Consider the following 115,343-nt stretch of genomic DNA (forward strand, 5'->3'; position numbering starts at 1 on the left):
TAATGCAGGAAGCTTTGGAAGAATTGAAAGATGATGAGGAATTCGAAAACTTATTCGAAAATGAAGAAGACAGAAATAAACTTTTTAAATCTACAAAAGATGTCAATATCGATACAGACCTGGAATTGATGTTGCCGGATTGGTATATATCAAACACAGAAGAAAGATTATTACTTTATCAAAAGTTAGCTGAGGTAGATAATGAAGAGAATTTATTGAAGTTTGAATCTGAATTAATAGACCGTTTTGGGAATTTGCCAAAAGAAGCCATCAATTTATTAAAAAGTGTAAGCTTAAAATGGCTTGCTGCAGATATAGGATTCGAAAAAATTGTAATGAAAAACGGAGTGTTTTTGGGATACTTTCCAGGTAACCCTCAAGATAAATTCTATCAGACAAGTAAGTTTAGAAACATCATTAACTACTTAACTAAAAACCCTGCAGAAGCCCAACTAAAGGAAAAAATCGGTAAAGACGGAAATCACCTGATGATGAGAAAAGACAAGGTAATAAATGTCGATGAGGTGAACTATCTGCTTAAAGCAATTTTAAAAACTGAAGATTAATTTCGTTTAAAAAGAACAATCTAATAGTATAAATACGATATATTTTTAATACTCCAGATAGAATTCGGTGTATTCAGGCTTCTTTATGCCCAAAAATGGATAATTTTCACTAAAATCGATATCTCACTAATAAATTTTCTATGATATTTATCAATTGATGAAAAATAAATATTAAAATTTCATTAAAAAAATATATCAAAAACCATTGAAAATTAAAACTTTGTCTCGAAAAAATTGTACCCATATATTTGTTGTTTTAAAATTGTTATAATGCTTATTTTCTGATATTTTATCACACAATATAGAGTAATAATAAAGTGTTATTTTTATCTAAACTCATTATAAATTGTATTTAAAACGCGAATTCTTTAAACATAAAAATCACTTTTTAATGATTAAACATGATATGATAAGTTACTTTTATGTGAATTATTTATTAATTTTTAGTTTAAAAAACCATACAACCTAACAACTGTTCGTAGTAATAATTCTACTTTTTAAAGAATTTTTACTATGTTGTAAATGGTTAATTTCTATGGGTTTAGGTTTCGTAACTCTACTTTTTGAGATTTTTTTTACTTAACTTTGCAGTCCCTTATTATGAAAAAAACTGTGTATTGCTGCGTGGCTGGATTGTTAATATCAATCCAGACCTACGCTCAGGTGGGAATTGGCACGACTGCCCCCAATTCTACTCTCGATGTAAACGGGAAAACCACCTTAAGAAAAGAACTTAGAGTAGGCGGTACTTCGACTACAGCTGGTAATCCCGGCTTAAACGGTCAAGTGTTGGTTTCCCAAGGAGAAAACTTACCTCCTGTCTGGAAATCATTGAATGTTACCTTTATCGATGAAGGTCAGTACAGATTGGTGAACTCGTATTTATCAACAGATCAGGTTGGAATTTCAACTCTTTCTAACAGCGCTACAGCTGATGGTATTTACAAAAACAGTATCGGAGACGATATTACAGATACCAGCAAAGGAACTTGGGTGAAAATTGATGGTCTTAAAAACGAATTCGTTGTAAAAGACGCCAGAAACAAACTTACTTATCAATTCCAATCAGGGGTTGAAATGAAGGCTCCTGCATCCGGAACTTCACAGAATGTAAGCTTTGCTTGCGGGGTTTTCAGAAACAGTAAGCTTGTAGCTGTACGACCGGATAAGATATCTTCCAACAATAATACCGAAAAATCCGGCATCCAGGATTATATTTTTACATTGAATTATACTGAGCAGAATGTCCCGGCAGGAAATCAGAAAATAGAAGTTGCGTGTAGGAAAATCAATTCATCCAATTCAAACTCTCAATTCACGATTGGACGAAACGTTTCGAATACAAACACCGTATCTAATGCATTTACTCTCGAGTCTATGATGAAAGTAGATATCATAGAATATGTAAGCTACAACTAAACTTTAAGAAAAAATTCATGAAAAATATATTTTCTATCCTATTCATCGGAGTAGGGCTATCACTTTCTGCGCAAATCGGAATCAAGACAGAATCACCAAAAGCGTGGTTAGACGTTAACGGAGACGTGAATTTAAGAGGAAAATTGGCTGTTTCAAACGCAACAGACAATACTCTTTCTGAAGGAGCAGATACTCAAATTTTGGTTTCTCAGGGATCGGGTTATGCGCCAATTTGGAAAACGCTTAGAATTCCTGAATATGAAGCGAATAAATTTTATTTGATCTTTAATAATTCTTTTTCGGACGAGACTGGAGTTTCCTTTACGTCTGCTGAAGAATCTACAATTACTTCAAGATCATCAACTTTTACTAAAAATAATACTTATACAAATTTCACCAAATTCAAAAAAATTCCGGGACTTACTCAGACAATCAATGTTTACAGTACGGTAAGTAAAGCTTATTTCCAGTTTGAAACGGTTGTTCAGGCTACTTACGGGGCTATAGGAACTACAGATTCCTCAATTGATTATGCTTGCGGGATTTTCGTGGATGATAAACTGGTGAATTTAAGACAGGCAAATTTAAAAGCAAGTAGTGCTAATAATCCTTTCCTTACACACAACCAGATCGGTCTTATTGAAAACCTATCAAAAGGAGCACACTCTGTAAGTGTTGCATGTTCAAGGCTTGATTCTTACAACGTTGCAGACGGAACGGTTTTAGGTATCGGAAAAGCGGTTGCTTCTAATATCGACTCTTTCATTGCTGAGTCTTCTCTTAAAGTGGATGTTTATGAAGTTCCACAGGTATTTAACCCAGTTACAAATTAATACAGATGAAAAAAATATTGCTAATAACGAATTTGCTTGTAGCATTTTTATATAACGCTCAAGTCGGAATTAATACAACTACTCCGGTAAACATGCTTGATGTCAACGGTGACCTAAATGCAAGAAAGGAATTAAGAACAGGAGGTACAAACACCGTAAAAGGTTCTGCAGGCGCAGCAGGGACAATTTTTCATAATAGTTCCAGTCTTACAGTAAACGACTGGAAAAGTATTAAGGTTGCAGACGGATTGACAAGTATGTCTTTATTTTCCATGAATACACTGGAAGATAAGACCGGAGTATCTTTTTCCGGAAATGATGGAGCTACGACACCCTATGGTGAAGGTTCGGCGATTACAAGTTCTTGGTCGGTTTTGACGGGGACTTCATCAACTTTTTCTATTACGAATGCTACTAATAAGGTAACGTTCAATTTCCAGACAACAGCTCAGAAAACAGGAAACGGAGATGCATCGACCAGTTTTGCATGCGGAATCTTCGTTGATGATAAACTGCGAGCGGTAAGAACAGATGTAATTATCGGTGGTGCAGGAACCAACAAGATCTTTAATCTTAATGCAACGCTAACAAATCTTCCCCAAAAAAATAATTATACCGTAAAAGCTGCTTGTATTAAAAGAAATATCAATTCCAATACTTTGGGAATCGGTAGAGCAGTAGATACAAATTTTCTGAACGGTGATATGTCTAAATCTGTATTAACATTATCAGTTTTACAGCCGTACTAAATTTTTATAACACAGATGAACATCATAAAATCTAAAAGCGTAAGTTTTTAGATTTTTTTGCTTTATTATATTATTTATTTGAGAATTTTAACTCATTTGTTAGAGAAAATCAATTATATTTGACGGCATTAAAAAATTAATAATTAATATGACAAAAAAATACCTTCTCTCATCTTTTGCGGCATTAGCGCTTGGTTTTGTGATTTCTTGTGATAATACAACAGATGATCCGCCAAATCAGAACAAAACGACTACAGGAGGAACAACAATTACAGGTCCGAGAATTTTAAGCAAAATAAATAACGGAACTAAGGATCTTGAAGAATATATTACAAACGGAGGAGCTCTTTCTCAGGCTTTCACAAGAGATGCAGCTTCTAATAATACAACGACTTCTACTGTAACATATTCCGGAGATAAGATCACTCAGATTAAAATTCAGGATAACGTAAGTCCTCACGTTACAGACAACACGTATGCACTTACATATACAAGCGGAAAATTAACAGGATTTACTATGGATCAGACAATATTGGGATCTGTTAATCACAGTGATTTTACGGTTTATTATGATGCAAACGGACAGTTATACAGAGTTGTAGAAAAGAAAAAATTAGGGGGAAGCACTTCATATTCTCATTATTATGAAACCAAATACACTTTTTCTGCAAGTAATATTGTGAAAACAGATTATACGGGAATGCTTATGAGTGGAGGAAATCCAGATCCTTCATCATCGTCTACTACAACTTATTTCTATGATAATTATGACTCTAAAATAAACCCTTATACTACACTGCCGAAAGAATATCTGATAGTTTCCCTTATGGCAACCACTCAGCTTAATTCTTATTTGCTTTCGTCGAATAATGTAGGAAAAGTAACAATTCAAAGTCCTGTAGGACCTTCAATTTCTTATCCGAAGCTGTATTCGTATGATTCTCAAAACTATCCGGTAACAGATCAGGGTGCTTTGAAATATATATACAAACCGTTATAAGTTAGAATTATCTTTTAATAGTTTTGTTATAATATGAATAAAAACATGTTTTTTATTCAAAAAAAAATTATATTTGTGAAAAAATAAATAATCCCCTTTTGGAATGAAACGACTTTTTTATTTTATTTTGCTTTTAGTAGGTATTTCTACAATCCATTCTTGTAAAGATTTGGCTGACGAAGATGGAAATCCTCTAGTGGATATCAACGACAATACAGGGCTTAATGGTCCCAGAGCTTTATATAGAGAAATTACCAATTCAGATACTTTGGCAACATATTATTATAATGGGTTGCAGATGAATAGGGTAGTTACTCCAGGGGTGAAATATAAATACAAATCTAACACTGATGTAGCATGGAGTGGCGATAAAATCAGCAGAATTGATTTTAAAGGGCACTTGGATGAAGATAATAATGGTGTTTTTGATCAGGATAGCGTTACCTATACTCAGCAATTTACTTATGATAATTTTGGTAATGTAGATGTTATTTCAGAGAATCGTTCTGTTTTTAAACGTGGGACACCTACTCCACCAGCAACAGTTGGACCTTATGCTTTGTTGAGAAAAACAAAGACTCTTTATAAACTGAAATATAGTTCTTCAACGGCTAAACTGGCATCTATTACAATGACAACCGGAGAAGATGTTTCGACAGCACCTTTCAGCTATACTAAATATTCTGAAACAGCATATCAATATGTAGGTGATAATGTATCTAAAGTTACAAGGAATTATGGTCCTATAGGTACTGGAGGTACATTTGGAGCAGCTGTAACAAAATACGGTTATGAATATTCAAGTTATGATGCTAAAATCAATCCGTTTACTTTATTGCCTTTTGCCTATAAGGTTTCAAGACTTTTAAGAACGGAAGTGAATGATGTAGAAAGCTGGATTCTATCTCCAAATAGTCCGACAAGATACACTGTTACAGATCTTGTACCACCTGTTCCTGTTCCTGTTTTCTTCTCTACAAATTACAACTATGATCCTCAGACGTACATGCAGAAAGGATACGGTGTAAACTATATCTACAAACCATTGTAAGAAATAATTTTAACAATATTTAAACTCAATCTTTCCGAAGGTTGAGTTTTTTATTTTTAATGACTTAATTTTGCAAAAAATTTCTCGATGAAATATTTAATAGTGGGTCTTGGAAATAAAGGCGCAGAGTACGAAAATACACGTCACAATATAGGATTTAAAGTTGCGGATAAATTAGCTGAAACAATGGGAGTATCTTTCAATACAACCAATTTCGGCTGGATGGCAGATGGAAAATATAAAGGAAGAAGGGTATTGGTTCTAAAACCAGATACTTATATGAATTTATCAGGGAACGCTGTAAGATACTGGATGCAGAAAGAAAATATTCCTTTAGAGAATGTTCTGATTGTGACAGATGATTTAGCCTTGCCTTACGGAACATTGAGAATGAAAGGAAAAGGTTCTGATGCAGGACACAATGGTTTAAAGAATATTAATGAAGTTCTGCAGACACAAAATTATGCACGTTTACGTTTCGGAATTTCGGCAGATTTTTCTGAAGGAAGACAAGTAGATTATGTTTTGGGAACGTGGAATGAGGAAGAAAACAAAACCCTTTCTGAAAGAATCGAAAAATTTTCTAAAGCATGTTTATCATTTGTTTTTGCAGGAATTAATAATACAATGTCTGCTTTTAATGGAAAATAAATTTATAAATAAGCTTCAAAAATAAAAACCTCCATTTCAGGAGGTTTTACTGTTTATAAACAACTATATCTTTTATGATTTTCTTCTCAAAAAAGTTTCTCTCGCTTACCGTAAAACGATAGTTGTGCTCCTGTTCTGAGAACTCGATTGGAGTTGTTGGTGTGCTATCTGTTTTCCATTTAACGACTAAAGTTACTTCATTTCCCGAATTGATATCTTTATCCGAAAACGTAAACAATGTACTTGGTAAAGGATTATTAGGATCATCTTTGATGTCGGATTTCGATTTTTTCGGTTGCAGTTGAGTCATATCTTTTAAAAGCAGTGAAAACTTCCTTCCGATATATTTTTCTTTGTTGGTCTCAAATTTTTTGATGTAAGCTAAAGTATCACTTACATTTTTCTGAGCCATCAAAGATCCACTGCAAAATAATAAAAGACCGATCAGAAATATATTGAATTGTATTTTCATAAGAAATAGAATTATTAAAGATCAAAAGTAAGATTTTATCAACTTTTTAAAACATAAATTTCGCAAATGTTTTCATAAATAAATCAAAACAAAAAACCACCGAAAAATCGATGGTCTTTGTTTGATGTACTTTTAAAAATTAATTTCCAATCTATCTAACTATAACATATTTTATTTTAAATAGCTTATTTGCAAAAACAAGTTACAACCAAGTTACAACGCCTGTTTCAACGTCATAATTTGCTCCTACTATTTTGATTTTGCCTTCTTCTTCGAGTCTTTTTAAAGTAGAACTTTGCTTACGGATATCTTCAATCGCATTTTTTACATTATGTTGATTCAGTCTTTCAAGAAGCGCTGCATTGGCAGAAGAACGATCTTCACCTTCTTCAATGATTTCATTAATAATCGGATCGAAATGATTGATCAGATGATTAAGATTATCCATTCCCAATCCTTCGATCTTAGCTGCGTCCAATCCTCCTTTCAGAGCTCCGCATTTTGTGTGCCCTAAAACTACAACAAGTTTTGAACCTGCAACGTTGCAGCCAAATTCCATTGAACCTAAAATATCCTGATTTACAAAATTACCTGCAATTCTGATGCTGAAAACATCTCCCAATCCCTGATCAAAGATAAGTTCAGCAGAAGTACGGCTGTCGATACAGCTTAAAACTACCGCAAAAGGCCATTGTCCTTCACGGGTAGCATTTACCTGCTCCAAAAGGTCTCTGTTTGCCTTTAAGTTATTTACAAATCTTTGGTTTCCTTCTTTCAAAAAGTTTAATGCTTTTTCAGGAGTAATCGTAGATTGAGTTTCTGATGTGTGTGCTTTCATATTGATGATTTATTTTCTTTTAAAGTTAAAAAATTTATTGTGATGAGCTTACATTGCTCTTCTGTGTGTGACCAGAATGTGAGAATCTTCGTCTCTTTCATAGTCTCTGTATGAGGTTTTAAAGCCTAAAAGTTCTACCGTGATATCTTCTTCTTTTGCCCGAATATTGGCAAAATCCTGAATCATTTCCAAAACATCGGTTGCAATATAGGAAGTTCCTCTTGCATCGATCGTTACAGTAGAATTTGCTTTAATGTTTTTTAATGTTTTTTTGATGGCTGCTTTATTTAAAAATGAAACTTCCTCAGCAAGCTTAATAGTAATTCCGTCTGCATCGTCCAGTTTTTCTTTGCTTAAATAATAAGCTCTCTTCATATTTCCCTGAAGAATATAGAAAATGGAGATTGCAAGACCGATTCCTACACCTTTTAATAGGTCTGTCGCAACAACAGCAACCACTGTTGCCACGAACGGAATAAACTGAAATTTTCCCAAATGCCAGAAATGCTTAAATGTCGCTGGTTTTGCCAATTTGTAGCCGACTAAAATTAATACTGCCGCCAAAGTTGCCAACGGAATTAAATTTAAAACAACAGGAATCGACAATACACAAATTAATAATAAAATCCCATGAATAATGGTTGAAGATTTTGAAGTAGCTCCTGCATTTGCATTGGCAGAACTTCTCACAACAACAGAAGTCATTGGAAGTCCGCCGATGAATGAGCTGATAAGATTTCCAATTCCCTGAGCTTTTAATTCAAGATTCGTATCCGTAATTCTTCTCTGAACATCCAGTCTGTCTGATGCTTCAATACAAAGTAACGTCTCAATAGAAGCTACAATAGCAATCGTTGCTCCGACAATCCATACTTTTGGATTTGTGAATCCTGTAAAGTCCGGTAATGTCACCAAGTTTTTGAAATCATCAAGAGACTGCGGAACCGGCAAAGAAACCAAATGTTGAGGCTGAATTGCCAATGAGCTACCTGTCATTTTAAAAATCTGATTTAAAACAATTCCTGTAACTACGGCAACTAAAGCTCCCGGAAGCATTTTTATTCTTTTTAAAGTGTGAACTTTATCCCAGGTAATTAAGATGCCAACAGAAACCAATGTGATGATAATTGCACCCGGTTGAACCGCCCCGAATAATTCCGTGAAGTATCCGAAGTTTAATCCATTGTCAAAAATCGATTCATGACCTTCATAATCTTTATCAAATCCCAAAGCGTGAGGAATTTGTTTTAAAATAATAATGATCCCGATTGCAGCAAGCATTCCTTCAATGACGTTATTCGGGAAATAATTCGAAATGCTTCCGGCTCTTACAAAGCCTAAAATCAATTGAATTAACCCTGCAATAATTCCTGCACAAAGAAAAAGTTCGAATGCGCCAAGATCTGTAATTGCCGTTAAAACAATTGCCGTTAAACCTGCAGCCGGTCCGGAAACCGATATATTTGAATTACTAAGTGTTCCTACGACTAAACCACCCACAATTCCTGCGATAACGCCCGACAATGGTGGTGCTCCCGAAGCCAAAGCAATTCCTAAACATAAAGGAAGTGCAACTAAGAATACAACGAGTCCTGAAGGGAAATTCTCCTTTATTCCTCCTATTAATGATGTTTTTTTCATGATGTTAAGCTGTGAAGTAACCGACTTATTTTTCTGTAAATAAATCAATTAAAAAAAAGATTGGAAATTTAATTTTTAAAGCGCATGTGTATTCAATATCAAAACGATATAGAATAAGTATCAAAAAATCTAACTATAAAAATTAAGCTTCCGGAGGCGGAGAAAATATGGTAAGTAAAGGTGACAGATGAAAGGAATCGTCTATCAGTATAAAAGATTTGTCTTCTACAGAAGGTTCAAAAAACTTCAGGTAATCGAATACGTCTAAAGTTTTTGGAAGTGTTTTTTCGTAAACAGTAAATGTTGTTGCGTGAGAATGTGGCTCTTCTTCATTCACTATCACATTCGTTCTTGTAAGATCCCAACCAAAAACCGCAGCAATACTTGGTAAAGCTGTGAAGTTAAGAAAGAACAGTAATGTAATAATACTCCAAAGTTTCATTTCACTCTTTTTTAGAAAGAATTATTTCTTTCGGCTCATAACCCAGTCTGAACTTGTAAGGTTGTAGATCTTTTGAATGTCTTTCAGAATTTTTTCGAAATCAATTTCAAGATCAATGATTTTACCTGTTCTAAGGTCAAAAACCCACCCGTGAACAACAGGATATTCTTCTAAAATATACCTTTCCTGTACACAAGCCATTTTTATAACGTTGATGCATTGCTCCTGAACATTTAATTCAACAAGCCTGTCATAACGTTTTCCTTCATCATCAATAGAATCCAATTCAGCTTGGTGTAATCTGTAAACATCGCGAATATTTCTCAGCCATGGATTTAATAATCCTAAATCCTGAGGTGTCATCGCTGCTTTTACACCACCGCAGTTATAGTGTCCGCAAACAATGATGTGTTTTACTTTCAGATGTTCTACTGCGTACTGAATAACAGCTGTAGAGCTCATATCCAAAGTATTCACCACATTGGCAATATTTCTGTGAACAAAAACTTCGCCCGGTTTTGCACCCATCAATTCTTCCGCTGTAGCTCTACTGTCTGAACATCCGATATACAAATAATCAGGATGTTGAGTTTTTGCTAAGTCATGAAAGAAATCAGGATTGTCTGCGATTTTAGACTCTACCCATTTTCTGTTGTTTTCGAAAATAACTTCGTACGATTGAGACATAATTTAAAATTTTAAAGATTTATAATTATTTATTTCGTTTAAATTATTTTCAAATTTAATAGATTAAATCAATAACAATGCAAAAATATAATTTTTGATTATAAAAGTAAATGTTTTTAACAAAATTTTAATATTAAATTTGAAAATATAGGGATTAAGCAAGTCAGAATATAAATTTGTATTCAGAATTACTATCTAAAAAAGCTATTTGATTATCAAATAGCTTTTTGAAATTTTATAAATCGTTATGATAATTTATCATTCTTAAGAAATAAAATTAATGGGAATAACCATTTTTAAGGATATTATTCCCATTATTGTTTCAAATTTTATTCTTTAATAATTTTTACTACGGTTTCGGAATTATTAATTCTAATTAGATATATACCTTGTATTAAAGAAGAAAGATCTGTTTTTTTGTTTTCAAATTTTCCTTCTCTTACTAACTGACCTGATACATTATAAATCTGATAAAAATATTCTTTATCATCTGAATTAATATAAAGCATATTTTTTACAGGGTTAGGATAAAAAACTAATGTTTTGTCTTTCTGAATTTCTTCAATTTGTTTTTTAGCAAAAGTATTTACTGCTTTTCCCGTCACATTTTTAGGTACAGCAATTACAAATGGTTCATATCTGGTGATTTCTTTACCATTTGCATCATAGTTGATTTTTGCGCAGCGACATGACATTGCGGCTTGAGGTCGGAATGTATAATTTGGACTAAAATAGAATAAATCTGTTGGATTAACTGCACTATTCACTTCAGTGAAAAAGTACATACCCAATGCTGAATCTCCGTTTGAAGCAGATGTCCATATCCCAGATATTGTAAAGTTTTCATTAACACCCATTGTATCTTTAAATAATAGTTTATTTCCATTATTTAATCCTCTTATACCATTATTAGGGAAATTACCAATGTTATAAGCTGAATTGTTGAAAATAAATCCATATCTAACATTTGCTCTTCCTGATCCTGTGGATCTTACATAACCTCCCAAATAGTTAATTCTATTGATATTGTAACTTTCGTTACGCACGGGATAAAGAGAGGAATTATAAGCAGGATCTAAACCATAATATTTATAGAGCTTTGTAATTCCGTTTACAGTTTTAGTTTCCTCAAATAGGGCATTATAGAACCAAGGATTATTACCTTTTGCATAAGATAAATAGCCATCAAAAATATTACCGCCTGCAACTGTAGCACCTTGCACGTCTGGAATTCTCCAACCTTCAGGGCAAGGATCATAAGGTGATTTTTCGGTTGCGTGTCCCCATCTTTCTGTAGCTAGCCCATTTTGATCTGATATCCAGTCTTTACTTGTTGAGTTGTTTTGATACATGAATACCGACGGATTGTTTACCGAATATTTTAGGACTTTTTTAAGTTTATCATATTGAGAATCACTTGCAGATATTCCACCAGAATAGGTAAGGTATTCTTTTGATTGATTGGTAAGATAATTATTTTCATCTATTGCTGTAGAATATTCAATACCATTGTTTTCGCTTGTCTGTCTATATATTGTATATTTTCTAAACAGATCTCGGGTTGTTCCGTTGCCTTGTGCAGAATGCTCATAAAATCCTCCTGCATAATAAAATACAGGTAAAGGATCTTTTCTTCCCCATTGAAAGTGCATACCTCCACTATCCTTAATTGTTTCAATGAGCGCATTTCCGGAATAACTTGGACTGCTTGCATTATAATAAAATGTACCAAAATTACCTGCTGCTTCAAGGTGCTGATTTAGGAATGTTCCCATTGCTCCCAAATCTCTATCCATTAAAGTTGTAGTTAAAGGAACTCCATAATAGCTTTTCACAGGATTTACAAATTGCCCGCTATCATCCTGAATGGTTCCGCCATTCGCAGCTTTTTCTGTTGTATATTCTGTCGCTGCCTGTATGACAGATTTCGGAGCCCAAATATGCCAGCTCCAAATAATTGGATCTACATTATTTCCATTTACCCATTGATTACCTGTGGAATTTCCTAAATGAAAAGCGATAACTGCATTGCCATATTTAGAATCATTAAGGGTTATTCTTATTTTTGCATTTTCTATTGGTCCGTTCCCATCAATAAGCTGAATGCTTGAAATTAAATCTTTATTTGTAGTCCAAACAACAGATGTAGATTTTTTATCTCCTAAAGGCATATCATTCGTTTCTGAAAGATACAACTTATACATTGCATATGCTTTTCTCAATGGAATATCAATTATTCTATCTTTGTCTGCCGGATTAGCAGTAGTAAAGGCTGAATTGGTATATTCAATATAACTGTTTGGCTCTTTACTCCAGGTTTTAAGGGTTTCTGTTGTATACATAGCTGAAGGAGATGAAACATATTCGGTTTCAAATTCTACAGGCATAAAAGAATTATTAGGATCTTTTATACAACGTACTCCTCTTGATTCGTAAGTGTTCAGTTCCTTATAAAGATTACTTGCAATCCTTTGGAAACCTACACTTGAATGATTAGGTACATTAGCAGCATCTGAAATAAGCAATAAACCTCTGGTTCCTGTAACTGGAGTAGTTGTTGGGTTACTCAAATCTATTGAAGAAAAGAATGTGGATGTATGTAGCCCTCCATCGCTGTGCTGATCCTGAAAACCAATAGTAGGTGTTTTATACAGTTTATTTGCATCTCTTAAATTATTTATTGCAGTAGCATCATGAGATACAGACATCGGTTGAGGATAATATTCATAATTACCGTTAATAGGAATCATTCCAAAATTTCTCTCTGACTGATTTGAGAATTCAAATCCATAACCGGGATATATTTTGATATTTGGATAATCAGAACTGGCTGTAAGATTTTGGAAAATCGTTGAGGTATTTGTTCCTAATTTACCCCAAGGACTTGTATTAGCTTCTGCCGATACAGATGAATATGCAGAAGGTACCCTCCATTGACAAGGACATGGATCATAAGGAGATTTCATCGCATATCTTTTACTTTCTTTAGAAACTAAGGGGTCTTGTGTATTAACATTACTCCATTTTCCATTTCGTGTATCCCCCCATAAATCCCAAGTAATATTATCAAGATGAGAAGTTGTACTTAAGTTTTTGTAGCTATTTTTTGAAAACCATGTGGTATTTTCTTTTCTATCCCAGCTTGCGCCATCGGGTGTTGTTATTTCTTGTAAGTAATTCTCACCGTTATTTACAGGTGTTTCACCTAGTTTATAAAGATAAATCGGTGGAATAATATAATTAACAGGGTTATTAATAGAGTATCTGATATTTCCGTTTGGAGAATCGAAACCAGTATTATTAGCTGCAGAGTACAGATTTCCTCTATATTTTGTTGGAATTGATCCTGTAAGGTTTCCAACTTCTCCTCTAATATTGTAAACTGTAAAATCTTTATAATTCGAAGGAAAAGGATCTTTTCTACCCCATTGGTATTGTAATCCTCCAGACTTGTGAAAGTTGCTTCCTGTAAACTTGTTAGTTGTAGCTCCTAAGTTTCTATCCATCCATTTCCAGTCTGAAACGACAGTTCCGTTTTTATCCTGTTCAAAACCTTGGTGATAGGTACTGCCATTTGTCGGGTCATCTGTTACCCAAATATGCCAAGTCCAATAAACTATATCATTTACCCTATAAGATACTACAGCATTTCCTTTTTTAATTTTATTAATAAGTACTTTAATCTTTGCATTATCTTGGCTTCCTTCTAATGAAACGGATTTTATTAAGCCAACTTCATCCTCCCAATATAATCCCGCTTTTTCTGTTCCGGTAGGTATCTTGGTATAATTACCTTGGTCGTTTTTCATCAATTCACCTCCCTTTTCCCACATCTCATAAGCTTTTTTTACGGGGATATAAAGACCGTCTACGTCTACTTCCTGACCATTTTTATTCTTTGTTTTTCCTGTAAAAATATAGCTGTTTGGTGCTAATGTCCAGTCTACAACTTTGTAGTCTGAAGATGCACCCGAATTTAAAGTATAACAGTTTGTTTTATACTCGGTATTATCGTCGTATGCCGTTGAACTTTGAAAAATTCCTGTATATTTTATAAACTTCGATATTTCTTTTTCAATATCAGATAATGTTCTTATTGTCTGATAATTCTGAGCTTTCACACTATTTCTTAAGGTTCCTACACCATAAAGTGTCATTTCCGGTGTATTTGAAATAGTTAAATGTTCTGAACCTGGACCTCTTCTAGCTCCTCCCTGATCGTTACCATAACCAAAAAGCATAGCTGGATAATTACTGTAACCAGTTAAAGATCTATAAGTTCCGTCACTTTTATATATTCTAAATCCTGTAGCGGCACTCGATACCATTACGACGGGTTCCTGATCATTAATAACATCTGCTAGTTTTTCAGTAATCGTATTAAAAAGATTAAAATATCTACTTTGTAATTGATTTGGGTTTTTGAAATTATGATAGCCAACACCATCTGCATCACCTTCCCATTGACTAAAATCTATCATGAAACCATTTGTAGAGAATTTACCCGCAAAAATATATACAGGGTCATCATAGCTATATAAATAAGGTGTAGGATGTCCTGCTTGACTATTATAGATAAATTGTGGAGTAGACCCTAGAGTAATATTGGTACCTCCCTGATTATCCATTTTAATAGATTTTATGCCATTTGTATCATTATTTAATGCAGCTGGAATAGTAGGAGAAAATACAACATCATTTTTTTTATTATCCATAATGATGTTTCCAAGCTTGTTCCAATAGTGAGCTGAAGTTACTCTGTCTTTAACTCCTGTAACTTTACCAGTCGCATCAGTAGTTAATGTTCCTTCTTTTCTAGGTGTTAAAAGCATTGTGTATTCATTCTCGTCCAAGTCACAGAAACTGTTTGCATAATCCGAAGCCTTGTAATGACTTATAGATTTGTCCCAGGTAATACTGCTAAAATTGTTGAGATTAGAAGTAGAACTTAATTCAATTTTAACATTGTAAGAACTTAATGCTGAAGCAGGTAACTCAAGCATTGCAGTGAGATTTTCATTGTATTGATTATAAGAATACAAAAGCTTAGTCCAGCCAACAACCCAGTTTCCTTGAGCGTCTTTGTATTTGATAGTAAGTTTTACATCATCTGATGTGAAAGGTTTTTTTAATTTACCATCAATAATAACCAATCCTTTTTGATTTACAGTTTGTTGGATTACAAAACCTGGATCAAGGTCATAGCTGTACGGAGGTAAAATTGTCTCCGTACCTTTGTTCATTACTGCTTTTCCATAGTCGTGGATGACGAGTGTCTTGGAAGCAGCATGAACAGAAACGACACAAAGTGCCGCCGTAAAAATCTTTGAAATCGATTTTTTTCTCATACTTGTATAATTTAAACGTGTTTTTATTTGAAAAAGAAAGCGGAATTAAATAGTTATGCCAGTAAATATCATTATTCACATAAGCAAACAATCAATGTATAGACAAAAACGAATGTCTTCTAGTTAATTTCTGTTGAATTATTTTCTGAAAAAGAAAATATTTGTGCCGATGTATGCAATCTGGAAAATTGCAAAATGCAGGAAAGATTTTTTTTCATGGTTGTGTTTGTTGTTAAAAATTTGTGTTTGTTTTTTCTTTATCAAGAATAAGGAAATATTTTATCTCATATTCGTGATAGTATGTTTTGCAAATATGAAATAAAAAAATAAATTTCACAATAGATTGAGAAAAATAATCGCCTTATTTAATTGAAAATAAGTATTTTGTATTTATTTTTTTAATGTAAAAACGAAAATTATAAAATATTTTTAATTAATAATGACAAATAGGGATTTAAATTTTATTATTAATATATCCTTCCGTTGCATTTTCAGTAGAATAAATTTTTCCGGGATTTCCCATTACTACGGAATTTGCGGGAACATCAAAATTCACATAAGCATTCGGAGCAATAAGAACGTTGCTTCCGATGGTAATTCCTCCGACGATCACGGCATTCGTTCCAATCCATACTTCATCGCTGATGATTGGGAATCCTTCGTTTTTTCCGCGATTTTGCTGCCCAAGTGTCACTCCTTGAGCAATATTGCAGTTTTTCCCGATTTTTACTTTCGGATTGATGACCAAACTTCCCCAATGTCCCAGATAAAAACCTTCTCCAATTTCTGTTTCAGGATATATTTGAAAGCCGTATTTGATCTGATAATGTCTCAGAATAAACTTCCAGATAATATTTAGAACCGGAGTTTTTCTGTATTTCTGAGCTTTTCTTAAAATGTAAATAAAATGAAGATTCGGATTGATACATTTTGCCCAAATTTGAAATGTGGAAAGCCATTTTCCACTTTCCCGGTAAAAATCTTTTTGAAGAATAGAGTGTTGATCTGCCATAAACAATGTAGAAAATCTACGTTTTTAGAATGATTAATTTAATTACAATTCGTCTAAAATAGAACTGATTTTATTTACTGAATTTTCAAGATTAAAAGGCATTTCGTAATCTTTCAGTTTTTCGGAATATGTTTCAAAACTTTCAGGCTGAGTTAAGGCTTTTTTCATTCCGTTATAAATTCCTTCTTCAGAATTTTCCACAATTAAACCTAATTCACCATTGTTTAACATTTCAGCTGAACCGGAAACTTCTGTGGAAATAATTTTCTTTTTTAACGTAATCGCTTCAAACAAGACAGTCGGAAAACCTTCATATCTCGAACTTAAAATATAAAAATCTGCCTTTTTGAAATAAGGATAAGGATTATCTGTAAAACCCAACATTGTTGCCGTTTCATCAATGCCAAGATCAGACTTTAATTTTTTAATATTTTCAAAATCGTATCCGTCACCAACGATTAAAACTTTATGTTGAAAACCTTCATCCAAAAGCTTTTTGTGCACTTTTAATAATCTGTCAAAACCTTTTTGTGGAAAAACCGTCCCAACAGAAATAAATGTGGGAACATTTTCATCAAATTTATAATTTAAAACAGGCTGATCAGCTTTTGAAATAAATTCTTCCGTGTCTAAAGGATTATAAATTTTTACAATTTTCTGCTTTTCAGCTTCATCTTTTGCCAAACTAAAGAAAAGCTGTTCAATTTTTTCAGAAATTACCATGATTTTATCAAAACCGAAAAACTTACGGATCTCATCATTGGTATAACCTTTTACTTGTGAAAGATCATTGTGAATCCAGACGATTTTTTTTGAAGATTGTAACGGTGAACCTAGAATTTCATCACGCATTCCATGAATGGCGGCGAATTCGATGTCATATTTTTTATTTTTTAATTTTCTCTTATAAAGAAGATTCGGAAATTTTTTTAATATTTTTTCATGAATTACTCTTGCCGCTTTTCTTGGAATTTCATGAGGGCGATTGGTTGTGATCATTTCTCCTTTATGCAGATGTAGAATATTAATCCAATCGGGAACTTCGGATAAATATTTTCCGGAATAAAGGTTTAATAATAAATCAATTTCGTATTTATCTTTCGGAAGATTCTTTAAAAAAGTGACCAAAACTTTTTCTGCGCCACCATGACGAAGCGAACCAATACGGATAAGAATTTTCTTTTTTGGCACTATCTTGCAGTTTTGAATTTTTCAGGTAAATTCTGGATCAACCACTGATTTAATTTTTTTCTGTCTTTTTCAAGGTCAATTGGGTAGTCTACTGTTGTTTTTTTCAAGACATCAGCATAATCTTCAATTTCGCAGACATATTTTGCAGGATTTCCGGCATAAACAGTATGTTCCGGCATCGATTCAGATAATACGGAGTTGGCTCCCAACACACAGTTATCTCCAATTTCTACATCCTGCAAGATCACAGAATTACTTCCGATAGCGCAGTTTTTCCCAACCTTTATTTTTCCGAAGTTTCTTACATTTTCGTATCCTTCAAGCTTTCTGATATTGATGGTAGCTCCTGAATGAGTTACAAAAGTTACTCCGGAAGCAATTCGGGTTTCATCCCCGATTTCTACTAAAAAAGGTTCGGAACCAAAGGAAACATTATTTCTCACCACTGCATTTTTTCCTAGCTTCAAACCATTATTAATGCACACTTTCAGGTAAATGGAATGTTGAATATCCTGAATGGTGGTGGAGATTTTATTTAAAATTTTATAAATCATCATAGTAAAGCAAAAATAGAAATTATTTTATAAATTTGCTCGTTCTAATATATTAACATAATTATAAACACAATGAAGATCGAGCAATTTTGTGACCTGCTGAAACAAGAATTAAACGAAACGACCAACATTACATCTGAAACCAACTTCAAAGAATTGGAAAGTTACGGTTCGTTATCTGCTGTTTTGGTAATGCAGCTGGTTGAAAATCAGTTTAATGTAAAGTTAAATCCTAGAGGTTTCAGAAGCGTAAATACAATTAATGATCTTGTAGAAGCTATCGGAACCGAAAAATTCGATTAATTTCCTAAATTTTTACACAATAAAGTTTTCTGAATACAAGGATAAATCTTGTTTTCAGGATTGTCTATGCTGAATGTTTCTGTAGGTTTAAAATCAAACTTAGCATAGAATTTAAACAAGAAAGGGCTGCTTTCCAAAACATCTAGATAAAGTTCTCTGTTTGTCTGCTGTGCTTCAGTCGCCAAATGATTGATCAACTCATCAGCAACACCTTTTCCTCTGAATTTATCATCCACAAAAAGATATTCAAGAAATTTTTTATTTTCCTGATGATTTCGGATGCTCGGTAAAAGCTTTGCGTTTTCAATAAACGAATTCAAATGTTCACTTTTTAAATGAATTGGGAATAATTCTCCTTTATTTTGATAATAATTTGAATCTGTGAAAATAAGGGCACACATTCCTGCATGTTCTCCATCAACTTCTGCGATTGTATAGCTGTTTAGTGAAAATTCAGTGTCGAAATTTTCTTCATCCAAAAAAAACTGTTCCAGATAATTATATGTTGTCTGATTATCAGTTTCAAACATATTGCTGAATGTATTGGTTTCTCCTGTGTTTTCAATGGCAAAAATACCTTTGATAATAAAATAAATATCTTCTCGGGTTGCTTTTCTTATAATCATACAAGAGATTTTTTTAATTCGTTTCTGTCTATTTTTCCGGAAGTGTTGGTTGGAAAATTTTTTACTTTGATGATTTTTGAAGGAATGCAATAATCAGGTAAATTATTTTTTAAATGATCATTAATTTCTTCGTCATTAGAATTCATATCATTAATAAAAAGAATCAGATTATCATTATCATTTTGGTCTTTGTGAATAACAGCAACACTGATTGCATTTTCTAATTTTTGATTTGCAAAATATTCTATCTCCGCTAATTCTACACGGAAACCATTGATTTTAGCCTGAAAATCTATTCTATTGACATAAAAATAATCTCCGTCTTCATCTTTTAAGCACCAATCCCCGGTTTTGTAGTATGTTTTTCCGTCTTTTTGAATAAATGCTTCGTTGGTTTTTTCTTCATTTTTCCAGTAAAACTGGGTTAAAAACTTTCCGGATAATAAAAGTTCGCCTTCGTTGGCATTTTCATCAATGAAACTCATATTGCTATTTTCCATTGATTTTCCAATACTTATAATGCCTTTTTTTTCTTTTATAGGAGTTTCAACTTTATAATTGGTACAGAAAATGGTGTTTTCTGTAGGTCCGTAAACATTATGAATTGAGGCATTTGGAATGAAATTTTTCCAGCCTTCGATTTGTTTTACCAACAAGGCTTCACCACAGAAAAGGTTTAAACGTAAACTTTCGTTTTGAATAGAAGGGTCAAGATATGGAATAATTAAATTCAAAATACTTGGAACCATGAGAGCAACTGTAATTTCGTTTGCTTCCAATAAATCTAATATCTGTAAGAATTTTGTTTCTTTTTTATGAAGACCAATAACTTTCGCTCCATTTAAAAAAGGAATTAAATAACTCATTACAGAAAGATCGAAAGTCAATTCAAACATCTGTAAGACGTTATCTTCAGATGTGAGTTTTCCAAAAGTTGAATGGAAAGATTCCGAAAAATAATATAAGTTTGAAAACTGAATAGGGACACCTTTTGGATTTCCTGTACTTCCGGATGTGAAAAGAATATAGGCATTATTTGTTAAAGTCGAATCTTTCGGAGGAAGTACCTCAGTTTCAAATGTTTTTTGAGTATCAATAATATGAATGTCAAAATTATCTTTTGTTTCAACTGAACTTAAAATCGTATCGATATCCGCTTGTTGAATTACACTTAAATTTTTAGTTAAAGGAAAATCAGGATGAATGGGAACATACGTTCTTCCTTCAAACCAAACCGCTAAAATTGATGCATACATATAAACATCATCTGTAAGGTAAATCCCTATATTCTGTGAATTTACATTTTGAAGCTGATGTCTTATCTGGTTTGATCTATTTAAAACGTCTTCGTAAGAAAAATTTTTATCTTCAATTTGGAGGCAGTCGTTTGTTTTGTGTTGTAAAAACGATTGGTATAAATTTTCTATAAAGGGATTCATCGATGAATATTTGTGTGCTGTTACATTTTTATATCAAATTTATGAAAAAGCAATTGATAAGGGAGTTTATTTTTTTAGAACAGTTTCAATAATTTCTTCGACAGCGTCAAAGATTTTTTTGTTGTCGAAACGGTCTTCAATATTTTTTAAATTCTCCTGAATATTTTCAACGATATTTTTATTGGTTAAAAATTCTTTTATACCGTTGTACAAACCTTCTTCAGAATATTCTGTAAGATAGCCTGTAATATTATGGTCGATCATTTCAGGGATTCCGCCGACGTTTGTTGCTAAAATCGGTTTTTGAAGAATCAGGGTTTCTGCAATAATTAACGGCCATCCTTCACTTTCTGACGGCATAATATAAAAATCCGCATTTTTTACATAAGGATAAGGATTCATTTGTGTCCCTAAAAGTTTGAACGAATTCTGAACTCCCAATTCTTCGATTCTTTTGCTAAGAATTTCATAATCTTCACCATCACCAATGATATCAATATGGTGAATAAATCCATCATCCAACAGCTTTTTATGGGTTTCCAGAAGCGTTCTGTAGCCTTTTCTGAAATGTAATCGTCCTACTGAAATAAAAGTCGGGATATCGCCGGATTCAAGAGTGAACGCTTTTGCTTTAACTTTTAATTCTTCGATCGGAATTGCATTTAAAACAACTTTTCCGGGAGGAAATTTTTCATTCGGAAACTTTTCGTCCAAAGCATCTTTACATTGCTGAGATCCATAAATAATATAATCAAACTGTTTCATATTATTAAAGATCTCTTCACGATAAGCATCAAACCCGGGAAGGGTAAGATCGGAGTGGAGCCATGCAATTTTTTTTGAATTTTTGTTGGTTGAATTTAATACAGACTTATAAATTGAATAGGTTGTTGCAATTTCTACATCATATTTTTCATTCAACAGTTTGTCTGCAATTCTTGGGTCTTTTTCAGCTTTATTGAGTTTTAATTTCCTTTTTGCCAACTGGAGTTTTTGGATAAGAGGATTTTTAGAAAAATCTTCCTTGCCTTCAGTAAGAAAAACTTTCCTGATATGTTTTGGAAATTCGTTTCTAAGCTCTCCCTGATTTATATTTAAACAAATCGTAAAATCAAACTTTTCTCTGCTGAGGTGATTAAGCATGCTTAAAACTACCTTTTCTACACCTCCCATTTCCATAGAACGATGTCTGAAAAGGACTTTTATTTTTTTGTTATCTGACATTAACTGAAAAGTTTTTGTAAAATAATAATTAATTTTTTCTTGATACGGAAAGAAATTTTGTTTTGATACTCCAACAGTTCGTAAATATCCTTTGAAGTGGTGTATTCCTTTGGGATTGGTTTTCCATTTATTAATTTTAATTTCCGGCGTTGCATTGCATTGAAAATTACTTTTGCAAAATATTCGCGGGACTTTGGTCTGTTATCATTCTGAGAGATTCCTCCTGAATGAAGTCTGTACAAATAATTTGTTTCATTAATAAACTGGACTTTTCCTTTTTCATACATTTTCAGATATAGATCCTGATCCTCAGCAATTTTCATTACTGTATTCATTTTCTCTGTCTTATTGTAAACTTCTTTTCTGAAAGATACAAAATGAACAATATTTACAGGACAATTAAAAAAATATAAATTGTTATTAATAACCTGTTGAGCAATTTTAGGAACTTCGACAGGCTTAAGGTTTTCATCGCACTTTGCAAATTTAGTGTACGTAAGAATTACATCTTTTTTCTTCTCAAAAACTTTAATACTGGAAGAAAGAGCATTGGGCGTAATGGCGTCATCAGGATCTACAAAACCACAGATATCTCCGTCTGCAAGTTCGATAAGTTTGCTCTTTGTAATGCCGACTCCGCTATTTTCAGAGTTTTCAAAAAACCTGAAACGTGCATCTTCTCCAATTATTTTTTTGATGACTTCTACAGAATCATCCGTGGAAGCATCATCTAAAATTACGGCTTCCCAATTTTTGTAATCCTGTGCAAGAATCGAGTTATAGCATTCCTTAAAGAATTTTCCATTATTGTAGTTGGCAATTAAAACAGAAAATTTCATCCTTTTTGTGTTAATAAATTTTTACAAAGATAATTATATCCTAAAGATAACAGAAAAATCTTTATTTTTGTGTCCTAAATTTAACACAGTGAGCGAAATTTCAAGAGTTCTCAAAACATTTATAGCTTATCTTAAAAGACCAGATCTTTATCCCGAGTTAGGAAGGAAAATTGTCAAGAATACTGTAAACAGGGGAAATGCCTTTAAAGGAAAGGAAAAAACGAATTCTTGGGCGGCTTCTAAAGCGGTTTCTCAAAAAGAAGCGGTTTCCAAACTTTTCGGTATTAATATTGATTCTTTCAGAAACGATTATTCTGAAATTTTAAAAAATTCTGAGCAAAAAGAAAAAGCCTGCCCAATTAAAATGGGAGGAGCAGGAGCTTTGGAACTAATCTATTATGCATGTGAGTTTACAAATGCAACACATGTGATCGAAACAGGAGTAGCTTATGGATGGTCTTCTTTAGCAGCACTTTTGTCATTAGGAAAAAGAAAAGGGACATTGTACAGTTCTGATATGCCTTACCTTGCACAAGACGGCGATCAATATGTAGGATATGTGGTTCCTGAAAATCTTAAACAATATTGGAAATTATTCCGTTTTGCTGACAAAGAATCTCTGCCAAAAATTTTTGCAGAAAATTCGACTTTTGATGTTCTTCATTACGATTCTGATAAGGCATATAATGGCAGATTATGGGCTTATAATGAGGTTTACAAAAGATTGAAAAAAGGAGGCGTTTTTATTAGTGATGATATTGGCGATAATTCTTCATATCAGGATTTCTGTGAAAAAAATAATATTGAAACTACGGTAGTCGAGTACGAAGGAAAATATATTGGTGTTTTCATAAAGTAACCTTTTCAATAAAAAATAAAATAACTTCTGTGCTTTAAGTATAGAAGTTATTTTTTTATAAGTTTAAAGTTAAGGTGATTATCAGAGATCTTTTTAGCAAAAAAAATTAGATGCTCCCAGATTGATTTTTTTTACAATAAATAATCTCTAAAATTGATATTGTAAATACCGGAACGTATGCTTTTATAATCTGTGAAAAGGTATTTTGTGATCATCCCCCATTTTTTTAAAGCCGGAGCAAGGGCAATTTCGTAGCTTCTGTGCATTCTTTTGATATGAAGCTTTACATCTTCAGGAATTGTATTTTCATTCTGTGCCCAATCGTGAATTTCCTTCCAAAGCAAAACTCTGGTTTTCGCAGGATTTACTTTTTTTGAATCAACAGCTGTAATTCTGTTGCTTTCATGAACTCCTCTTACGGCAACGGCTTTGTCTAAAATGCCAGGATAAAGATCAAGATAATAAGAAAGTCTGAACAAAAATTCCGTATCCTGATGAAGCCTTAAATGCGTTTTAAATAAAGGTTTTAGTTTCTTTACCATCGAATCTCTCCTGATCGTTAAACAATCAATGCTGAAAAGCCCAAAACTTCCTTTCATATTAAGCTGACCGGGAAAAACATCTTTAGGATCGTGTCTCTTGTAAACTGTCGTTAAATTATCGCCAAAAAGCTTATAATATTGCTCTTTCGCTTTCTCAGAATAATAATGAACGCCTAAAGCTCCATAAACTCCTTCCACTTTCGGATCTTTGAAAAGTTCTTTTTCTGCATCAAAACGATTGGGAAGAAAATAATCATCAGCATCCAAAAATGCTATAAAATCTCCAGTTGCTTTTTCCAAGGCTAAGTTTCTTGTCGGTCCTGCTCCGTGATTTTCTTTATCTGGGTGTTGGAAAAGTTTTACCCTGTCATATTTTTCGGCTAATTGTTGACAAACTTCCAAAGCATTGTCTGGTGATTTATCCTCAACTAAAATGACTTCATATACTTCATCAAACTGAAGAGCAGATTCTACAGCTTGTGTTACGTATTTTTCGGCGTTGTAAACAGGAGTGATTACGGAGATTTTCATTTTGTATTGTGTTTAAACGAGTTTTTAAATTTTTTGTATTTCAGATTTTATCTTACGAAGTTTACGCTTCTGTGTTCAGCTTGTAAATAGATCATTTTTTTTTCTGCAATACTTTTATTGATATGTCTTACCAAAGAATCGGGTGTAAGATATTCATTATAATATTCTAAAACATTATTTTTCATTATTGAAATTTCGTGTTCCGAATAGGTAAATATTTCGTTTTGAAGAATTTGCTTCAAATGGTTCAGATCATCGAATATAATTGCGTTTACTTTATGTTCGAGATTAGGATACATCACTTCTGCGTATTCTTTCTGAATTAAAGGAATTGTTCCAACCGACATTGCTTCAATTACATTATGGCACAAAGGCATTACAACACCGGGACAACACAAATAAAAATTGAAATATGAAAGAAGTTCGCGTATATCTTCCATTTTAATGGCGTAATTTTCCTTTATAGCAAAAACATATTTTTTATCGAATGAGGCATTTGCTGAGACGATATCTTCTTTACCATGAATAGATCCAAAATTTTCTTTTTTCTGAAAAAAATCTAAAAGAGCAACTCTTGTTTCAACCGTAAATTCGGTTCTTTTTATATCTAAATAAGCTTTAGCATCAAAATTTCCATAACAGAAAATAGAATTGAATCTTTTTCTGTCTGTATCAATCTTATTATCCCAAATTCCCTGATTATACATGAATGGATGGAAACTCATCGGAACATGAAAAGCATTTTTATCAATATTATTATGCTCAAAATAAGTCGAAAAGTAATCAGGACTGAACATATCATCTTTTATTTCAATGACATTTTCAGGAAGATTTTTTTTATTGATGCTTAAAAAGTTTTTTTCACGAACGATTAAACCTAAATAACGGTCTTTATTTCTAAGATTTCTGAATTTTGCAAAATCCATCGGATAGCGAATATTATATCCTGAAAGCTGGTAGAATTTTACCAGTAAATAAAAAAAACGGTGATATAGATTCGGATTTTCAAAATTGATCAACAGAACTTTTTGATTCTCAGGCTGTGAATAAGATTTTAATTTAAAAAACGCCAAAGAATCACTGATAAGTCTCTTGATCTGATTGATTTTTTTATTAATCATTTGGATTATTTAAAGCATGAAACCTATACCTTGTTTTTACAAATTCAGGATATTGCAACGATGTTACAAGAAATGAAAACCACTTTTTCAATCCTTTCTGATTGGCTATTTTAAAGCTTAAATATTCAAGCTTGATTTTTTTAGAATAGTCTTTGTTTAAATCAACAGATTTGCTCCAAGCATAAACCGATTCGTTATATAAAAGACTGTTTTTATAGAATTTCGCAGAATACGGTTTTATTTTAGTGATACGGTTATCATCGTGAATCCCTCTTATTGCAACAGCTTTATCAATGATCCCGGATTTCAAATGACAGTGATAAGCAAGCTTAAGATTAAAATCCGAATCCTGATGCACACGAAGATTAACATTAAATCTAAGTTTGGTTCTTTCTAAAGCTGATTTTCTAATTGTAAGAGCATTTAGATGGAAAAAAGTGCCGAAAGTTTTTGTAGTTAAACCCAATAATCCTTTGAAAACCTCTTCTCCTTCTGCAGGATAATTTACTGTTGTGAGTGGAGTATCTTTAAATTTTGTCTGATATTCCTGTTTACCTTTTTCAGTTATATATTCAACGCCGATTGCCCCGAAAACACCATCTATTTTTGTGTCGTTAAATATTTCTTTTTCCGCATCAAATCGATTGGAAAGATAATAATCATCGGCATCTAAAAATGAAATAAAATCACCTGTAGCTTTCTCTATTCCCAGATTTCTTGTTGCTCCGGCTCCATGATTTCCTTTGTCCGGATGTTGAAATAATTTAACTTTGGAATTTTCTGAAGCTAATTTTTTGCAAATTTCCAATGAATTGTCTGTAGAGCAATCTTCAATCAATACAATTTCCTTTACTTCATCGAATTGCAAGACAGAGTCAACCGATTTCCTGAGAAATTGGGAAGCATTATAAACTGGAATTATAACAGATATATTCAGATTCATTCTTTTATTTCTAAAATAATACTTTGTTGATAAGGTTTTGAAAATTCTTCAGGAATGTCGAAAGATTTCTGAGTTTCCGCCTCATTTACGTGTCGTCCTTCAATCGCAATTTTTTCTGTAGCTTTTCTTAAAAACCAAATATATTCAATGTCGATATGACCGATGTCTATTGTCCAATAATTAATTTTAGCCAGGTCATGCGCCAAAATCGTTGCAGAAGGTCCTAAAGCGGCAAGGATCAATTTATCTTTTCCAAACTCTTTAGCTGCCTCATAAATTTTATCATAACATCTGAAAGCATTTTTTTCGGGACAGATAATTCTTTGAACTGAAGCTGCATTGTCAAACAGATCATTTCCTACACCAAGTCTGGAATATTTTCCTTCAATAATCAATATGTCTTTTTTATCCCATATTTTTTTCAAAGCCTGAATAATATCCAAATTCCTTTTTTCGGATTTGTCTTCATAACCAAGATAAAATCTGGTGATGAAAGAGTTTCCGTATGTCTTGTTTTTCTTTAAAAATGGAGAAATTCTTGAGCCATAATTATTGATGAATTTTTTCCACCAATATTTGGTAATGACATCAAAAGAACGAACAGAAACAAGGGGCTCAGGAAGACAAACCAAATGATTTTCCAGATCAGAGCCGATTACTTCGCGCATTTTTTCTCTGATTGTGTCACTGTTTTCCTGAAATTCCAATTGATATTCCGGAAGCATCAGTCTGAATTCTCCATCTCCGAATCGGCTTACGGAACGTTTATTTTTAATAATATTATCGATGGTATCTTTAATACTCAAAATATGATAAGATGGAAAATCCGCACGAAGTTTTCGGGTATTAAAAAGCCATTGATAATAATAGAATTGTGATGTTATTCTTTTCTTCAGACTCATGGTTACAAATATTTTTCATTGTTTTGAGCCCAAAGAGCAAGCTGTAAAAGACACCAATGTTTGTAATCTTTAGTCAGTAAATTTTGAGTTGCTTTAAAATCAATATAATTAAAGATTTTCTGATTAGGATTTTTTAACAGATCATTAGATAAATTCATCAGATTTTCTTCTCCAAACCAGGTTTTTACATTCATTCCGAATCCTTGTTTGTGACGTTTTCTGATGGTTTCTGTCCAATAAGAACCCATTGCTTCACGAAGAATGATCTTGTCATTATCATTGGAAATTTTAAGCTGCTCAGGAAGCTGGATACAGAATTCCGCAAAATCCAGATCAAGAAAAGGTGTTCTTACTTCCAAAGAATTTGCCATCGCCATTCTGTCTGATTTTACCATCATATTCGAAGGAACAAAATCTTCGAGATCGAGTCTCATAATATCATTCAGAGAATCAGGATTTGGCGTAAAGCTGTAAGGTTGCTCATAGTTTGAAGTAACTCCTAAGGCAATTCTTTCTTCCTGACTAAAAGCTCTTCTCACATAGTTTCTATGAAAATCAAGAATACTGTCATTTTCAATATTTTGCTGGGTAATGAAAGAGACAGGTCTGAATTTCTGATATAATTTTAAACCAAATTTAGCAATGATATTATTGTAGCTGAAATGATTTCTTAATTTATTTTCAATGGTATAAAAATTATAACCTCCGAATAATTCGTCACCGACATCTCCGGAAAGAACTACGGTAAGATTCTTTCTCGCATTTCTGCAAATTTCAAAATGCGGGATTGAAGAATAATCGGCAAAAGGTTCGTCAAAAAACGGAGAAGTTCTTAAAAGAGAAGCTACTAAGTCATCTTTTTTCTCATGAACTTCTATGTGATTGGTGTTATATTTGTCTGCTATTTCTTTAGCGTATTTTAATTCGCTTGCTTCATGATCATAGCCAAAACTAATGGTTGTCTGTTTAGGTAAAAACTCGGCAACTAAAGCAACAATAGAGGAGGAGTCCAAACCACCACTCAAGAAACTTCCAACTTCCACATCGGCTACAAGCTGTTTTTTTACTGCATTTTTTAGAAGATAGGTAAATTCTTCTTTCGCATCAGATAAGCTTAAAACTCTGTCTTTTTTTGGTAAGCTGTAATATCTTGAAACAGAAACTTTTCCATCTTTCCATATCAATTGATGAGCGGGAGGTAAAGAATGAATATTTTCATAAATACTTTGATAAGTACTTATATAACCATGTTGAAGATAATGCGAAAGCGCTTCGTTGCTTACTTTCGGACGAATCAATCCTGAAGCTAAAATTGCTTTGATTTCAGAGGCGAAAATAAATTCATTATTGTTTCCGATTGCGTAATAGAAAGGTTTTTCTCCGAAACGGTCTCTTGCACAGAATAATTCCTGTTTTCCGTTGTCCCAAATCGCAAAAGCAAACATTCCCGGAAGATCATGGATAAGGTTTTCTTTTTTCCTCTGATACATCGCAAGAATAACTTCTGTGTCGGAACTTCCGTGATAAGGGTATTCAGGATATTGTGCTTTGATGTCGAGATAACCGTAGATTTCGCCATTCAGAACGATACATTCGTTTTTTGTGCTGGAAAGCATCGGCTGTTTTCCGTTTTCGGAAAGATCAATAATAGAAAGTCTGCGATGACCTAAAGCTGCATTCTCGTAAAATTCAAAATGCGAAGAATCAGGACCGCGATGCGCGATGGCATCTGTCATTTTCTTCAGCTCTTCCTGATAATTTCTGGCATTATTTGCTATAATTCCGGCTATTCCGCACATACATTTTGTTTTTTAGATCTTATTATTTTTCGCAGTAGAAAATATCTTCATCCGGATTAAGACCAAATTTTTTATATTTCTCGGAAATATTTACTCTTTTTACTTTGAAACCTACACTTTCAAGTCTTGTCACGTAATCCTGACCATAGATTCTTACGTGATCGAACTGACCAAATAATTCTTCTCTTTTATTGCGGTCTTCAATGGTAAAATCTTCGTGTGTATGTTGATTGTTTTTAGATATCGGAACCTGCAAAATAGCATGACCACCAGGTTTTAAAACTCTGTGAAGTTCTTTCATTGCTTTTGTATCTTCAGGAATATGTTCCAGAACATGGTTACAAATCGCAAGATCAAAATGGTCATCTTCATACGGAATATCCATTACATTCATGTTTTTTACATGACTTGGGTAATCGTATCCTTTTGTAAATAAATCTCCGCAGATATATTCTTTTAAATTTGATTTTAAAAAGATATTCGAAAGTTTCGGTTCAGGAGCAATATGTAGAATACTAAAATCTTTATTGCTGGTAACTTTTAATTCTTCAATAATAAAAGCGTACAATAATCTTTCCCTGTCTCTGGAATGGCATTTATAACATCCTGCAGCGCGTCTTCCTCCACCGATCACCTGCTTGTCTCTTAAAACCTTAAGATCATGTCCTACAACTTCAAGATCTTTAGAATCATATCCGCAATATGGGCAGTGATAGTTTGATCCTGCGTGGGAAAGTAGTTTTATTTTAGTGGCAATTTTATTTATCATTCCTTAGTATTTTTTAATATTTAATATGTGTTTATAGATTCAGAAACGAGGGAGCTTCTTTTTCTACGGTATTTCTTATTTCTGTTAATTTTTTTTCTTCGCCTACGATCTTTTTATATTTTGCCGATAGCTTTTGGTAATTGCTTTTCTTTCCGGTCAGCATGTTTTTCATCATGCTTTGTTTGAGTGCTTTTTTCTCCGATTGAAAAGAGTTTGAAAGATTCGGATTCATGATGTTGGTTTCAACTCTTAAATCTTCATATTTCGTATAATCGACCTTTGATAAAGACTGTTTACCATCATGAACTACTTTGCTTCCAGGAACAAGTAATGTTTTCTTTTTGTGAAATACAATACGATTTACATACTCTAAATCTTCGCCGTAATGGAAGAAATACGGATTGAAGCCTCCCACAGTTTCAATCGTTTCTTTAGGCAGAAACCAATGTGCGGCGTTGATAAAACTCACTTCATAAAAAGGCTTAAGACTTTGAAAATAAAGATCAGAAATCAATCTGGTTTCAAAGTTATGGGCGATATATTTATCAAGAAAAATATCTAGTTTTTTTTCCGTTCCATCAATATGCATCGGACTTAGAATGCCAATTTCTTTCTTTGAAGGATAAGAATTATAGACTTCTAAAAGTTTTTCAAGACTGTTTTCATAAATCCAAGCGTCCTGATTCATCAGATAGAAGAAATCTGCACCTTCTTTGTATGCCTTTTCTATTCCAATATTATTGGCTTTACCAAAACCTAAATTCTTTTCAGACTGAATAAAATCTACCTCTGAAAAGTTAGATGTAATGTATTGCTGAGTACCGTCTGTAGAGCCATTGTCGACGACAATACAATGAATGGGAACAGAAGACTGCCTTAAACTTGAAAAGCATCTTTCTGCCCATTTCATGGCATTATAGGTAACAATAATAAAATAAATTTTAGGCATTTGTGTTTTAATTTAAATATATTTTTCAGCTAAAATTTTTAAATATTCATCAGGTTTTATTCCTGTAAAGAATTCATTTGTAGTCTCGTCAAAATCTACCTTGTAAAAATCTCCTTCATCAGATTCAGTATAATTGGCATTTTTTTGAATCTGGTTTTGAATTGCATTTATAATTCCCTTTAAATCATAGTAAAAAGGATAAGCAAAATTAATTGTTGTATTTTTTATATCAAGACAATTTGTGCTTAGAAATGTTGGAATATCATCAATGTCAAGCAATAATCTTCTGGCTTTGCTGTGTACTTTAAATTCGCTGCCATTGGTAATCTGATTTTTAAGAAAATTAAAAAGGGTATTGGGATTTCCTCCTTTACCAACAATATTTCCAATTCTTAGAATAAGATAATTACTGCAATTGTTTTTTATGAAATCTTCAATTTCCAGTTTGTGCAAAACGTAAGGACTATTTCGTTTGGAAAGGTCATTCACACTTAAAGTAGAAAAATAAAAAAGTTTATTATTGGGATATTTTTCGACGCTGTTTTTTAGAAGTGAAAATTCTCTTTCAAATTCTGAACTTCTTATTTCGAGGGAATTAGATACTCCTGAAGCAAAGAATATATTTTCTTCAGAGTCAATATTTATTAATGAATTTGCAATAAGCCCGTTTCCTATAATCATACGCTTGATAAGCCTTTGGTTAAATAAATTTTAATTCTTTGTGTGTTATTTTTTTTTATTGATATTTCCGGAATACCTTATATATTGATAATATTTTTTTGTGATTTCCAAATGATCTTTAAAATTAAGTTTTTTAGGATAAAATTTTAGAGTAAATAATATATTTTTTCGATTTACAGGATAATATCTGAAGTAATTATACAAAAAACTTTTGAATACATTTTTTTCTACTTTTAAATCTTTCTGTTTGTTAAAATCTGAACCCAGCTTTTCTCTGACTTTTATATTGGCATCAAACCATACTTTATCCAAATTTCCGTTTGAAAAATGCTGTATCAAAATATCATCTACTACATAATTTTGAAACTTTTCAGAAACTCTTAAGCTGAAATCAAGATCGTAGCCGTGAAATGCTTTTAAGTTTTCATCAAACCTGAAATGATTATAGGTTGCTTTTTTTATCGCTAAGAAAACACCATCTACGGCAAGTACAGGTGTAAGATTTTCTTTTGTAGACCGAATATGAGTATATTCTTTATTTTGCTTATTACCCTGTAAAATATTTGCAAACATATATTCTTCCGAAACCGTCCAGCTGCATGGTGCTGTTGTCACATATGACGAACCTGCAATCCCAATAATTCCCGTGCTTTCTTGACGTAAATGATTCAATAAAATTTCTCCCCAATTCTGGGTATGAAAAATGATGTCTTCATGAAGAAACAGAAGGTTCTCAAACTTAGATTTTTCTGCGCCGGAATTGTAAGCTTTTGTAATACTCATCAAATTAGGATTCCAAATCTGGATAATTTCATACTGAAATCCGTCCCCGATTGTCTCGCTAATATTTTTAACGAGCTGATCGAAGTAGTATTTCTGATATGATGAAATGATGATGGAGAGCATTACCTTCTAAATTTTCTTATTATTTTTTTTAAAATGGATTCGTTCACGGTTTCCGTTAGTTTTTGATTATCTTCCTGAAGCTTCTTATTTTGTTTCACAAGATCAAAAAAGTTTCCGTAAATTTTGTAATATTCTTTTTGATGTTTGTTGAAAATATAATTGAATGCTTCTTCTTTTTGCTGTAGATTTTTATTGATATTTACATCTCTTGAAGAATCTTTTCTGCGATAATAAAATCCTAAATAATCCAGACGGATTACTTTCTTTTCGGAATTTTTTAAAAGCTCAATCCAGAAATCCCAATCTTCAAATCCATGAATGAGATTTTCATCGTATCGATTTGTTTTATTCCATGCCTCTTTTCTAAAAAAGCCGGAACAAAAAATAAGGTTTTTTAACAGCAAATCCTCATAAGAAAAATCATCCAATATAAAATCTCCTTCAATATTTCCAAAAAAAGACGCTTTACAATAAACAACATCCGGATTTTTATTAAACTCTTTTGAAGCAAACTCCAAATATTTCGGAGCTATTTTGTCATCGCCATCTAATGGCAAAATCCATTCTGCAGTCGCATTTTCTATTCCTAAATTTCTGGTTGAAGATACTCCACCGTTGGTTTTTGCAAGATATTTAAATCTTGAATCTTTCAGTGTCCAATCTTTAGCAATATCTTTTGTATTATCTGTAGATCCGTCATCAATAATAATGCATTCCCAATCTGTGTAGGTTTGATCTGACACAGACTGTAAACATTCATCAAGGTATTCGGCCTGATTATATGCAGGAACAACTATTGAAATTTTAGGATACATGTTTTTTTCTTATGTAATATATTTTTTTTAAAGCTTTTAAGAATTTTAAAGCTTTTAATTTTCTTAAATAATAAAAGGTAATTTTAGGTTCTAAATTATAATTTTTAGAATAACAATTGTAAAGATAGCTTTCTATGACCGAATCAATAAAATAATAATTAAAATGAGAAGCATATTTTGTAATTATGATTTTCTTTAATTCGTGATCGGCTTTTAATTTTTCATCCAAATTGCTTTCAGATCCTGAAATGCTTGCTTCTGAAATTCTTACTTTTACTTTCGCAGTATTTATATAAAGTATTTTTTTGAAATCTGAGAATGAAAGTATAGCAAGATCGTCGCTTCCCCAAGCTAAAGGTAGCTTTTCAAATTTATATTGTAAATAAAAAGACCTTTTGAAAATATTTTCTGATAAGCTGCTCCTAATTTCGTTGTTGTATTTTTTAATAAAAAAATCTGTAGAATTTATTTCTTTAAAAGGATAATCAAAATCTTCAATCACATAGTTTTTGTCATTTATCCATTGATGGGAAAATTTTATTAAGCTGATGTCTTTTGATTCAGCGATTAAGAGATTTTTATAAAATTCTTCTACAAAATTTTCAGATATTAAATCATCATCACCCAGAATCTGAACCCAGTTTTCTTTTACGTTGTCCAAAATCCTTTCCCATTGTAAGGCCAGATTTTTGCCACCTAAATTCTCTTTGTAATCAAAATAATCATATTCTGAAGATTTAAAATATTTTTCAATTAGCTGAACAGGATCATCGAGACTTGCATCATTTCCGATATATAATGTAAAATTTTTATCGCTTTGCGATGCAACAGACCTTAGAGTTTCTTCAAGGAAATCTATTTTATAGTAGGGGATAACTATTGCAAGCTGATTCATAATGCTATTGTATTCGATTTTCAGAACTTCTTATGATAATTAAAGTTTATCATACTAAATATTTTCAAGTATATCAATTATAACAGGTCCGCTATTCTCAATCGTAAACTCTTTGAAACTTTCTCGATTAATGTCTGAATCTTTTTTTATCTGATCTCTATTGTGGTAATAAAAAACGATTTTTTCTACGATAGCTTCTATGTCAAGATAAGGTACAATGAAGCCTCCTCCTTTATTTTTAGTAATAATTTCATTGATACCTGTCGCTTTGTCAAAAGTAATTAATGGTAAACCATAAGCACCTGCTTCTATCGCAACCAAAGGAAAAGGATCTTCACGAGACGTAAGAAGTAATATATTCATTTTTGTGAAAAACTCTCTATAATCTACACTTGAATTGTTGTATTGGATATAATCTGAAGTAAGACCGGCTTTACGGATGTCATTTTTTATTATTTCTTTTTCAAAAAAAGGCTGTGTACCCATCCATTCAAATTTTATATTCAATTCAGGATATTTCTTTTTTAAATGAATCGCGCTTAGTAGAAACAGATCATTTCCTTTCCTCCAGTTCATTGCGCCCATTGCTCCAATTACAAATGTTGAATCAGCATTTTTATCTTTATAAGGAGGAAGTAATGTTAAATCCGTAAAATCATAGACAACTTTGATTTTATCAGAAGGAATATGATAATCTTTCACAAGAGTGTCTGCTACCAATTCTGACCCCGCTATAAACAGGTCTACTTCCTGTGCTATTTCTTTAAAATTCTGAACTGTAGTATCTATAACAGTAGGCAATTCATGAACATTGCAAATAAGTTTAGGAACTGTCGTAAAGTTGTTCTTCAGAAGAATAGCCATGGGTAAACTCACAACGGTATTAGCATAAATTACGTCATATTTCTGTTCTTTATACTTATTGTAAAACTTTTCTTTGTAATGGTTTTCAAAATTAAAGTTGTTGTGTAATAAACGCTTTATATAATATTGGCTTTTGGAAATGTAGCGCTCATAATAATAATTAAAATTGTGTGACGCTTCTTTAAGTTCCTGATCTAAAGGTCCCTTTTCGAGAGTTAAAACGTCAATTTTCCAGTCTGTACGTTTGTTTTTTAACCATTTAAGAAGATAGAGTAGAAGCATGGGAGCTCCACTCCTGGAAGAATCGTGTGTAATAAATAATATCTTTTTCAAACTCATTTGTATTTTAATAATAAGTTTCTTATAATGAATAGTTAAAAATTGTACCTTATTTTTCTTAATAAAATTATAATCAATTTTTTGAAGGGAAGATTATATGCTGCTTTTTCAGGGTCTTGAATAGGAATAATATCTACTTCTTTTATATGCAGAACAAGTCTGTTCAATTGATCATTAAAATTTTTAATTGCTATTTGGCTTAATTTGAGATTAACCATCATCAGTTTGATTACGAATATTGTATTAATAAACTGAATTTGTTTTGCCTGAGAGCTCCAAATACCCTGCCCAATTCTATATGCAGCCATTTTCTGTGGAAAGTATTTAATAAATCCATAGGAAGCATTGATCATATGAATAGGATAATCTCCTGCCGGAGAATTGAAAACCCACGCTGGAATTTCATTAAAATTTCTCCTAAAGACTACTGCTGCTGTATGTATGAAATTACCATTGGCAAGATCTTCTATAGTATACGTTTTTTCTACAGTTTCAGATACTACAAGCCGATTCTCTAAAGGTTTTCCAGAGGAGTCTACTTCTTCCACATTATGAAAACAGCTACTATATTCCGGATTATTTTCAAGAAAATCTACTTGTTTCTGTAGTTTAAAAGGATCTGTCCAATAATCATCACCTTCTATCAAAGCAATATAGTCTGCATTGCTTCCGAATGAAAGATTAAACGTATTTTTTGCATTAAGAGAAGCTCCCAAATTAGATTCATTAAGAGCCAAGTGAATTTTATCCGGATATTTTTCTTTTAGTTGTATACAGATTTCTCTTGTTCTGTCTGTAGAGCAATCTTCTCCTATGAATAATTTATAATTAAAATTTGTCTTTTGATTGACAACAGATTCTACCGACTGTTCTATAAAATTTTCCTGGTTATAGGTAATCATATAGACGGCAACCGTTAGTTTATTTTTATCTGACAGCATACCCGAATCCATCTTTTCCGAAACCATTACCATTATAAATCATGTATTCAAAACCTTTATGCTCGAAGACATGGCAATATTCCATCATATTACTATCCCAACCTTCTTCTGATAGCGAAATGCCTGTTTCTTCATATAGCTTATTCCATGATTTGCCGTCTTCAGATTCTGCATATCCTATTTTATAGCCTGCATTTTTAGAAGTTCTGTACTCATCGGTATTTCTGTAAGAAAAGAACATTTCAAACTTGTTATTTCTCTTATATACACATGGTCTTCCTAAAGCTTTTGCTACATCATCATAGTCTAAACAGATAATTCCTTCTCGCTTCCAGGTAATTCCATCTTGAGATTCAGCATATTTTATATGATATGCCGGCTCCGGATAATCATTTATAATTTTCCATTCTGTACATGATATATACCACATTTTCCAGAGATTATTATCCTGTATAACATAAGGAGCTGTATTAAAGTATGGTTCTTCCATACTTCTGTCACAAATAGGACCTTCGGAATATCTGCTAAAGGTAACTCCATTATCATGGCTTACAGCCAATCCTATAGATAGGCGGTAAGAAACCGTGACTTGAGGATTCCAGCCGATATAATACATGAAAATTTTATTGTCTGTTTTAATTAGCGAAGATGGCATTATTCCGGAATCATCAAAACTGCCTAATTTTCCTAATTGAAGAATTGGACCAACAGCTTCTCCTACAAGATCAATAATACCATTATCAATTTTACAATCAATATAATATGGTAATGACTTACCTTGTTCATTTCTTGAGCTGAAATAAATACGAAACAAATCATCGCTCATATGAAGAGCGAATGGGATTGATGCATGACTTTTAATAGAATCATTAATGTGATTTTCTACTTCAAAAAGAAGTCCTTTTTTTTTCCACATATTACAAATCTTTTGAAGATTTTTCAGCTTTTACCGCAGGATTTCCTTTATAAAATCCCCAGGGATCTGTGTTTTTTATGATACTTGCAGCCATAGCAACAAACGTTCCTTCACCAATCGTAACTCCATCTCTTATAGTAGCATTGACTCCTATTGTGCTGTAGCTTTTAACGGTGCAGTGTCCGGATAGAACAACTTGCGATGTGAACATAACATGATCTTCTATTACACTATGATGTCCAATATGATTACCACTCCACAACACAACATTATTTCCTATTTTAACAAACGGTTGAATGGTATTATCCTCTAAAATAAAACAGTTGTCACCAATTTCGTTATCAAATAGAGTTGCTTTAGAACTTATATATGAGATAAGTGTGTAACCTTTCTCTTTAATTGCCAGGTAAACTTTCTCTCTTACCTGATTCATTTTCTGAGGCGCCATCGGTGCAAAAAAATGATAATCACTGATAGGATAATGATTCTCTATATCCTCAAATGCAACAACCGGTAATCCTCTAAATAGTTTTTCTTCCGGAAGATATTCTCTGTTTACACAAAATGCCACAACGGTATGTTGCGTATCTTTTTCTAAATAATAATGAGCTAATTCTGCAAAATCCTGCAGACCAAATATGATAACATTTGCCATAAATAATTATTTGTATAAATAAACAGTATATTCGTATAGTCCGTAATCATTTCTTATGATGAAATGACGTGATAAGTTTTTGCATAAAAATTTTGTCAATTCATCAAGTGAAACATGAAACAGGTCATCTCTTTCCCAGTCAACATTTTTTGACATTACATTAAAAGCAATTCCTTTTTTGCATTTTTCGAAAACTTTCGTGATCATTTCAGAAAAATAACTCCACATTTCATCTTGAGTAAGATTTCTTTTTTCTGTAAAGACTCCGTTCAGAATTATATAATCAAATAATGGGAGGTCATTGCCATCATCCAGAATATCAGTCTGATAAAATATGGTTTCAGGAAATTTTTCAGATGCTTTTTGTACAAACAATGGAGAAATGTCAAGACCTGAATATTCAATAGTATTAATTTTGTTTTCTAAAATATATTCTAGAAGATGAGCAGTACCACATCCGAAATCCAAGACTGAATTATGAACATTAATATCCCGAACAACACCAAGCATTACTTGATATCTTTTCATTGCATCTTCTTTATTTGGCCAATCTACACCTAAATGGCTGTCTCCATGCTGAAGAAGACAATTTTCATAGTGATCAACAATTTCTGTATAATTTTTTTTCATATCAATGTATATTCATTTAACAGGTTATGGATTTCTTGTTTTGAGTTGAACATCAGAATATCTATTATAGATAACCAAGGTACAAATTCCTGATTGAATTGCTTGTAGGGAACAAGATTGGATTTTAAAAAATGCAGATTAATTTTTTCTGTTTCAAAAGATTCTTTTGAGTAAAGATCTACCCCTCCAATAGGATTGAAATAGTCGGTAGCTTTTAAAATCTTGCATATATCTAAAATTTTATCACTTCCTTTAAGCAAATTATCTTTATCTAATTCAGAAGATATAATGAAGACAGTATTCAGTTCCAGATATTTTGAAATAGCTGTCAACGTATGATAAATATATTTTGCTACATTATATTCGTCTTTTTTTATGATTTCTTCTATCAATGCAAAAGTATCATTAAAATATGGAGCTTTTTTGTAACAGTGAATAATGGTTTTTAAAAATTGATCTTTCCATTCCGATTCTTCATTAATGTAAGTCTCATTGATCAATTTGTTTTGACTGACATTTTTTAAAGGAACAGTAAAACGTTGAATATCATTATTTGAAAGGATATTATTTCTATTAATCCATCCTTTTTTAATAAAATTTACATCGTCATATATTACGAATTGATCAACTACATTAATTAATTGAAAATAACCAATGTAAGGAAAAATATAAGGTTGCATGATAGCGACTTTCATACATCAGTTGTTTTGAATTCTTAAAATGACTCTTGCAATATATTCTACCTCTTCATGCGTTAAATCATAATAAAACGGTAAGCATAAAACTCTCTTAGAAATATTCTCTGTAACAGGAAGTTCTAATTTTGGCAGATAAGGTAATGCTGAAGCTAGGCTAGGATAAAAATATCTTCTTGTGAAAATTTGCTGTTTATCCAACTCGGTTTTCAGCTTTATTAATAGCTCTTCACTTTCAACAATCACTGGATAATAGGCATAATTTTCATTAGAACCAGAATGCCATACCGGTTTTATGGCTTTTAATGTAGACAATCTTTGATCATAAAGTTCAGCCAATGATTTTCGTTTGTTATGAATTTGATCAATATAAGGTAGATTTGCCAATCCCATAGCTGCATGGAATTCGGAGTTTTTTCCGTTGATTCCCAAATATGAAAATGTATCAAAACTTGCAATCCCAAAATTTCTTATTGAAGCTATTTTTTTTAAAAGATCCGGATCTTTGGTAATAATCAAGCCACCTTCGATGGAGTGATAAAGTTTTGTAGCATGTAGAGAACATGTAGAAATGTCTCCATATTCAAAAATAGATTTACCGTTTACTTCTACTCCAAAAGCGTGTGCGGCATCATAAATAACTTTTAGATTGTGTTTTTTGGCTATAGCATCAATTGCTTCTACATCACATGGATTTCCATAAACGTGTGTTGCAAGAATAGCAGTTGTATTTTCTGTAATAACTTCTTCAATTTTAGCAGGATCAATATTCAGAGACTTTGGATCAATATCGGCAAATACAGGCGTACAGTTTTCCCAGACGATAGAACTTGTAGTCGCTACGAAAGAAAAGGGTGTTGTAATAATTTCACCTTTTATATCCAGAGCTTTTATAGCCATCTGTATAGCAACAGTACCGTTCGTTACAAATAGCAAATGATTTACTTTAAGATGATCTTTAAGTTCCATTTCAAGCTGGCTGGCTAAAGGTCCCATATTGGTAAGCCAGTTTCTTTTCCAAATGCCGTCTAAATATTTTTCATATTCTTCCTGAGGTGGAAGAAAGGGTTGTGTTACGGGAATCATAATAAATTTTAATGTAAAGTTATGATATTTTCGCTATCCAGTTCAAAAGGTATCCATTGTTCCTTTTCTCCACCTACCGTAAATTCAAGAACGTTATTAATGCGAAGATATGGTGATTCTGTAGAGGGATCATATGATCCTATATCCAGAATATATTTTCCTAAGGTAAAAAGAGGATTTTTGACAGTCGTTTTATAGATGATTTTAGAACCTGTCTTTATACCTTCTTTGTGTTCTTTAACAAAAATTCCTGCAATCGGTTTCTGTTCTTTATCTTTAAATTCAAGATATAATACAGGCAATTCTTCAATAGGTCTGTTTATTTTGAATTCAAGAATAAGATTGAAATCCTGATGACGATGAATTTCATTATTCAGAAGATCTGTTTGTACAGAAATCAATTCTAATATTTGGTTGTCGTATACTGTATTTTTGCTGTTGTTTGAAAATTTATTGTAATAAAGCTGAATGCCTTTTCCTATATCTCTTCCTTGATATTCCACTTTTCCATGATCCATTAATATGATTTCGTTGCATATTCTGGATATCATTGGCATGCTGTGAGAAACAAAGATAACAGCAGTGTGGGGAAGTAATTCATCAATTTTACTAAAGCATTTTAAAATAAAACCTAAATCTCCAACAGCCAATACTTCATCAATAATCAATATATCCGGCTCAAGATGTGCTGCGACAGCAAATCCTAATCGCACTTTCATTCCTGAAGAATAGTTTTGTACGGGTGTATCTATAAAATCTCTTATTTCAGAAAAATCGATTATAGATTCTATTTTTTCTTCAACTTCTTTTTTTGTAAATCCTAAAATGGAAGCGTTGTTATAGATATTTTCCCGACCTGTAAGGATTGGATTGAATCCTGCACCCAATTCTATTAAGGCGCCAATTTTACCTTTCATCACAATCTGTCCTTTATCGGGGGCATATAATCCGTTCAAAACTTTTAGAAGGGTAGATTTTCCTGCTCCATTGTGACCGATTAATCCAATACATTCTCCACGTCGAAGCTCAAAACTTATATCATCCACGGCCCAAAATTCTTGAGGTCGTAATTTCTTATCTATTGATAAACCCAATGTACTGCGGATAATATCTGAAGCTCCATATTTAAGTGAGCTTTTCAAGCTTTTACTGAATTTCTTAGATACATTCTGTGCCGATACTAATACTTCTTTGTCTTTCATTATCCTGCAATTTTTTCAATTACTATTGGCATCGATTTTCTGAAAATAACCAAGCCTATCAATAAAACAATAACACTTATCGCTGTTAAAACGAGTGTAAATACCAAAGAATTTGTCTCTACACCTACTAAAGTATTTCTAGTATCATTAATGATATAAGTTAATGGATTCAAACTGAACAGAATTTTGAAAATTCCAGCTCGAGGCATTGCGTATACAACAGGTGTAACATACATTAAAAAAGGAATACCTGTAATAAGTACTTTGCTGATATCAGTGTAAATTAATCCTAAAGGTGTAATAATTAATCCTATCGTAAAAGCAAAAAGTATCAAAGCTATAATATAAAAGGGAAAAAGAAGTAAGCTCCAGGAAGGAGTAATCTGATAAACTATTAAAATACCAATAATAGGAATCATTTTTATCACTAAATTGAAAAAAGTCGTGTAAAGTCCTTTCATCAATAGTGCTTCCTTTGGAAAATTAATTTTAGAAATAATTGATTTTCCCGAATTGACAGAATTTATCGGACTTTGAACTGCTTCAGAGAATATATTCCAAATTGTGGTGCCTAAAATAACAAAAACCGGATAAGGTATTCCTTCGGGTGTGTTTACATTTACTACTCCTGAACCATTTAAAAATAACCAAATTAATGAATTGATAATTACTGGTGCCAATATCCAGAAAAAACCTAATAAAGATTGTCTATGTTGAGACTGTATGTCTCTTTTAGTCATTTGATAAGCTAAAAAATTAGATGACTTAATATCTCGGTAAATCGATTTGAGCTCTTGGAAAAAGTGTGTTTTTTTATCAGATGTGTATACTACGGTTTTCAAAGTAGATTTTTTTTCAAATTTATAATAATTATATTGATTCCGAATTTCATGATTATGAATTATTATTCACATAAAATGAGAAAACAACAACTAATATATTAATATTTGTTGTTGTGAGCAAAAAACTATCAGCCATAAAGCTAATAGTTTTAAAATTTATCAATGTGACTGATTATTTGTTGACCAATTGTTTCAAATATTCTCCGTAACCGCTTTTTCCGTATTTGATAGCGGTTTCCAGTAATTTTTCTTCATTAATGAATTTATTTCTGAAAGCAATCTCCTCGATACATCCAATTTTGAAGCCTTGTCTTTTTTCAATTACTCTTACAAACTCGGAAGCATCGTTCAGGGAGTCAAATGTTCCGGTATCCAGCCAGGCTGTTCCTCTGTCTAAAACGCCTACTTCAAGTTTTCCTTTTTGAAGATAAACATTATTTACATCAGTAATTTCAAGTTCTCCTCTGTGAGAAGGTTTAATGTTTTTTGCAATTTCTACCACATCATTGTCATAGAAATATAATCCTGGAACGGCATAATTTGATTTTGGTGTTAAAGGTTTTTCTTCAATCGAAACAGCTTTAAAATCATCATCAAATTCTACAACACCATATCTCTCAGGGTCTGAAACATGATATGCAAAAACAACACCTCCTTCCGGATTTGTTTTGTTTTTAAGCAAAGTTCCCATTTCTGAGCCGTAGAAAATATTATCACCTAAAACCAATGCTGCTGCATCATCTCCAATGAATTTATCTCCTAAAATAAATGCCTGTGCTAATCCGTCTGGACTTGGCTGAACTACATATTCGATATTACAGCCAATTTGCGAACCGTCTCCTAAAAGTTTAACGAATCCAGCTTGATCATGCGGCGTAGTGATAATTAAAATGTCTTTAATTCCTGCTAACAATAACGTAGACAGCGGATAATAGATCATCGGTTTATCGTAAACAGGCATTAGTTGCTTGCTTACTGCAATTGTAAGAGGGTAAAGTCGGGTTCCGGAACCTCCGGCTAAAATTATTCCTTTCATTTGTTTTTCTTTTTAATATATTTTATATATATCAGAATATTCTCATTGAGGAGCTTACTATAATAATAATCGGTTAAAAACATAGATTTTTCTTTGTCAAAACCTCCGTCAATGGATTTGTAAAAATCAATAAGCTTAGATATTTTATCATTATCAACATAGTTAAATGAAGAATAAATACAATATCCGGCAAAATCTTTATAATTGAATTTTTCTTTTATTTGCTCTTTTTGAGAATCAGTAAGTTTAAGCTCTTCGGAATGCAGCCACAAATAATCTGAAACATAGTTTTTTACAGACTGTTCATAATTACTTGTAATTATGAGCTGGTCCATAAGAGCTATTTTAGCCTCATCTCTGTTTATAGAAATAGGAGGCATCTGTAGTTCTTGCCCAAAAACGGATGAAACTAATAATAAAAATATGAAACTAATAAAAGATTTCATATTTATGAATACTGATTTTCATAATATTTCTGATAATCTCCACTTGTTACATTCTCTAGCCATTCTTTGTTTTCAAGATACCAGTCGATGGTTTTTCCTAAACCTTCCTCAAAAGTTACAGATGGTTTCCATCCAAGCTCTGAATTTAATTTAGTAGCATCAATGGCATAACGCTTATCGTGACCGGGTCTGTCTTTTACGAAGGTGATCAGTTTTTCAGAATAGCCGTCAGGTTTTCCAAGTTTGGCATCCATTTGTTTGATCAGTTCTTTCACCAAATCAATATTCTGCCATTCGTTGAAACCTCCGATGTTGTAAGTTTCACCAGTTTTAGCGTTATTAAATATCTGATGAATTCCTTTTGCATGGTCAATTACAAATAACCAGTCTCTTGTATATTTTCCGTCACCGTAAATTGGTAAAGGTCTTTCATTAAGGATATTCGAAATGCAAAGAGGGATCAATTTCTCAGGAAAATGATTCGGTCCGTAATTATTGGAGCAATTTGAAATGATAAAAGGCATTCCATACGTGTTTCCATAAGCTCTCACCAAATGATCAGAAGCGGCTTTGGAAGCTGAATATGGTGATTGCGGATCGTAAGCTGTTGTTTCTAAAAAGAATCCTGTTTCTCCTAAACTCCCATAAACTTCGTCTGTAGAAACATGATAGAAAAGGTTGGTTCTTTTTTCATCCGGAAATCTCCCGTGTGTATGATCAGGATTTAATGTCCAGAATTCTTTACATAGGTTTAAAAGATTTGCAGTTCCGTTTACATTAGTGTTGATAAATGCCATCGGATCTGTGATGCTTCTGTCTACATGACTTTCTGCAGCTAAATGCACAACTGCATCAGGATTATATTTTTCGAATACTTTTCGTAATTCTTCAGGTTTTGTGATATCTGCTTTTTCGAAAACATAATTAGGTTCATTTTCGATGTCCTTTAAGTTTTCAAGATTTCCTGCATAAGTAAGAGCGTCAAGATTAATGATCGTTGAATCCGGATTGTTTTTTACAAACTCTCTTACAACGTGAGAACCAATAAAGCCGGCTCCTCCTGTGATAATTATATTTTTCATCTTTTAATTCAAAATTGTTTTACGACCGATACTTTTATAATAGAAACCGTTCTGTTCAGGAATTTCCAAGGGATAAATGTTTCTTCCGTCGAAAATTACCTTACCATTCATTTTTTGAGCCATTAATTCAAAATTAGGATTTTTGAATTCCGACCATTCTGTTGCGATAAATAATGCGTCTGCGTTTTCCAGTGCCTCATACATATTTTTTGCATACTGGATTTTATCTCCAAGAAGCTTTTGAACATTGCTTTCTGCAACAGCGTCGTATGCTACAATTTTTGCTCCTTTTTCTAGAAGTAAAGCAATATTGTCTAAAGAAGAGGCTTCACGAATGTCATCTGTATTTGCTTTGAAAGCCAATCCCCAGAAAGCAATAGTTTTTCCTTCAATGTTCCCTCCGAAATATTTTTCAATTTCTGAGACAAGGATTACTTTTTGGGCAATATTTACATTTTCTGTAGCTTCTAATATCTGGAAATTAAAATCTTCCTGTTTTCCTGATTTTATTAATGCTTTTACATCTTTCGGGAAACAGCTTCCTCCATATCCGATTCCTGGGAATAAAAATCTTTGCCCGATTCTGTCGTCACTTCCCATCCCAAGTCTTACTTTATCAACGTCTGCACCTACTTTTTCGCAATAATTTGCAATTTCATTCATAAAAGTAATTTTTACAGCTAAGAATGAATTTGCGGCATATTTTGTAAGTTCAGAAGATTTTTCATCCATAAAAATAATAGGAATTCCTGTATTGGTAAATGGCTGATAAATTTTAGCCATAATATCCTGAGCTTTTTCAGAGCTGGCTCCTACAACCACTCTTGCAGGATTCATAGAATCTTCAACGGCAAAACCTTCCCTTAGAAATTCAGGGTTGGAAACCACGTCGAAAGGAATTTGGGTTTTTGAAGAGATTACTTCTCTTACTTTGTCGGCTGTACCAACGGGAACCGTGCTTTTATTGACAACAACTTTATATTCTGTCATCATTTCGCCAATATCATTCGCAACTTTTATTACGTAAGAAAGATCTGCAGAACCGTCTTCTCCCGGTGGAGTTGGTAAAGCTAAATATATAACTTCGCTTTTGTCTAAAGCTTCCTTTAAATTGGTAGTGAAAAATAATCTCTCGGCTTGTATGTTTCTAAGGAACATTTCTTCAAGATTCGGCTCATAGATGGGAACTACGCCGTTTTTCATACCTTCTACTTTTTTCTCATCAATATCTACACAGTATACTGAATTGCCAAGTTCTGCAAGGGTAGTTCCTGTAACTAATCCTACATAACCCGTTCCTACAATAGTAATATTCAAAATGTATGTTTTTAAAAAATTCAATGACAAAAGTAATAAAAATACTTTCACGAAGGCGCTTAATTTAGTGTAAATAAAATTTAACATATTCACTTGATAATAAGATGATTTTGCTTTTTTAATAAAAACTTCGTATATTTGCATTGGATTAACGGAAAAACATGGGAAGGCCTTCGGAAGAAAGCCTTTTTTCGTACTGTTAAATGAAGATTTTAAATAACGTATGGAGTTTAGAAAAAGAATTGAAGAACTATTAAATGAATTCCTTGAAACCAGAAAAGATTTATTTCTTATCGATTTAAAATTTTCTGCGGGGGATGACATCACAGTGATTTTAGATGGTGACAACGGAGTTTCTTTGCAGGATTGCCTTGATGCAAGCCGAGCAATAGAATTCAATATGGATCGTGAGGAGCATGATTTCAGCTTACAGGTAATGTCCGCTGGATTGAGTGAACCTCTTGCAACTCCGAGACAGTTTGCTAAGAATTTAGGAAGAGAAATTGAAGTTTTATTAAATGACTCTGAAAAAATTGAAGGTGAGTTAGCAAAAGTAGATGAAGAAAAGATTACGCTTATTCTGCGTTACCGTAAACCGAAAGAGGTAGGTAAAGGTAAAGTAGATGTGGAGGAGGAAAAAGAAATTTTGTACTCTGAGATTAAGAAAGCATTAGTAACAATTAAATTTTAAAAGAAAAAAGAATAAATGGACAATATAGCGTTGATTGAATCCTTTGGTGATTTTAAAGACGAAAAAGGGATCAGTAAGATTGATCTTATGGCAATTATTGAGGATTCACTGAAGACACTTTTGAGAAAAAGATACGATTCGGATGATCATTTTGATGTGATCGTAAACCCTGATAAAGGAGATTTTCAAATATTTTTAAATAAAACGATCGTAGACGACGAAATGTCGGAAGACGATGATTTGGAAATCGAAATCTCGGAAGCTAAGAAAATTGATCCTACTTTTGAAGTTGGGGAAGATTTTACAATGGAAATTCCTGTTGCACAGTTAGGAAGAAGAAATATCCTTACTTTGAAACAGATTTTGGCTACTAAATTGCAGGAGCACAACAACGCAATGTTGTACGAGCAGTTTAAAGATAGAATCGGGGAGATTGTAGTAGGGGAAATTCACCATATCCGTCACAAGCACGTGATTTTGTTGGACGATGAAGGGAACGAATTCATTTTGCCTAAAGAAAATCAGATTCCATCGGATTTCTTTAAAAAGGGTGAGAATATCAGAGCTATTGTGGAAACAGTAGATTTCAAAGGTTCAAAACCACAGATTATTATTTCCAGAACTGCACCTAAATTCCTAGAGAAATTATTAGAGCTGGAAATCCCTGAAATTCAGGATGGTACTATTATGCTGAAAAAAGTAGTAAGAATACCTGGTGAAAAGGCGAAGATCGCAGTAGATGCTTATGATGACAGAATTGATCCTGTAGGAGCTTGTGTGGGTGTGAAAGGTTCAAGAATTCACGGAGTTGTAAGAGAGTTGAGAAATGAGAACATCGATGTTATTCAGTGGTCGAAAAACCCTGAGATTTTGGTGAAGAGAGCTTTAGGAAATGTTACAATTAATAAAATTGATATCAACGAGAACGGAACTTATGCATTGGTATATACTCCGGTTGAAGAGATCTCTAAAGTGATTGGAAAACAAGGTCAGAATATCAGACTTGCTTCTTGGTTGACAGGTTATGAGATTGATGTACATAGAGAATCCAGCGAAGACGATGATGTTGAATTGAGAGAATTCAATGATGATATCGAGCAATGGATTTTGGATGAATTTAAGAAAGTAGGTCTTACTACTGCAAAATCAGTTTTGGATAAAGAAACTGAAAGCTTATTGAATATGGTTGACCTTGAAGAGGAAACTATTGAAGAAGTAAAACGTATTCTGAGAGAAGAATTTGAAGATTAAGATTTTTAAGTAAATTTTAATAAACAGTAAAAAAGAAATACTTTAATTTTAAGAATTAAAAAACAGTAAATAATATAGATGCCAAAAATTAGATTAAATAAAGCGGTTAAGGAATTCAATATTTCGATGTCCAGATTAGTAGAATTTTTACAAGCTAAGGGTATCGAGGTTGAAAGCAATCCTAACGCTCAATTGGAAGAAGCGGCATATTCTGCATTGGAGGCTGAGTTTGCCAAAGACGGCGAGCAACGTAAAGCTTCCCATGAGGTGGTGATCACTAAAGTTCCGGAAGAAAAGCTGGAAATTGAAGAAAAGAAAACCCCTGAAGTAATAAGAGCTAAAGCAAATAAACCGGAAACTAAAATTTTAGGTAAAATAGACTTAGAGCCTAAAAAACCTGAAGTTGAAGAAGTTCCTGCTCCAAAACCGGAACCTGTGGTGGAAGAGAAAAAAGAAGAAGTTGCTCCTGCTCCTGAAGTAAAAGCAACTCCTGAGAAACAGGAATTCAAAGTTCTGGATAAAATAGATTTGTCTCAAATCGAGTCTAGAAACAGACCTGTAAAAAAAGACAAACCAAAAATGGAGGAGAAAAAAGAAGAGGAAAAACCTGTAGAAAAAGTAGCTGAAAAAACAGTGGAACCAGTGAAAGAAACTCCAAAACCTGTAGCTGAAAAACCTGTTCAGACTCCTACTAAACCTGCTGAGGTAAAACCAGTTGAACCAGTGAAAACTGATGATGAGCCTCAGGAACCTCAAAAAATTGAAACCGTTTATCAAAAACTTGACGGTCCCAAAATTGTTGGTGAAAAAATCGACTTAACTCAATTTGCCCCTAAACAAGGAGCCGGAGCTAAGAAGAAAAGAAAGAGAATTGAAAAACCAGGAGGTGGTAACAACCAACAAGGTGGAAACAATAATCAGCAAGGCGGAAATAATAACAATAACCAAGGCGGACAAGGAAACCGTCCTCAAGGTCAAGGCGGACAAGGAAATAATCGTCCTCAAGGTCAGGGTCAAGGACAAGGTGGAAACCGTTTTGGAAATAATAACCAAGGAGGCGGACAAGGAAACCGTCCACCTGGACAAGGTGGTCAAGGCGGCGGAAATCGTTTTGGAAACAACCAAGGCGGAAATCGTCCTCCAGGTCAAGGCGGACAAGGAAACCGTCCACCTGGACAAGGTGGTGGAAACCGTTTTGGAAACAACAACAGACCTGGTCAAAGAACTATGCCTGTTGAATTAACAGACGAACAGGTTAAAAATCAGATCAAGGAAACCCTTGAAAAATTAACAAATAAAGGAGGTAAGTCTAAGTCTGCTAAACACAGAAAAGATAAGAGAAACTTCCGTAGAGAGCAGGACGAACGTCAGCAGGAAATTGATGCTGCAGACAGAACATTAAAAGTAACCGAATTCATCACAGTAGGTGAATTGGCGAGTTTGATGAATGTTTCTCCTACAGAAGTAATTTCTGCTTGTTTCTCTTTAGGTGTAATGGTTACCATGAACCAAAGATTAGAAGCTGATACCTTATTGTTAGTAGCTGATGAATTTGGATACAAAATCGAATTCTCTGATGCGGATCTTGAAGAAAGTGATGCAGAAGACGAAATCGACAATGAAGAAGATCTATTACCAAGAGCTCCGATTGTTACTGTAATGGGACACGTTGACCATGGTAAGACTTCATTGTTGGATTATGTTAGAAAAACTAACGTAATTGCCGGAGAATCTGGAGGTATTACACAGCACATTGGTGCTTATAACGTGAAATTGGAAAACGGTCAGAGAATTACATTCTTAGATACACCGGGTCACGAAGCTTTTACAGCGATGAGAGCGAGAGGAGCACAGGTTACGGATATTGCAATTATCGTAATTGCTGCTGATGACGATGTGATGCCTCAAACGAAGGAAGCGATTTCTCACGCTCAGGCTGCAGGAGTACCAATGATTATTGCAATCAACAAGGTTGATAAGCCAAATGCAAACCCTGATAACATCCGTCAGCAACTTTCTGGAATGAATATTTTGGTAGAAGAATGGGGTGGAAATGTACAGGCTCAGGAAATTTCAGCTAAAATGGGTAATAATATGGATCTCCTATTAGAGAAAGTATTATTGCAAGCAGAAATGCTTGAATTAAAAGCTAATCCTAACAGAGTTGCAAACGGTGTTGTAATCGAAGCATCTTTAGATAAAGGTAGAGGTTATGTGGCAACAATGTTGGTGCAAACTGGAACTTTAAAAGTTGGAGATTATGTGGTGGCAGGTAAAAATCATGGTAAAGTAAAAGCTTTGCTTGATGAAAGAGGTAAAAACCTTACTGAAGCAGGCCCATCAATTCCTGCAACAATTTTAGGCCTAGACGGAGCACCTACAGCTGGTGATAAATTCCGTGTTTACGCTGATGAAAGTGAAGGTAAGGCAATTGCTAATAAGAGAGAACAACTTCAAAGAGAACTTTCGATCAGAACTAAAAAGCATACGACGCTTGAAGAATTGGGTAGACGTATTGCTTTAGGAGAATTCAAAGAATTAAACATTATCCTTAAAGGTGACGTGGATGGTTCGGTAGAAGCTCTTTCTGATCAGTTACAAAGATTATCAACAGAAGAAATTAGTGTGAAAATTCTTCACTCAGGTGTTGGACAGATCACAGAATCTGATATTAACTTAGCGGCTGCTTCTGATGCTATTATCATCGGATTCAATGTAAGAGCTGGTGCAAATGCTAAAGATCTTGCAGATCGTGAAGAAATTGAAATCAGAACTTACTCTGTAATCTACAAAGCAATCGATGAGGTAAAAGAAGCGATGGAAGGCATGCTTTCTCCTGAAATTCAGGAGCAGGTTATCGGTAATGTTGAAATCCGTGAGGTGTTCAAAATTTCTAAAGTTGGAACGATTGCAGGTTGTATGGTTCTTACCGGAAAAGTAACGAGACAGTCAAAAGTAAGATTGCTTAGAGATGGTATTGTGAAATTTGATGGAGAACTTGAAAGTTTGAAACGTTTCAAAGATGATGTAAAAGAAGTTACAAAAGGCTATGAATGTGGATTGAACTTGAAAGGTTATAATGATATTGAGCAAGGTGATATTCTTGAAGTTTATGAAGAAGTTGCTGTTAAGAAGAAGTTAAAATAACCTTTATTTTCTATATAAGAATTGAAGCCACTCTGAAAAGAGTGGCTTTTTTATTACGTTCATATTGAATTTATAATGGTTCTAAATAAATTTTATGGTATTAAAAAAAAAATGTTAAACACAAAATTATTAGTAAAACTTTTTAACTGACTTTATAAATAGGGAAAATTATACTTAAATATACTGCGTGGCACATAATGAGTATAGTGTAACTATTTTAGATGATAATATTTTAAAAAAGTTAAAAAATTGGATATGTTAAAATTTATTAACATATTTGTTTTTCTTAAATATTAAAATTTGTTAATATGAATGTGAAATTAAGTGTATTAACGGCTGGAGTTTTGTTTTTTACAGGACAGGTCGTATTTGCCCAGACGGGTAAAAGAGATACTGCAGCAAAAGAGCAGCAGATTGAAGAGGTAATAATGGTCGGGTTTGGGCAAAAGAAAACTGTACAGGAGATTACAGGTGCTACAAGCACAATGACAGCGAAATCTATTGAAGATGTTCCTGTTGCGTCTATTGATAAAATGTTACAGGGTAGAGTTACGGGGGTTCAGACAGGAAGTGCTTCTGGGCAACCTGGAGGGTTTGCAAATGTAAGAGTGAGAGGTGTATCTTCTATTAATGGTGTTACATCTCCAATTTATATTGTTGATGGCGTTAGAGTTGCTAATGGAAGTTTGGGAACTGCAAATGGAACATCAGCTCTTACTAATATTTTAGCGAATTTAAGTCCTGATGATGTAGAAAGTATTACAGTATTAAAAGATGCTGTCTCTACTGCGGTATATGGCGCTGATGCAGGAGCGGGAGTAATTGTAATTACTACGAAATCAGGAAAAAAAGGAAAGGCAAGGTTTAATTTATCATTTAATAGTGGTTTCAATCAACAGGCTGTTGATATGGCGAGAAACTTTTCTGCTGGTGAATATAAAACTTATCTAAGGGATATGTTTAATAATTCATTGAATTCAAACTATTCTATTGAACAGATTGCTGCAGGGTCATTATCTGGTCAGATTTCGGCAGCTGCAAATGCACAGGCTGTAGCTGTATTTTCTTCTCCATATGATACCAATTGGCTAGATGTTGTAAGGAAAGATGGTTATCAACAAAATGCAGACTTTAGTTTGTCTGGTGGTAATGACAAATTTACTTATTATGCTGCTGCTAATATGTTTGAGCAGAACAGTATTATTAGAAATTCATTTTTCAAGAGATTGTCTTACACAACAAAATTAAGTTATCAAGCTACTGATAAATTAAAAATTAGTACAGATTTCCAAATCTCTCATAGTAAAACCAGAACATTGAGTGATGGAGGTGCTTTCTCTAACCCTATGTTGGCTCAATATTTTAATAGACCTACTGATCAAGCAAAAAATGCTGATGGTAGTTGGTATCTTGGAAATCCTGCAAATAGCAGATTAAGTAATAATCAGTTTAATCCGGGATATTTACTGGATAATAACTATATTCAGGCTGGTACATTCAGAGCATTCGCAAACTTAAATGTAGAGTATAAAATCTTAAAAAATCTAACTTATAGATTTGTATTTTCACCCGAATATTTGAATATAGAAGAGGATACTTATTGGAATCCACTTCATGGAGATGGATATACGTATGGAGGGTATCAGAGAACTTCTGTCAATAGATATTTTAATTTTAACATACAAAATATCTTGGATTATTCTCAGAAGTTTGGTAAGCATAATGTAGGAGCATCTTTAATTCAGGAAGCGTATAAACAAGACAGAAAATTTTTAATGGGTACTGGTATTACAGTTGGTACGCCAACACTTGAAACATTAAGTAATTTTGTAGTACCTTATGGTTATAGTGGAACAAGAGGAACAAGCTCAAGATATGGGTATGCGGTAACAGGACATTATGATTACGATAAATTACTTTTATTAGATGCATCATACCGTAGAGATGTTCTTTCTCAATTTACGCCAGGTAGTAAAGCAGGTAATTTCTGGTCTATTGGTGGAGGTGTAGATTTGGCAAGACTTAATTTTGTTAAGGATATGGAATTAATATCAATGGCTAAATTTAGGGCATCTTATGGTAAGTTAGGGAATCAGGTAAATGCAAACCCATATGCACTATACTTGTATGATATCAACTATAATGATACTTCAGGAGCCAGATATTATAATATTTATAACCCAAATTTGTCTTGGGAAACTGTTAATCCTTTAAATATAGGAATTGATTTAGGATTCTTAAAAAATAGAATTACAGTTACGGCTGAATATTATAATAAGAAAACAAATGATCTTATTTATAATTCACCATTATCTCCATCCCAAGGTGGAATTACAAATGACAATGGAACGTTAAGATATGGTGTAATGCTTGATAACGTAGGAACTCTTGTTAATAAAGGGTTTGAATTTTCTGTAAATGCTGATATTTTCAAAGGAGATAGAAATCAGGTAAATTGGTCTGTTGGTGCAAACTTATCTACACTTAAGAATGAAGTTACAGAATTATATGGTGGAACTGTTAATACAGCATCTACAACTCTTAGGGTAGGGGAAGGTGTTAGAACTTATTATTTAAGAAAATGGGCAGGTGTAGATCCATCAAATGGAGATCCTTTGTGGTATATTAATGGTATTGATGGTGCAACTACTAATGATTATAGCAAAGCACAACAAGCTGTTCAGGGATCATTTTTAAGCAATGTATTCGGAGGAGCTAATACAAGTATTTCATATAAAGGATTTGCGTTAGATCTTCAATTCACTTACGGATTTGGAGGGAAAATTTACGATAACTGGGCTAACTATACTTACAGTGATGGACAGTATTCACTAAATTATCCAGGATATGCTGATGTAATGGGTGATTACTGGACACCACAAAATACAGGGGCTTCTAATCCAAAACCATTATATGGAGGTAATAAGCTTTCTAACTCTGCTTCAACAAGGTATCTTTATGATGCTGACTATATCAGATTAAGTAATGCAAGATTCGGATATACTTTTACTGGTGATATGTTGAAGGGATCGGGATTAAATTCAGTACAAGTTTATGTGATGGCTAATAATGCTTGGACTCATAATTTTGATGATAGATTAAAATTCGATCCAGAGACTAATATTTCAGGAACTACAAACTTAAGTTTACCTGTATTGAAGTCTTATTTGTTTGGTGTTAATGTTAGTTTCTAAAAAAAAAAAATGAATAAAATAATAAAAATAGGATTATTGTCAATCGGTGTAATTGCTACAAGCATATCTTGTTCCGATGACTTTGTAGATAGAGAGTTTTTCCAAGAGGTACAACAAGCTCCTTTAAAAACAGAGAACGAAATGCAAGCTTTTGTGAGAGGTGGATATGATTGTTTACGTTCATCTAATTATTATGGAGCAGACTTTTTGGCATATGGAGAGGTTAGATCTGATGAAATGATCAGTAATTTGGCAGGAGGGTATTATCAGAATGTTATGAACTATACCATGCTCTCTAATGATGCTTATGCAGTGAACACATATAATAAAATCTATGAATTAGTTGCTAAAGCTAATATTGTGATTAATACTGATATTGCTGGAATTGAAGGTACTGATGCTAATCGTACCAATGCTAAATATGCACAAGGCCAGGCTTATGCACTTAGAGCAATCGCTTTTTTTGATGCACTAAGATTGTATGGACAAAAGTATATTTCTGGAGGTGAATCTTTAGGAATTGTAATGCCCTTAAAATATGATCCAACTGCTAAAATGCCCAGAGCAAGTATTGCTCAAACAGAGGCTCAGATTGATGCAGATTATACGAAAGCTATAGAATTAATGACTGCTAATGGTAATCCTGCAAGTACAGTTAAAACTGAACTTACAGTATATTCTGTAAAAGGTATGATGTCAAGATTTTATCTTTATAAAGGAGATTATGCAAAAGTAAGGTCTTTAACAAATGATTTGTATGGCAAATTTAGTGTAGTACCTGCTGGATTGCTTCAAGAGTCATTTAGATTTACTCTAAACGGAGCCGCTCCTAACTCTATGTTTGAACTGGCAGTAGGAATCAACGCATCATTGTCTACAGCTTCTTACAGACAAAGACTTAATCCTAACGGATATGGTAATATTGTAGTAAACACAAGTACGTATAATGCATATAATGCTGCTGATGAAAGAAGAAAGTTCATTACATTAAGTGGAGGGCAAAGATTCTTATCTTTTAGCTCAAATAATAATGGTATAGGTAAATATACTCAGGGAGTTGGAGCTGATAATATTAAGATGCTTCGTTATGAAGAAATTTTATTAAATGGAGTAGAAGCAGAATTAAATGGTGGTAGTGCAACACAGGCTCTTACTTACTATAATTTAGTTGTTGCTAATAGAGGATTACCTGCTGCTACATCAGTTAATATGACATTGTTGAAAGCTGAAAGAATGAAAGAACTTTTAGGAGAAGGACTTAGACAATGGGATTTAAGAAGATGGGGAGATGCGGTTCCTAGACCTACAGGAGCTAGTACTAATGCGGATCTTAATGCATTCCCGATTCCAAGAGCGGAAACTGATTTAGCTGGTACTCTAGTTAAATCAAACCCAGGGTATGATAATTAATTATTAGAATTATTAAATATATGAGCCACTTCTTTATGAAGTGGCTTTTATTTTGTTACTTTTGTTTAAAGAATTAGAATGAAAAGAGCATTTTTAATTTTATTTGGTCTATCAATGTCAATAACTAATGGGCAGGTTGGAAACGAAAATATTTCATATTCTTCTGGGAATTTTTTTATGAGAGCGAATAGACCTACCACAAAAGAATACACAATTGACGGAACTCCATATATAAACGGAAATAGCTTTTCTAAAGTAATAATCAAAGACTACAGTAAAAACGTCCAAGATCTTCGATACAACGCCTACGAAGATGAAATGGAATTTAAAAATGGTGAAGAATTGTTTTATGCAAACAAAGAGAATAATCTTAAAATACAATTTCCGACATTAAATAAAACCTACAAATGTTTTAATTATTCTTATGATGGAAAGTCTAAATTAGGATATTTGGTGGTTTTAGTTGAAGATCCAAAATTTTCTCTTTATAAAAGAGAAAGAGTAGAATTACTGAATGGTGAAAAAAGTACTAATGCTTACACAAAAGATGCCAATGATTATTATGCTAAAGAAAAAGATTTGTATTTAGTCTCATCAACTAGTCAACTCTCAAAATTTCCTAAAAATGTAGGCGATGCAGCAGATTTTTTTTCAATAGATAAAAAAGAACTTGAAATTTTCTTCAAGACAAATAAAATTAATATTAGCAGAGAAGCGGATATGATAAAGCTTGTTGAGTTTATAAATCAGCACTAGTTATTAAAAAAACATATGTATTTTTGTAGTTCAAAATTTTATAATGAAATACATATTTCTTATCATACTCTTCCTCAGTCTCACAGCCCAAGCTCAGGTTGTAAACAAAACAGACTCAAACCAGCTTCCGAAAAAGGGAGAGGATACTTTGGTAATTGATTCGGGGAAAAAGGATTCCTTAAAAATATTTAAACCAACTATTAATGACTATCTGTATCAGAAGCAATTTTCAGAAAAAAAAGTGTTTGATACGGTGATGACTTTTGATAAAACCTATATTTTCTCTCAATATAATAACAAAGATAATTTTGGTAAATCTCAGTTTGCTAATATTGGAGCAGGTTTTAATCCCTTGTCTTATGAAGTAAATTCTGAACAAAATTTGGCTTTGTTGCCTACAAACAAATCTTATGGAATCTTAGGAGTTGATGACATTCATTATTATGATGTTAAAACCCCGACCGCAACTTTTATTTATCATAATGCAATGAAAAACGGAGCGGCTTTGAGATCTTCTTATACTCAAAATATAGGAAAGAGATTTAATTTTGCTTTAGAATACAGCGGATTGCGTTCTCAGGGGATGTATAGAAATTCCCTGGCTTCAAATAACAATACATTATTTTCCGGACATTATGTTTCAAAAAGTGGAAACTATGAATTGTTCGCACATTATTTACACCAAAACGTAAACAATCAGGAAAATGGAGGAATTGCAGTTGATAGTCTTTTTCAAAATGGTGACAGCAATTCTAGAAACAGACAAAATATGCAGGTGAATTTATCTTCTTCAAGTTCACAGTTTTCTTACAGAAGATATTATTTGACGCATCAGTTTGCACCTTTCAATTCGGAGAAAATTCCTTTCAAGATCAGACATACGATTTCTCATCAGGGAAATAAATATTATTATACTCAAGGTTCAGCGGAAGCTTATTGGTACGATGCTCCACAGCAGCTTGTCACAAATGGCCCTCTTACTTCAAAAAAATATTCAGATAATTTCAGTAATACGGTGAGTTTGGTTTGGGATAATGAAAAGTTCAAATTAGACGCAGGACTTCGTTACCAGATGCTGAATTTCGGAGGAAGTGAAATTACTTTGCCGCTTCTGGAAATTCCGACAGAAATTAAAGAAAGTCGAATCGGAGCCGTTGGAAATTTACAGATTAAACTTTTTGATAAAATTCAGTTAAATTCATTTCTGGAGTTTTCAAACGGAACTCAGTTTGGAACTTACATGAAAACAACGAATAATTTAAAATTTGAACCAATAAAAGATTATTTTGTTAATGCTAAAGTGAATTTCCAAAGCGCTTACCCATCATTTAATTATTTATTGAATACTTCGATTTATAATAATTACAATTATTATCTTCAGAATGCTCAAAACCAAGCTGTCACCGAAATTGGTGGAAGCATTGGCTTGAAGTGGTTCAAGACAGAATTATTTGCCAACTATTATAGAATTGATAATTACACATATTTCGATATGGCGGCAATGCCCCAACAAAGTGCAAGTTCGTTGAATATTTCTCAGATTGGAGGTGATGCAACTTTTAGCTACGGAAGTTTTCATTTAAATACAAGATTGCAGTTTCAGAATGCTTTAACGAATAAAGATCTATTGCCAATGCCAAGTTTCATAGGTCGTGCAAACTTTTTCTATCAGTCAAAAGCATTTAAAAAAGCAGCAGAAATTCAGGCAGGAATCAAGGTGTATTATTTCTCGAAATTTGCATCTAGGGAATATTTTCCGATTCTTAACGAATATATTTTGCCAAATTCCAATTCATATTCAATTGGAGGACAGCCGATCGCCGATGTTTATTTTAATATGAAAGTTAAAAGAATGTTCTTTTTTATTGAAGGGCAACAGGTCGGAACTTTTCTTTCACACAACAAAGCTTATGCATTTCCAGGTTATCCGATTTACGATTTTAGGTTAAATCTTGGGATTGTGTGGTATTTGTTCAACTAAAATTTAATCAAAGTTGAAAACTATAAATAAAATATCATTTCAGGATATAGAAAGCATTCCTCAGTTGATAAAGGATTTTCTGAATCACAAAATTGAGGGTTTCGAGGAAAGCACATTTTCTTTCGATAATTTTAAAAAACAAATTCACCTTAAACAAAATTCTTTCACTTCAAGTCAAAGAAATGTTTTATCGAGTACTTTGGAAAGACAACTTTCAGGTCTTAAACTTTCGTCGAAACAAAATGAAAATTTAGAAAATTTAAGACTTCCAAATACATTTACAATCACAACCGGTCATCAGTTGAATCTTTTTTCCGGACCTGTTTTTTTTGTGTATAAAATTTTACAGACCATTAAAACCTGTACTTATTTAAAAGAAAACTTCCCGGATTTCAATTTTGTTCCGCTGTATTGGATGGCTTCTGAAGATCATGATTTTGCTGAAATCAACCATTTTAAAACGGAAAATAATTATTACGAAATCAATGAAAAATCAGGTGGAGCGGTTGGAAGAATCAAAATCAGCGATACATTTTTCATTTCGGAATTCGAGAAAGAATTTAAAGATTTTGTTTTCGGAACTGAATTGATTTTAATGTTAAAAGAAGCTTACAAAGTAGGAAATACTTTAACGGAAGCTATTCAGATTTTAGTTAATAGATTGTTTTCAGAATTTGGATTGTTAATTATTGATGGTGATTCTAAGGAATTAAAAAGTCAGATTAAAGAAACTTTTAAGGATGAACTTCTTAATTTTAGTTTAATCAAAAATTCAAAAGAAAAAGTAGATTTTCTAACGAAAAAATACGGAAAAGTTCAGGTAAATCCGCGCGAAATTAATCTTTTCTATTTATCTGAAACCAGGGACAGAATTGATTTTGACGGTCAGAAATACATTATTGTTGATAAAAATATTCAGTTCACGGAAGAAGAAATTGTAAATGAATTGGAACATTATCCTGAAAAATTCAGCCCGAATGCTTTGATGCGTCCGGTTTATCAGGAGTCAGTTTTGCCGAATTTGGCTTATATCGGCGGAAATGCCGAAATTATGTATTGGCTGGAACTGAAGGATTATTTCACAAAAATCAATATTCCTTTTCCGGTTTTGATTCCAAGAAATTCAATGCTGTTTTTAAAGGAAAAAACGATCGGTAAAATTGAAAAACTGGATCTGAAGATTGAAGACTTTTTCCAAAACTTTACTACAATTACCAATGCGAAGGTTTTAGATAATAATGAAATTCTGAAATTGCTTGAAGACAAAGAAAATCTTTTATTAAATCAGTTCTCTGAATTAAAAACAATCGCCGAAACTACAGAAAAATCTTTTGGGAATATGGTAAAAGCGGAAGAAACAAGGCAGATAAAATCATTCAAAAGAATGAAAAAACGTCTTCTTCACGCAGAAAAAATAAAAAAAAGTGAATTGTTGGAAAGACTGGAAAATCTGTTTTTAGATGTAAATCCTTCTAGGAATTGGCAGGAAAGGGTTTATAATTTTAGCATATTTTTTGCAGATTATGGATATTCATGGCTTGCAACTTGTTTAGAAGAAATGCAAATTGAGGAGTCAAAACTAATAATAGTTGCCATTTAATTTTAAAGAAGTATTTTTGCAATATAATCACAGAAAATGATAAAGAGGTTTTTTATTCTATCCAGTTTATGTATGATTTTGGGTGTGTCGGCTCAGAAATCGCACACCGTTGTAAAGGGAGATACTCCTTATAATGTTGCCAAAAAATACGGACTGACTGTAGATGAATTGCTGAAACTGAATCCCAAAGTGAAAGACGGAAAGTTAGCACTTGGAGATATTTTAACGGTAAAAAATGATAAAACTGTTGCTTCAGCACCGAAAGCTGTTGTATCTACAAAACCTGCAGATAATTCTAAGGTTGGGAAGATCATTCTTCAGCCAAAACAAACGGTTTACGGAATTACAAAACAATACAGAATTTCAGAAACTGATCTCAGAAAACTGAATCCTGAACTGGATTCTCACATGAAGATCGGAGACGAAATTATTCTACCTCTTGAAAGTATCAAAAAATATGGCGGAAATGAGCAGCAAGCTGTAGCCACAACTTTACCTGCAACAAAGCCTGTAGAAAATACGGTTACGCCCGTTGCAACGGTTTCAACAGACGGATATATTGTTCAACCAAAAGATAATTATTACCGAATTTCAAAACAGTTCAATATTACTAAAGATGAGCTTTTTGCTTTAAATCCGGGATTGGAAGAAAAAGGATTAAAACCTGGTGAATCTATTAAAGTAAAAAGATCAACCGGAGGAACAAACTCAGGAGCCGATGTCTTTGAAGAAAAAACAAATTCGAAAACAAAAGTAGATTCCGGAAACGAAAGATCTTCAAATACAAATACTGTTGTTGCAGATGATTATGTAACTTATACAGTTCAGCAAGGTGACACAGTTTTCTCAATTGTCAATAAATTCGGAATTACAATTGATGAATTGATAGCTTTAAATCCGGATTTATCTCACGGCTTAAAATCGGGAATGGTTTTAAAAATTAAAAAACTTGATCCTGCATATGTAAAGAAAAACGGTGATGCATTAAGCGTTGTTATGATGCTGCCTTTTGGATATAGCACAGGCGAAACTCAATACAGAACAATGGCAATGGATTTCTTAATAGGTGCAAAACTTGCGATTGAAAGAAATGCCAGAAACGGACAAAAATTAGATATTAAAATTGTGGATTCAGGAAATGAAGCATCTTTCCGAAATTCATTAACACAAATAAATCCAGATAATACAGATTTGATTATCGGACCATTCTTTAAGTCGAATGTTGTTGACGTTTTAGACTTTACAAAGAATCAGAAAATTCCGATTGTTGCACCTTTTGCAAACTCTCCGGAACTGTACAATTACAGCAATTTGATTATTATTGAAACTAGTGATAATACCTATGCTGATAAAATTGTAGAAGAGGTAAAAGCTGCATTCTCTGATCAGAAAATATATATTGTTGCAGATGCTAAAAAAGAAAATGCAAACTACATCAAGGCAGGTCTTGAAAAAACTTTGAAAAGCCCGAATGTTGTGATTGTAAATTCACCGGCAGATATTCAGCTTGACCAGAATATGATGACAGGTCAGTCGGCTCCGGTAATTGCGATTTTAGCAAGTGACAATGATGCAACAGGTGAAGCTTTTGCCAATAAAGTAATTGCTTTGTCTAAAGAAGTTCAGGGCGTGAAAGCATTCAGTATGCATTATGTTCCTGTCTTTGAAAAGAAAGTGGATGATCTTAGTCAGGCAAATCTTGTTTATCTGATGGACAGAAAAATTAATACAGAAGGAAGTTTCGAAAAAGAAATTTTAGCTGCTTATAAAAATAAATATTGTAAAACTCCTCCAAGATATGCTATCGTAGGATTCGATGTGGTAAATGATATGTTGACCAGAGAGAATAAAAAAGGCGAGATCTTCAAGCAAATGAATAAGGTACAGACTCAATTAGCTACAAAATTTGAGTTTGTAAAATCTAAGGCAAACGGTGCTTATGTAAATACAGGTTATCGTGTAATTAGATTAGTTCCATAAATGATTTGAGTCAGTTTAAAGAATATTGTTAACATTATATTTATATTTGCGTAATATTTTAAATTAATACATGAAAGCACTTGTATTTCCTGGGCAGGGTTCTCAGTTCATCGGAATGGGAAAAGAATTGTATGATTCTAGAAAAGACATTAAGGACTTGATGGAATCTGCCAACGAAATTTTAGGGTTCGATATCCTTTCTATTATGTTTAACGGAACGGATGAAGACCTTAAAAAAACGGAGGTTACCCAACCTTCAATTTTTATACACTCGGTTGCTGCACTGAAAGCAGTAAACGGTCTTGGAGCCGAAATGGTTGCGGGACATTCTTTGGGAGAGTTTTCAGCATTAGTTGCCAACGGAGTTTTATCTTTTGACGACGGTCTGAAACTGGTTTCCGAAAGAGCAAAAGCTATGCAGGCTGCTTGTGATGCAAATCCAAGCTCTATGGCTGCAATTTTAGGATTGGAAGATGCTAAAGTTGAAGAAATCTGTGCGACAATCGGCGGAATCGTAGTTCCGGCAAATTACAATTGTCCCGGACAATTGGTAATTTCAGGTGAAACAGCTGCGGTTGAAGAAGCTTGCGTGAAATTAAAAGAAGCTGGAGCAAAAAGAGCTTTATTATTGCCTGTAAACGGAGCATTTCACTCTCCATTGATGCAGCCTGCACAGGAAAGATTAGCTGCTGCGATCGAAAAAACGAAATTCAGAAATGCAATGATTCCTGTTTATCAGAATATCACGACAACAGCAGTGACAAATCCTGACGAAATCAAACAAAACTTAATTGCACAATTGACAGGTCCTGTAAAATGGACACAATCAGTTCAGAATATGATTAAAGATGGGGCAAATAACTTTATTGAAGTTGGTCCTGGAAAAACGTTACAAGGATTAATCAAGAAAATTGATTCTTCTGTAGACGTTGCTTCTGCAATCTAATTTAATACAGAAATCATGGGCGAGATATTTTCACCGGGAAAGCTGATGCTTACTTCAGAATATTTCGCAATGGACGGAGCTCTTGTCTTAGCGGTACCTACCAAGCTGGGACAAGAGTTTTCTTTTGAAGAAAAAGATGATGAGAGATCCCTGATTTTCTGGGAAGCCTATCATCAAAATAAATTATGGTTAAAAGCTGTCATCGATTACAAAAACTGGCAGATCTTAGAAACTAATATTCTTTCAAATGCTGAATTCATTTTAAAGACTTTAAAAAACGTTCAGTTACTTTCTACAATTAAATTCAAAGACAATTTTACTTATCACTTAAAAACCAACCTTCAGTTTCCTGCGGATTATGGTTTGGGCAGCAGTTCTACTTTAATGACGAATCTTGCAGAATGGTCGGAGATCGATCCTTTCTATTTAAATAAGATAAGTTTGGGTGGAAGTGGTTATGATATCGCGGTAGCAAAAGAGAAATCTGCCGTACTTTATCAGAGTGTTCCTGAGATTAAATATGAAAAGGTAAATTTCGATCCTTCCTTTAAAAACGAATTGATTTTTATTCATTTAAATCAGAAGCAGGATAGTCGTGAAGGAATCAATTTTTACAAGTCAAAAACGAAGTCTCAAAAACTGGTTGATGAATTTTCGGATCTTACAAGAAATATTTTAGTATGTAATGAATTGGAAAAATTTTCTCAACTAATGTTAATTCATGAGCAAAAAATATCAAATTTCCTTGAAATTTCGACAGTTAAGGCTAAATATTTCACAAATTGCCCTGTTTTTGTGAAAAGTTTAGGAGCTTGGGGTGGAGATTTTGTCATGAGCTCAAAATTTGATGGGTTTGAGGACTATTTTTGGGGAAAAGGTTTTCGCACTATTTTTAATTGGAATGAAATAATTAATTGATTTTCAGTCGATTAAAAGCTTTATTTTTTATTTGCCATTCTGACTTATATCATTATATTTATCCACGTTTAACAATTAATTAATATTAATTTTGTTAAGACCCAAAAAAGAAATAGAAAATATAAGTAAAATGAAACACGGTAAAATCATCCAGGATTTAGAAAAATTAGGGATTAATGGAAACTATGAAGTAATTTATAATCCTTCGTATGAAGAATTGTATCAGGCTGAAGTTTCTACTGAAAATCAGGGCTTTGAGAAAGCTGAACTTACGGAATCTGGCGCAGTATCAGTAAAAACAGGAATTTTCACAGGTCGTTCTCCTAAAGATAGATACATTGTTCAGGATGATGTTACTAAAGAAACGATTTTCTGGGATGGTAAAGTAAACTTGCCTACAACTTCGGAAATTTTCCAGTCTTGTAAAGAATTAGTATTGAATCAACTTTCGGATGCTAAAAAAATCTATGTTGTTGATGCTTTCTGCGGAACAAACACTGATACAAGATTAAAAGTAAGATTTATCGTTGAAGTTGCTTGGCAGGCGCATTTCGTTACGAATATGTTCATCCGTCCTTCTCACTATGAGTTAGAAAATTTCGGAGAGCCGGATTTCACAGTAATCAATGGTTCTAAAACGACAAACCCGAACTGGGAAGAACAAGGATTGAATTCTGAAAACTTCGTGATGTTCAACCTTACTGAAAAACTTCAGATCATCGGAGGAACTTGGTACGGTGGAGAAATGAAAAAGGGAATGTTCGCAATGATGAACTATTACCTTCCATTAAAAGGAATGGCTTCAATGCACTGTTCTGCAAATGTAGGTGAGGAAGGAGATGTTGCTCTTTTCTTTGGACTTTCAGGAACAGGAAAAACAACTTTATCAGCTGATCCGAAAAGATATTTGATCGGTGACGACGAACATGGTTGGGACAACAATGGAGTTTTCAACTATGAAGGAGGTTGTTACGCAAAAGTAATCGACCTTTCTGAAGAAAAAGAACCGGATATTTTCAGAGCAATCAAGAGAGACGCGCTTCTTGAAAACGTTGTCGTAAACGACGGGGTTTCTGATTACACAGATGGATCTATCACAGAAAACACAAGAGTTTCTTATCCTATTTATCATATTAATAAAATTGTTTTGCCTTCAAAAGCAGGACACGCAAGCAAGATAGTTTATCTTTCTGCAGATGCTTTCGGAGTATTGCCTCCGGTTTCTGTGTTGGATGAAGATCAGGCACAATATCATTTCCTTTGCGGTTATACATCAAAATTAGCAGGAACTGAAAGAGGAATCACTGAGCCTGAACCGTCTTTCTCTCCGGCATTTGGTGAAGCGTTTTTAACATTACACCCAACAATGTATTCAAAAACATTGATCGGAAAAATGAAAGAGCACGGTGCAAAAGCTTACTTGGTAAACACAGGTTGGAACGGTACAGGAAAGAGAATTTCTTTAAAAGATACAAGAGCAATTATTGATTCAATCATTGATGGATCTATCGAAAATGCTCCAAAAACCAGAATTCCAATCATGAATTTGGAAGTTCCTACGGAATTGCCAAATGTTTCTGAAGGTATTCTAGATCCTAGAAATACTTACAACGACGTTGCTGAGTGGGAAGAAAAAGCAAAAGATCTTGCTGCAAAATATATCAAAAACTTTGATCAGTATTGCAATACGGAAGAAGGTAAAAAGCTTATCGCTTCCGGACCTCAATTACAGGAGCAAACGACAAACTAAAAATATAAAACCTCATCAATTTGATGAGGTTTTTTTATAGTGTTTGAGATGCTTCGAGAGCCTCAGCATGACATCGCTACAAAATAAAGACTAATAAAAAGGTTAGTATTAGAGCAATGTCATGCTGAGCCTGTCGAAGCATCTTTACATAAGATTTATTATTTCAAACTCAAAACAGCCAATCGATATCCATCCATTCCAAAACCGGATAAAACTGCATCTGTATTTGCCGCTGTTACAGACTTTTGACGGAATTCTTCTCTTTTGTAAATATTACTGATGTGAACTTCAACTTTGGGTTTATTGATATTTTTTAAGCAATCTGCAATGGCATAAGAATAATGCGTAAAAGCTCCTGGATTTATAATTAAAGCATCAAATTCATCCTTCTGAAGATGATTAATAATTTCCCCTTCAATATTAGATTGATAATATTCTAATTCAAAAGACGGAAATTCAGATCTTAAAGCATCAAGATAATCTTCCATGGAAACAGTTCCGTAAATTTCCGGTTCTCTTGTTCCTAAAAGATTTAAATTTGGACCGTTGATAATAAGAACTTTCATTAAAAATAATTTAATTCAAAGATAATATTTTTAAATACTGTTTTCGCGGGTATTTTTCAGGTTTCTTTGAAAATATTCGGAAGGTGTTGTTCCTTCGATCTGTTTAAAAACCCTGTTGAATGTCGATTGATTGGAGAATCCGGCTTCAGTATAAACATACATCAGGGTCGTCTTCTGAAAATCAACTTCAGTAAATAATTTTTTTACATAATTAATTCTGTAGGTGTTTAAATAACTATTGAAATTAGGATAACCTTTATATCGGATGGCTTTTGATAAATAACTACTATTGACATCCACTGCAACACTTAATGATGAAAGATTAAATTTAACATCTTTAAACAACATGTTTTCAGACATAGAATTTTCAATTTTTGAGAACAATTTTTCCATACTTTCTACATCAATTTCTGTTTCTTCAGATGTATTTTCCAATTCAGTTTTTTTATCTTTTGGGGTATTGGTTTCTTTATTTGTAAACTGTAACAGTATTTCCTGTTTTCTGATTTTGTCTTTGTAATATATTAATAAAGTGACTACTAAGATATTCGATGCAAAAAGTATGGTGTCTGTAAACATCACTTCTTTTTGGCTGTGTTTTGGAAAATTAAAAGAAAAATTATTTGCAATAATGTATCCGATTACGATAATTGATAAAGTATACAGAGAATAAGCCAAAACCTCTTTTTTCGTAAAGAATATATAAGCTCCCAAGGGAATGGGCAAAAGCCAGCAAAAACTTGCCACCGAATTGTTCCAAAAAGCCAGCATTACATAAAAATCGTATATAGGAGCTGTCATTAAATATAAATGTACAATCGTACTTATCGGAAATCTTTTTCGCATCAGAAAATAGCTGTAGCTTATGAAAACCAATCCGCCAAGTAGATACCAAGGCATTATTTTATCATGAATATAGAATGTAAATATGAGAGCATAGATTACTAAGATAATCAGCATAAGAATTACATAGCTGTCCATCAACTCTTGTTTTAATCTTTCTATTTGTTCATGTTTTGTGTTCATTTTTAATGTCTGAGTCAGTTTGTTTTGAATAAGAACAGTGATTTTCTATAAAATGACTTTGTTAACTGTTTGTATTCTAGTGAAATGTGATTTGTTTAAGTCATTTTCAGGATTATCATTTATTCAGCTCTTTCTTTGATTTATCAACAAAAATAATTTTGCGAAATACTTTTTACTCCTAAATATTTAATGAAAATTTCCTTCTCTTTTGAAAGTGTTTGTGTTTTTTAATATTAAAATAAGAAGAAATCCAAACAGCAAAATTAGAGAAAAAAATACAAAGAGATCTAAAGTTTTTATTATGAAACATATTGATATTAATAAGAATAAAGAAAAATTTATTATAAAAACCAGATAAAAAGAAAAAATCAACAGGCACAAGTTCTAAAAACATTAAAACAAACAGATGATGATTTGAAAGAGATATTCCCCTTAAACCTTGCTTTCATTTAATTCTAAAAAAAACAATTATTTATGAAGAAAATTATTTTACTGATTACCAGTATTTCTTTTATGTCTATGTATTCTCAAGTTGGGATTAATACTTCCAATCCCAGAGGAATTTTTCATGTAGACGGAGCAAAAGATAATGCAACAACAGGAATTCCAACTGCGACGCAACAAGCAAATGATTTTGTTGTAACTTCAAATGGAAGTGTAGGTATTGGAACAAACTTGCCAAATGCATCTGCAATTCTAGACGTCAATGTAGATGGATTGTCATCCGGAAGTAAGAAGGGATTTCTCGGTCCGAAAGCCGCCTTAAGTTCTCAGACAGATCAGGTTACAATACCTTCGCCTGCGACGGGACTGTTAGTTTATAATTTAGGAACTGGAGGTCTTGTTTATAATGGCTATGTATTTTGGAATGGAACAGAGTGGAGAACGTTTAACAACGGCTCACTCGCTCCCGGAACTGTAGGAACTATTACCTGTAACGGAATTACACTTTCTCCGAGTACTTATACTGCAGGAACTCCCTACACCGGAACAATGAATGTACCTTATACAGGAGGAAACGGGGGAATTTATGCAGCACAGACAATAGGTCCTGTAAATGGTCTTACGGCGACTTTATCAGCCGGAAATTTTAATTCAGGTTCGGGAACTTTAAGTTATACGGTTTCAGGTACACCAACGGTTACAAGTCCTATTTCCACAACATTTCCCTTAAACATTGGAGGAAAAACATGTAATGCAGTTATCGGAACCGGGGATGGACTTGCACCAGGAGATTTAGTGTTTTATAGAGCTGGATTTTCTTCAAATGTAGGAGGATGGATGAGTGCTTTTGTAACTGATCTTCCTATCATCGGAGGGAAAGTTAGACTCGATGCATGGTTTAATGGTGCATCAAACGGAGGAAATGGAAGTGTTACCATGTGGCCAAGATTGGTAAATATTTCTTCATCACCAGTAAAACTTTGGTTTAGTGCTTTAACTACTGTTGATAGATTTAATGCCGGGAATTATATACTGGCTCCAAGTACACCCACAGGTTCAGGCGCAACACTTGCTCCCTCTGCTTACATGGAATTAGATAACGGAATTTATTACGGAGTAGGATATAATGATATTTTGGGAACGTCGACACCAAGAGTAACGGGAAGTGGAGAAGGCGGCCATCAGGAAGTATTAACAATGGATCTTGCATTGGATGATAAATGGTACAGAGTATATTATTTCCCGACTGTGGATAATATGAATACGGCAAGTACTACGGATAATACGAGAATAATATATCTGTCTATTCAAAGATTGTATTAAGAATTTTTTCAGGTATTTGAAGATGTGTTTTTTTAAGGGTAGTCTGTTACAGGCTACTCTTTTTTGATATAATTTATTTAAATACTTTTTAATAAGTTTCATTTCCAAAAAAATTCTACCTTTGTCAATATGAACCTTTTAAGATTTATACTTGCATTTTATTTCATGGCACTTTCGCTGATGCCCTGTGAAGATGTGCAGAAACAATCGGGTTCAAATTACAGACAGCAATCTTTTAGTATTGAAGAATCTCATTCAAAAGATAAAGGAGATATCTGTTCTCCGCTATGTGTTTGCAATTGTTGCCAGATAACGGTTGCGGCTTTCAAACTGGATGCTTTAATAGAAGTTCCGACTCAGATTCAGACCTATTTTTCAAAGAAAATTCTTTTCGATAAGAACAATTTCGCTTATCAGGTTTACGATAACATTTGGCAACCGCCTAAGATTTAATTTTATTGATTTTTTAATATCTGAAACTTTGCAATGTTGTTGCAAGGCTCTTCACGATATTTTTGCATCTGTCATTTTTGAATGATAGAATTTAAATATTTCAATAAAATTAATGATTGTCTGACTTTGCATCTTTGTTAAGTAGAACGCCTTTGTAAACTTAAAAACAGTTAGTTGTAAAAAAATTAACGCACTTTGCGTTAAAAATAAGAACAGGCAATCACAAATTAAATCTCAATTTGTGTTAGATAAAATCATAAAATTCAGTATCAAAAACAAGATCGTTATTGGCATAATGACCTTACTTTTGATTATTTGGGGTGTTTGGAGCGCTACCAAATTACCGATTGATGCCGTTCCTGATATTACAAATAATCAGGTTCAAATTATAACAGCTTGTCCGACGCTGGCGGGACAAGAAGTCGAACAATTAGTTACTTTTCCGATCGAACAAAGTATCGCCAATGTTCCCGATATCGAAGAAACCAGAAGTATTTCAAGATTCGGATTGTCAGTGATTACAGTTGTTTTTAAAGAAAATGTAGACATATATTTTGCCCGTCAGTTAATTAATGAAAAATTAAAAGAAGCTTCGGAAGAAATCCCAAAAGGAATCGGAACTCCTGAATTGGCGCCTGTAAGTACGGGTTTAGGCGAAGTGTATCAATATATTCTTCACCCCAAAAAAGGGAATGAGAAAAAATATGATCCTAAAGAACTTCGTACAATGCAGGATTGGATTGTACGAAGACAGCTCAACGGAACTCCCGGAGTTGCTGAAGTCAACAGTTTCGGAGGACAGTTGAAGCAATATGAAGTTGCCATCGATCCCAATCGTCTGAAAGCAATGGGAGTGAGCATTACGGATATTTTTACAGCTTTAGAAAAAAATAACCAAAATACGGGAGGAGCTTATATTGATAAAAAACCGAACGCTTATTTCATTCGTGGAATTGGTGTTGTAACTTCTTTAGATGACGTAAAAAACATTGCCGTAAAAAATGAAACAGGAAGTGTTCCGATTTTTGTAAAAGATGTCGCAGAAGTGCGTTTGGGAAGTGCAGTTCGTTATGGAGCAATGACTTACAACGGAAAAGTAGATGCTGTTGGTGGAGTTGTCATGATGCTGAAAGGTGCAAACAGCAATGAAGTGGTTAATAATATCAAAGCAAAAATTCCAACGATTCAAAAGTCGCTTCCGGATGATATTATCATAGAACCGTTTCTCGACAGAACCGATTTGGTAGACCGAGCGATGAAAACCGTAGAAAAAAACTTAATTGAAGGCGCTTTAATCGTCATTTTTGTTTTGGTTGTTTTTCTTGGAAATCTTCGTGCAGGATTAATTGTAGCTTCCGCAATTCCGCTTTCACTGTTATTTGCGTTGGGAATGATGAATGTTTTCGGAGTTAGCGCCAATTTAATGAGTCTTGGAGCGATCGATTTTGGATTAATTGTCGACGGAGCCGTTATTATTGTTGAAGCCACGCTTCATCATTTAGGGTTAAGAAAGTCTACTCGAATGCTTACTCAAACAGAAATGGATGAAGAAGTTTTCCTTTCTGCTTCAAAAATCAGAAGCAGCGCAGCTTTTGGAGAAATCATTATCCTTATCGTTTACATTCCGATTCTTACATTGGTCGGAGTTGAAGGAAAAATGTTTACCCCGATGGCAAAAACGGTTGGTTTCGCGATTTTGGGAGCATTAATTCTATCATTGACTTATATTCCGATGATGAGCGCTTTGTTTTTATCTAAAAAAATATCCCACAAAGAAACTTTTTCAGATAAAATGATGAATAAACTTCAAAGCATTTATCAACCTTTATTACGGAAAGCGATTAAAATTAAATATATCATTGTTTCAGCGACGGTAGTTGTTTTTATCATGACGATTTTCATTTTTAAAAGTATGGGTGGCGAATTTATTCCTCAGTTGCAGGAAGGAGATTATGCATTTCACTGTATTTTGCCACAAGGAAGTTCATTAAGTCAGAGTATTGAAACATCGATGCAGGCTTCAAGAATTATTAAAAGTTTTGATGAGGTAAAAATGGTTGTCGGAAAAACAGGTTCAGCAGAAGTCCCGACCGATCCGATGCCGCCCGAAGCTTCAGATTTAATTGTTGTCTTAAAACCTCAGAATGAATGGAAAACAAAAAAATCTTACGAAGAACTCGCAGATGAAATTACAGAAAAATTGGAAGTAATTCCGGGAGTGTTTTTTGAAAAAAATCAGCCGATCCAGATGCGTTTTAATGAATTAATGACGGGAATTCGTCAAGATGTTGCCGTGAAAATTTTTGGTGAAAATTTAGATTCATTATCCATTTATGCAGATAAAGTAGGGAAAATAATTCAGTCTGTTGATGGGGCAACTTCTCCACAAATCGAACGTATAAGTGGACTTCCGCAAATCAATGTGGAATATGATAGAATACGTATGGCAAATTACGGTTTGAATATCGAAGATGTAAATAATGCTGTAAGTACAGCTTTTGCAGGGAAAAGTGCAGGTCAGGTTTTTGAAAACGAACGGCGTTTTGATCTCGTTGTCCGTCTCGACAGTCTTCACAGAACGAATATTGATGATGTTAATAATTTAATGATTTCTACTAATTCGGGAGCGCAGATTCCGCTTTCACAGGTGGCAAATATTAGTTATAAATTGGGTCCTGCGCAAATAAGTCGTGACGAAGGAAAACGCAGAATTGTTATCGGGTTTAATGTGAAAAATCGTGATGTAGAAAGCGTAGTAAAAGATATTCAGATAAAATTGGAGAAGGTGAAATTACCATCCGGTTATTATTTTACTTACGGAGGTCAGTTTGAAAATTTGCAGGCTGCAAGCAAACGTTTGATGATTGCTGTTCCTGTTTCTTTATTGTTGATTTTTATGTTGTTGTATTTTACTTTTCATTCGTTTAAACAGGCAGTATTAATTTTTACAGCCATTCCAATGAGTGCAATCGGAGGTATTTTTGCTTTGCTTTTTCGGGATATGCCTTTCAGTATCAGTGCGGGAATTGGTTTTATCGCTCTTTTCGGAGTTGCCGTTCAGAACGGAATTGTTTTGATCGGGACTTTCAATCAATTGGAAAAAGAAGGAGAAAAAGATCTTTTGAAGAGAGTCTTTGAAGGAACAAAAATCAGATTCAGACCGGTTTTAATGACAGCAACAGTCGCATCTTTAGGATTTCTACCGATGGCAATTTCTACGGGAGCAGGAGTGCAGAAACCTTTGGCAACAGTCGTTATCGGAGGTTTAATCACTGCAACTTTCCTTACTTTATTCGTTTTGCCGATGTTGTACATTATTTTTAATTCAAAAATTTCAGGGAAAGATTTTAAAGTAAAACCTGTAACGACAGTTTTAGTGTTGGGATTTTTATTTTTCGGATCAACTTTTAGAGCTCAAACACAACAGCTTTCTATTGAAAATGCAATGGAAATGGCGGTCAACAATAATTTAAGTTTGCAATCAAAAGAGATAAGCATACAATCTGCAGAAGCTTTGAAAGGGACAGCAAATGAACTTCCAAAACTGAATTTTGATGCGCAGTTGGGACAATACAACAGTCCGAAATTCGATCAGTCGTTTTCGATTTCACAAAGCATTCCTTTTCCGACATTATTTAAGGCAAGAAAAGAATTGATTAATGAAAATATTAAAAGCAGACAAATTGATAAAGAAATTAGTGCAAATGAACTGATGAAGCAGGTTCGCACATATTATTATCAAATTGAATATTTGCAGTACAATCAATTAAAATTAAAAAGCCTCGACAGTTTATATCAGGATTTTATAAGAATTGCAACGGTAAGATTTAAAGCTGGAGATATTAAAAAGATTGAAATTAATACGGCAGAAACGCAGAAAGGTGAAATAGATTTACTATTAAAGCAAAATGAAGTGTATTTAATGAATGCTTATAAAAATTTAAAAACACTTTTAAATACTTCCGAAAATTTTGAAATTCCATTAAATATAAAGTATGAGCCTTTAAAAGCAGAAAACGTTTTAGACAGTATAGCAATTGCCAACAATCCTACGGTGAAATCTTTTTACCAGGAAATGGAAATCGCAGAAAAGAATAAAAATGTTGAAAAATCTCAGGGACTTCCGGAGTTTAGTTTGGGTTACACCAATCAATCGTTGATCGGATTTCACACAAGAAACGGACAGGAACAGTTTTATAATGCAGGAAACCGATTCAATTCTGTAACGGTTGGAGTTGCCATTCCATTAACTTTTGGAGCCACGAAAGCAAGAATCCAATCTTTAGAATATCAAAAGCAAGTCGCAGAAACGAATGCCAAACAACAGAAAAAACAACTTTCGGTACAATTGGAAAATGTATTTAATCAATATGAACAGGATGTTCAGCGGTATGATTATTATGTAAATCAGGCAATTCCTAATGCCGAAAAAATTGTAAAAGCAGCACAATTAGGCTATAAAACAGGAGAGATTTCTTATATGGAATATCTTTTTGCATTGCAGACTGCGACCAATATTCAATTAAAATATTTAGAATCTATTCAGCAGGTTAATGAATCTGTAATCACTATCAATTCAATCATTAATAAATAATATGAGACTGAAATACAATATTATATATCTTTTATTCATTGCAATTTTTGCTTTAAGTTGTAATAAAAAAGAGACTTCCTCAGAAAATTCGGAAGAAAAAACGGAACAACCGGAAGAAAATCATGAAGAAGCTCCGCAAACAATTGCTTCACTAACGGAACATCAGATAAAAGCAGTCGGAATTACGTTGGGAACTATTGAAATGAAGGAACTGAATTCCACCATTAAAACCAACGGACTATTAAGAGTTCCGAACAATAATAAAGCGACCATCACTTCTCTTTACGGTGGAATTATTAAAACTTTAAATGTTCAGGTGGGAAGTGTTGTGAAAAAAGGACAGGTCATTGCGACGATTGCCAATCCGGAATTTATCCAATTACAAGAGGATTATTTAACAACAAACAGCAGAATCACTTATGCAGAACAGGAATACAGAAGGCAAAGAGAACTTTTTGACAACGATGCGGGTGCAAAGAAAAATCTGCAAAGTTCGGATGCAGAATTGAAAGCTTTAAGAACGAAAAAGGCATCACTTTTGAGACAGCTTCAAATGATGGGAATCAGTCCTGGAAAAATAAATAACGGAAATATGAGATCAGGTTTGGTGATTACAGCGCCGATCAGCGGAACGATTAGCAGTATTTCTTCACAGATTGGAAGTTATGTAGATGTTTCTTCGCCTGTTGCGGAAATTATTGATAACAATTCGATTCACCTTGATTTACAGGTTTTTGAAAAAGATTTGCCTAAAATGAGAGTGGGACAGATTGTTCATTTTAAACTAACGAATAATCCTGAAACTGAATATGATGCAGCGATTTACAGCATCGGTTCTTCGTTTGAAAACGACAGCAAAACGATTTCCGTTCACGCCAATGTTACAGGAAATAAAACCGGGTTGATCGACGGAATGAATATCACAGGAATCGTAAGTCTCAATAAAACAACAACTCCCGCAATTCCCAACGAAGCCATTGTAGAAGCCGACGGAAAGTTTTATGTCTTTGTAAAAACAGATAAAAAACCTGAAATACATAATGAAGAAAGTCATGAAAAAGAAGCCAAAAATCCTACCGAAACGAAATCAAAAACCATTAACTTTGAGAAAGTAGAGGTCGTAAAAGGTTCGTCAGATATGGGTTACACAGCGATAACTTCTGTGAAAGAAATTTCGTCTGATGCAGAAATTGCCACAAAAGGAGCATTTTTTATTAATGCAAAACTTACGAATTCAGGGGGACATGAACATTAATTCAGAAATATCATGAAAAAAGATATCGAAAATAAATTAATAGATAAAAATACCAAACCTACAAGCATGAGGATTTTGGTGTATGATTTTTTGAGTTCTCAGGAAACGGCTTTATCATTATCTGAAATCGAAAATCATTTTGAAAATGCAGATCGAACGACTATTTATCGAACCTTAAAAACCTTCGAAGAAAAAGGAATTGTTCACGGTATTCAGGAGAATGCAACGACAAAATATAAACTTTGTCACGACGGCTGCGATGAAAGTACTCACAAAGACTGGCATCTTCATTTTTATTGTAAAATCTGCAAACAGACAACGTGTAAAGAAGATATTTCCTTTCCTGAAAATATGAAAATAAATTTCAGGATTGATGAAATAAGACTTTTTGCCAAAGGAATCTGCGAAAATTGTCTTGAAAGTTTGCAATAGTATTGCATTCACTTAAAACCTAATTTTGATTAAAATTATTCAGTTATGGAAGAATGCTGCAGTACAAAACCAAAAAAAGAGCACAATCACAGTCATGAAGGTCACGACCACGACCATTCTCATGATACGGGAGATAAATCGATTTTTCAGATGTTTCTTCCTGCGATCGGGTCTTTTGTTTTATTGTTGATAGGTATCGTTTTAGATCATTATATAAAACCTGATTGGTTTATTGGTTGGATTCATTTAGTATGGTATTTAATTGCCTACATTCCAGTTGGATTACCCGTTTTAAAAGAAGCTTATGAAAGTATTGCAAAAGGCGATGTTTTTTCTGAATTTTTCCTAATGGGAATCGCTACAGTCGGAGCTTTTGCCATCGGAGAATATCCGGAAGGTGTTGCCGTGATGCTTTTCTATTCTGTCGGCGAAGTTTTTCAGGCAATGGCGGTGACGAGAGCAAAAAGCAACATCAAATCTTTACTCGATCAACGTCCCGATGAGGTAACCATTTTAAAAGAAGGTAAACCTCAAACAGTGAAAGCCGAAAAAGTAAATATTGGAGAAATTATTCAGTTAAAATCAGGAGAAAAACTGGGATTGGACGGAGAGTTATTGTCTGAAACCGCATCATTTAATACTTCTGCATTAACGGGAGAAAGTAAACCGGATACCAAAACAAAAGGCGAAACGGTTTTAGCGGGAATGATTAATTTGAATACAGTCAGTCGGGTAAAAGTAACGACAGCTTACAAAGACAGTAAGTTGAGCAAGATTTTGGAAATGGTTCAGAATGCAACCGCTCAAAAAGCGCCGACAGAATTATTCATCAGGAAATTTGCGAAAATTTACACACCGATTGTGGTTTTCCTATCGATTGGAATTACATTTTTACCGTACTTTTTTGTTGAAGATTATATGTTCAGAGATTGGTTATACAGAGCGTTGGTCTTTTTGGTGATTTCCTGTCCTTGTGCGTTGGTAATTTCAATTCCATTAGGATATTTCGGAGGAATCGGAGCAGGAAGCCGAAACGGAATTTTATTCAAAGGAAGTAATTTCTTAGATGTTCTGGCGAATGTTCAAAATGTAGTGATGGATAAAACGGGAACCATGACGGAAGGGGTTTTCAAAGTTCAGGAAGTAGATTTCAACAATGAATTTAATAAAGATGAAATTTTAAAATTCGTCAATGCTTTAGAAAGTAAAAGTTCGCATCCCGTTGCAACCGCGATTCATGAATATGTTGGAGAAATTGATCACTCCATTGAACTGGAAAATGTAGAAGAAATTGCGGGACATGGTTTAAAAACAATTATCAACGGAAAAGAATTGTTAGTCGGAAATTTCAAATTGATGGATAAATTCAGAATCAATTACGACATCAAACTTGAAAATATTATCTATACTTTAATTGCTGTTGCTTACGATAAAAAGTTTGTAGGATATCTTACGATTGCAGATTCAATTAAAGAAGATGCACAATTAACGATCAATAAATTAAAATCACTAAACGTAAAAACCACGATGTTAAGTGGCGATAAAACATCTGTAGTAAAATATGTTGCCGATCAATTGGGAATTCAAAATGCTTATGGAGATTTGCTTCCCGAAGATAAAGTAAATAAAGTCAAAGAATTGAAAGCGCAAAATCAAACCGTAGCTTTTGTAGGTGATGGAGTGAATGACGCTCCGGTTGTCGCTTTAAGCGATGTCGGAATCGCAATGGGCGGACTCGGAAGCGATGCTACGATTGAAACTGCCGATGTCGTAATCCAAGACGATATGCCGAGTAAAATTCCAATGGCAATCAATATCGGAAAACAAACGAAAAAGATCGTTTGGCAGAATATTATTCTTGCATTTTCTATAAAAGCTATTGTTCTCGCTCTTGGAGCAGGAGGTTTGGCAACAATGTGGGAAGCTGTTTTTGCTGATGTTGGAGTAGCTTTACTGGCAATTTTGAATGCAGTGAGAATTCAACGAATGAAGTTTTGATGAGGTTGGAAGATGGATGCTGGAAGTTTAGAATATAAAGTTTAAAAATTTAGATATAATATGAAACGATTTTCAACCATCAATAGAAACGGGCTTTAGCCCGTTTTTTAATGAAATTAATTCAATTAGGCTTTAGCCAAAACTTATTTTACCTCATGCAAATCTGTGTAATCTGTGGGGAAATAAAAAAAATTACGAGGCAAAAATCCTTCAACAATCAACCAAAGCCCATCAACTAAAACTGACTTTCATCATAAATCAATCATAAAAACAAAATTCAGTAGTATATTTGTACTACAGAATTGATAGTTGAAATTTTTCATTTCCATATTCGTTATTTTTACGATTGCATTACGTCCGGTTTTGCCATTGATTAATTATGCCGTTAATTATGATTACATCGTAAAAAACCTTTGCGAAAATAGAAACATTCCCCAATCAACCTGTAAAGGAAAATGCTACGTTGAAAAAGAACTGGCAAAAACAGAAAAGCAATCCAACAACAATCAAAATGTGAAAATTGCAGGATTGGACGTTTTTTTATCGAACGAAATCCTTTCTTTTTCAGTTAAAAATCAGTTTAATATTCCCATAGAAAATCCGAACTCGGATTATATCAATTTTCATACTTCAGAATATTTTTTCCGAATATTCCATCCTCCCCTAGCTTAATTCTTATTTAAACTAATTTTTTAGTTAAATTTAGTGTTGAAATAAATCAGCTATCATTTGCTGAGTGTAACGCCCTTGCAAGCATATAAACATGAAGCTTACGAAAAAACTTTGCGAACCTCGCGTTTAAAATAACAATAATTCAATATTAAGTTTAGTTTAAAAAATCAATCAATTTTCATTCAATACGAGTATTAATTTCAATTTAATTAAAATGAAATCAAAAATTATCATAACGGCATTATTGTCGGTTTCGTTAATGGCTTGTGCCCAGGAAACGCCTAAAGTAAAGCATAAAAAGACTGTTGTAGCATCAAAATCAAATACAAAAAAAGTGAAATTTGCCAACGTAGAAGATCCGATTTGTCACATGCCGACAGAAAGCGATATGAAAGATACAGCAGTCTATAAAAATAAAACGTACGGTTTTTGCAGTGCTTACTGTAGAGACGAGTTCAAAAAAGATCCTGAGAAATATGTCCAAAAATAAGAAGCCAAACAATACAAAGAGTAAAGTAATTATTCCGATTGCAATTATTGCTTTATTGTTTTTAGGTATCGGTGTCGGAATGGGATATTTTAAAAAGAATCTTTACACTGTAATGAAAGTTCCTGATTTTCAGTTGACCGATCAGAATAATAAGAAAATCACCAATAAAGATATGCTTGGAAAAGTATATTTGGTCGAGTTTTTCTTCAGCAGATGTCCGACAATCTGTCCTGTGATGAATACCAATATGAGAGCCATTGAGGATGAAATCAATAATCCTGATTTTGGAATCATTTCCATAAGCATTGATCCGGAAAATGATACTCCAGAATTATTGAAAGAACATGCAGAAAAAATTGGGGCGAAATCTCCAAACTGGCATTTTTTAACAGGAAATAGAGATTACATCGGAAAAGTTGCGGATCAGTTTAATATTTACGTCGGTGACAAAGAAGATGAAAGTGAAAGTCTTAATCACAGCGGAATGATCGCACTTGTTGACAAAGACGGAAATATCCGTTGCAGATACAACAAAGAGAATATGCCGATTTTATATTATTCAGGGTTGAATTATGAAGACAAAGAAGGAAAAACTCCGAAACTGACTGGAAAATATCATCCAGACAGAGAAATATTAATTGAAGATATTAAGAAATTACTACAATAATATTGTTTAACCACTAAAAAACAAAACGTTATGAAGATTATGAAAATTGCTGCTTTGAGTGCAGTATTTGCGGCGCAGTTTGCGTTCGGACAGTTTAAGCAGACAGCTTTACCCTACGCTTACAATGCATTGGAAGGTAATATTGATGCGCAGACAATGGAAATTCACTACACGAAACATGCAGCGGCGTATGTAGCCAACCTGAATAAAGCCATTGCAGGAACACCACAGGAAAAACAAACCTTGTTTCAGATAATGTCGAATGTTTCAAAACTAAGTCCGGCTATCAGAAATAATGCAGGAGGTCATTATAATCACGAATTGTTCTGGACAGTTTTAACACCTGAAAAAAATACACAGCCATCTGCAAAATTAGCAAAAGCTATCAACGAAACTTTCGGAGGCATGGAGGCTTTTAAAGAAAAAATGGCAAAAGCCGGAGCAGATCGTTTCGGTTCGGGATGGGCTTGGTTGTCTGTGGATAAAAACGGAAAATTATTCGTTTCATCGACTCCGAATCAGGATAATCCTTTGATGGATGTTGTAGAAGAAAAAGGAACGCCTATTTTTGGAATTGATGTTTGGGAACATGCTTATTACCTGAAATATCAGAACAAAAGAGCAGATTATCTTACGGCGATCTGGAACGTAACCAACTGGAAAGAAATCAGCAGAAGATACGAAGAAGCGACAAGCAAAAAATAATTTCATGAACCTAATTTGCAGCATATTTCTCACTTTATTTGTGGTATTCAGACCTCTGGTGCCATTGGTGGAGTATGCTGTAAATTATGATTATATTTCCGAAGTTTTGTGTGTTAACAAAAGCAATCCCGAGCTTCACTGTAACGGAAAATGTTACGTAAGTAAGCAAATTGCAAAAACAAACGACACCGATTCTTCACCTTTAAATAAAACAAAAAATTCAGGACAGAAATTACTAGATATTTACATTCTTCCTGACATTACAAAAATTAGAAATACAGAGAAAGTTTCTCTTTTTGATTTCAAGTTCACTTATAAAACAGACTATTTTTTTCTGTTTTTAAAACATATTTTCAGACCACCGGTTTTTTAAGTTAATTTTTTCAAATCTTGTTTTGACTGTAAAAGGCACAAGTTTTTTTAGATATCTAACTTTTGATATTTAATGTGTAGATAGTTTGTCATTCCGTAGGAATCTAGGCAAAGTATTTCATATTATATTTTCTATAACATTGTCTAGATTCCTACGGAATGACAAACATAGTGGAATTTTTGTGGAAATTCTTGTGTGTTTTGCAGTTAAAAAATTGAATATTCACGATTCAATCACTATCTCTATTTAAAAATTTCAACTAAAAAAATCAACAATGAAAATTTATAAATTTTTATCATTATTCTTTATTGCCTTTACTTTTTTCACTTTCATATCTTGTCGAAATAACGATGACGACGATTCATCACCAGAAACAAAAGGAAATCTTCAAATAAAATTCGAAAATGGGTTTAATAATCTTGGAGATATTGTCCTTAATCAAACCACTCAAACTTCATCTCAAGGTCAAAAACATCAGTTTTCCAATATCAAATATGTCATCAGTAACATCAGGTTAATTGATGAAAACGGAAATGAATTCAAATACAACGAAAATAATCCCGATAAAGGTGCTTTCATCATCGATCAAGCCGACGCAGTCGCAGGAATTGTTTATGTAAATCTCAATGAAATTCCCAAAAATAATTATAAAAAAATAAAATTCGGATTAGGAATCAGTCAAAACGCTTATTTGTTAGGACAGGACGGACAAGCGGAATTCTGGAATAAAGCTAAGCAAAAAGGTATGACTTGGTCTTGGGCGGCAGGTTACGTTTTCGTAAAACTTGAAGGGAAATACGGAGCAAATTCTCCCGACACGGAATTTATGAATCATACCGGAAATATGGGGAATGTCGTGGCAAACGGAACTCCCGACCTTTACCGGGAAATTACGTTGAATCTTCCGACAACAGCGAGAGTAACGAGTCAAATTACACCTTCTATTCATATTCTGGCAGATTTTAATCAATATTTGAGTGGTGATACGCCATTAGTTTTAAATTCTGCGAATGATATGATGATGGGATCAAGCCAACATTTAATTGATGTAACGAATAACTTAACGAAAATGTTTAAAGTAGACCACGTTCACAATGATTAAAATATTTAAAATAGGTCTAGTCATTTTCTCTTTGCTAAGTTTTATATCATGTTCCGATGAGGTAATGGAACCTTTGGAAAAAGATGAGGTTTACAATCTTTCCTTTCCGTCATACTTTCCAGAAATGACTTTCGATACTTCTGGAAATCCTGTTACGAAAAACGGAGTAGAGTTGGGGAGAAAATTATTCTATGAAGGAAGGCTTTCACGAAATAATACAATCTCCTGCGGTTTCTGTCATATTCAGGAAAATGCTTTTACCCATCATGGTCATACTGTGAGTCACGGTGTTGATAACAGAATCGGGATCAGAAATGCCCCGCCAATTCAAAATATGGCTTTTCTAAAACGATATATGTGGGACGGAGTGATTCATAATTTAAACGAACAGCCGATTATTCCTATAACCAATGAAAATGAAATGGACAGTTCAATGCCGGAAGTGATTTCTAAATTAAGTTCTGATTCGAAATATAAAAAATTATTCAAATTGGCTTATGGAGATGAAAATATTACGGGCGAAAGAATTTTGAAGGCTTTGTCACAATTTATGGCAACGATGATTTCGGCAGATTCTAAATATGATAGAATGAAGCAAGGAAAAGAATATTTTTCATCAGAAGAGGTAAAGGGGATGAATTTATTTCAGCAGAAGTGTTCTTCCTGTCACAGCGGAGAATTGTTTACCGACGAAAGTTTCAGAAATACGGGAATGTATTACAATACTCAATTTAAAGATGCAGGAAGATATCGCGTAACCCTTGACCAAAACGATTGGATGAAATTTCGTGTGCCAAGTTTGCGGAATATAGAATATACAGCTCCTTACATGCATGACGGGAGATTTTACACATTGGATGCGGTTCTTAATTTCTATTCAGATAATGTAGAAGATAATTCAAACCTTGATCCTCAATTAAGACAAAACGGACATATTGGAATTGTGATGAATGCTCAGGAAAAACAATTCATTATCGCTTTTTTGAAAACGTTGTCTGATAAGAATTTTATCTCTAATCTGAAGTTTGCAGAATAATTTTAACTAAATATGAAGAAAATATTTTTAATCATAAGTTTGATTTTATTAAATTTAAATCAGGCTAAAACCATCACTGATAGTCTTTATATTCCAACCGATTTTCATGCGATAATTTTTGACGATTGCGATGCTTGTGGTTGTGCTGCCGGAAATGGTTCTTCAGGTTTTGAATCTTTATTGAATCCTCAGTTTATCGGAATTAAATATTTTGCTCAACATTATAAAGCGAAAGAAAATTTGTTCGTAAAAGATTTAACGCAGGATCAATATTTTAATACGATTCAGATTTGGGGTAAAATTCCTTTGACTAAGAAACTGAGTGTCTATGCAAGTTTGCCGTTTCATTTTCATGAGAAGAAAACAATGCAGGGAGATATTAAAATCAATGGAATTGGAGATTTAAACTTAATGGGAATTTATCAATTGTTAAATTCAAAAGATAATATTCATCAGCTAAACGGCGGAGTCGGAGTAAAAGCTCCGTTGGGAAAATTTGATGAAAAAGGAATTTCCGGAGTTAATCCAAGTTTTCAGCTAGGAACGGGAAGTTGGGATTATCAGATGGTTTTGAATTATAAATTTCAGAAAAATAAAATCGCCGTTTTATTAAATACAGATTACACCATTAAAACCGAAAACAAAAAATATTACCGTTTCGGAAATCAATGGAATTATGCAGCCACAGGATTTTATCAAATTTTATCAAATGATAGAATAATTTTCTCTGGAAAAGCAGGTCTTCAAGGAGAAGTTTACGATAGAAATAAGCAATTTGATGAGGTTTTACCCAACACAGCCGGAAGTGCTTTGTACGGAAAACTGGGTTTTGAAGCATCTTACAAGAAATTCAGTTTGGGAAGTGAAGTGATGCTTCCTGCCTATTCCAATTTGGCGGGAGGTGATATTGAAGCGAAATCGCGTTTCAGTGTTTTCCTGAATTTTGGAATTTAACATAACATAATCGTTTCGTTAAATTTTTATAGGAATGATTTAAGATATTTATTTGAAAATCATAGAATTAAATTCAATTTTGATTCTATGATTTATTTTCTATCTTTGCCGAAATCTGGTGAGCCATAAAAAGCGCTTAAAAGGGAATCCGGTGAAAATCCGGAACAGACCCGCTGCTGTAAGCTCCACTAAACAAGTTTTTGAAGATTATATCCACTGTTTTTTAATGGGAAGGATTTCAAAAATGGAGTAAGTCAGAAGACCTGCCAGAAGATTTAACGTTTGACGCTTTCGTGGAATAAAGCTTTAGGACATCATTGATTTTGTGCAGTTTACAGCTGCGCTTAGTCGCTGTATTCTTATATCCATTAGCGTCATCATTATTCTAAATGAGCTAATGGTGACAAAATTTTTTACATCTCAACTTCAGAAGGTTGTTTTCACAGTTTTTGTGTTAACGGCTACTTCTATATTTTCACAATCCAGAAAAGACACGATTAAGGAACAAACAATTGTTACCGTAAACGTCAAAAAGAAAAATTTTAAAGAAATCCTTCCCGCTCAGGTTTTATCGGGCGAAGAACTGGAAAGACTCAACAGTCAGTCGGTTGCTGATGCATTGAGGTATTTTTCCGGAATTCAGATCAAAGATTACGGAGGAATTGGAGGTCTGAAAACAATCAATATCCGAAGTATGGGAAGTCAGCACGTCGGTGTTTTTTATGACGGAATCCAGATCGGGAATGCCCAGAATGGAGTAGTGGATCTTGGAAGATATTCATTGGATGATTTGGAAGAAATTTCTCTCTACAACGGACAGAAAAGCGAAATTTTTCAGCCTGCAAAAGACTTTGGCTCATCGGGTTCTATTTATTTACAGCCGAAGGTGCCGAGTTTTAAAGGAAATCGTAAAACAAATTTAGTTGTAAGATTTAAAAACAGTTCTATTGATCTGTTTGATCCTTCTTTTCGTTTGGAACAGAAAATTTCAAAAAATATTTCGGCAAGTTTTAGTTCAGAATTTATTCAGAGTGATGGTATTTACAAATACCGTTACAAGAAAAAATATCCGGACGGAGAGATTGCTTACGATACAATTGCCAAAAGAATGGATTCTGATATTCGGGCAAAACGTTTTGAAACAAGTTTAAACGGAACGCTTAATAACGGAAGTTGGAATATAAGAGGTTACGGTTATATGTCAAATCGTGGAATTCCTGCGGCAATTGTCAACAACCGTTTTGATGGAAGAGGTGAAAGGCAGACCGATGAAAATTTTTTCGTTCAGGGAAGTTTCAAGAAAAAAATATTTCCAAAACTGGAAACTCAGATTAAGACCAAATTCGCGTACGATTACACGCATTATATTGATACAGTTTCGTCCATAAAAATTCAGAATCAGTATATTCAACGGGAACTGTACGTGTCTAGCTCAAATTTATATTCTATTACTGCTGATTGGGATGTCAGTGCGAGTGTAGATTTTCAATATAACAATCTGGACGCGGATTTGGTTAATTTTTCTTACCCAACACGTTACACAACTTTGGCTGCTTTTGCAACCACTTATCAATGGAAGCGTCTGAAATTTCTGGGAAGCGTTTTAGGAACTTTTGTTTCGGAAGATGTGGAAAAAAATACAAAATCACCGGACAAAACGGAATGGACACCTTCAGCTTTTCTGAGTTATCAACCTTTTGCGGGAAAAGATTTTACGGTAAGAGCTTTCTATAAAAGAATTTTTAGGATGCCGACTTTTAATGACCTGTATTATACAATGATCGGAAATACTTCCTTAAAGCCAGAATTTACCAATCAGTATAATCTTGGTTTTAGTTATTCCAAAGGTTTTTCAAACTCAGTTTTACAAAGAATTTCGGCTAAAGTTGATGGTTATTTTAATAAAGTTGAAAATAAAATTATCGCCGCTCCGAACGGAAGTATGTTTAGATGGACCATGCTGAATCTTGGGGAAGTTGAAATTCTCGGAACAGATATCAATCTTCAGGCTGATCTGCTTTTTGGGAATGTTAAAATCCGTCCGTTGGTAAGTTATACTTTTCAGAGAGCAAGAGATTTTTCCGACAGGGAAGAATCGTATTTCGGACATCAGATTCCTTACACGCCTTGGCACAGCGGATCTTTTTCTTTGATGTCTGATTATAAAGACTGGAGCTTCAACTACAGTTTTATCTATGTTGGGGAACGTTACGACGTTAATCAAAACAATATCCAATACAATTACATTCAGCCTTGGTATACACACGATTTATCAATTCAGAGAAAAATAAAATGGAAAGAACATCAGTTCAAAGCCAGTTTTGAGGTCAATAATATTTTCAATCAATATTATGATGTTGTGCTGAATTATCCGATGCCTGGAAGAACTTTTAAACTCATTGTAAGCTTTACATTATGAAAAAACTAAACTTTTATCTTCTGATTTGTGTACTGTTTTCATTGATTTCGTGTAGAACGGATGAATACATTACCCGCGAAGAAACTGAAACGGGACTTGCACAGCCTGAAAATACGCCGATCAAAGGGTTTTATGTTTTGAATGAAGGAAATATGGGAAGTAACAAAGCAACTCTCGATTTCTTTGATTATACGACAGGAACATATCACCGAAATATTTATGCTCAGATCAATCCGAATGTGGTGAAAGAGCTTGGAGACGTTGGAAATGACATTCAGATCTATGGAAATAAATTGTATGCTGTCATCAATGTGTCCAATAAAATTGAAGTTTTGGATGCAAAAACAGCTAAAAGAATTAAAACCATTAATCTTGAAAACTGCCGTTATATCACATTTAAAAATGGAAAAGCTTATGCTTCGAGTTATGCAGGTCCGGTTGCTTTAGATCCAAACGCGCCGTTGGGAAAAGTAGTTGAGATTGATACGACTTCTTTAACGATTCAAAGAACGGCGGTTGTCGGTTATCAGCCTGAAGAAATGGAAATTGTGGGAAATCAGTTATTCGTTGCCAATTCTGGAGGTTATAAATTTCCAAATTATGATAAAACTGTTTCTGTTGTTGATTTAAATTCTTTCACTGAAACTAAAAAAATAGATGTTGCCATCAATCTTCACAGAATTAAAAAAGATAATTACGGTGATTTGTATGTAAGCTCAAGAGGTGATTATTACACAGTTCCTTCAAGTTTATTTTTGGTTGATGCCACAACAGGATTGGTAAAAAAAGACTTTCATATTTCAGTAAGTGAGATGACCATCGTGAATGACAAGCTGTATTATTATGGAAACGAATTCAATTACAATACTCATGCTTACACAAAATCTTTCGGAATTATTGATGTAAAAACCGAACAGATTAGTTCCAATAAAATCATCGATCAGGAATACGTTGATGCCATCAAAACGCCTTACGGAATTGCGATAAATCCTATTACAGAAGATATTTATATGACTGACGCAAGAAATTATGTTTCGACCGGATATGTCTATTGCTTCGATAAAAATGGACATTTCAAATGGAAAACGGAAGGCGGAAATATTCCGGCACACTTCACTTTTTTATATAAATAAATTGAATTAAAAATGAAAAAAAATACAATTAATATTTTAAAAACGGCTTTACTTTCAACAGTTTTGATTGGTTCAATCGGCTGTAAAAGTGATAACGAAGATGAAGATCTCAACTTTAATGGTCTTGAAGAATCTTATACGATCGATCGTTTCAAAGTGTTGAATATCGATACGAAAATGGGAGGGAATTTTACATGGAGCATCAATGACTCTATTATTTCTCAGGATTCTCAGTTGGATTTTATTAGTCCGGTGGTGAAAACATATCCTTTAACTTTAAAAATAGAATCCGGCGGAACGACGAAAACATATAATTCAAAAATTATCGTAAAGCAGGAAACTGGAACTTACAGTAAATATATTTCGAATGTTTTTGATTTTAGACCTGCAGTTGGACAATTCATTAATGAAATTCCTGAGTACGAAAACGGAGATACTTTTACTAAAATGCTTCAGAAAGCTAAAGAATCTTTAGTCGGAGGAAATTCTACAATGCTGACTTTAGGCGGTTTTGGAGGATATGTTGTTTTCGGTTTCGATCACACAATTCCTAATATGAATGGGAGAGATTTTAAAATTCTTGGAAATGCTTTTTGGGGAAATGATGCAAGTCAGCCACGTTCAGGATCTTGCGAACCTGGAATTATCATGGTTGCCTACGACCGAAATAAAAACGGAAAACCCGACGACAACGAATGGTACGAAATCGCAGGAAGTGAATATTTTAAAAATACAACCGTAAAAGATTATAACATAACATATTTCAAACCCAATGAAAATAAGCCTCCCGTTCCGGGAAGTGAATTTTGGCAGACTGATACAGAATATATAAAATGGCAGGATAATCTCGGGAATTTAGGATTTAAAACAAGAAATACCTTCCATGCACAAAGCTACTATCCAATGTGGCTGAGCGATACTTCTTACAGCTTTACCGGAACAAAACTGATGAACAATTATTATGATCAGAGCGGAACGGGATCTTATTGGGTCGGCAAATCGTATGATTTCGGATATGCAGATAATGCTCCTAATAATGATGAAGCATCCAATATTGATATTTCGTGGGCAGTCGACAGAAACGGAAAATATGTGAAACTTCCGGGAATTGATTTTGTGAAAGTTTATACAGGAACCAATCAGGAAGCGGGTTGGTTGGGTGAAGTTTCTACGGAAGTTGCAGGAGCTTATGATTTATATCTTAATTAAAATTCAATAATAAATAGTTAATAATTAAATTAAAAATGAAAAAGTTTTATCTTTTAACAATGCTTTTTTTGTTTGCATTTGTGACGAATGCGCAGATAAAAGTGCAGGGATTTCCCCGAAATGACCTTCAACTGAAATCTTCTCCGAAGAATCAGTCAGCTAAGAATGTTACAACTATCCCCATTAATTTTTCTGACATCCAATATTGGGTGGGAACAGGAACAAACGAAGCTGCTTTTGTAGTTCAATGGAATGACGGAAAGAATCCTGATGCTTTGGTTTGGGGTTTCAGATGGAACGGAACTGCGACTGGTGAAGAGATGTTGAAGGCAATTGCAAGTGCAGATCACAGATTTTACTCTTTGCTTTATCAGGGAACAGGACCTTACGGAACTGCAATCGGAGGATTTGGCTTTGATCTTAACGGTACTGGAACAAATGCTCTTTACAAAAGCGGAAATGTAACGTATCCTTATTATCCTGTAAGCGGAATTGTAAATACAACGTCTTATGATTTTGATGATTACGCTGCTGCAGATACCAACGACCATTGGCAATCCGGATGGATGACGAACGGATATTGGTCGTATTGGGTAAAAGATCCTACAGATCCAGATTTCGGATATTCCGGAGTGGGAGCAACAAGCAGAACTTTGGTAAACGGTTCTTATGATGTCTGGAATTTTTCAGCAGGATTTTCAGATACTCCGATTTCATCAACGATGACTCCGGTTTCTCCTTATGTTGCTTCAACAAATTATGCCAACGGATATTTTATGGTGAATGAAGAATGGTTTGGTCATACCAACGGTTCTGTTAATTTTATTGACTCTAATGGAAACGTAAACTACAGAGTATACAGCAATGCGAATAATAATCATGCTTTCGGAGCTACAACTCAGTACGGAACAATTTACGGGGATAAATTTTATTTTATTTCTAAACAAGCTGCAGACGGAGGTGACACTCAATACACTCCTGGAGGAAGATTAGTGATTGCTAATGCTCAGACTATGCAGAAAATTGCAGGATTTAATAATATCGGTGGAGGAGACGGAAGATCTTTTGTAGGAGTTAATGAACATAAAGGTTATATCGGTGCTTCTAACGGAATTTATACTTTTGATATTGATAATCTACAGGTTGGAACTTTAATTCCTACAACAGGAGGAGGAAGCCAGTACGCTGGACAAATCGGAAATATGATCAGAACTTCTCAATATGTTTTTGCGGTGAAACAATCTACAGGAGTTTTGGTTATTAATCCAAATACAGATACGGTTATCACTACGATTGCGGGATCTTTCCATTCGGTTGTTCAGGCTAAAGACGGAAGTGTTTGGGCAATTCAGGATCAGAAATTAGTTAAAATTAATCCTACAACTTTCGCTACAACAGTTTACAATATTCCTACAACGAAATATATCGGAGCTTGGGGAGCTTGGAACGCAGGAAGTCTTACTGCAAGCAGCCAGAGTAATACATTATACTGGATCAATTCTATTAGTAGCTTTGTTTCAGGAACTCAGATTGTAAAATTTGATGTGACTTCAGGAACTTTTAATGAAACTTTTGCAGCTATTCCGGGACAAACGGGAACTTACAAGCAAATTCCTTACGGTGCAGCTTTAAGAGTAAACCCGATTACCGACGAATTGATTTTAAATACAACAGAAAGCGGTTATGGAGCACATTATCAAAATAACTGGATCCATACTTTCAGCAATACGGGAACTTTAACGAATACAAAGAAATTAAACGACTATTATTGGTTCCCTGCAATAGCTGTTTTTCCGGATAATACTACTCCGGTTGTAAATAATACATTCCCGACGCAAGTAAATGTAAATAATATTACGACAATTGATTTAAAAACCGTAATTTCAGATACAGATAATTTGTCAGCGGCAATTGTGAAAACTGTAAAATCAAACAGTAATTCAGCAGCCGTTTCAGCAACAATTAATTCAAATGATGAATTAATTATTACTCCGCAAGGAAACGGAACGGCGAACATTGTAGTAAGTTTTAACTCAAATGGTAAAGTTGTTGATAAAACATTATCAGTGACAAGTTCAACTTCAGTATTAGGAATGTCTGAAGTGAAAAAATTAGAATTCAGTATTTACCCTAATCCGGTGACTGATATTCTTAACATTCGAACTCAGGAGAAAGTTTTAAACGTTTCTGTGTACGATATGTCCGGTAAAATGGTTAATGCCCAGTTCAGCAATGGACAGGTAAATGTAAGTATGCTTCCGAAAGGAGTGTATATCTTAATTGCAAAAACCGAAAAAGCGGTATATCAACAGAAATTGATTAAAAACTAAATCTTTAGTAGCATATCCAATTTTGTTTTGCCTCCACCTTTTGCCTTTGGTGGAGGCTATTTTTTGTTTTAAATTTAAAAAAAGTACAGACTAAAATAGCTGTACTTTGATAAGGTTTGTATTGATATTTAGTTCAATTTTTTTATAAAAGAGACGGTCTCTAAAGGTTCAGGACGGTAGCGATAATCGGGATCAGCTTGTACACTAAGAATTTTTCCATCCTGTCCGATGATAAATCTTGCAGGAATTGGAAGTTCCCAAGCATTAGATTCGTTTACTTCCTGAATATTATTTTGAAATTTGTTCCAATACAGATCTTTAAGGTCTTGAGGCATTTCATATACCAATCCAAAGGCTTTCCCTGCAGCATTGTCCTGATCTACCAACATATTATATTGCAGGTGAATTTGTTTTGCCTGTTTTTCAGTTCTGGAAAAACTTTGTGGAGAAATCACAACCAAATCGGCTCCGGCATTTTTAATTTTGCTGTAAACGCTGTTTAGAACTTTCACTTCCTCCACACAATAAGGACACCAAGCTCCACGATAAAAACTTACAACTAAAGGTCCGGTTTTTAAAAGCTCAGTAGAGGAAATAATTTCTCCGTTTTGATTTTTAAGATTAAATTCCGGAGCAATATCTCCTTCTTTTAAAATTTTTTCTGTCGCACCGGAATCCTGTAAAAATTTGATATGGTTTTCCATAATCTCGTTTTCTTCCGGAGTTATATTTGTAGCCACCCATTCTCTGATTTTTTGTAAACGTGGTTCAAGTTGGAAGTCTAGGTCTGTTTGATTTTGCATTGTAAATATTTTTATAAATTTTATGTCGTATTGACAATACAAAATTGCTTAAAAGCGTCTCTTTAAAAAATCTACCAGATTAAGAAAAGTGATGAAACTAGATTAACTTTTTCCTTTGTGATTTCTTATTTTAGATAAAAACTGAGTAGTCATTCCTAAATAAGATGCGATAATATATTGAGGGAATCGTTGTAGAAAATGAGGATAACGCTGAATAAATTCTTCATAACGTTCTTCGGCTGTACTGCTTAAAGCCCATCGTAATCTCATTCTTAATGCCAAAGTTCCTTGCTCGACCTGTCGGCGGAAAAAGCGTTCAAATTTTGGAACTAATTCGTATAATTTTTGTTCATCTTCATAATTCAACTGGATGATCGTACTATTTTCTAAAGCTTCCAAAAACATTGTTGCAGGTTGTTGCGTAATATAGCTTTCAAAATCTCCTGCCCACCAATCTTCCACACAAAGACCGACTACATGTTCCTGTCCGTTCCCGTCTAATAAATAAGTCTGAAAGCTTCCCGAAACAATATAACTTCGATTGTGACAAGGAAATCCGGGTTGTACGATGAATTGTTTCTTTTTAACCTTTACAATACGTAAATAAGAAATAAATAGTTGTTTTTCTTCTTCATTAAGGGTAATGAATCGTTCAACATTTTTTATGATGAGATCAAAATCATTCATTGGTACAAATTAAAGTATAGCTAAAAATACAATATTTTAAACAGTATTTCCTCGTTTATCAGATGTTAAAAAAGAGATTCGGTGAAAATGAATCTCTTTTAATATGTGAAAAATTTGTTTCTCTTAAATTATTATCATTTTTTATTTCCTTTAATATTAGGTAAAAATGCGGTGATGATTCCCATTAATGGTAAAAATGCGCAGATTTTAAATACATATTCAATGCTTGTATCATCGGCAACTGCTCCTAATACGGCAGAACCTATTCCACCCATTCCAAACATGAATCCAAAGAATAATCCCGCTACCAATCCTATTTTATTAGGCATAAGATCTGTTGCATACACTAATATCGCGGAAAATGCTGAAGCAATAATTAATCCTATTAAAACGGCAAATACGATTGTCCATAATAAAGAAAGATAAGGAAGACAAAGTGTAAATGGAGCGGCTCCTAAAATAGAGATCCAGATAATTTTTTTCCTTCCGTATTTATCCCCTAATTTTCCACCTAAAATTGTTCCAACAGCAACTGCAGCAAGAAACATAAATAAATACAACTGAGAATCCTTTACAGAAATATGAAATTTATCGATCAGGAAAAATGTAAAATAATTTGTCATGGAAGCCAGATAAATATATTTTGAAAATACCAGAGCTAAAAGAATCGTTATGGAAAATAAAACCTTCTTGCGGGACAACTGTATTGTAATGATATTATCAGGATGTTTAGCAGATTTTTTTAATGATAATCTTTCGGCATACCAGTTTCCTATTCTCCATAATAATATGATTCCGATAAAAGCTGCAATGGCAAAAACTCCAACGTAGCCCTGTCCTAAAGGAAGAACAATTAAGGCTACCAGTAAAGGACCAATTGCACTTCCTGAATTTCCTCCAACCTGAAAAATAGATTGGGCAAGTCCTTTTTGTCCACCGGATGCTAATTGTGCAACTCTTGAAGCTTCAGGATGAAAAACGGATGAGCCCATTCCAATCAATGCAACTGAAATAAGTATCATATAATATTGATGAGCTACTGAAAGCAATAATAGACCCGCCATTGATAATCCCATCCCAATTGCAAGAGATCTTGGATTTGGCTTTTTATCTGTATAAATTCCAACAAATGGTTGTAAAATCGATGCCGTAAGTTGGAATACCAAAGTTATAATTCCTATTTGAGCAAACGATAAGCTGAATTCGCCTTTCAAAATAGGGTATAATGAAGGAATTGTAGATTGAATCAGATCATTCAGAAAGTGTGAAAAACTGATCATGAATAAAATGGGATAAACAATCGTAGTTGTATCAATTGCTTTTGTACTTACATTTTCCATAGAATATTTTTTTTAATTCATCAGGTCATCTGATGAATTATATTAAATTTTTTTATTTTAATAAACTCTGTCAACAATTTGTTGAGCAATTAATGCCGCTTTTTCAACGTTTTTATCTGCAATTGCCTGAAATAATTCTGTATGTATTTTCTGAGAAACTTTAAAAGATTCTGTACTATTGTTATTGCTGATCTCAAAGGATTTTAAAATGCTTTTGCTTGCTACTTTATAGATATCTTTCAGCAGTGTGTTTCCGCAAGCTTCTGCAATAGATACATGAAAATTTATGTCTGCTTCATAGCATTCTAATGCCCTATTTTCTTCAGCTAATTGAGCTCTAAGATCTAAGTATTTCTTAATCGTTTTTAATTCTTCTTCACTGTGATGAATGGCTGCTTTTGCCGCAATTTTAGAATCTAATAAAGATCTTACTTCCTGTACTTCTTCCGTTTCTGCTTTGTTTATTTGAGATTCTAAAGATTCCTGAATATTTTTGGAAACTACAAATGTTCCTACACCTTGATGAACGTTTAAAACTCCTTTAATTGAAAGAATCTTGATTGCTTCACGAATACTGGAACGTCCGACACCATAAATTTTCATCAGTTCTGGTTCGGTAGGAAGCTTTTCACCAATAGAATATTCATCGCTGGATATTCCATCGATCAATCTTTCGGCTACTTCCTCTGCTAATGTTTTTCTTTGAATCTGCATAAGACGTCATGTCATCTGATGAATTGCAAAGGTATGTCTTTTTAATTTTATAACAAATGATTTGTGCGCAAATATGTTTTAAAAAAGAGATTTAAATATATTTTAAATCACGATATAGAGAAATAAAAAAAGAGATTCAAAAAAAATGAATCTCTTTTAAGTAGCCCGTAGGGGAATCGAACCCCTCTTACCAGAATGAAAATCTGAGGTCCTAACCGATAGACGAACGGGCCATCTACCAAACTGCAAAATGAATTACAGGGTTAGTATCTTTTGTTTTTATAAGTTTACAACTCTTAATTTTAATTACTCGGTTAGTAGTAATTAAGTTTTGTAGCCCGTAGGGGAATCGAACCCCTCTTACCAGAATGAAAATCTGAGGTCCTAACCGATAGACGAACGGGCCGACTATACTTATTAAGCTAGTTTATTAACGTGCTTAGTTAATTTACTTTTTAAGTTAGCTGCTTTGTTTTTGTGGATAATATTTTTCTTAGCTAATTTATCCAACAAAGAGATAACTTTTGGCAACTGCTCAGCAGCTGCAGCTTTGTTTTCTTCATTTCTTAATACTTTCAAAGCTGTTCTAGCAGTCTTGTGATAGTATCTGTTACGAACTTTTCTAACTTCGTTTTGTCTGATTCTCTTTAGTGCTGATTTATGATTTGCCATATCGTTCAAATGTGAGTGCAAAAGTATAAACTATTTTTTTATCTACCAAATTTATTTTCAAAAATTTTTAATTTTCTTCAGATAAATATTTTCGTAGTTTATCTATTGCTTGTTCTATTTTAATATTCTCTTCTTCTCTTTCTAATTTGTTGATGGTGCTCGTAAGCATTACCATCGCATTGTTCCATTCTCCAGTGTTATTGGTGAAGGTAAGTCCGTCAATCGTCACTTCAAAAGTCACCCTTTCTCCAGTCCTGTCAAGTCTGAAACTTATTTTATCATCTCTGCCTGTAATCCCGTCTTCATTGATTTTTAAATCATAACTTTTTGGGTTTGAGTGGATTTTCTTAAAAAGCAATTTTGCTTCTTGTATTTTTAAATCCGGCATGATATAAATTTGGTAGTCTATAGGAGAATCGAACTCCTGTTGCAAGGATGAAAACCTTGAGTCCTAACCACTAGACGAATAGACCAAATTTTGAGGTTGCAAAAGTAATGATTAACTTTTAAACTTCAAAATTATTTTTTATTATTTGAAAACTTTTTGAATCACTGTATTCTTAATTCCTTTAGTCTCAAGATCTTTCTGAAGCTTCACTGCATCCTCCAAAGAATACACTTTTCCGTAGGTATAATAGAAAACTCCGTTTTCCTTGTTTCTTTCAACATCTTTCAGGTTCTGAAGAATAAATGAATTTCCGTTCAGCTTATCACCTACATAGACTTCAATTGTGTAATATCCCGTGCTTAATTTTTGGTTAGGCATAAATCCTACAGCATAAGCATTTCGGAATCCTGCATCTTTAGCGGTCTTAATATTAATATCTCTTACCGATGCCAAATTCGTTACACCATAGTAATATTTGTACTGTCCGTTTTCTTTGATAGGTAAAATATAATTTAATCCTTTTAAAGCAGGATTTCCATCATCATATTTTTCAGGTGAACTTAATAATAAAATTCTGAAATCATTCTTTAAAGCTATTTCTGCCAATCTATCCGGTTCAGGTTTCTTTACTACAGCAGGAACTCCCGATTTTCTGTCAATGGCTTTTTTATAATCAATGATCGCCTGATAAATACTTTGTGAAATTTCTTCCTGACCTTTTTCTGATGCCAAATAATGACTTTCTTCCGGATGGTTGATAAATCCTGTTTCAATAAGAACAGAAGGCATCGCATTCATACGGAGAACGTGTAAATTTTTCTGGAAAACTCCTCTCGAAGATCTTTTGTCTTTATTCACGAAGTTATCTTCAACCAATCCTCCCAAAAGAAGACTCGATTCAAGATATTTACTTTGCTGAAGTTTTAAGGCAATTAAAGATTCCGGCGAACTTGCGTCGTAAGAACCGAAGGTTTGCTTATCCTTTTCATCCAAAAAGATCACATCATTCTCTCTTTTTGCCACTTCAAGGTTGGTGTCGTTCTGATCGGGACCTTGTACATAGGTCTCCGTTCCGTAGGCTGTCGGTTTTTTCGAAGAGTTACAGTGAATAGACACAAAAAGATCGGCTTTACTTCTGTTCGCCAGATTTGTTCTGTCGGAAAGAGAAGGATATTCATCGATCTTTCTTGTATAAATTACTTTAAAATCTTTATTTTTTTCGAGCATTTCGCCTACTTTGAGCGTAATAATGAGAGTAACATCCTTTTCTGCGACCCTTCCGATATCGGAATAAGTTCTGTTTGCTCCATGATCACTTCCTCCGTGTCCAGCGTCTAAAACAACCGTAAATTTCTTCTGCGAAAAAATGAAGTTGTTAACAAGTATAAGGAGAAATGATAAAATTATTTTAAAATTTACTTTGTGCATCTTACAGTTTTAAAAATTATATTAATTTTGAGCCTTAATTGTATACATATAAATATAACAAAAAAAATTGGTCAAAACCGTCTCCAAAAATATATTACAAATTTTAATTATCCTAATTTTTAACAATTTTTTAGCACAACAAACTCCTGAAAAATTGCCTAAAAATGCGGTTAATGATACTATTTCCAAAAAGGATACCATTGTCTTGAAAAAAGAGTCTCTGGAAGATGTTCTTCAAACAAAGGCAGATTTTCAGCGTAGAGATTTCCAGAAAAAGATGGTTTATCTGAATAAAAATGCTCAGGTAAAATATCAGGATATGCAGATCGATGCAGATTATATCTCTATTGATGAGCAAAAAAATCTCATGTATGCGCGTGGAAAACAAGATTCTTTAGGAAGAATTATAGAGCCCGTAATTACAACTCAGGCTGGTAAAAAATATGAAACCACCGAGTTTCAATATAACACGAAAACCAGACAGGCAATTGCTTTTAACGCAAGAACGGAAGAAAGTGAAGGGGTTATTGTTGCAAATAAAACAAAAAAATACAATGATTCTGTCTTTGCAATGAGACATGCAATCTATACAACCGACGATTATTTTATCAAGAAAAAAGATACGGCGGCAGATTATCATTTGCGGGCGTCCAATATTAAATTGGTAAATAAAGCTTCCATTATTTCAGGACCGATTCAAATGTATATTGAGCAGGTTCCGACTCCTCTGATTATGCCTTTTGCGATTTTACCTTTTTCAACTAAAAGATCTGCAGGTATCTTGATCCCGAGTTTTGGGGAAAGACAGGATGTTGGGTTCTTCCTGAATGGTTTGGGATATTATCAACCTATCGGAGAACATTTTGATTTAAAAATTCTTTCAGATATTTATACCAAAGGAAGCTGGAACTTGCGTCCGGAAATGAATTATATCAAAAAATACCGTTATTCGGGGAATTTCTCCGCGGATTTTGGGACAATGGTTCGTGGAATTAAAGGGTTGGATGATTACAGTAAGACCGGGACATACAGAATTGCATGGAGACACACTCAGGATACGAAGGCAAATCCTTTCCTGACTTTCTCCGCATCAGTAGACGTTGTAAGTACAAAGTTTTATAATAATACATTGAATAACAATTATATTTTAAATCAAAATGTATTAAATACTCAACAGAATTCAACGGTAACCATTACGAAAAGATTCCTGAAGTTGCCTGTGACAATTACAGGGACGACTTCTTATTCTCAAAACTTTGCAACTGGATTATCAGATCTTCGTTTGCCACAGATGAATGTTGCGATCAATCAGTTTTATTTATTTAAATCAAAAACTGGAGTAAGAAGTGGTTTATTGGAAAACTTAACGGTAAATACAGGATTCAATTTAACGAATTTCGTTCAGACTAATGAAGGTGAGCTTTTCAAAAAGGAAATGTGGGATAAAATGCAGACCGGACTGAAAAATAATATTGCTTTAGGTACCAATACAACGGTTGCAAAATATTTCACATTTAGTTTAGGAGCTACGATTGATAATGCCTTAACGACAAAAACAGTAGATAAGTTCTACGATCCTTTGCAAAACAAGGTTGTTACAGAAACCAATAAAGGTGTTTCGGGATTCTCTACTTTTTCAACGACAGCAAGTATTCAGACGACTTTATACGGGACACAAAACTTTAAGAAAGGTTCTGCAATCGAAGCGATCAGACATATGATGACACCAAGTATCGGTTTTACATATTCGCCTGATTTCGGTGGTTCCGGTTATGGATATTTTAAGAATTATTATGATGCAAACGGAGCTTTAACGCCTTATTCAATTTTTGAAGGAGGGATTATCGGAAGTCCCACAAGCGGAATGACAGGTGCTTTAGGATTTAATATCGGAAACAATATTGAAATGAAAGTGAAGTCTAAGAGCGATTCCACAGGTGTGAAAAAAGTGAAAATTTTCGAATCTTTAAACCTTTCGGGAAGCTATAACTTTGCTGCCAAAGATCACCCTTTTTCAATCGTTACGATCAATGGGCAGTCTTCATTCTTTAATAATAAATTGAGTGTAAACACAAGTTTATCTTTAGATCCATATAAAATTATTTACATTCCGGGACAGGATACAGGAATAAGAACTGAGGATTTTGGACATTTCAGTGTGCAGGGTTTCAACGTTCAGTTATCTTATCCTTTAAGTAGTGAAATTTTTGGAGAGAAAACAGATTACGGTAAAAAGTATAAATCGAAAGGAGAGGTAAGAAATGAAAACTATTATTTTGATGATGATAATTATGCTCACTTCGATCAGCCGTGGACTTTGAATGTGAATGCAAACTACGCTTATACAAGAAGCTCAGCTTCAAGAACTCCTACAAAATTAGCTTCGGTTGGTTTGGATGGAAGTATTAAGCTGACTCCTTACTGGAATATCAATGGAAGTACGCATTATGATATGGTGACGAGAGAATTGGCATATACGAGAATTGGTTTTGCGAGAGATCAGCGAAGTTTTACGATCAATTTCAACTGGGTTCCGTTTGGTCAATACAAAGTGTATGACTTCTTTATTGGTATCAAAGCCAATATCTTAAGTGATGCTCTTAAATATAAAGACAGAAGTTTCACACAACCAAATGCACCTTTCTAATATCGGATTGATATTTGATTATAGAAATAGAATATAAATTTTATATTTGCACCCAAAATAAATTCTAATGAAAAAAATAATCAACACAGTTAATGCTCCTGCAGCTATCGGACCTTATTCACAAGCTAATATGGCAAATGGTGTTTTATACATCTCTGGTCAGATCCCTGTAGATCCTGCAACTGGTAAATTGGTGGAAGGAATTGAAAAAGAAACGCATCAGGTAATGAAAAACCTTGAAGCTGTTCTTACAGAAGCGGGAATGACATTTAAAAACGTTGTAAAAGCTACAATCTTCTTAAAAAGTATGGATGATTTTGCGGTAATGAACGATATTTATGCTTCTTACTTAGATCCGGAAAGCTATCCGGCTCGTGAAACTGTACAGGTTTCTTGCCTGCCAAAAAATGTTGATATCGAAATTTCTATGATTGCACATCAGGATTAATGAATTTTATAAGAAATACAATTGCGGTTATCATAGGTCTTGGAATCGCTGGACTTATTATTACTCTTGGAATAAGAGCGTTTCCGCAATGGGTAACTTTTGAGGCTTTTGCTCCGTTCGAGCATTGGCAAAGATTTCTTCAGAGTATGAGCAATGATGATGCTTTCTTTGGCTTTCTTTTGGTTGTTTCCGGATTGGGAACTACAATCGGAGGTGTTGCAACCGCAATTATCGTAAAGTATGCTAAAGTAGCTTATGCTATTCTTATCGGCTTCATAATGCTTTTTATAGCGATGCTGGATGTTATTGTTTTTCCTTATCATCCTACATTTTATAAGATCTCTATTTTTCTCACGTTTTTCCCTTTTTCGTGGATCGGAGGAAAAATTGTAGAAGTCATTTATGAACGGAAAAAGAAAAAAAGAATCGCCGAAAAAATGAATAAATCATAAACAAAAAACGCTGCAATTTGCAGCGTTTTTTGTTGATATGAATGTGAAGTTTTAGTTGTTCAATTAAGGCATTGTAAATCCTCTTTGATAACCTCTTCCGTAGTCGTCCATATATTTTACCTGTACGGTTCCGGAAAATTTATTTAAAATACTTTCTATATCCTTTTGTGAATTTACAGGTTTTCCGTTAATCTCAGTAATGATGTAGCCGTCTACAATTCCTGCCTTAGCCATTTCACCGCCTTCTATTACATTTTTGGCAACAACCCCGCTATTTAAACCATAATAAGCCTTCGTTTTGTCATCAATGCTTTGGAAGTCAGCTCCGATTTTTTCAGTTACTGAAAGATCTGCTTTTGTTCTTGTAGCTGTTCCTCCTTTTTGGTCTTTCAATGTTACAGTTGTTGTAGCATCTTTACCATTTCTTTGATAAGTTACCACCACTTTATCTCCAGGACGTTTGCTTCCTACAGACATTGATAAATCTGCGAAATCTGTGATCGGCGTTCCATCGATATTTGTAATGATATCTCCTGTTTTCAAACCTGCATCTTCTGCACCGCTGCTTTCTCCAAATCCTGTTACCAAAATTCCTGAGCCTGCTTTATAATTTGTCTTTTTCTGTTTGTTGTAAGCTGCAACCATTTGGTCATCAGAAAGATCTAAAGAAGTTACACCTAAGAATCCTCTCTGTACAATACCAAATTTCTTAATATCCTCAACAATTTTTCTGGCTAAGTTTGCAGGAACGGCAAATCCATAACCTTGATAATAACCTGTAGTTGACTGAATTGCCGAGTTGATACCGATAAGATCTCCATTCGTGTTTACCAAAGCACCTCCAGAGTTTCCCGGATTAATCGCCGCATCTGTCTGAATAAAACTTTCAATTGGATTGGCAGCTTTCCCCTGAGATCCTAAAATCCCGATTCCTCTGCCTTTTGCAGAAACAATTCCCGCTGTTACTGTAGAATTCAATCCAAGTGGATTTCCTACGGCAAGAACCCATTGTCCAACTTCAATATTATCAGAATTAGCAAAATTTAAATAGGGTAATCCTTTTTCTTCAATTTTAAGTAATGAAATGTCAGTATTTGGATCTGTTCCTATTAAAGTTGCGATATAAGATTTTTTATTGCTTAAAACTACTTCAAGCTTATTGGCTCCTGCAACAACGTGATTATTTGAAATAATATAACCATCCGGCGAAATAATTACACCCGATCCCATTCCTGAAGGCATGTTGTCCGGTGTTTGCTGCTGTTTTTGTCTTTGCTGACCTCCTCGTCCACCAAATGGATCTCCGAAAAAGAAATCAAGCATATCTTGTTCTGAGGCTCTGCTTGTTGTTCGAGACTGATAATTTTTAATGGTTACTACAGCCGGAACTGTGGTCTTGGCTGCTTTTACAAAATCATCTCCTACCGCTGCAGAATTCATTCCTGCAAAGGAAACATTTGAAGCTTTTGTAAAATATGATTGGTCTGCGCTGTTGGAATCGTGATTTAAATATTGTAATCCTCCAACTGTAGTAGCTCCTGAGATAACTCCTACTACTGCAAATGGTAATAGTTTTTTTAAAGTACTCTTCATTGTATATCTTTCTTTATTATTTATTGATGTTTAAACTTTTCGTTTTACTGTAAACAAATTTAATGCTAAATAGGTATGCAATCGGTATGGAATGTTTCAATTTTAACTAAAATTTAACAGCAATTGCAATAATTTATATATTATGCCATAATTCTTAAAATCTCAATTAACGAACCTTAAAAAATTCTTAAAGACAATATGACATATAGATGGCTGTATTGTCATAAAAGTTAAATCTAATTATTGATATACGAAAGAATTATGTTTAAATGTCATAAAAATTGTGTTTTTAAGGATTATCGAAAAATTATTATCTTTGCAAAAATTTTTCTCACTTAAAACGTTTATAGCATGCAACTGTATAACACCTTAAGCGCAGAAGAAAGAGCTCAACTTATTGATGAAGCTGGTAAGGAACGTCTTACATTGTCTTTCTATGCGTATGCCAAAATTGAAGATCCCAAAAAATTTCGCGACGATTTATTTATAGCCTGGAACGCACTTGATGCATTGGGTCGTATTTATGTTGCCCATGAAGGTATTAATGCTCAGATGAGTGTTCCTGCGGATCAATTTGAAGCATTTCGTGATACGCTGGAAGTTTACGATTTCATGAAAGGTATTCGTTTGAACGTAGCCGTTGAGCAAGACAATCATTCTTTTTTAAAATTGACCATAAAAGTAAGACATAAAATCGTTGCAGACGGTTTGAATGATGAAACTTTTGATGTTACCAATAAAGGAATTCACTTAAAAGCTCAGGAATTTAATAACTTGCTTGAAGATCCAAACACGATTGTAGTTGATTTCAGAAATCATTACGAAAGTGAAGTTGGTCATTTTGAAGGTGCAATTACTCCTGATGTAGAAAATTTCAGAGAAAGTTTACCGATCATCAACGAACAATTACAGGATTTTAAGGAAGATAAAAATCTTTTGATGTATTGTACGGGCGGAATTCGTTGTGAAAAAGCGAGTGCTTACTTTAAACATCAAGGTTTTAAAAACGTTTTTCAATTAGAAGGTGGAATTATTGAATATGCACGTCAGGTAAAAGAAGAAGGTGTTGAAAGTAAATTTGTAGGGAAGAATTTTGTATTTGACCACAGATTAGGCGAAAGGATTACAGACGATATCATTGCGCAATGTCACCAATGTGGAAAGCCTTGCGACAATCATACAAACTGCGCAAATGATGCATGTCATCTTTTATTTATCCAATGTGATGAATGTAAAGCTGCAATGGAAAATACATGTTCTACAGAATGTTTGGAAATATTCCATTTGCCTGTAGAAGAGCAGCTTGCGTTAAGAAAAGGATTACAGGTTGGAAATAAGGTTTTCAGAAAAGGAAAATCTGATGCTTTGAAATTTAAAAATTCAGGAGATTTACCAACTCAAACTTTGGCAAAAGCAAAAGCTGAAACAAAAGATATTCGCCAAAAAATAAAAGTTAAGAAAACTTTGATTGGAAAAGCTGAGCATTATTATTCAAAATCGCAAATCGCACAGTTTTTAATTGAAAATAAAGAACTTTCAGTTGGTGATAAAGTTTTGATTTCAGGACCAACGACCGGAAATCAGGAAATTACCATTACTCAGATTTTTGTTGATGGAAATTTCAGCGATACGGCAAAAGCCGGAGATCAAATTACTTTTGAACTTCCGTTCAGAGTTCGTTTGTCGGATAAATTATATAAAATTTTAGAAGCTGAAAACGCATAACCATCATGTTAAAAGCTGAGCTTAGAAAAAAATATATGCAAAAAAGAAAAGCCTTGTCGATTGATGAGGCTTTCTTGTTATCTGAAAAGATTTTTGAGAATTTTATTCAATATTTTAAACCTGTTTCTGGACAGAAAGTACACATTTTTATCCCAATTGAGAAGTTTAAAGAAATTGATACTCAAATATTTATTAATTATTTTTTAAGCCGAAATATCAAAGTTTTTGTTCCTAAAATTGTTGATACAATATTAATTTCCGTAGAAATTTTTAAGGATACAAAATTTGAAATCAATCATTGGAATATTTCAGAGCCCGTTTCCAATGAAGATTCCGGAGTTTTAGATTTTGATTATGTCATTACACCTCTGCTTTATTGTGATAAAAAAGGAAATAGAGTAGGCTACGGAAAAGGTTTTTATGATGGTTTTTTCGAAAGTATTTCTGAAGAAACAAAAAAAATCGGAGTTAATTATTTTAACCCCGATGAAAATATCGATGATGTCTGGGAAAATGATATTCCGCTAGACTATTTGGTAACGCCTACTGATGTGCTGTCTTTCTTTAATAAAGGATTTGAGTAGAAATTTAAGAAGAAAAATTTAAATTCTTTTTTCGTATTCGGAGTTGAAACCAAAATATATTGAGCATTTTTCTCAAAAGAACCCAAAGATTTGTTCTTGCTGTCGAAATATTCTACATTGAATTTCGCGAAATCAAGCGTATCTTCTTTATAAAAATCCTGATAAACTTCCAGATTGTTCACTTTTACACTTTTTACCTTTAAACTGTCCAATTCGCGGAAGAGTTTTTTAAAAGTCATACTATCCGGTCTGTGGAAATAACTCTGCATCTGAGAATAAATTACAGTGTCTATCTCCGTATTTCTATTTCCGGTAAGATATAAGGTAGACAAATCCAAAAGTTCCTGAACTTTTTGCTTTGTGATCACATTAATAGCTTGTGCACTGTCCATCTGAACGGCGGGATATGTTTTGGTATTGTTGCTGTTTCGAAGTTTGTCCAGATCGCTTACTTCTGTGTTTTTATTATTACATGAAATAAATGCAAGAAGCAATATGCTGAAAATCAAAAAATTATTTATTCTCTTCATTTGTAGTTGCAATTTTAAATTTAATGGAGATGATCTTTCCGTTATTATCTTTTTTCATTTCTATTACACTCAGGTTTTTTAGTGTAGTGGTTGGTGTTGTTACCAGTGTAATGTATTTTTGTTTGTCCAGTCTTTCTATTCCGTAGATATTATTATCGTAGATCTGATAAATAATTGCGCTGTTACTGATTAAACTTTCTAATTGATTTCTCTTTCTTTTAAGTTCTTCAGGGTCTCCTTTTGCATCTTTAATAGAGAAATAGTATGCTGCCATTTTGTAATCGTCAGGTTTTAGCTCGATTGTTTCTTCGTCTGGTGCGTTTTCAAGACTTCTGCTTACCTCTAAATATTCGTAAAAAGGTGAGCTGATCTGCATTTTCAGGATTTTATCCTTCGTTGAATAATAAAAACATTCTCCAGGTTTTATTTTATAAAGAATCGGGGATTCATTTTCCTTAATAACTTTTATTTCCAATGTATTGATTACTCCGACTCCCCTGTCTGCATCCGTAAAACAATATTTATAAGTCTTCGAAAAAATTTCGTCTTTAAAACCTAAAAATCCTGTTATGAGAATTAAAATTGTGGTAATAAATGCCCAAGCGTTCTTTTTAAAGAAATTTTTCTTGGATTTTACAACTTCAGAATCAGATGAATTCGCTAATTCTGTGTTTTTATTAAATGATTGATTTTCAGTATCAAATTTTTGTAAATCGGGATTTTCAGGTGCCTTAAATGCCTGTTTTTCGGATGGATTTTCAATTTTAGGGATATTAAGCGATGCAGATACTGTTTTCTCCAAGTCTTGCAGCTCATTCATGTCCAAATTATCATCTTCCTGAAGTAATTCTCCTGCAAAAAGATGCTGCTTTTTGAACTCGTACCAAGAGTCATAACCTGCGTAAATACTCAATAAATTGAGCATGTCTATTCTTGGTAATTTGGTAACCGGTGAGTTTTTAAAATAGGTATAAAAAGATTTTTCGCTTATGTTTCCTTTAGCCTTTTTTCTAAGGTCTTCCTGGAAATATATTATATCTATACCCTTCCATTTTGAAATATCATCATGGGAAGGGGTGTATTCTTTCAAATATTGAGCCTGTACATCCTTTTTTAGTTGCTCAAAGTGTAATAAATCTAAATCGGTCAATTTATTTTAAAATAATTAAATTATTGATTATCAGTTGTATTTATTTGTAAATCTATTTTACAAAGGTATTACAATTATTTTTCATAAACAAATTTTCTATCTGCTATACCTTTGTCTTGTTCAAATAACAGAACAGAAAAAAGATTTTATAAAACAATATTAACAAAATTAAATTTAATTTATTATGAAAAAGTCATTATTCGTAGCTGCTATCGCTGCAATCTCTCTAGTAGCTTGTAAAAAAACTGAAGCTAACGCTACTGAAGCTACTGCTGATTCTGCTACTACAGCTATCGATTCTACAGCTAAAGCTGCTGATTCTACAATCACTGCTACTGTTGATTCAGCTAAAGTTGCTGTTGACTCAGCTAAAACTGGAGTTAAAGAAGTTGCTAAAGATGCTAAAGCTGAAGTTAAAGAAGTTGCTAAAGACGCTAAAACTGAAGTTAAGAAATAATTCTAGCTTAAGCTTAAAAATAAAAGAACCGTTTTACCCAGTGAAGCGGTTTTTTTATGTCCTTATATTGCGATCAACAATAACACTGATCCCAATATTATTCCTTTTTCTGTTTTAACGTTTCATAGCAGGTAATTGCAACCGCATTACTCAAATTTAGAGAATCGATGCTTCCCGACATTGGAATTAAAGTGTTTTTTCCTTTCCCGATCCAAAAATTACTCAAACCGGAATGTTCCGTCCCGAATAAAATGGCAGATTTTTGCTTAAAATCTCTTTTATAAAGATCTTCAGCTGTTTCATCCATGATCGTTGTATAAATATTGAATTGATTTTTTTGAAGAAATTCAAAAGTTTCCTGATTTTCTGCCTGAAAAACTTTCATTCCGAATAGACAGCCTACACTGGATCTGATCACATTTGGATTGTAAAAGTCTGTTTTTCCGTCAGAAACAATCAGTGCATCAATTCCGAAAGCTTCGCAGCTTCTTAAAATTGCCCCTAAATTTCCAGGCTTTTCAACGCCTTCAACAATAATTATCGTAGAATCTTCTTTTGGTTTAAATGATGATAAATCAGCTTCTTTGGTTTTATAAACCCCGATTATTCCTTCAGAACTTCCCCGATAAGCAATTTTTTCATAGACTTTATCGCTTACCAAGTGTATTTTCCCTTTTGGAAGCTCTTTTTGAAAAATATTTTCACAGATAAAAAACTCAACAGACTCGAAATGATATTGTTGAGCACGTTCGTTTTCCTGTTGACCCTCCACTACAAAAACGTCTGATTTCTTGCGAAACCTGTTGTCTGTAAGAAGTTTGGAGATGTATTTTACCTTTTCGTTCTGAAAGCTTTCTATTAACATTCCGCAAAATTATGTAAAATTTATTTTTAAATAGGGCTAAATAAAAAACCTCAGATTATTTCTGAGGTTTTTTATTTTATTCTTCTGAAGTTTCGGAGGTAATTTCTAAATTATCAATTAGCTTTAATCCAGAAATTTCTTCATTGGCTTTTGCCCTTGTAATTAAGTTTTCAGGAAGAGCTTTCGATGCTTTTGCTCCCATTATTTTTAACCTTTGTACTGCTGTGACTAGGTTTCCTTTTCCATCAACAAGCTTATTCATTGCTCCTTCATATTCAGTTTTTGCTTCTTCCATCTTTTTCCCGACTTTAACGAGATTGGCAACAAAACCTTCAAATTTATCATATAAAGCTCCTGCTTGACGTGCTATTTCGATGGCGTTATTCTGTTGCTTTTGGTTAGTCCACATACTGTCGATCGTCCTTAAGGTTGCTAATAAAGTGGAAGGTGTTACAATAACAATGTTTTTTTCAAAAGCCTTATTATATAATTGGCTGTCGTCATTCAGAGCTATTGCAAAGGCAGGTTCTATCGGAATAAATAATAAAACGAAATCGGGACTTTCTATTTCGTAAAGATTGTGATAATTTTTGGTTCCTAATTGTTCAATATGTCTTTTTAAAGAAAGAACATGTTCTTTCAAGAATTGAGTTTTCATCTCATCATTTTCCTCATTTACATATCTTTCATATGCAACCAAAGACACTTTAGAATCGACAATCATTTTCTTTCCATCCGGAAGATTTATGATTACATCAGGCTGAACACGATTTCCTTCATCTGTTAAATGGCTTTTTTGAATTTCATATTCACGTCCTTTTTCGAGTCCTGACTTTTCTAAAACTCTTTCTAAAACCAATTCTCCCCAGTTTCCTTGTACTTTACTGTCTCCTTTTAATGCTTTGGTTAGGTTTAAAGTTTCTTTGCTCATTTGTGCATTCAGATCTTTTAACCCGATAATTTGTTCTCTTAAAGCAGCATGATAATCAATACTTTCTTTGTGAGTAGTTTCTACTTTTCTTTCGAAATTATTGATTTTTTCTTGAAGAGGATTTAATAGGTTTTTGATATTTAATTGATTTTGCTCAGTGAATTTTTCAGATTTTTCCTCTAAAATTTTATTTGCAAGATTTTCAAACTGCAATTTAGATTCATCCTGAATCTTTGTAATTTCCTCTTTTTGAGTTTCTAAAGACTTTTTTAGATTTTCATTGATCGCGGAAAGCTCAGAATTTTTCACAAATAGGGTTTGTTTTTCGAATAAAAGACTTTCAATCTGAGAGTTTTGTTTTGTGTTTAATTGTTTTTGCTCTGAAAATTGATTACTTAACGAAGAATATTCTGCAGAGATTTTCGCAAATTCATTCTTTAGATCATTAAACAGATCTGATTGCAGTTGATTTTGTTGCTTTTCTTCGTTGATATTTTGATTCAGTTCTTGGATTTTCTTATTAGAATTTTCTAAATCTGAATTATTTTTAATGTGTAAATTATTTAGTTCATCATAAGAATTTCTCGAAATCATAGACGATTTCAATACGAAATAAAGAATAACCGCTCCAAGAATTCCTCCGGTAATGAAACCGATAATTAAATATGTCATCTCCATTTTTCAAAATTACAAAAAGGAAAGTTTATTTTTTTATGGGAAACCGTAATTTTAGGCCGGAAGAAATTTTGCATAGAATATAACTCCAAGAACTATACCTAAAATTAATGAAATACAAGATGTAAACAATAGACGAGAACATAATTTAAAATCGAAATCTCTTAAATGTCTTTCCTCGTTGTATCCATATTCATTTCCATCCTGTTTTTTTCTATACATAGACACTATATGAGTCAAAGAATCTGTTGAATAGTATATATGGAAGATTGAACAAGCTGTAGAAACGATTAATAGTATAATTGAGAAATATAAGAGACATGATGATGTTTTAAAAATATCTAAATTTTTATTTAAAAAATTATCTTTGCTTGAGGGGAATATAATTCTTTCTAATAGAAAGCCAAGTATTCCTAAGCAAAGTAGCGCAATTCTTGTAAGCTCTTTAGAAAATGCTTGATACTTTTCTAAAATAGCTAAATCTGGATTGTATAGATCCGATGACAGTTTTTTATTTTCTAAATTAGACATACTTATACATTTTTGGTGGATGATAGAATTTCAATGTTTTTCGCAACATCATTGCTTTCACATTTTTTTAATTCTTTCAGTAAAGCGGGAGTCAATATTTTTGGATTCAATATCTGTGACGCGACTTTTGCAGCAGCGTAATCTACAATTCCAATAACAGATTCTCTTAAAAAGTTAGGAGTGTTGGAAGCGATAACTGCCGTTGCCCATGAAGTATCTCTGGCTTTTGAAATGGCAAAATCTAAAACAACATTATCATTTCCGTTCGAAATTTTATCAATCAACTCTACAGGATAACAAATTTTATTTAATGAATCCTGAACTTTTTGATTAATAGAAGCGATGACATTATTGATGTTTTCAAAATCTGTTTTCAAAGGATTTATTTTTCTGTAAGGCATGATGGATGCTGCGGAAATTCCCAGATCGAGATTAATGTGAGCATTCATTCCTAAGAAAATATGCTGTAGAATCAGAAGATTTTTATTTTTTGTCGCTTCGAAAGCTAAGTACCAGGAATTTGTACATTTTTTACCTTTCGAATAAGCCTCCCATGCATCGAGATAACGTGTTGCAAAAGCAATATCCAACTGTGTCATTCTTGGATTGTCTTCAAATTTTTTTTGTTGAATTCCTTTTAGCACTTGCGCTGTCATGATTCTATAAGTACACGCAAAATATCCGATCGGGCTTTGATTTTCTTTAGACCAAATAATCATTTCATCTAATTTTTTTAGAACTTCTTCTATCGTTTTCATGTTGGTTTTTGTTTTTATAAATATAATTAAAAGTTGGAATTAAGTCTAATATTATATCTTTTTAAAACTATAATTGAATTATTTGTATATTTATTTCCCTTGTAATTGAAATAAAAAAGAGTCGTCCGAAAATCTAAAGAGTAGGAAACAAATTAAACAAAAAATCTATGAAAAATTTAAAATCTTTAAACAGAAAAGTGCTTAAAACGATTGCGGGAGGCGCTTATGAAAATTGCGAAGTTCCTTTGGAATATGGAGTTTGCAAACCCGGATATACTTTTTGTAGCAATCCTTATTGTTGTGTACAAGCTCGTAAGCCTTACATTTGTATTGATTACTAAAAAAATATCCCTCACATTGAGGGATATTTTTATTAAGGTTGTAAAATAATCGGTCCTTCAATTTCTATAGGCGGACAAAATCCTGTATTGAGCATGCATTTTCCACCCATGCAACCATAGTTTGTCATTGATGATGTTCCGTTTGGACACATAATTAATGCCTCTCCATATTTTGCACATTCTCTGTCGGAGTAACATTCCAAAGCGGGATGCAGATCTCCTCCAAAAATATCTTTCAGTGCTTTTCTGTTTAAAGATTTTAAATTTTTCATAGTATAGTTTTATGTTTTGGTGATTATTTACTAAGATAATGAATTATTAATGACTTTCCTGAGAAATTTCATCATGATATTTCAGATACAATGGTAAAGCCGCCGAACCGTACCAAGGGAAAATTTCATATCCAAAAACTCCTGCTTTTACGGCTGGATCTGTTTTTACCCAAGATTCCGCTTCTTCTTTTGATTTTGTGTTAAAAATGAACATTCCTTCAAAGTTCTGTTTGTTGTCTCCTGTAAATGGTCCTGCGACTACAATTTTCCCTTCATCAACAAGTTTTTGAATATTTCCCATGTGTCCTTTCATTAATTCGCCCATTTTTACTTTGTCCTCGATTTTAGTGGCTCCGGTTGTGAGCATTACAATAACATAAGGTTTCATTCCGTATTTATCGGCACCAAGTTCTGTGGCTAGTTTTTGATTGAATTTCGGTTTTTCTGTTGTCTTTTGAGCTGAAGAATAAATTACCGCAAAAAGTGATAATGATAAAATAATTTTTTTCATGGTGTTGATTTTTTTTAATCTTTTATTGCTAAAAATTCTTTTGCTAATTCGATCATTTTTGGATCTCCTGTATATTTTCCGTGTTCATCAGAAAGTTTCACAGTTGGAATCCATTCTTTGTTTTGAGCCTGTACTCCGATTAGTTTCATGACAATGTTCATTGGTTTCAATCCAACGTCATTCGTAAGATTTGTCCCGATCCCGAAAGAAATGCCGATTTTTCCTCTGCAATAATTCGTGATTTCTTCTACCTTTTCCAAATTTAAAGCATCAGAGAAAATGATATATTTAAATAAAGGATTAATTCCGTGTCTTTGATAATGAGCGATGGTTTTATCTGCAAATTCTAATGCATCACCACTGTCATGACGGACACCATCGAAAAGTTTGGCAAATTTTTTATCAAACTGTCGGAAAAAAACATCCGTAGTATAAGTGTCTGAAAGCGCAACTCCCAAATCTCCTCTGTAAACATCAACCCAATGTTCCAGTGCTAATTCGTTTGCCATTTTGAAACCGTACTCTGCAGCGTGAAACATAAACCATTCGTGAGCATGGGTTCCAATTGGTTTTACCCCATATTTCATGGCGAAATGTACATTTGAAGTCCCAATAAATGTAGATTCTTTTTTCTGTGTTAAAGCTTCCATTACCAAATTCTGAACTTTGTGAGAATGTCTTCTTCTTGTCCCGAATTCTGCAAAATTAACACCCAATTTTGCCAATGCATCAGCTTTTTCCAAAGTTTTGCTCATCACAACTTCATTGGAGTCTCTTTCCATATGGTTCATTTCATAATGAAGTTCACTGATTAAAGCCAATAAAGGAACCTCCCAAAGAATTGTTCTGTACCAAAGTCCTTCAACAGTTACAGAAAGTTCGCTTCCTTCCTGATGGATTTTCACTTCAGATGGATCGTAATGATAACCTTCAAGAAAATCTAAATAAGGAAGGTCGATGTAAGGGCAGGTTCTTGCCATAAATTTTTTTTCATCTCTTGTCAGCTTAAGTTCAGCCATTTTATTAACAGCTTCTCTTAAAGCCGCATCAAAACCTTCCGGAAACTGATGCTTTCCTCTATTGATGAATTCATACTTTACTATAGAACTTGGGAATAATTTCACCACTGCGTTCTGCATGGTAATTTTATAAAAATCGTTATCTAGAATAGAGTTCAATCGTACGTCGTGCATAATTGTGTAATTTATACGCAAATTTAATAATTAAAAATAAAATCACCTAAATGTAAGGTGATTTTTTTATTTTTTTAGATAAATTTTAATGTTTACTTCCCAAGATAGGAGTTGTACATCCAAACTTCTTTTTCCTGTTCGGTAATATAATCGCTCATTTGCGAATTTGTACCTTCGTCTCCAGCTGCATCGGTGATGTCTAAAAGCTCTCTCTGAAGATCGATCACGACTTTAAATGAGTTTAGAATAATTTCCACACTTTTTGTGCCGTCACTTACTTCTTGGCTTTCTTTAATCGTTGCAACTTTAAGATAATCTGAATAATTATGTGCCGGAGTTGCTCCTAACGTTAAAATTCTTTCAGCAATTTCGTCGATTTTCAAAACCAGGCTATTATATAATTCTTCAAATTTAGGATGAAGTGTAAAGAATTGATCACCTTTGATATTCCAGTGAGACCCTCTTGTATTCTGATAGAATACGGAATAATTTGCTAAAAGTATATTTAATTTCTCTGCAATGTTTTTGCAATCGTCTTCTTTCAGACCGATAATATTGGCATTTTTCATATTATATAGTAGTTGTTTATTCTTTTATGAAACAAATTTAAGTAAATATTATGCCGAAAATATTCAGAAGTGATTGATGTTAATAATCTTTGAAATTTTTAGAATGTATTTAAAAGATAAGTGTTGTTTCGATTGTTAGGTTATGGAATTTATTTAAATACTATCCTTATATATAATAGATGTTATAAGACATAATTTTTGAAGCAGGATCAATATTAATTCAAACTTTATTTAAAACAAAATTGTTTGGGAATGATTACTTGATTAAATGTAAGTGTCTGTTAATTAATTTTTAATAAAAAATATAATTTCTGATTTACCGCTTGTTAATTAAAAAATAATTATTAAATTTGCACCCTAAAATAAAAAGCAATTAAATGCCTACTATTCAACAATTAGTAAGAAAAGGAAGAGCCACGCTTGCCAAGAAGAGCAAATCGGCTGCCCTAGATTCTTGTCCACAAAGACGTGGTGTATGTACGAGAGTATATACTACTACACCTAAGAAACCTAACTCTGCACTTAGAAAAGTTGCAAGGGTAAGACTTTCTAACGGTAAAGAAGTGAATGCCTATATCCCGGGCGAAGGACATAATCTACAGGAGCACTCGATAGTATTGGTTAGAGGCGGAAGGGTGAAAGACCTACCGGGAGTACGTTACCACATCGTAAGAGGTGCATTAGACACTGCAGGTGTAAATGGAAGAACTCAGAGAAGATCTAAGTACGGAGCTAAGAGACCTAAACCAGGACAAGCTGCTGCAGCTCCTGCAAAAGGAAAGAAAAAATAATCATTAAATAAGGTACAGAAGCAATGAGAAAGACAAAAGCGAAAAAAAGACCATTGTTACCAGATCCAAAGTTTAATGATCAATTGGTAACTAGATTCGTAAACAACTTGATGCTGGATGGTAAAAAATCTATCGCATTCAAAATATTTTATGATGCTTTAGACATCGTAGAAACTAAAAAAGGAGAAACTGAAAAGACTGCCCTTGAAATCTGGAAAGATGCATTAACTAACGTTATGCCTCACGTAGAAGTACGTTCTAGAAGAGTAGGTGGAGCAAACTTCCAGATTCCTATGCCAATCAGAGCTGATAGAAAAATTTCTATGGCAATGAAATGGTTAATTAGCTACTCTAAAAAGAGAAATGATAAGTCTATGGCTTTGAAATTGGCTAATGAAGTAGTAGCTGCTTCAAGAGAAGAAGGTGCTGCTTACAAGAAAAAATCTGATACTCACAAAATGGCGGAAGCTAACAAAGCTTTCTCACACTTTAAATTCTAATTAGAAATGAGTAGAGATCTTAAATTTACAAGAAATATTGGTATTGCTGCGCACATTGATGCTGGTAAAACTACTACTACAGAAAGAATTTTATTCTATACTGGTGTAAACCACAAAATTGGTGAAGTTCACGATGGTGCTTCTACAATGGACTGGATGGAGCAGGAAGCAGAAAGAGGTATTACTATTACTTCTGCTGCAACTACTTGTTCTTGGAATTTCCCAACAGACCAAGGTAAGCCATTAGCTGAAACTAAACCTTACCACTTCAACATCATCGATACACCGGGACACGTTGACTTCACAGTAGAAGTAAACAGATCTCTTAGAGTATT

At 33.5% G+C, this 115,343-nt stretch carries 106 protein-coding genes, 3 tRNA genes and 1 riboswitch (2 of these 110 only partly in view); of the genes, 49 read left to right on the plus strand and 60 right to left on the minus strand.

The features are described 5' to 3' along the window. From mfd to pth, 7 genes are all read left to right on the plus strand, one after another. A protein-coding gene (mfd, locus tag ABD940_RS11610) for a transcription-repair coupling factor (RefSeq protein ID WP_345203877.1) crosses the window boundary here: on the plus strand, positions 1–566 show its end. 2,806 nt of this gene lie to the left of the window's left edge; 566 of the gene's 3,372 nt are visible here — the last part of the coding sequence; its start codon lies off the left edge, out of view; the stop codon is at positions 564–566. Between the two features lie 600 nt (positions 567–1,166). Next, complete coding sequence (locus ABD940_RS11615) at positions 1,167–1,985, plus strand: hypothetical protein (RefSeq protein WP_345203879.1); 819 nt, start codon at positions 1,167–1,169, stop codon at positions 1,983–1,985. Between the two features lie 17 nt (positions 1,986–2,002). Continuing rightward, on the plus strand, positions 2,003–2,818 hold the full coding sequence (locus tag ABD940_RS11620; RefSeq protein ID WP_345203882.1) for a hypothetical protein: 816 nt from the start codon (positions 2,003–2,005) through the stop codon (positions 2,816–2,818). A 5-nt stretch (positions 2,819–2,823) separates the two neighbouring features. Next, positions 2,824–3,567, plus strand: coding sequence for a hypothetical protein (locus ABD940_RS11625; RefSeq protein ID WP_345203884.1), 744 nt, complete (start codon positions 2,824–2,826; stop codon positions 3,565–3,567). 148 nt (positions 3,568–3,715) lie between these two features. Beyond that, complete coding sequence (locus tag ABD940_RS11630; RefSeq protein ID WP_345203886.1) at positions 3,716–4,567, plus strand: hypothetical protein; 852 nt, start codon at positions 3,716–3,718, stop codon at positions 4,565–4,567. A gap of 103 nt (positions 4,568–4,670) precedes the next feature. Beyond that, positions 4,671–5,618 (plus strand): hypothetical protein, encoded by a 948-nt coding sequence (locus ABD940_RS11635; RefSeq protein ID WP_345203889.1) that lies wholly within the window; start codon positions 4,671–4,673, stop codon positions 5,616–5,618. A gap of 87 nt (positions 5,619–5,705) precedes the next feature. After that, a complete protein-coding gene (pth, locus tag ABD940_RS11640; RefSeq protein ID WP_345203891.1) occupies positions 5,706–6,269 on the plus strand; it encodes an aminoacyl-tRNA hydrolase in 564 nt (187 codons plus the stop codon). 46 nt (positions 6,270–6,315) lie between these two features. Here pth and ABD940_RS11645 read toward each other — a convergent pair whose 3' ends face one another. The 9 genes from ABD940_RS11645 to ABD940_RS11685 all read right to left on the minus strand — a co-directional run bounded on the left by ABD940_RS11645 (position 6,316) and on the right by ABD940_RS11685 (position 18,457). Then, positions 6,316–6,741 (minus strand): hypothetical protein, encoded by a 426-nt coding sequence (locus ABD940_RS11645; RefSeq protein ID WP_345203893.1) that lies wholly within the window; start codon positions 6,739–6,741, stop codon positions 6,316–6,318. A 202-nt stretch (positions 6,742–6,943) separates the two neighbouring features. Further along, on the minus strand, positions 6,944–7,579 hold the full coding sequence (locus ABD940_RS11650; RefSeq protein ID WP_345203896.1) for a carbonic anhydrase: 636 nt from the start codon (positions 7,577–7,579) through the stop codon (positions 6,944–6,946). A gap of 48 nt (positions 7,580–7,627) precedes the next feature. Next, a complete protein-coding gene (locus ABD940_RS11655) occupies positions 7,628–9,220 on the minus strand; it encodes a SulP family inorganic anion transporter (protein WP_345203898.1) in 1,593 nt (530 codons plus the stop codon). A 142-nt stretch (positions 9,221–9,362) separates the two neighbouring features. Further along, complete coding sequence (locus ABD940_RS11660) at positions 9,363–9,662, minus strand: hypothetical protein (RefSeq protein WP_345203901.1); 300 nt, start codon at positions 9,660–9,662, stop codon at positions 9,363–9,365. A gap of 21 nt (positions 9,663–9,683) precedes the next feature. Beyond that, positions 9,684–10,349 (minus strand): carbonic anhydrase, encoded by a 666-nt coding sequence (locus tag ABD940_RS11665; RefSeq protein ID WP_345203904.1) that lies wholly within the window; start codon positions 10,347–10,349, stop codon positions 9,684–9,686. A 329-nt stretch (positions 10,350–10,678) separates the two neighbouring features. Next, positions 10,679–15,697: a T9SS type A sorting domain-containing protein gene (locus ABD940_RS11670; protein WP_345203905.1), complete on the minus strand. Its 5,019-nt coding sequence runs from the start codon at positions 15,695–15,697 to the stop codon at positions 10,679–10,681. Positions 15,698–16,151: 454 nt separating this feature from the next. Next, positions 16,152–16,709 (minus strand): serine acetyltransferase, encoded by a 558-nt coding sequence (locus tag ABD940_RS11675; RefSeq protein WP_345203907.1) that lies wholly within the window; start codon positions 16,707–16,709, stop codon positions 16,152–16,154. 42 nt (positions 16,710–16,751) lie between these two features. After that, complete coding sequence (locus tag ABD940_RS11680) at positions 16,752–17,900, minus strand: glycosyltransferase (protein WP_345203909.1); 1,149 nt, start codon at positions 17,898–17,900, stop codon at positions 16,752–16,754. Next, a complete protein-coding gene (locus ABD940_RS11685; RefSeq protein ID WP_345203912.1) occupies positions 17,900–18,457 on the minus strand; it encodes an acyltransferase in 558 nt (185 codons plus the stop codon). The genes ABD940_RS11680 and ABD940_RS11685 overlap by 1 nt, the downstream gene beginning before the upstream one ends. 69 nt (positions 18,458–18,526) lie before the next feature. Between ABD940_RS11685 and ABD940_RS11690 the strand changes: the two genes are divergently transcribed. Continuing rightward, positions 18,527–18,757 (plus strand): acyl carrier protein, encoded by a 231-nt coding sequence (locus ABD940_RS11690; RefSeq protein ID WP_345203914.1) that lies wholly within the window; start codon positions 18,527–18,529, stop codon positions 18,755–18,757. Here the strand turns inward: ABD940_RS11690 and ABD940_RS11695 are convergent. The 4 genes from ABD940_RS11695 to ABD940_RS11710 all read right to left on the minus strand — a co-directional run bounded on the left by ABD940_RS11695 (position 18,754) and on the right by ABD940_RS11710 (position 22,885). After that, positions 18,754–19,383 (minus strand): GNAT family N-acetyltransferase, encoded by a 630-nt coding sequence (locus ABD940_RS11695; RefSeq protein WP_345203917.1) that lies wholly within the window; start codon positions 19,381–19,383, stop codon positions 18,754–18,756. The genes ABD940_RS11690 and ABD940_RS11695 overlap by 4 nt on opposite strands. Beyond that, positions 19,380–20,822, minus strand: coding sequence for an AMP-binding protein (locus tag ABD940_RS11700; protein WP_345203919.1), 1,443 nt, complete (start codon positions 20,820–20,822; stop codon positions 19,380–19,382). The genes ABD940_RS11695 and ABD940_RS11700 overlap by 4 nt, the downstream gene beginning before the upstream one ends. Before the next feature lie 66 nt (positions 20,823–20,888). Next, a complete protein-coding gene (locus tag ABD940_RS11705; protein WP_345203922.1) occupies positions 20,889–22,046 on the minus strand; it encodes a glycosyltransferase in 1,158 nt (385 codons plus the stop codon). Beyond that, complete coding sequence (locus ABD940_RS11710) at positions 22,046–22,885, minus strand: glycosyltransferase family 2 protein (RefSeq protein ID WP_345203924.1); 840 nt, start codon at positions 22,883–22,885, stop codon at positions 22,046–22,048. The genes ABD940_RS11705 and ABD940_RS11710 overlap by 1 nt, the downstream gene beginning before the upstream one ends. An 88-nt stretch (positions 22,886–22,973) precedes the next feature. On the opposite strand from ABD940_RS11710, the gene ABD940_RS11715 reads away from it, so the two are divergent. Then, complete coding sequence (locus ABD940_RS11715; protein ID WP_345203926.1) at positions 22,974–23,744, plus strand: class I SAM-dependent methyltransferase; 771 nt, start codon at positions 22,974–22,976, stop codon at positions 23,742–23,744. 131 nt (positions 23,745–23,875) lie between these two features. On the opposite strand, the gene ABD940_RS11720 is transcribed toward ABD940_RS11715, so the two are convergent. The 24 genes from ABD940_RS11720 to ABD940_RS11835 form a co-directional block, all read right to left on the minus strand. Beyond that, a complete protein-coding gene (locus tag ABD940_RS11720; protein ID WP_345203929.1) occupies positions 23,876–24,817 on the minus strand; it encodes a glycosyltransferase family 2 protein in 942 nt (313 codons plus the stop codon). A 47-nt stretch (positions 24,818–24,864) separates the two neighbouring features. After that, positions 24,865–25,938 (minus strand): hypothetical protein, encoded by a 1,074-nt coding sequence (locus tag ABD940_RS11725; RefSeq protein ID WP_345203931.1) that lies wholly within the window; start codon positions 25,936–25,938, stop codon positions 24,865–24,867. Continuing rightward, on the minus strand, positions 25,931–26,881 hold the full coding sequence (locus ABD940_RS11730) for a glycosyltransferase (protein ID WP_345203934.1): 951 nt from the start codon (positions 26,879–26,881) through the stop codon (positions 25,931–25,933). The genes ABD940_RS11725 and ABD940_RS11730 overlap by 8 nt, the downstream gene beginning before the upstream one ends. Then, positions 26,878–27,783 carry a GT-D fold domain-containing glycosyltransferase gene (locus tag ABD940_RS11735; RefSeq protein WP_345203936.1) on the minus strand — a complete coding sequence of 302 codons (906 nt, stop codon included), beginning with the start codon at positions 27,781–27,783 and terminating at the stop codon, positions 26,878–26,880. Before ABD940_RS11735 ends, ABD940_RS11730 begins: the two co-directional genes overlap by 4 nt. A gap of 2 nt (positions 27,784–27,785) precedes the next feature. Continuing rightward, the gene (gene asnB, locus ABD940_RS11740; protein WP_345203939.1) at positions 27,786–29,582 is read right to left on the minus strand and encodes an asparagine synthase (glutamine-hydrolyzing); all 1,797 of its coding nucleotides are present in this window, start codon (positions 29,580–29,582) and stop codon (positions 27,786–27,788) included. A 22-nt stretch (positions 29,583–29,604) separates the two neighbouring features. Beyond that, positions 29,605–30,351: a methyltransferase domain-containing protein gene (locus ABD940_RS11745; RefSeq protein WP_345203942.1), complete on the minus strand. Its 747-nt coding sequence runs from the start codon at positions 30,349–30,351 to the stop codon at positions 29,605–29,607. A 31-nt stretch (positions 30,352–30,382) separates the two neighbouring features. Beyond that, the gene (locus ABD940_RS11750; RefSeq protein WP_345203945.1) at positions 30,383–31,300 is read right to left on the minus strand and encodes a glycosyltransferase family 2 protein; all 918 of its coding nucleotides are present in this window, start codon (positions 31,298–31,300) and stop codon (positions 30,383–30,385) included. A 12-nt stretch (positions 31,301–31,312) separates the two neighbouring features. After that, positions 31,313–31,981 (minus strand): NAD-dependent epimerase/dehydratase family protein, encoded by a 669-nt coding sequence (locus ABD940_RS11755; protein WP_345203949.1) that lies wholly within the window; start codon positions 31,979–31,981, stop codon positions 31,313–31,315. 45 nt (positions 31,982–32,026) lie between these two features. Further along, positions 32,027–32,887 carry a glycosyltransferase gene (locus ABD940_RS11760; RefSeq protein WP_345203952.1) on the minus strand — a complete coding sequence of 287 codons (861 nt, stop codon included), beginning with the start codon at positions 32,885–32,887 and terminating at the stop codon, positions 32,027–32,029. Then, entirely contained in the window at positions 32,887–33,702 is an 816-nt protein-coding gene (locus ABD940_RS11765) for a glycosyltransferase family 2 protein (RefSeq protein WP_345203955.1), read from the minus strand. The genes ABD940_RS11760 and ABD940_RS11765 overlap by 1 nt, the downstream gene beginning before the upstream one ends. After that, positions 33,692–34,597, minus strand: coding sequence for a glycosyltransferase family A protein (locus ABD940_RS11770; protein ID WP_345203957.1), 906 nt, complete (start codon positions 34,595–34,597; stop codon positions 33,692–33,694). The genes ABD940_RS11765 and ABD940_RS11770 overlap by 11 nt, the downstream gene beginning before the upstream one ends. A gap of 54 nt (positions 34,598–34,651) precedes the next feature. Next, positions 34,652–35,794, minus strand: a complete 1,143-nt coding sequence (locus tag ABD940_RS11775) for a glycosyltransferase family 4 protein (RefSeq protein WP_345203959.1) — start codon at positions 35,792–35,794, stop codon at positions 34,652–34,654. A gap of 41 nt (positions 35,795–35,835) precedes the next feature. Continuing rightward, positions 35,836–36,753 (minus strand): glycosyltransferase, encoded by a 918-nt coding sequence (locus ABD940_RS11780; RefSeq protein WP_345203961.1) that lies wholly within the window; start codon positions 36,751–36,753, stop codon positions 35,836–35,838. After that, complete coding sequence (locus ABD940_RS11785) at positions 36,728–37,657, minus strand: glycoside hydrolase family protein (protein ID WP_345203964.1); 930 nt, start codon at positions 37,655–37,657, stop codon at positions 36,728–36,730. The genes ABD940_RS11780 and ABD940_RS11785 overlap by 26 nt, the downstream gene beginning before the upstream one ends. A 1-nt stretch (position 37,658) precedes the next feature. Further along, complete coding sequence (locus ABD940_RS11790) at positions 37,659–38,312, minus strand: acetyltransferase (RefSeq protein WP_345203967.1); 654 nt, start codon at positions 38,310–38,312, stop codon at positions 37,659–37,661. Between the two features lie 6 nt (positions 38,313–38,318). Then, a complete protein-coding gene (locus tag ABD940_RS11795; protein ID WP_345203969.1) occupies positions 38,319–38,942 on the minus strand; it encodes a class I SAM-dependent methyltransferase in 624 nt (207 codons plus the stop codon). Next, entirely contained in the window at positions 38,939–39,637 is a 699-nt protein-coding gene (locus ABD940_RS11800; RefSeq protein WP_345203972.1) for a WbqC family protein, read from the minus strand. The genes ABD940_RS11795 and ABD940_RS11800 overlap by 4 nt, the downstream gene beginning before the upstream one ends. 3 nt (positions 39,638–39,640) lie before the next feature. Beyond that, positions 39,641–40,723 carry a DegT/DnrJ/EryC1/StrS family aminotransferase gene (locus ABD940_RS11805; protein ID WP_345203974.1) on the minus strand — a complete coding sequence of 361 codons (1,083 nt, stop codon included), beginning with the start codon at positions 40,721–40,723 and terminating at the stop codon, positions 39,641–39,643. 8 nt (positions 40,724–40,731) lie between these two features. After that, positions 40,732–41,925, minus strand: a complete 1,194-nt coding sequence (locus tag ABD940_RS11810; RefSeq protein WP_345203977.1) for an ABC transporter ATP-binding protein — start codon at positions 41,923–41,925, stop codon at positions 40,732–40,734. After that, on the minus strand, positions 41,925–42,665 hold the full coding sequence (locus tag ABD940_RS11815; RefSeq protein WP_345203979.1) for an ABC transporter permease: 741 nt from the start codon (positions 42,663–42,665) through the stop codon (positions 41,925–41,927). The genes ABD940_RS11810 and ABD940_RS11815 overlap by 1 nt, the downstream gene beginning before the upstream one ends. Before the next feature lie 274 nt (positions 42,666–42,939). Then, positions 42,940–43,803: a glucose-1-phosphate thymidylyltransferase RfbA gene (gene rfbA, locus ABD940_RS11820; protein ID WP_345203981.1), complete on the minus strand. Its 864-nt coding sequence runs from the start codon at positions 43,801–43,803 to the stop codon at positions 42,940–42,942. Continuing rightward, the gene (locus ABD940_RS11825; RefSeq protein ID WP_345203983.1) at positions 43,800–44,138 is read right to left on the minus strand and encodes a hypothetical protein; all 339 of its coding nucleotides are present in this window, start codon (positions 44,136–44,138) and stop codon (positions 43,800–43,802) included. Before ABD940_RS11825 ends, rfbA begins: the two co-directional genes overlap by 4 nt. Positions 44,139–44,251: 113 nt before the next feature. Further along, the gene (gene rfbB, locus ABD940_RS11830) at positions 44,252–45,331 is read right to left on the minus strand and encodes a dTDP-glucose 4,6-dehydratase (protein WP_345203985.1); all 1,080 of its coding nucleotides are present in this window, start codon (positions 45,329–45,331) and stop codon (positions 44,252–44,254) included. 3 nt (positions 45,332–45,334) lie between these two features. After that, positions 45,335–46,648, minus strand: a complete 1,314-nt coding sequence (locus ABD940_RS11835; RefSeq protein ID WP_345203988.1) for a UDP-glucose dehydrogenase family protein — start codon at positions 46,646–46,648, stop codon at positions 45,335–45,337. Positions 46,649–46,871: 223 nt separating this feature from the next. On the opposite strand from ABD940_RS11835, the gene rimP reads away from it, so the two are divergent. From rimP to pckA, 12 genes are all read left to right on the plus strand, one after another. Continuing rightward, positions 46,872–47,339: a ribosome assembly cofactor RimP gene (rimP, locus tag ABD940_RS11840; protein WP_345203990.1), complete on the plus strand. Its 468-nt coding sequence runs from the start codon at positions 46,872–46,874 to the stop codon at positions 47,337–47,339. Between the two features lie 15 nt (positions 47,340–47,354). Next, a complete protein-coding gene (gene nusA / locus ABD940_RS11845; protein WP_345203992.1) occupies positions 47,355–48,590 on the plus strand; it encodes a transcription termination factor NusA in 1,236 nt (411 codons plus the stop codon). 78 nt (positions 48,591–48,668) lie between these two features. Then, positions 48,669–51,737 carry a translation initiation factor IF-2 gene (gene infB, locus ABD940_RS11850; protein WP_345203995.1) on the plus strand — a complete coding sequence of 1,023 codons (3,069 nt, stop codon included), beginning with the start codon at positions 48,669–48,671 and terminating at the stop codon, positions 51,735–51,737. 308 nt (positions 51,738–52,045) lie between these two features. Further along, positions 52,046–54,931 carry a SusC/RagA family TonB-linked outer membrane protein gene (locus ABD940_RS11855; RefSeq protein WP_345203998.1) on the plus strand — a complete coding sequence of 962 codons (2,886 nt, stop codon included), beginning with the start codon at positions 52,046–52,048 and terminating at the stop codon, positions 54,929–54,931. Positions 54,932–55,207: 276 nt separating this feature from the next. Next, positions 55,208–56,341, plus strand: coding sequence for a RagB/SusD family nutrient uptake outer membrane protein (locus ABD940_RS11860; RefSeq protein ID WP_486303707.1), 1,134 nt, complete (start codon positions 55,208–55,210; stop codon positions 56,339–56,341). A 78-nt stretch (positions 56,342–56,419) separates the two neighbouring features. After that, on the plus strand, positions 56,420–57,097 hold the full coding sequence (locus tag ABD940_RS11865) for a hypothetical protein (protein ID WP_345204002.1): 678 nt from the start codon (positions 56,420–56,422) through the stop codon (positions 57,095–57,097). Between the two features lie 43 nt (positions 57,098–57,140). Further along, entirely contained in the window at positions 57,141–59,078 is a 1,938-nt protein-coding gene (locus tag ABD940_RS11870; protein ID WP_345204005.1) for a putative porin, read from the plus strand. 13 nt (positions 59,079–59,091) lie between these two features. Next, complete coding sequence (gene bshC / locus ABD940_RS11875; protein WP_345204007.1) at positions 59,092–60,678, plus strand: bacillithiol biosynthesis cysteine-adding enzyme BshC; 1,587 nt, start codon at positions 59,092–59,094, stop codon at positions 60,676–60,678. Positions 60,679–60,714: 36 nt separating this feature from the next. Then, the gene (locus tag ABD940_RS11880; protein WP_345204010.1) at positions 60,715–62,658 is read left to right on the plus strand and encodes a LysM peptidoglycan-binding domain-containing protein; all 1,944 of its coding nucleotides are present in this window, start codon (positions 60,715–60,717) and stop codon (positions 62,656–62,658) included. A 70-nt stretch (positions 62,659–62,728) separates the two neighbouring features. After that, positions 62,729–63,604, plus strand: a complete 876-nt coding sequence (fabD, locus tag ABD940_RS11885) for an ACP S-malonyltransferase (RefSeq protein ID WP_345204013.1) — start codon at positions 62,729–62,731, stop codon at positions 63,602–63,604. 15 nt (positions 63,605–63,619) lie between these two features. Continuing rightward, a complete protein-coding gene (locus ABD940_RS11890) occupies positions 63,620–64,522 on the plus strand; it encodes a GYDIA family GHMP kinase (protein WP_345204016.1) in 903 nt (300 codons plus the stop codon). A 130-nt stretch (positions 64,523–64,652) separates the two neighbouring features. Then, positions 64,653–66,272, plus strand: coding sequence for a phosphoenolpyruvate carboxykinase (ATP) (gene pckA, locus ABD940_RS11895; RefSeq protein ID WP_345204019.1), 1,620 nt, complete (start codon positions 64,653–64,655; stop codon positions 66,270–66,272). 158 nt (positions 66,273–66,430) lie between these two features. Here the strand turns inward: pckA and ABD940_RS11900 are convergent, their stop codons facing one another. Continuing rightward, a complete protein-coding gene (locus ABD940_RS11900; RefSeq protein WP_345204021.1) occupies positions 66,431–66,838 on the minus strand; it encodes a type II 3-dehydroquinate dehydratase in 408 nt (135 codons plus the stop codon). Between the two features lie 30 nt (positions 66,839–66,868). Then, a complete protein-coding gene (locus ABD940_RS11905; RefSeq protein ID WP_345204022.1) occupies positions 66,869–67,864 on the minus strand; it encodes a helix-turn-helix domain-containing protein in 996 nt (331 codons plus the stop codon). 474 nt (positions 67,865–68,338) lie between these two features. Between ABD940_RS11905 and ABD940_RS11910 the strand changes: the two genes are divergently transcribed. The 18 genes from ABD940_RS11910 (at position 68,339) to ABD940_RS11995 (ending at position 91,453) form a co-directional block, all read left to right on the plus strand. Beyond that, a complete protein-coding gene (locus ABD940_RS11910) occupies positions 68,339–69,631 on the plus strand; it encodes a hypothetical protein (protein ID WP_345204024.1) in 1,293 nt (430 codons plus the stop codon). A gap of 129 nt (positions 69,632–69,760) precedes the next feature. Continuing rightward, positions 69,761–70,084, plus strand: a complete 324-nt coding sequence (locus ABD940_RS11915; protein WP_345204028.1) for a DUF6660 family protein — start codon at positions 69,761–69,763, stop codon at positions 70,082–70,084. 241 nt (positions 70,085–70,325) lie between these two features. Continuing rightward, positions 70,326–74,678 carry a CusA/CzcA family heavy metal efflux RND transporter gene (locus ABD940_RS11920; protein WP_345204031.1) on the plus strand — a complete coding sequence of 1,451 codons (4,353 nt, stop codon included), beginning with the start codon at positions 70,326–70,328 and terminating at the stop codon, positions 74,676–74,678. Between the two features lies 1 nt (position 74,679). Next, entirely contained in the window at positions 74,680–75,933 is a 1,254-nt protein-coding gene (locus ABD940_RS11925; protein ID WP_345204034.1) for an efflux RND transporter periplasmic adaptor subunit, read from the plus strand. 12 nt (positions 75,934–75,945) lie between these two features. Beyond that, on the plus strand, positions 75,946–76,365 hold the full coding sequence (locus tag ABD940_RS11930) for a Fur family transcriptional regulator (protein WP_345204036.1): 420 nt from the start codon (positions 75,946–75,948) through the stop codon (positions 76,363–76,365). A gap of 348 nt (positions 76,366–76,713) precedes the next feature. Next, positions 76,714–78,363, plus strand: a complete 1,650-nt coding sequence (locus ABD940_RS11935; protein ID WP_425550368.1) for a heavy metal translocating P-type ATPase — start codon at positions 76,714–76,716, stop codon at positions 78,361–78,363. 309 nt (positions 78,364–78,672) lie between these two features. After that, positions 78,673–79,035: a hypothetical protein gene (locus tag ABD940_RS11940; protein WP_345204040.1), complete on the plus strand. Its 363-nt coding sequence runs from the start codon at positions 78,673–78,675 to the stop codon at positions 79,033–79,035. A 214-nt stretch (positions 79,036–79,249) separates the two neighbouring features. Beyond that, positions 79,250–79,525 (plus strand): YHS domain-containing protein, encoded by a 276-nt coding sequence (locus tag ABD940_RS11945; protein ID WP_345204043.1) that lies wholly within the window; start codon positions 79,250–79,252, stop codon positions 79,523–79,525. Further along, on the plus strand, positions 79,512–80,192 hold the full coding sequence (locus tag ABD940_RS11950) for an SCO family protein (RefSeq protein ID WP_345204045.1): 681 nt from the start codon (positions 79,512–79,514) through the stop codon (positions 80,190–80,192). The genes ABD940_RS11945 and ABD940_RS11950 overlap by 14 nt, the downstream gene beginning before the upstream one ends. 30 nt (positions 80,193–80,222) lie before the next feature. Beyond that, complete coding sequence (locus ABD940_RS11955; RefSeq protein WP_345204047.1) at positions 80,223–80,897, plus strand: superoxide dismutase; 675 nt, start codon at positions 80,223–80,225, stop codon at positions 80,895–80,897. A gap of 4 nt (positions 80,898–80,901) precedes the next feature. Next, positions 80,902–81,270 carry a hypothetical protein gene (locus ABD940_RS11960; protein ID WP_345204050.1) on the plus strand — a complete coding sequence of 123 codons (369 nt, stop codon included), beginning with the start codon at positions 80,902–80,904 and terminating at the stop codon, positions 81,268–81,270. Positions 81,271–81,544: 274 nt separating this feature from the next. Further along, on the plus strand, positions 81,545–82,372 hold the full coding sequence (locus ABD940_RS11965; protein WP_345204052.1) for an MbnP family protein: 828 nt from the start codon (positions 81,545–81,547) through the stop codon (positions 82,370–82,372). Next, a complete protein-coding gene (locus ABD940_RS11970) occupies positions 82,365–83,408 on the plus strand; it encodes a cytochrome-c peroxidase (RefSeq protein WP_345204055.1) in 1,044 nt (347 codons plus the stop codon). Before ABD940_RS11965 ends, ABD940_RS11970 begins: the two co-directional genes overlap by 8 nt. Positions 83,409–83,420: 12 nt before the next feature. Continuing rightward, complete coding sequence (locus ABD940_RS11975; RefSeq protein ID WP_345204058.1) at positions 83,421–84,362, plus strand: transporter; 942 nt, start codon at positions 83,421–83,423, stop codon at positions 84,360–84,362. A gap of 99 nt (positions 84,363–84,461) precedes the next feature. Continuing rightward, positions 84,462–84,647: riboswitch (cobalamin riboswitch) on the plus strand. Between the two features lie 112 nt (positions 84,648–84,759). After that, positions 84,760–86,781: a TonB-dependent receptor plug domain-containing protein gene (locus ABD940_RS11980; protein ID WP_345204061.1), complete on the plus strand. Its 2,022-nt coding sequence runs from the start codon at positions 84,760–84,762 to the stop codon at positions 86,779–86,781. Further along, positions 86,778–87,914: a YncE family protein gene (locus ABD940_RS11985; protein WP_345204064.1), complete on the plus strand. Its 1,137-nt coding sequence runs from the start codon at positions 86,778–86,780 to the stop codon at positions 87,912–87,914. Before ABD940_RS11980 ends, ABD940_RS11985 begins: the two co-directional genes overlap by 4 nt. A 12-nt stretch (positions 87,915–87,926) precedes the next feature. Beyond that, positions 87,927–89,123, plus strand: a complete 1,197-nt coding sequence (locus ABD940_RS11990) for a cell surface protein (RefSeq protein ID WP_345204066.1) — start codon at positions 87,927–87,929, stop codon at positions 89,121–89,123. A 35-nt stretch (positions 89,124–89,158) separates the two neighbouring features. Continuing rightward, entirely contained in the window at positions 89,159–91,453 is a 2,295-nt protein-coding gene (locus ABD940_RS11995) for a T9SS type A sorting domain-containing protein (protein ID WP_345204069.1), read from the plus strand. Between the two features lie 128 nt (positions 91,454–91,581). On the opposite strand, the gene ABD940_RS12000 is transcribed toward ABD940_RS11995, so the two are convergent. The 10 genes from ABD940_RS12000 to ABD940_RS12045 form a co-directional block, all read right to left on the minus strand. Beyond that, positions 91,582–92,256: a peroxiredoxin-like family protein gene (locus ABD940_RS12000; protein WP_345204071.1), complete on the minus strand. Its 675-nt coding sequence runs from the start codon at positions 92,254–92,256 to the stop codon at positions 91,582–91,584. Between the two features lie 102 nt (positions 92,257–92,358). Next, entirely contained in the window at positions 92,359–92,943 is a 585-nt protein-coding gene (locus ABD940_RS12005; protein ID WP_345204073.1) for a Crp/Fnr family transcriptional regulator, read from the minus strand. Positions 92,944–93,077: 134 nt separating this feature from the next. Next, positions 93,078–94,283, minus strand: coding sequence for an MFS transporter (locus ABD940_RS12010; protein ID WP_345204076.1), 1,206 nt, complete (start codon positions 94,281–94,283; stop codon positions 93,078–93,080). Positions 94,284–94,340: 57 nt separating this feature from the next. Then, a complete protein-coding gene (locus ABD940_RS12015; RefSeq protein WP_345204079.1) occupies positions 94,341–94,997 on the minus strand; it encodes a FadR/GntR family transcriptional regulator in 657 nt (218 codons plus the stop codon). A gap of 161 nt (positions 94,998–95,158) precedes the next feature. Next, a tRNA-Glu gene (locus ABD940_RS12020) sits at positions 95,159–95,230 on the minus strand. A gap of 101 nt (positions 95,231–95,331) precedes the next feature. Next, a tRNA-Glu gene (locus tag ABD940_RS12025) sits at positions 95,332–95,403 on the minus strand. A gap of 11 nt (positions 95,404–95,414) precedes the next feature. After that, the gene (gene rpsT, locus ABD940_RS12030) at positions 95,415–95,669 is read right to left on the minus strand and encodes a 30S ribosomal protein S20 (RefSeq protein WP_345204081.1); all 255 of its coding nucleotides are present in this window, start codon (positions 95,667–95,669) and stop codon (positions 95,415–95,417) included. Between the two features lie 67 nt (positions 95,670–95,736). Continuing rightward, positions 95,737–96,057 carry a hypothetical protein gene (locus ABD940_RS12035; protein ID WP_345204084.1) on the minus strand — a complete coding sequence of 107 codons (321 nt, stop codon included), beginning with the start codon at positions 96,055–96,057 and terminating at the stop codon, positions 95,737–95,739. Between the two features lie 10 nt (positions 96,058–96,067). Then, positions 96,068–96,142 (minus strand) — tRNA-Glu (locus ABD940_RS12040). Positions 96,143–96,198: 56 nt separating this feature from the next. Next, positions 96,199–97,485 (minus strand): N-acetylmuramoyl-L-alanine amidase family protein, encoded by a 1,287-nt coding sequence (locus tag ABD940_RS12045; protein ID WP_345204086.1) that lies wholly within the window; start codon positions 97,483–97,485, stop codon positions 96,199–96,201. Between the two features lie 67 nt (positions 97,486–97,552). On the opposite strand from ABD940_RS12045, the gene ABD940_RS12050 reads away from it, so the two are divergent. The 3 genes from ABD940_RS12050 (at position 97,553) to ABD940_RS12060 (ending at position 101,032) form a co-directional block, all read left to right on the plus strand. Continuing rightward, a complete protein-coding gene (locus tag ABD940_RS12050; protein WP_345204089.1) occupies positions 97,553–100,132 on the plus strand; it encodes a putative LPS assembly protein LptD in 2,580 nt (859 codons plus the stop codon). Between the two features lie 67 nt (positions 100,133–100,199). Beyond that, complete coding sequence (locus ABD940_RS12055) at positions 100,200–100,580, plus strand: RidA family protein (RefSeq protein ID WP_345204091.1); 381 nt, start codon at positions 100,200–100,202, stop codon at positions 100,578–100,580. Further along, positions 100,580–101,032, plus strand: a complete 453-nt coding sequence (locus ABD940_RS12060; RefSeq protein ID WP_345204094.1) for a hypothetical protein — start codon at positions 100,580–100,582, stop codon at positions 101,030–101,032. Before ABD940_RS12055 ends, ABD940_RS12060 begins: the two co-directional genes overlap by 1 nt. 63 nt (positions 101,033–101,095) lie before the next feature. On the opposite strand, the gene ABD940_RS12065 is transcribed toward ABD940_RS12060, so the two are convergent. Continuing rightward, positions 101,096–102,625 carry a trypsin-like peptidase domain-containing protein gene (locus ABD940_RS12065; RefSeq protein WP_345204096.1) on the minus strand — a complete coding sequence of 510 codons (1,530 nt, stop codon included), beginning with the start codon at positions 102,623–102,625 and terminating at the stop codon, positions 101,096–101,098. Between the two features lie 351 nt (positions 102,626–102,976). Here ABD940_RS12065 and trhO point away from each other — a divergent pair, with 351 nt between their 5' ends. Both trhO and ABD940_RS12075 read left to right on the plus strand, forming a co-directional pair. Further along, complete coding sequence (gene trhO, locus ABD940_RS12070) at positions 102,977–104,350, plus strand: oxygen-dependent tRNA uridine(34) hydroxylase TrhO (protein ID WP_345204099.1); 1,374 nt, start codon at positions 102,977–102,979, stop codon at positions 104,348–104,350. A 5-nt stretch (positions 104,351–104,355) separates the two neighbouring features. Then, positions 104,356–104,934, plus strand: a complete 579-nt coding sequence (locus ABD940_RS12075) for a 5-formyltetrahydrofolate cyclo-ligase (RefSeq protein WP_345204101.1) — start codon at positions 104,356–104,358, stop codon at positions 104,932–104,934. Here ABD940_RS12075 and ABD940_RS12080 read toward each other — a convergent pair. Continuing rightward, on the minus strand, positions 104,880–105,464 hold the full coding sequence (locus ABD940_RS12080) for a hypothetical protein (protein WP_345204104.1): 585 nt from the start codon (positions 105,462–105,464) through the stop codon (positions 104,880–104,882). The two genes, ABD940_RS12075 and ABD940_RS12080, sit on opposite strands and share 55 nt — an antisense overlap. Beyond that, positions 105,448–106,614, minus strand: coding sequence for a hypothetical protein (locus ABD940_RS12085; protein ID WP_345204106.1), 1,167 nt, complete (start codon positions 106,612–106,614; stop codon positions 105,448–105,450). Before ABD940_RS12085 ends, ABD940_RS12080 begins: the two co-directional genes overlap by 17 nt. 184 nt (positions 106,615–106,798) lie before the next feature. Here ABD940_RS12085 and ABD940_RS12090 point away from each other — a divergent pair, with 184 nt between their 5' ends. Next, entirely contained in the window at positions 106,799–107,071 is a 273-nt protein-coding gene (locus ABD940_RS12090) for a hypothetical protein (protein ID WP_345204108.1), read from the plus strand. 97 nt (positions 107,072–107,168) lie between these two features. Here the strand turns inward: ABD940_RS12090 and ABD940_RS12095 are convergent, their stop codons facing one another. The 4 genes from ABD940_RS12095 to ABD940_RS12110 form a co-directional block, all read right to left on the minus strand. Further along, on the minus strand, positions 107,169–107,936 hold the full coding sequence (locus ABD940_RS12095; protein ID WP_345204111.1) for a TrmH family RNA methyltransferase: 768 nt from the start codon (positions 107,934–107,936) through the stop codon (positions 107,169–107,171). A 76-nt stretch (positions 107,937–108,012) separates the two neighbouring features. Then, on the minus strand, positions 108,013–109,545 hold the full coding sequence (locus ABD940_RS12100; protein ID WP_345204113.1) for a DNA recombination protein RmuC: 1,533 nt from the start codon (positions 109,543–109,545) through the stop codon (positions 108,013–108,015). 51 nt (positions 109,546–109,596) lie between these two features. Next, positions 109,597–110,073 carry a hypothetical protein gene (locus ABD940_RS12105; RefSeq protein WP_345204115.1) on the minus strand — a complete coding sequence of 159 codons (477 nt, stop codon included), beginning with the start codon at positions 110,071–110,073 and terminating at the stop codon, positions 109,597–109,599. Positions 110,074–110,075: 2 nt separating this feature from the next. Then, positions 110,076–110,831 carry a DUF5995 family protein gene (locus tag ABD940_RS12110; protein ID WP_345204118.1) on the minus strand — a complete coding sequence of 252 codons (756 nt, stop codon included), beginning with the start codon at positions 110,829–110,831 and terminating at the stop codon, positions 110,076–110,078. Between the two features lie 167 nt (positions 110,832–110,998). Here ABD940_RS12110 and ABD940_RS12115 point away from each other — a divergent pair, with 167 nt between their 5' ends. Continuing rightward, a complete protein-coding gene (locus ABD940_RS12115; RefSeq protein ID WP_345204120.1) occupies positions 110,999–111,172 on the plus strand; it encodes a hypothetical protein in 174 nt (57 codons plus the stop codon). A gap of 32 nt (positions 111,173–111,204) precedes the next feature. Here ABD940_RS12115 and ABD940_RS12120 read toward each other — a convergent pair whose 3' ends face one another. From ABD940_RS12120 to ABD940_RS12135, 4 genes are all read right to left on the minus strand, one after another. After that, on the minus strand, positions 111,205–111,444 hold the full coding sequence (locus ABD940_RS12120) for a hypothetical protein (protein ID WP_345204123.1): 240 nt from the start codon (positions 111,442–111,444) through the stop codon (positions 111,205–111,207). A gap of 46 nt (positions 111,445–111,490) precedes the next feature. Further along, on the minus strand, positions 111,491–111,955 hold the full coding sequence (locus ABD940_RS12125) for a YciI family protein (RefSeq protein ID WP_345204125.1): 465 nt from the start codon (positions 111,953–111,955) through the stop codon (positions 111,491–111,493). Positions 111,956–111,969: 14 nt separating this feature from the next. Next, on the minus strand, positions 111,970–113,148 hold the full coding sequence (gene pncB / locus ABD940_RS12130) for a nicotinate phosphoribosyltransferase (RefSeq protein ID WP_345204128.1): 1,179 nt from the start codon (positions 113,146–113,148) through the stop codon (positions 111,970–111,972). A 92-nt stretch (positions 113,149–113,240) separates the two neighbouring features. After that, positions 113,241–113,717 (minus strand): Dps family protein, encoded by a 477-nt coding sequence (locus ABD940_RS12135; RefSeq protein WP_345204130.1) that lies wholly within the window; start codon positions 113,715–113,717, stop codon positions 113,241–113,243. A 377-nt stretch (positions 113,718–114,094) separates the two neighbouring features. Between ABD940_RS12135 and rpsL the strand changes: the two genes are divergently transcribed. The 3 genes in view from rpsL to fusA are tightly spaced (at most 23 nt apart) and all read left to right on the plus strand, a layout consistent with a single transcriptional unit that may run on beyond the window. Continuing rightward, the gene (rpsL, locus tag ABD940_RS12140; RefSeq protein ID WP_002983146.1) at positions 114,095–114,508 is read left to right on the plus strand and encodes a 30S ribosomal protein S12; all 414 of its coding nucleotides are present in this window, start codon (positions 114,095–114,097) and stop codon (positions 114,506–114,508) included. A gap of 23 nt (positions 114,509–114,531) precedes the next feature. After that, the gene (rpsG, locus tag ABD940_RS12145; RefSeq protein WP_027387226.1) at positions 114,532–115,008 is read left to right on the plus strand and encodes a 30S ribosomal protein S7; all 477 of its coding nucleotides are present in this window, start codon (positions 114,532–114,534) and stop codon (positions 115,006–115,008) included. Between the two features lie 6 nt (positions 115,009–115,014). Then, on the plus strand, positions 115,015–115,343 hold the 5' portion of the coding sequence (gene fusA / locus ABD940_RS12150) for an elongation factor G (protein ID WP_345204135.1). The gene runs 1,789 nt beyond the window's last position; the window shows 329 of its 2,118 coding nt (coding positions 1–329); its start codon is at positions 115,015–115,017; its stop codon lies off the right edge, out of view.

Source organism: Chryseobacterium ginsengisoli, assembly GCF_039542325.1.
In the GTDB taxonomy this organism is placed as follows: Bacteria; Bacteroidota; Bacteroidia; order Flavobacteriales; family Weeksellaceae; genus Chryseobacterium; species Chryseobacterium ginsengisoli.

Coding starts and splice junctions, on each gene's coding strand:
- ABD940_RS11615 (WP_345203879.1), top strand. CDS start 1,167: ATGAAAAAAACTGTGTATTGCTGCGTGGCTGGATTGTTAATATCAATC.
- ABD940_RS11620 (WP_345203882.1), top strand. CDS start 2,003: ATGAAAAATATATTTTCTATCCTATTCATCGGAGTAGGGCTATCACTT.
- ABD940_RS11625 (WP_345203884.1), top strand. CDS start 2,824: ATGAAAAAAATATTGCTAATAACGAATTTGCTTGTAGCATTTTTATAT.
- ABD940_RS11630 (WP_345203886.1), top strand. CDS start 3,716: ATGACAAAAAAATACCTTCTCTCATCTTTTGCGGCATTAGCGCTTGGT.
- ABD940_RS11635 (WP_345203889.1), top strand. CDS start 4,671: ATGAAACGACTTTTTTATTTTATTTTGCTTTTAGTAGGTATTTCTACA.
- pth (WP_345203891.1), top strand. CDS start 5,706: ATGAAATATTTAATAGTGGGTCTTGGAAATAAAGGCGCAGAGTACGAA.
- ABD940_RS11645 (WP_345203893.1), bottom strand. CDS start 6,741: ATGAAAATACAATTCAATATATTTCTGATCGGTCTTTTATTATTTTGC.
- ABD940_RS11650 (WP_345203896.1), bottom strand. CDS start 7,579: ATGAAAGCACACACATCAGAAACTCAATCTACGATTACTCCTGAAAAA.
- ABD940_RS11655 (WP_345203898.1), bottom strand. CDS start 9,220: ATGAAAAAAACATCATTAATAGGAGGAATAAAGGAGAATTTCCCTTCA.
- ABD940_RS11660 (WP_345203901.1), bottom strand. CDS start 9,662: ATGAAACTTTGGAGTATTATTACATTACTGTTCTTTCTTAACTTCACA.
- ABD940_RS11665 (WP_345203904.1), bottom strand. CDS start 10,349: ATGTCTCAATCGTACGAAGTTATTTTCGAAAACAACAGAAAATGGGTA.
- ABD940_RS11670 (WP_345203905.1), bottom strand. CDS start 15,697: ATGAGAAAAAAATCGATTTCAAAGATTTTTACGGCGGCACTTTGTGTC.
- ABD940_RS11675 (WP_345203907.1), bottom strand. CDS start 16,709: ATGGCAGATCAACACTCTATTCTTCAAAAAGATTTTTACCGGGAAAGT.
- ABD940_RS11685 (WP_345203912.1), bottom strand. CDS start 18,457: ATGATGATTTATAAAATTTTAAATAAAATCTCCACCACCATTCAGGAT.
- ABD940_RS11690 (WP_345203914.1), top strand. CDS start 18,527: ATGAAGATCGAGCAATTTTGTGACCTGCTGAAACAAGAATTAAACGAA.
- ABD940_RS11695 (WP_345203917.1), bottom strand. CDS start 19,383: ATGATTATAAGAAAAGCAACCCGAGAAGATATTTATTTTATTATCAAA.
- ABD940_RS11700 (WP_345203919.1), bottom strand. CDS start 20,822: ATGAATCCCTTTATAGAAAATTTATACCAATCGTTTTTACAACACAAA.
- ABD940_RS11705 (WP_345203922.1), bottom strand. CDS start 22,046: ATGTCAGATAACAAAAAAATAAAAGTCCTTTTCAGACATCGTTCTATG.
- ABD940_RS11710 (WP_345203924.1), bottom strand. CDS start 22,885: ATGAAATTTTCTGTTTTAATTGCCAACTACAATAATGGAAAATTCTTT.
- ABD940_RS11720 (WP_345203929.1), bottom strand. CDS start 24,817: ATGAAAATCTCCGTAATCACTCCTGTTTACAACGCCGAAAAATACGTA.
- ABD940_RS11725 (WP_345203931.1), bottom strand. CDS start 25,938: ATGATTAATAAAAAAATCAATCAGATCAAGAGACTTATCAGTGATTCT.
- ABD940_RS11730 (WP_345203934.1), bottom strand. CDS start 26,881: ATGAATCTGAATATATCTGTTATAATTCCAGTTTATAATGCTTCCCAA.
- ABD940_RS11735 (WP_345203936.1), bottom strand. CDS start 27,783: ATGAGTCTGAAGAAAAGAATAACATCACAATTCTATTATTATCAATGG.
- asnB (WP_345203939.1), bottom strand. CDS start 29,582: ATGTGCGGAATAGCCGGAATTATAGCAAATAATGCCAGAAATTATCAG.
- ABD940_RS11745 (WP_345203942.1), bottom strand. CDS start 30,351: ATGATAAATAAAATTGCCACTAAAATAAAACTACTTTCCCACGCAGGA.
- ABD940_RS11750 (WP_345203945.1), bottom strand. CDS start 31,300: ATGCCTAAAATTTATTTTATTATTGTTACCTATAATGCCATGAAATGG.
- ABD940_RS11755 (WP_345203949.1), bottom strand. CDS start 31,981: ATGATTATAGGAAACGGGCTTATTGCAAATTCATTAATAAATATTGAC.
- ABD940_RS11760 (WP_345203952.1), bottom strand. CDS start 32,887: ATGCTCTCCATCATCATTTCATCATATCAGAAATACTACTTCGATCAG.
- ABD940_RS11765 (WP_345203955.1), bottom strand. CDS start 33,702: ATGTATCCTAAAATTTCAATAGTTGTTCCTGCATATAATCAGGCCGAA.
- ABD940_RS11770 (WP_345203957.1), bottom strand. CDS start 34,597: ATGAATCAGCTTGCAATAGTTATCCCCTACTATAAAATAGATTTCCTT.
- ABD940_RS11780 (WP_345203961.1), bottom strand. CDS start 36,753: ATGGATTCGGGTATGCTGTCAGATAAAAATAAACTAACGGTTGCCGTC.
- ABD940_RS11785 (WP_345203964.1), bottom strand. CDS start 37,657: ATGTGGAAAAAAAAAGGACTTCTTTTTGAAGTAGAAAATCACATTAAT.
- ABD940_RS11790 (WP_345203967.1), bottom strand. CDS start 38,312: ATGGCAAATGTTATCATATTTGGTCTGCAGGATTTTGCAGAATTAGCT.
- ABD940_RS11795 (WP_345203969.1), bottom strand. CDS start 38,942: ATGAAAAAAAATTATACAGAAATTGTTGATCACTATGAAAATTGTCTT.
- ABD940_RS11800 (WP_345203972.1), bottom strand. CDS start 39,637: ATGAAAGTCGCTATCATGCAACCTTATATTTTTCCTTACATTGGTTAT.
- ABD940_RS11805 (WP_345203974.1), bottom strand. CDS start 40,723: ATGATTCCCGTAACACAACCCTTTCTTCCACCTCAGGAAGAATATGAA.
- ABD940_RS11810 (WP_345203977.1), bottom strand. CDS start 41,925: ATGAAAGACAAAGAAGTATTAGTATCGGCACAGAATGTATCTAAGAAA.
- ABD940_RS11815 (WP_345203979.1), bottom strand. CDS start 42,665: ATGACTAAAAGAGACATACAGTCTCAACATAGACAATCTTTATTAGGT.
- rfbA (WP_345203981.1), bottom strand. CDS start 43,803: ATGAAAGGAATAATTTTAGCCGGAGGTTCCGGAACCCGACTTTACCCT.
- ABD940_RS11825 (WP_345203983.1), bottom strand. CDS start 44,138: ATGGACCAGCTCATAATTACAAGTAATTATGAACAGTCTGTAAAAAAC.
- rfbB (WP_345203985.1), bottom strand. CDS start 45,331: ATGAAAAATATAATTATCACAGGAGGAGCCGGCTTTATTGGTTCTCAC.
- rimP (WP_345203990.1), top strand. CDS start 46,872: ATGGAGTTTAGAAAAAGAATTGAAGAACTATTAAATGAATTCCTTGAA.
- nusA (WP_345203992.1), top strand. CDS start 47,355: ATGGACAATATAGCGTTGATTGAATCCTTTGGTGATTTTAAAGACGAA.
- infB (WP_345203995.1), top strand. CDS start 48,669: ATGCCAAAAATTAGATTAAATAAAGCGGTTAAGGAATTCAATATTTCG.
- ABD940_RS11855 (WP_345203998.1), top strand. CDS start 52,046: ATGAATGTGAAATTAAGTGTATTAACGGCTGGAGTTTTGTTTTTTACA.
- ABD940_RS11860 (WP_486303707.1), top strand. CDS start 55,208: ATGAACTATACCATGCTCTCTAATGATGCTTATGCAGTGAACACATAT.
- ABD940_RS11865 (WP_345204002.1), top strand. CDS start 56,420: ATGAAAAGAGCATTTTTAATTTTATTTGGTCTATCAATGTCAATAACT.
- ABD940_RS11870 (WP_345204005.1), top strand. CDS start 57,141: ATGAAATACATATTTCTTATCATACTCTTCCTCAGTCTCACAGCCCAA.
- ABD940_RS11880 (WP_345204010.1), top strand. CDS start 60,715: ATGATAAAGAGGTTTTTTATTCTATCCAGTTTATGTATGATTTTGGGT.
- fabD (WP_345204013.1), top strand. CDS start 62,729: ATGAAAGCACTTGTATTTCCTGGGCAGGGTTCTCAGTTCATCGGAATG.
- ABD940_RS11890 (WP_345204016.1), top strand. CDS start 63,620: ATGGGCGAGATATTTTCACCGGGAAAGCTGATGCTTACTTCAGAATAT.
- pckA (WP_345204019.1), top strand. CDS start 64,653: ATGAAACACGGTAAAATCATCCAGGATTTAGAAAAATTAGGGATTAAT.
- ABD940_RS11900 (WP_345204021.1), bottom strand. CDS start 66,838: ATGAAAGTTCTTATTATCAACGGTCCAAATTTAAATCTTTTAGGAACA.
- ABD940_RS11905 (WP_345204022.1), bottom strand. CDS start 67,864: ATGAACACAAAACATGAACAAATAGAAAGATTAAAACAAGAGTTGATG.
- ABD940_RS11910 (WP_345204024.1), top strand. CDS start 68,339: ATGAAGAAAATTATTTTACTGATTACCAGTATTTCTTTTATGTCTATG.
- ABD940_RS11915 (WP_345204028.1), top strand. CDS start 69,761: ATGAACCTTTTAAGATTTATACTTGCATTTTATTTCATGGCACTTTCG.
- ABD940_RS11925 (WP_345204034.1), top strand. CDS start 74,680: ATGAGACTGAAATACAATATTATATATCTTTTATTCATTGCAATTTTT.
- ABD940_RS11930 (WP_345204036.1), top strand. CDS start 75,946: ATGAAAAAAGATATCGAAAATAAATTAATAGATAAAAATACCAAACCT.
- ABD940_RS11935 (WP_425550368.1), top strand. CDS start 76,714: ATGGGAATCGCTACAGTCGGAGCTTTTGCCATCGGAGAATATCCGGAA.
- ABD940_RS11945 (WP_345204043.1), top strand. CDS start 79,250: ATGAAATCAAAAATTATCATAACGGCATTATTGTCGGTTTCGTTAATG.
- ABD940_RS11950 (WP_345204045.1), top strand. CDS start 79,512: ATGTCCAAAAATAAGAAGCCAAACAATACAAAGAGTAAAGTAATTATT.
- ABD940_RS11955 (WP_345204047.1), top strand. CDS start 80,223: ATGAAGATTATGAAAATTGCTGCTTTGAGTGCAGTATTTGCGGCGCAG.
- ABD940_RS11960 (WP_345204050.1), top strand. CDS start 80,902: ATGAACCTAATTTGCAGCATATTTCTCACTTTATTTGTGGTATTCAGA.
- ABD940_RS11965 (WP_345204052.1), top strand. CDS start 81,545: ATGAAAATTTATAAATTTTTATCATTATTCTTTATTGCCTTTACTTTT.
- ABD940_RS11970 (WP_345204055.1), top strand. CDS start 82,365: ATGATTAAAATATTTAAAATAGGTCTAGTCATTTTCTCTTTGCTAAGT.
- ABD940_RS11975 (WP_345204058.1), top strand. CDS start 83,421: ATGAAGAAAATATTTTTAATCATAAGTTTGATTTTATTAAATTTAAAT.
- ABD940_RS11980 (WP_345204061.1), top strand. CDS start 84,760: ATGGTGACAAAATTTTTTACATCTCAACTTCAGAAGGTTGTTTTCACA.
- ABD940_RS11985 (WP_345204064.1), top strand. CDS start 86,778: ATGAAAAAACTAAACTTTTATCTTCTGATTTGTGTACTGTTTTCATTG.
- ABD940_RS11990 (WP_345204066.1), top strand. CDS start 87,927: ATGAAAAAAAATACAATTAATATTTTAAAAACGGCTTTACTTTCAACA.
- ABD940_RS11995 (WP_345204069.1), top strand. CDS start 89,159: ATGAAAAAGTTTTATCTTTTAACAATGCTTTTTTTGTTTGCATTTGTG.
- ABD940_RS12000 (WP_345204071.1), bottom strand. CDS start 92,256: ATGCAAAATCAAACAGACCTAGACTTCCAACTTGAACCACGTTTACAA.
- ABD940_RS12005 (WP_345204073.1), bottom strand. CDS start 92,943: ATGAATGATTTTGATCTCATCATAAAAAATGTTGAACGATTCATTACC.
- ABD940_RS12010 (WP_345204076.1), bottom strand. CDS start 94,283: ATGGAAAATGTAAGTACAAAAGCAATTGATACAACTACGATTGTTTAT.
- ABD940_RS12015 (WP_345204079.1), bottom strand. CDS start 94,997: ATGCAGATTCAAAGAAAAACATTAGCAGAGGAAGTAGCCGAAAGATTG.
- rpsT (WP_345204081.1), bottom strand. CDS start 95,669: ATGGCAAATCATAAATCAGCACTAAAGAGAATCAGACAAAACGAAGTT.
- ABD940_RS12035 (WP_345204084.1), bottom strand. CDS start 96,057: ATGCCGGATTTAAAAATACAAGAAGCAAAATTGCTTTTTAAGAAAATC.
- ABD940_RS12045 (WP_345204086.1), bottom strand. CDS start 97,485: ATGCACAAAGTAAATTTTAAAATAATTTTATCATTTCTCCTTATACTT.
- ABD940_RS12055 (WP_345204091.1), top strand. CDS start 100,200: ATGAAAAAAATAATCAACACAGTTAATGCTCCTGCAGCTATCGGACCT.
- ABD940_RS12060 (WP_345204094.1), top strand. CDS start 100,580: ATGAATTTTATAAGAAATACAATTGCGGTTATCATAGGTCTTGGAATC.
- ABD940_RS12065 (WP_345204096.1), bottom strand. CDS start 102,625: ATGAAGAGTACTTTAAAAAAACTATTACCATTTGCAGTAGTAGGAGTT.
- trhO (WP_345204099.1), top strand. CDS start 102,977: ATGCAACTGTATAACACCTTAAGCGCAGAAGAAAGAGCTCAACTTATT.
- ABD940_RS12075 (WP_345204101.1), top strand. CDS start 104,356: ATGTTAAAAGCTGAGCTTAGAAAAAAATATATGCAAAAAAGAAAAGCC.
- ABD940_RS12080 (WP_345204104.1), bottom strand. CDS start 105,464: ATGAAGAGAATAAATAATTTTTTGATTTTCAGCATATTGCTTCTTGCA.
- ABD940_RS12090 (WP_345204108.1), top strand. CDS start 106,799: ATGAAAAAGTCATTATTCGTAGCTGCTATCGCTGCAATCTCTCTAGTA.
- ABD940_RS12095 (WP_345204111.1), bottom strand. CDS start 107,936: ATGTTAATAGAAAGCTTTCAGAACGAAAAGGTAAAATACATCTCCAAA.
- ABD940_RS12100 (WP_345204113.1), bottom strand. CDS start 109,545: ATGGAGATGACATATTTAATTATCGGTTTCATTACCGGAGGAATTCTT.
- ABD940_RS12105 (WP_345204115.1), bottom strand. CDS start 110,073: ATGTCTAATTTAGAAAATAAAAAACTGTCATCGGATCTATACAATCCA.
- ABD940_RS12110 (WP_345204118.1), bottom strand. CDS start 110,831: ATGAAAACGATAGAAGAAGTTCTAAAAAAATTAGATGAAATGATTATT.
- ABD940_RS12115 (WP_345204120.1), top strand. CDS start 110,999: ATGAAAAATTTAAAATCTTTAAACAGAAAAGTGCTTAAAACGATTGCG.
- ABD940_RS12120 (WP_345204123.1), bottom strand. CDS start 111,444: ATGAAAAATTTAAAATCTTTAAACAGAAAAGCACTGAAAGATATTTTT.
- ABD940_RS12125 (WP_345204125.1), bottom strand. CDS start 111,955: ATGAAAAAAATTATTTTATCATTATCACTTTTTGCGGTAATTTATTCT.
- pncB (WP_345204128.1), bottom strand. CDS start 113,148: ATGCACGACGTACGATTGAACTCTATTCTAGATAACGATTTTTATAAA.
- ABD940_RS12135 (WP_345204130.1), bottom strand. CDS start 113,717: ATGAAAAATGCCAATATTATCGGTCTGAAAGAAGACGATTGCAAAAAC.
- rpsL (WP_002983146.1), top strand. CDS start 114,095: ATGCCTACTATTCAACAATTAGTAAGAAAAGGAAGAGCCACGCTTGCC.
- rpsG (WP_027387226.1), top strand. CDS start 114,532: ATGAGAAAGACAAAAGCGAAAAAAAGACCATTGTTACCAGATCCAAAG.